We start from the raw sequence: 110,218 nt of genomic DNA, 5'->3' as shown, positions 1-110,218 counted from the left end.
GGCGGGCAAGGACGTCCCCACTCTCTGCGAGGGCGACACGCTCACCCCGAAGAACGCCTGCCGGGTCTGTGTCGTCGAGGTCGAGGGCGCGCGCACCCTCGTCCCGGCCTGCTCCCGCAAGGCCGAGCCCGGCATGGAGGTCAAAACCGACACGGAGCGCGCCCGGCACAGCCGCAAGATCGTCCTGGAGCTCCTCGCCTCCTCGGTGGACCTGTCGACGACCCCGCGGGTCGCCGAGTGGCTCAAGGAGTACGAGGCCAAGCCGGACCGCTTCGGCCCGGACGCGGCCCGGCTGAACGAGGAGCCGAGGGTCGACAACGATCTGTACGTGCGCGACTACGACAAGTGCATCCTCTGTTACAAGTGCGTGGACGCGTGCGGGGGCCAGTGGCAGAACAGCTTCGCGATCTCGGTCGCGGGGCGCGGGTTCGACGCGCGCATCGCCGTGGAGCACGACGCGCCGCTGACCGATTCGGCGTGCGTGTACTGCGGGAACTGCATCGAGGTGTGCCCGACGGGGGCGCTGTCCTTCAAGTCCGAGTTCGACATGCGGGCGGCGGGTACCTGGGACGAGTCCCAGCAGACCGAGACGACCACCGTGTGCGCGTACTGCGGTGTGGGCTGCAACCTCACCCTCCACGTGCAGGACAATGAGATCGTGAAGGTCACCTCGCCGCACGACAACCCGGTGACCCACGGCAACCTCTGCATCAAGGGCCGTTTCGGCTACCAGCACGTACAGAACCGGGACTGAGACACATATGGGACGAGTCACGGAACGACGCAAGGTCATCCGGATCCGGGACGGGGCGGTCTCCAGCCGCCCGGACACGCTCGTGGCCGAGGAACCGCTGGAGATCCGCCTCAACGGCAAATCGCTCGCGATCACCATGCGCACCCCCGGCGACGACTTCGCGCTCGCGGCCGGGTTCCTGGTGAGCGAAGGGGTGCTCGCCGAGGAGAGCGACCTGCAGAACATCGTGTACTGCGCGGGCGCCACGGCGGACGGGTCGAACACGTACAACGTGGTGGACGTGCGCACCGCCCCTGGGGTGACCCTCCCCGACTTCACCCTCGAACGGAACGTGTACACGACGTCGTCCTGCGGGCTGTGCGGCAAGGCGTCGCTGGACGCCGTCCGTACCACGGCCCGCTGGCCGATCGCCGACACTCCCCCGGTCCGGGTCGACCCCGAGCTGCTCGCCGGCTTCCCCGACCGGCTGCGCGAGTCCCAGCGGGTGTTCGACCGGACCGGGGGCCTGCACGCGGCGGCCCTGTTCTCCGAGGAGGGCGAGCTGCTGGACATACGGGAGGACGTGGGCCGGCACAACGCGGTCGACAAGCTGGTCGGACGTGCCCTGCAGAGCGGGGACCTGCCGCTGTCCCGGACGATCCTGCTGGTGTCGGGGCGGGCCAGCTTCGAGCTGGCGCAGAAGGCCGTGATGGCCGGGATCCCGGTGCTCGCGGCGGTCTCGGCGCCCTCGTCGCTCGCGGTGGACCTGGCGGCGGAGACGGGGCTGACACTGGTGGGCTTCCTGCGGGGCAGCTCCATGAACGTGTACGCGGGCGAACACCGGCTGGCCCTGCGGACCGCGGCCGCCCAGGCCTGACAGGCTCCCCGCGACACGGCGGCGGGGCCCCGATCGGCGGGGAGCGCCCCCTGCGCCGTGGTGGGCCCCGCTGTTTCCTCCGGATGGCTCAGCCGCCGGTGAGGTGCACCTGGTGCGCCTTCACCACCGTGCCCAGCCTCGGGAAGTCGAGCCGCACCGACGCGTCGTGTTCCGCCGCCGTGAACGCCGTCATCGCGTCCTCGACGAAGACCAGCTCGTAGCCGAGGTCGGCGGCGGCACGGGCGGTGGACTCCACGCCGAGGTTGGTGGCGATGCCGCCGAACACCAGGGTGGTGACGCCCCTTTCGCGGAGGCGGTCGTGCAGGCCCGTGTCCTGGAAGCCGCCGATGGTGCGCTTCACGATCTCGATGTCGCCGTCCCTCAGCAGGCCTTGCACGAGGCCGCTGCCGGGCGGCTGCTCGGCGACGCCGGGACGTTCGACGCGGACGACGGCGACGGTCGCGCCCGAGGAGCGGAAGGCCGTCGCCAACTCCTCGCAGGTGACGAGGACTTCGGTGCCCTTGCGGGGCTCGAGGGACAGGGCGACGATGCGATCCATCAGGTCGACCAGCACGAGGGCGGTGTGTGCGGACGGGAGCGCGAGAGGTGCGGTCATGACGGAACGTTATCCGCCATCAGCGCCGCGTACCGGGAATCCGGATCAACGGGTCCCCGCGCGGCGACACGCCGAAGCGTCCTCCCGTGTCGCTCACGGCCGGCGGGCGGCCCGTGGCGTACAGTTCCGACCGCACGACAATTCCGGCATACAACCTTCTTACGGACGCCAGTGCGCCGTCGCCCGATGGCGTGAGTTCGCACCGGAGGTGGCTGCCGAGGCGCACGCGACTGCCGTGTCGCGGGCCAACCGAGGGAAAGCGGTACTCCATCCGTGACGTGACACGTGCACGGTTCTTGTGATGTATGCGATAGCCCAACTAACGTCTGTGATGCGCACTTTGGACGTGGGATGTCCGAATGTTCAGATGCCTGGACGCATGACCAGACGATGAAGGGCGGGCCGCACCATGCCAGCAAGAGTTCGCGCACGACTCAGAGCTGCCCTCGTCGCGGCCGTCGCCACCTCGGCGACGGCCGCGACGTTAAGTCCCGCGGAGTCCCAACCGGCGAAGACCGTCCCGTCGTTCGAGCAGCAGGTGCTGTTCAAGGCCTCCCAGGACCCCGGGTACGCCTGCTTCCGCATCCCCGCGATCGTGAAGAGCAAGGACGGCACCCTGCTGGCGTTCGCCGAGGGGCGGGTGCTCAACTGCGGCGACGCCGCCGACATCGACATCGTGCTCAAGCGGTCGACCGACGGCGGGCGCACCTGGGGTCCGCTCCAGGTCGTCAACGAGGGCAACGGCGACACGCACGGGAACCCCGCTCCGATCGTGGACCGCGAGACCGGCCGCATCCTGCTGGCCGAGACGTACAACACGGGGCGTACGGACAGCGGCAGTTGCTCGGTCCCGTGCAACCGCACCCCCTATCTGCAGTACAGCGACGACGACGGGCGGACGTGGTCGAAGCCGCGCGATCTGAGCGACCGGATACTGCCGGCGAACTGGAACTCCTGGTACGCCACCGGCCCCGTGCACGGCATCCAGCTCACCAAGGGCAAGCACGCCGGGCGGCTGGTCTTCGGCGTCAACACCGAGACCTGGGACGGCAGTCGGGTCACCGCCAACCACGCGGCGCTCATCGTCAGCGACGACGGCGGCGACAACTGGAGGATCGGCGCCACCGACTCCTGGCCCATCTCCGCGACCGACGGCACCTTCCGGCAGAAGCCGTCCGAGGTGACCCTCACCGAGCGCGCCGACGGCAAGATCATCATCAGCGGCCGGGAGCAGGACGGGACCGACCTCGGGCACCGCAGCCAGACGTACAGCAGCGACGGCGGCGACAGCTTCACCGGGCCGTTCCACGACATGCCGGACCTCTACACGCCCCAAGTCCAGGGAGCCACACTGCGGTTGGGCAACCGCATACTGCTGTCGGCCCCGGGCGACCCGGACCGCCGCCGGACCATGATGATCCGCAGCTCCTACGACGGCGGCGACACCTGGGAGAGCGTGGACCGCGGCAAGGTCGTCACCACGGACTGGTCGGGCTACTCCGACATGGTGGACATCGACGCGTCCACGGTGGGCCTGATGTACGAGGGCGGCACCGTCGACGCGCGGGACGAGATCCGCTTCGCGCGGTTCAACGACGACTGGCTCGGGCCCCGGCGCGCCCCCGACCCGACCACCCCGGACCTCGCCATCGGGGCACCCCGTGCGACCGTCCTGGGCGGCCCCGAGACGACCGACGGAGTGCTGGGCAACGCCCTGGAGTTCGACGGCCGCGACGACGCCGTACGGCTGCCGTACCGGTCCCAGCTCCCGCTCGGATCCGGTGAGTTCACGGTGTCGCTGTTCTTCCGCTACTCCGCCACGACCGGCGAGCAGCCGTTCCTGTGGATGGGCGGGATCGGCAGCACCCAGCCCCAGGTCTGGCTGCGCGGCGAGCCCGCCAACGACCGGGTGCGCGCCCTGATCACCACGCGCGAGGGGTACGGGACCGTGCACACCTCGTCCGTGTGGGCGGGCGGCGCTTCCAACGACGGCGAGTGGCACCATCTCGCGCTGCGGCGCGGCGGCGGCCGGCTGACGCTGTTCCTCGACGGCAGGGCGATCAGCACCACGGACGTGCCCGGCTCGGTCAGCCGCAACTCGCCGTTCGGTGTGCACGTCGGCCAGCGCATGGACAGCCGGGCCTTCCTCACCGGCACGATCGACGACGTCCGGGTGTGGAACCGGGCGCTCGGCGAGGAGGAGCTGACCACCGCGGCGGCCCAGGCGGCCTCCCGCAAGAAGGTGAACACCCGCGACACCGTTCTGTGGCTGCCCATGGACCAAGTGGGCTGAGGCCACTAACGTCCCGGGCGTGCCCGACGACACACGAGCACGGCAGCGCACGGGAACCGGCCTCGGACTCCTGCTGGCCCTGGTTCTTGCGGCCGTGCTGCTCACCGCCCTCCCGGACGACGGCGAACGGGAGGGCGGTGGCGCGTGCGTGGCGCACTCGGTGGCGTCCTGGGCGCCCGAGAAGGACCTGAACGCCGAGTTCACCCGCTACGGCGACGACCCCTCCCGTACCGACGACTGGACCGGCGGCGACGGGACGCACTCGGTGCGGCTGCCGGACGGGCGGGTGCTGTGGCTGTTCTCGGACACCTATCTCGGGCAGGTGCACGCCCCGCCCAACCCCTTCGGGGAGTCCTCCACCTGGCGGGAACCGAGCGCCCCGCTGGTGCGCAACTCGGCGGTCGTCATGCGCGAGGGACGCCTGGAGCGCACGCTGCCCGCCCCGCTCTTCCCGGATCCCGCCCCGAACCAGTGGCGGTGGCCGGTCGCGGCCCGCGTCGAGCCCCGCTCCCCCGGCTCGTCGGAACAGGTGCTGCGGGTGCTGCTGTGGGTGCGCACCGCCGGGCAGGCCCCGTGGATCTACGGGGTGCCCACCGCCACCGAGGTGGCCACGCTCTCGCTGCCCGACCTGCGGGTGGAGTCGGTCACCGCGGTCCTCGACCAGCGACTGGTGCCGGACGCCTCGCGACGGGTCCTGTTCGGCACGACGCTCGTGGAGGAGGACGGCTGGACGTACGTCTTCGGCGGCGACGACGGTCAGGCCGCGTCCCGGCCGGTCTCGCACGCCTATGTCGCCCGCGTCCCGGAGGGCCGGCTCGCCGAGCCGGGGGCCTGGCGGTACTGGAACGGCTCCGCGTGGGGGAAGGCGGGAGCCCGGCCGCGCGCGGTGCTCGGGGACGGGCAGCGCGCGGGGGTGGGCAGCGCGTTCTCGGTGACGCGGGTGCGCGGGACGTACGTGCTGTTCACGATGGCCGCCGGCACGCGGGGGCTGACGACCGTGACGTCGTACTGGGCCTGCTCGCCGGCCGGGCCGTGGCACGGGCCGACGAGGCACTTCGCCCCCTCGCTGCCGCCGGGCGGCCAGGTCGCCGCCTACAACCCGCAGGTGCATCCCGAGCTGAGCGGCGAGGGGCGTCTGGTGCTGAGCTACGACGTCAACTGGCTGGACACCGGGGGCGCGGCGGCGCAGCTCAGCCGGAACGTGTCCCTGTACCGACCGCGGTTCGTGACGCTGCGGGCGGCGCCGACACGGTGATCGTCTCCTCGGCATCGCGCGAGCGCCGCTTGGCGATGACCGCGCAGACCATCAGCTGCATCTGGTGGAACAGCATCAGCGGGAGCACGGCGAGCGAGGCGTGCGCGCCGAACAGGACGCTCGCCATGGGCAGCCCGGAGGCGAGGGACTTCTTCGAGCCGGCGAACTGGATGGCGATGCGGTCCTCCCGGTTGAAGCGCAGCGCCTTGGCGCCGTACCAGGTCAGGGCGAGCATCACGGCGAGCAGGACGGCCTCCACGGCGAGCAGGCCGCCGAGCCGGACCGGGCTCACCTGATGCCAGATGCCCTGGACCATGCCCTCGCTGAACGCGGTGTAGACGACGAGCAGGATCGAGCCGCGGTCGACGAGCCCGAGGACCTTCTTGTGCCGGGCGACGAAGCTTCCGATCCAGCGGCGCAGCGCCTGCCCGGCGACGAACGGCACCAGCAGCTGCAGGACGATCTTCACCACCGAGTCGGCGGAGAAGCCGCCGGCGCTGCCGCCGAGCACGGCCGCCGCGAGCAGCGGGGTGAGGACGATGCCGACGAGCGAGGAGAAGGAGCCCGCGCAGATCGCGGCGGGCACGTTGCCGCGGGCCATCGAGGTGAAGGCGATCGACGACTGGATGGTCGACGGGACCAGGGTGAGGAACAGCAGGCCCTGGTAGAGGCGGTCGCTCAGGATCACCGGGACGAGGCCGCGGGCGGCCAGGCCGAGCAGCGGGAAGACGACGAAGGTGCAGGCGAGGACGGTGACGTGGAGCCGCCAGTGCTTCACGCCGTCCAGCGCCTCACGGGTGGACAGCCGGGCGCCGTAGAGGAAGAACAGGAAGGCGATGGCGGCCGTGGAGGCGCCGGAGGCGACATCGGAGGCCGTCCCGCGCGCCGGGAACAGGGCGGCCAGCCCCACGGTCCCGAGCAGCAGCAGGATGTAGGGGTCGATCGGCATCCAACGTGGCCATCGCAGGCGTTTCACTGTGCTCCACTACTTCGCTGTCGCTTCGCTGAACTTCCGGTTCCGGGCACGGACGTGCCCTCTCCATCGTCCTCCGGCCGTCAGCGATCGGGAATCCGGCATACCACTCTGACTGTCATCACGTTTCGCGATAGCGGCGGCTAGCCTTGGCGGTATGTACGACCCGTCCCATCTGCGCACGTTCCTCGCGGTGGCCCAGACGCTGAGCTTCACGCAGGCCGCCCGGCGGCTCGGCCTGCGCCAGTCGACCGTCAGCCAGCACGTACGGCGGCTGGAGGACGCCACCGGGCGGCCGCTGTTCACCCGGGACACGCACTCGGTGGAGCTGACCGAGGACGGCGAGGCGATGCTCGGCTTCGCCCGGCGGATCCTGGAGGTGCACGAACAGGCCACGTCGTTCTTCACCGGCACCCGGCTGCGCGGCCGGCTGCGCTTCGGCGCGTCGGAGGACTTCGTCCTGACCCGGCTGCCGGAGATCCTGGAGGGCTTCCGCTACGAGCACCCCGAGGTCGACCTGGAGCTGACGGTCGAGCTGTCGGGCACCCTGCACGAGCAGCTGGCCGCCGGGAAGCTCGACCTGGTGCTGGCCAAGCGGCGCCCCGAGGATCCGCGCGGTGAGCCGGTCTGGCACGACCGGCTGGTGTGGATCGGCGCGGAGCGGCTGCGCCTGGAGGCGGACCGGCCGGTGCCGTTGATCGTCTATCCGCCACCCGGGATCACGCGGACGCTCGCGCTGGAAGCACTGGAACGGCAGGGGCGCGACTGGCGGATCGTGTGCACGAGCGGCAGCCTCAACGGGCTGATCGCGGCGGCGCGCGCGGGCCTCGGGGTGATGGCGCACTCGCGAGGCCTGATCCCGCCCGGTCTGGTACGCGTCCCGGACCGGTTCGGACTGCCGGCGCTCGGCCGCGTCGACTTCGTGCTGGTGCACGGGCGGCGCCGTACGGCGGCCCAGGAGGCGGCGGACGCGCTGGCGGCGGCCATCCTGTCGGGGGGCCACCGGCTGCACCGGCGCTGAGCGCGCCCTTCGAGGCGGCGCACGTCGGGACGGCGGGCGCGGTGGTACGTGACCGGAGTGACAGGTTCGGGCCCTCGCACGCTGACAGAGGAGACGCCTGTGCAGCGGGGATGCCATGATCAACAGGGCCCGTACCCGGTAATCGGGTCGTACAGATTCGGTGGAGATTACGGGCCCGAAACTTACTCGACCGTCAGTTTTCTGTCCGACCCTTCCCCATGTGAGCGCATTTTCCGCCGCTGACCTGTGCATACCTGAGCACCAGTCGATTTTCGGCCCCCTCCCGTCCGAAAGGCGGGTGGGGTAGCTTTCACGGCGCTGTGCGGAGCGTCAGCCGAGGTATTCGGAGCGGGGAGCGGGTTTGCGCGAGTTCACCAATCCTCCGTTGGCGTTGGCACCGCCGGTGGGCGGCCTGGCCGACGTCGTCTTCCAGCATGCCCAGGAGGATCCGCTGTATGTCGTCCTGGGCCGCAAGGACGAGGACGACCAGTGGCGGGACGTCACCGCAGCCGAGTTCCGGGACGAGGTGCTGGCCCTCGCCAAGGGCCTGCTCGCCCGGGGGATCCGGTTCGGCGACCGGGTCGCGATCATGTCCCGCACACGCTACGAGTGGACGCTCTTCGACTTCGCCCTGTGGACGATCGGCGCGCAGGTCGTGCCGATCTACCCGACCTCCTCGGCCGAGCAGTGCTTCTGGATGCTGTACGACGCCGAGTGCTCGGCGGCGATCGTCGAGCACGAGGACCACGCGATGACCATCGCGACCGTCATCGACCGGCTGCCCCGCCTGCACCAGCTGTGGCAGCTGGACTCGGGCGCCGTGCAGGAGCTGTACGACGCCGGTGCGCACCTCGACGACGACGTCGTCCACCGCCACCGGCAGGCGGTCACGCCGGACTCGATCGCGACGATCATCTACACGTCGGGGACGACGGGCCGCCCCAAGGGCTGTGTCATCTCCCACGGCAACTTCATGTACGAGGCGGACACCGTCATCGAGCGCTGGGAGCCGGTGTTCCACTCCCGGAAGGGCGACGAGGCGGCGACCCTGCTGTTCCTGCCGCTCGCGCACGTCTTCGGACGGATGGTGCAGGTCGCCGCGATCCGCGGCCGGGTCCGCTTCGGCCACCAGCCGCAGATGAACGCCGCCGCCCTGCTGCCCGACCTCGCCGCGTTCAAGCCGACGTTCTTCCTCGCCGTGCCGTACATCTTCGAGAAGGTCTTCAACGCCGCCCGCCGCAAGGCCGAGAAGGAGGGCCGGTCGGGGCCGTTCGAGAAGGCCGTCGACGTCGCCGTGAAGTACGCGGACGCCATGGAGGCCAAGGCGTGGGGCATCGGGCCCGGCCCGTCGGCGGGGCTGCGCATGCAGCACCAGCTCTTCGACAAGCTCGTCTACTCCAAGATGCGGGCCGCGATGGGCGGCCGTATCCGGCACGCGATGTCGGGCGGTTCGGCGATGGACCGGCGGCTCGGGCTGTTCTTCGCGGGCGCCGGCGTGCACATCTACGAGGGCTACGGCCTCACCGAGTCGACGGCCGCCGCGACCGCGAACCCGCCCGAGCGCACCCGCTACGGCACCGTCGGCCAACCCATTCCCGGCATGACCGTGCACATCGCGGACGACGGCGAGATCTGGCTGCACGGCGACAACGTCTTCCAGGGCTACCTCAACAACCCGAAGGCCACCGACCAGTCCCTGCACGACGGCTGGCTGGCCACCGGTGACCTGGGCTCCCTCGACGAGGACGGCTATCTCACCATCACCGGCCGCAAGAAGGAGATCCTCGTCACCTCCGGCGGCAAGAGCGTCTCACCGGGTGTGCTGGAGGAGCGGGTCCGGGACCATCCGCTGGTCTCGCAGTGCATCGTCGTCGGCAACGACCGCCCCTACATCGCGGCCCTGGTCACCCTCGACCAGGAGGCCGTCGAGCACTGGCTGATGATGCGGGACAAGCCGCAGATGACCCCGGCCCAGCTGGTGCGCGACGCCGACCTGGAGACCGAGGTGCGGCGCGCGGTGGTCGCCGCCAACACCCTGGTCTCGCAGGCCGAGTCGATCCGCACGTTCCGCATCCTCGCCCAGCCGTTCACCGAGGAGCACGGGCTGCTCACGCCGTCGCTGAAGCTGAAGCGCAAGGCGATCGAGAACGCGTACGTGAACGAGGTCGAGGCGCTGTACCAGGCCTGAGCCCGGGCCGGGTCAGGTGATGCCGACGCGGAGGATCCTGTCCGCCCCGGCCGGCTCGCCGCCGTTCCTGTCGCAGTTGGTGGTCGTCAGCCACAGCTGGTCCGCGCCCGGCACCTTGGTGAGCGTGCGCAGCCTGCCGTAGGTGCCGACGTAGTACGCGGTCGCCGAACCGACGTTCTCGGTGTCGCCGTCGATGGGGATGCGCCACAGGCGTTCGCCGCGCAGGGCGGCCATGTAGATGACGTTGCGGACGATGGCGATGCCGCTCGGGGACGCCTGGGAGACGGGCCACGTCTTCTTCGGATCGGTCATGCCGGCGACCGAGCAGGTGCCCTCGCAGGTGGGCCAGCCGTAGTTGGCGCCGGGCTTGATCAGGTTGAGCTCGTCGTAGGCGCTGTTGCCGAACTCCGCCGCCCACAGCCGGCCGCTGCGGTCGAAGGCGAGGCCCTGCGGGTTGCGGTGGCCGAGGGAGTAGACGTGGGTGCCGAAGGGGTTGCCCGGGGCCGGCTTGCCGTCCGTCGTCAGACGCAGGATCTTGCCGTTCAGGGAGTTCCTGTCCTGGGCCAGTGAGGAGTTCTGGGCGTCGCCGGTGGAGGCGTACAGATAGCCGTCCGGGCCGAAGGCGAGCCGTCCGCCGTTGTGGTAGCGGTTCTTCTTGATGCCCTGGAGCAGGACCGTGTAGCCGCTCAGGGAGTTGCCGTCGTAGGTCATGCGCGCGATGCGGTTGCCCTCGGCGGCCGTGTGCATGAAGTACACGCGGTGGTTGGTGGCCCAGCCGGGGTCCGTGGCCACACCGAGCAGCCCGCCCTCGCCGTCCGTGGTGACCACGCCGGGGACGCTGCCCAGCTGCTTTCTGGTGCCGTCCTTGGCCTGCCTGAACACCTTGAAGCTGTCCCGTTCGGTGACCAGGGCGCTGGAGCCGTCCGGCATCCAGTCCGTGCCCCAGGGGATGGTCCAGCCGGACGACAGCGTGCCGATGGACGAAGGGACCCCGCCGTCCGCCCGGGCGGGGCGGGTCGGGGGCCGGGTGTCGGGCGCCGCGGCGGCCGCGCCGGGTGGGGAGGCGCTGAGGAGGGACAGCAGCAGGGCGCCGAGGGCGACGAGGCGGACGCCGGGGCGGGGCCGGTGTCCGGCGGCGATGTGGTGGTGCACGGGGCCACCTCCAGGTGGGGGGAAACGGGCCGGGGGTGCGTGATCAGACGAGTTGGTAGCCGCGGAGGCCGGTGAGCAGCAGGTGGCAGTCCTGGAGGGAGCCCGAGGTGTCGCCGAGGCTGCGGTAGATGCCCCACTTGGGGCGCACCCGGTCGGCCAGGAACGTGTCGACGCCGCTGCGTGACCTGTCGATCAGCGTGGTGCCGCCGCTCTTGAGGATCCAGCGCACCGAGCCGGACGAGCCGTCGCCGACCTTGATCTGGAAGTCGACGTCGGTCCACCGGTCGTGCAGCGGGTCGAGAGAGGTACGGCCGATGAGGGTGCCCGAGACGGGCAGTTGGAGCTCAATGGTCTGGGCCCCGTTCACCCGGCGCAGGGACTGCACCACGATCGGCGAGGAGCCGGCGCCAGGCTGCTTCATCTGCATGATGTGCGTGAAGGTGGTCGTGGCCTTCAGCGAGCTCGGGATGTACATCGAGTACGTCACCCGCCAGGTCTGGCCGGGCAGCCACTTCAGGTAGCCCGAGGAGGTACGCAGGCCGGTGACCTCGTGCCGCTGGCGGTCGGTGGAGGTGTCCCGGTCGGCCCTGTGCATGGTGAAGCGCCAGTTGTCGCCGTCCGGGCGGATGTGGGGAGCGCCCGCCGGGTGCGAGTCGGCGCGGTCGTCCTCGATGGTCTCGAAGGCCCGCAGCCCGTCGGAGCGCGCGGACGGGGACCACTTCAGCTGCCAGGAGGCGGCGCTCGCGGGCGCGGCGGACAGGCCGACGGCGACGCCCGCCGCGCCGCCCAGGGCCGCGCCCAGCAGGGTCCTTCGGCTGGTGTTCATGGCTGCTCCCTCGGGGTGGTGGGTGGGCGAGGCCGGGTGCGCAGCTGCTCGTTCATGATCAGCAAGGCGTCCAGGCCGTGCAGGTCGTTCGTGGCGCCCCGGGACGGGGCGCAGGGTGAACATGCTGGAGAACGTGCCCGCTGTGAGCAGCGTCTGCAGGCGACGTCTCATGGGGCTCCTTCGCGGTAGGCGGGGGCGAAGCCGGGCGTGCCGGGCAGGGGGCGGGGGGCGTCGACCAGGTCCCGGACCAGGGCGTGGTCGGGCGAGAGCCGGCAGGCGGGGTCCGTGCGGGTGGCGTCGCCGGTGAGCGCGTACGCCTGGCAGCGGCAGCCGCCGTGGTCGGTGGAGCGCAGGTCGCAGGTTCTGCACGGCTCCCGCATCCAGCTCTCGCCGCGGTAGGCGTTGAACGCCTTCGACTCGTGCCAGATCCAACTGAGCCGGCGGTCCTTGACGTTGGGCGGGTCGAGGCCGGGCAGGGCGCCCGCGGCGGGGCACGGCAGGACCGTTCCGTCCGGGGCGACGGTGAGCGAGATCGCGCCCCAGCCGCCCATGCAGGGTTTCGCGGTGCCGTCGACGTGGTCGGGGGCGACCCAGATCAACTCCGGTACGGCGTCCTGGTGTTGGCGCCAGTGGGCGAGCCTGGCGCGGGCCCGGTCCACCTGTGCGCGGGTGGGCAGCAGGGCGGCGCGGTGGCGCAGGGCCCAGCCGTGGAACTGGGTGTGGGCGAGCTCGATCCGGTCGGCGCCCCAGTCCGTGCCGAGGGCGATCAGGTCGTCCAGGGCGTCGATGTTGCCGCGGTGCAGAACGACGTTGAGACCGAACGGCAGCCCGGCGGCACGGATCAGCCGGGCCGCGCGTTCCTTGGCGGCGAACGAGCGGGCGCCCGCGATGCGTTCGGCGGCGGCCTGATCGGTGTGCTGCACGGACAGCTGGACGCTGTGCAGCCCGGCGGCGACGAGCCCGGTGAGCCGCCGCTCGTCCAGTCCGACACCGCTGGTGACCAGCTGGGTGTGCAGGCTCGCGGCCGCGGCGGCGGCGACGACCTCCGGCAGATCTCGCCTCAGCAGCGGTTCGCCGCCGGACAGATGGGTCTGTACGACGCCCAGGTCGGCGGCCTGCTGGAACACTCCGGCCCACTGTCCGGCCGTCAGTTCTACTGACCGACCGACCAGTTCGACGGGGTTGGAGCAGTACCCGCAGCGCAGCGGGCAGCGGTGGGTGAGTTCCGCGAGCAGGGCCCACGGGGGATCGGCGGTCACCGCAGCCAGCCCTCCTTTCGCAACGTGTCCAGGAATTGGGGCACTTCGTCGGCGACCGGGGCGCCGGGGAAGCGGGTGGCGAGCTCGGCGACGATGTCGGCCACCGGCCTGCTGCCGTCGCACAGCAGCAGGACGCGGCCCGCGTGCCCGTGCAGCACGACGACCCGCTCGGGCAGGAGCAGGAGGTCCTTGCCGCGCACCCGGTCGTGGCGCAGCAGCACGGCGCGGGCGAGGGCGGGGCGCCAGGTCATGGGCCGCCGCCGTCCACCGCGTCCAGCAGGGCCCACAGCACCTCGCACTTGAAGGCCAGCGCCGCCACCGCCCGCTCCTGCAGCTCTCGGGTGCGGGCCCGGTCCAGGACCAGGGCGAGGGCCTCCTCGCCGTCGCGGGCGCCCTGGTCGACCCGGGTGCGGAAATAGGCGAGGCCCTGCGGCTCGATCCACGGGTAGTGGCGTTCGAAGGCGTCGATGCGGGTGCGCATCAGGTCCGGTGCGGACAGTTCGGTCAGGGAGGCGGCCACGGCGTCCAGCGCGGGGCTCAGCCGGCAGAAGTTGACGTAGCCGTCGACCGCGAGGCGCACCCCGGGCAGCACCCGGGAGGCGTCCCACAGCTCGTCCCGGCCGAGGCCGGCCGCCTCGCCGAGCCGCAGCCAGCGCTCGATGCCGCCCTCCCCCTCGGCCGCGCCGTCGTGGTCGCGGATGCGGCGCAGCCAGGCCCGGCGCAGCGCGGGCCGCTCCAGCTTGGCGAGGATCAGGGCGTCCTTGACGGGGATGTGGCGCTGGTAGTGGAAGCGGTTGGCGATCCACCGGCGCAGCTCGCCGGGCGTCAACTCGCCCTTGTGCATACGGAGGTTGAAGGGGTGACGGTCGTGGTAGCGCGCCGCGGTGACGGCCCGCAGCCGCCCGGTGAACTCGGTGGTCCCCCAGGGGGCCGCGGTGCCGTCGGCGGGCCCGCGTGTCGCGGTCACGGTGCTCTCGCGGTGCGGCCGGCTAGCGGTCGGCGAGGGCGTAGGCGGTCACTTCGAGGGCGGTCTCCACGAGGGAGTAGCCGGGGCTTTGCCAGACCACCTCATCCGATGTTTCCTGAATGACCTGTTCCGTCTGTCGTGCCGGGTGGGTGTCGAGCAGCCTCTCGTCCATGTGCGCATACCTGCTTTCCTGAGGAAGTGGGGGGTCTCAGAGCCCAGACAGGCACTTGCTGTTCACATGCGTGCACCGAGTTCATCAACACGTTCGGTGGCGCGATACAGAGTCGCGGCATGACGGTCCACGGTCAATGGTCCGGACCGATAACGTCGGATGCGTTTCCGGCCAATCTGACTCCCCCAGCGCTGACCCATGACTGACCCGCCGGTCAGTTGCACGGGTTCCGCAACGGATTCCGCAGCGGATCGCGGCGGATTCGGCCGTCAGGAATGCACGGCACCCCGTGATCGTTGACGATATGAGTACCACCTGACGACAACCGTAAGGATCAAGAGCTCGTGAGCAGCAAGGTCCCCCCGATCATCCTCAACAACGGCGTGGAGATGCCCCAGCTGGGCTTCGGCGTCTGGCAGGTGCCGGACGACGAGGCGGAGAAGGCGGTCGGCACCGCGCTGGAGGCCGGGTACCGCAGCATCGACACAGCGGCGATCTACGGCAACGAAGAGGGCACCGGCAAGGCCATCGCCGCCTCCGGCGTCCCCCGCGAGGACATCTTCGTCACCACCAAGCTCTGGAACAGCGACCAGGGGTACGACTCCACGCTCCGCGCCTTCGACACCTCGCTGGCGAAGCTGGGCCTGGAGTACCTCGACCTGTACCTCATCCACTGGCCGCAGCCGGCCCGTGACAGCTACGTCGACACCTACAAGGCGTTCGAGAAGCTGCACGCCGACGGCCGGATCCGCGCGATCGGCGTCTCCAACTTCCTTCCGGAGCACCTCCGGCGGCTGATCGACGAGACGTCGGTGATCCCGGCGGTCAACCAGATCGAGCTGCACCCGCACCTTCAGCAGCACGCCTCCCGCGAGTTCCACGCCGAGCAGGGCATCGCCACCGAGGCCTGGTCGCCGCTCGGCCAGGGCAAGGGTCTGCTGGAGGTCCCGGCGATCGTCGCCATCGCGCAGAAGCACGGCCGCAGCCCGGCCCAGATCGTGCTGCGCTGGCACCTCCAGCTCGGCAACGTCGTGATCCCGAAGTCCGTGACGCCGTCGCGGATCAAGGAGAACATCGAGGTCTTCGACTTCAGTCTGGACGACGAGGACCTGGCCGCGATCAGCGCCCTGAACGAGGACCGGCGCATCGGCCCCGACCCGGCGGCCTTCGGCGGCTGACCCCCGCTCCCGCAGATCCGCCCGCCGCTCAGCGCAGACGAGCGGCGGGCGGACGCGTACGCGGGACCGGATGCGGCGGGCCGGCGCCCTCAGCGTCCGGCGCCCTCACCGTCCGGCGCCCTCACCGTCCGGGGCCCTCACCGTCCGGCTCCTCACCGTCCGGCTCCGTCACCGTCCCGCCGCGTCACCGTCCAGCGCCTTCAGCGTCCGGCTCACTCGCCCCGCACGTCCGTGAACACGACCTCGAACTCCTCCAGCCCGGTCACGGACACATGCGCCTTGGCGGCGCCCTCGTGCCGGGCACCCGCCTGGCCCGAGCGGGACGCGGCCAGGGAGGTCTGGTCGACGAAGATCACCCCGACCATCCCGCGGCCGCGCTCCCGGTCGACCAACAGGGACGCCCTGGCCAGCCCGGGAAGGGTTTCGAGCCTGGGGACCACCGTCGCCCGGAACGTGTCGGCGAGCAGGTCCGTGTCCATCGGGTCGAAGTCCAGCCGGCTGAGCCGCAGCCCGCCGCCCGCCTGCGGCGGCCGTACCTGGTGGAAGACCAGCGCCTCGTAGTTGTCGACCGCCAGCGTGCCGGCAAACGGCTCCAGCATCGCCGCCCGCCGCTCGCGCAGCACCTCGTCACTGTTGCGCCGGGCCTCTTCCGTCTCCCACCAGCTGGCCGCGAGGAGTTTCCCGAGCGTCCGGTCCACGAAGACGCTCGCTCCGCGGTACCCCGGGCGGTCCTCCAGGAGATCGCGCCCCTCGGTGTTCATGGCCCTGATGGCCGTGTCGATCTTCTTCGGATCGCCGGTCGTGTAGATGGCGCGTACGAACATGACACCTCCCGGAAAGCCGGGCACACCACCGAAATCTTCGGTATGTCCAGTGTAAGAAGATCCCTTTCAGTTGGGCTGTCCGAGCGGGCGCACGACGACGGTATTGACGTCCACGCCGTCGGGCTGCCGGATCGCCCACACCACCGAGTCGGCGATCTGGTCGGCGGTCAGCAGATGCCCCGGCGGCAGGCTGCCGTAGCTGTCCCAGAAGGGCGTCTCCACCCGGCCCGGCGCGATGTGGGTCACGCCGATGCCCCAGTCGGTCACCTGCCGCCGCGTGTTCTCGGCGAGCCCGGTCACGGCCCACTTGGTGGCCCCGTAGATGTTGCCCGGCCCCGGCACGAACCCGGCGACACTGCCGACCAGCACGATCCGGCCGCGGGTCTCCTTCAGGGCGTCGACGGAGGCGCGGATCAGCAGGGCGGGGCCGAGGACGTTGGTCAGCACCATCTCGGTCCAGCCGGCGGGGTCGCCCTCGGCGACGGTGTCGTGGGTGGCGAACCCGGCGTTGGCGACGACCGTGTCGAGCCGGCCGAACGTCTTGAGCGTCGCGTCGACCGCGGCCTGGACGTCGGCGTACTCGGCGGCGTTCCCGACCACCGTCAACAGGCCGTCGGGCTCCCCGAGTTCCTCGGCGAAACCGCGCAGCCGCGCCTCGCCGCGACCGGTGACGGTGACCCGGTGCCCGGCGTCCAGCAGTTGCCGCGCGACCGCGGCGCCGATGCCGCTGCCGCCGCCGGTGATGAGTGCGACCGGAGAGTCGGTCATGGTGTTCCCCCTGGGTCTCGGTTCGGACGACGAGGAGTCCATCACTTGGAGAGCTCTCGAAGTCAAGTCCCGCCGGCCGGCCGCGGGCCCGGAGTCACCTCGTGCGCACCGCCGTGTACACCGTCTGCGCCGCCAGCACGAACACGTCGGGGCGGTGGTGCACGCTCGCCCTGTCGTCCGGGTCGAGCAGCCGGTCTAGGGTCGCGCGGTCCTCGGCGTCGAGGTGCTCGCCGAAGCCCTCGCGGGAGCGGGTGAGGGAGGCGACGACGTAGGCGCGGGCGCGGTCCGTGGTCGGGGCGGGCAGGTCGAGGAGGAAGGTGCGGGTGCCGGTGGGCCTCAGGCCGGCCGCGGCCAGCAGCGCCGGCCAGTCCTCGGTCTCGTCGACGGAGCCGGGGAGATCCGCCCGCATCTGCGCGAACCACTCCGCCTCCAGCACGTCGAGCCGCGCCTGCAGCCCGGGTCGCCCGAAACCGAGGTCGCGCGGCAGGAACCGCGTGGGCAGGCCACCCTCCTGGAGGGCCAGGGTGCCGCCGGAGGCGAGCCGGCCGGCGAAGGCGGCGAGGGCGGCGCGCTGGTCGCCCAGGTGGTGCAGGCTGCGGCCGGCCCACAGGAGATCGACCGGGTAGTCCAACTCGTCGAGTACATCGGGGAGTTCACCGGTCAGGGTGCCGAAGCGGTCGGCGACGCCGAGCCGCTCCGACCGCGCCCGGGCCCGGTCGAGCAGCGGCCCGGCACTGTCGACGGCCACGATCCGGGCGCCGGGGAAGGTGTCGGCGAGCAGACAGGACAGGACTCCCGGACCGCTGCCCGCGTCCACGATCAGCCCTGGTTCGGTCTGCCGTTTGGCCAGCCAGGCCATGGCGTGTTCGTACAGGGGCGTGAACAGCTCCGCCTGCGCCTCGAGCATCGGAGCCATCTCGCTCCAGTCGATGTCGGTGTGGTCGTGGCGGCGGTGCGGCTGGTGCGAGTGATGCGCGTGGTCGGCGTGCGCCATGGTGGTCGGCCTCTCGTCCGGATGCCGCCAGGGTGCTCCGGAGCACCGCCCCCGGGCCACTGTCCTTGCCGTGGCGGCAAAAACGGGCAGGGAAAAATGAGGTGCGACGGTGGGCGGCGGTCGCTCAGGATGGCCCGATGGATGACGAGATGGTGGAGCGGTTCCTCGAGGACGGGTTCGTGAAGATCGAGGGCGCCTTTCCGCCACGCGTCGCCGAGCACTGCGCCCGGCTGCTGTGGCGGGAGACCGGGTGCGACCCGGAGGACCCGGGCACCTGGGAGAAGCCCGTGCACTGGGTGTACGACATGGCGCAGGGCCCCTTCGCGGCCGCCGTGAACACGCACGTCCTGCACGAGGCCTTCGACGTGCTGGTGGGCGAGGGCCGCTGGCTGTCCCGCTACTCGCTGGGCAGCTTCCCGTTGCGGTTCCCGCACGAGGAGGAGCCGGACGACGCGGGCTGGCACATCGAGGGAAGCTATGTACCCGAGGGTGCCGAGCACCCCCATACGAACGTGCACTCGAAGGACCGCTCGCTGCTCATGCTGTTCCTGTTCAGCGAGGTCACCGAGGACGACGCCCCGACCCGCATCCGGGTCGGCTCACATCTGGACGTCCCGCGCGTCCTGGCACCGTACGGCGAGGCCGGCGCCTCCTTCCTGGAGCTGGGCCCGAAGGTCGACGCGGCCTCCGCGCACCGCCCGCTCGCGCACGCCACCGGCGTCCCCGGCGACGTCTACCTCTGCCACCCCTTCCTGGTCCACGCCGCCCAGCCCCACCACGGCACCCGCCCCCGCTTCATGGCCCAGCCACCCCTGCACCCGGCGGAGCCGTACGACCTGGAGCGGCCCGACGGCAACTACTCGGCGGTGGAGTTCGCGATCCGCCGGGGCCTGGCCCAGGAGAGCTGACCAGCCCCCGGCGTCCTGCCGCGCTACTTCGCCGAAGTCACCGGATCACGACAGCGGCGGGTACGCGTTCCGCATCAACTGCTGGAACTGCGCCGAGAACCAGTGCCCCGACAGCGGAGCGCCCGGCAGCGCACCGGACATGTTGTTGCCGTTGCGCGGGTTGCCCGTGTACGTCGGGTCGCACATGCGGTCGAAGCCCTTGCCCTCGTCGTTCGGGATCGCGCTGCTGGAGCCGTCGGACTCACCCGGCGGCTTCATCCAGACGTACGCGTCGATCCCGGTCGCCGGGTTGGCCTGCGGGCGCTCGCCGAGGCCGGCGCCGGACTGGTTGCACCAGTTGCCGACGTGGATGCGGCGGTCGTAGCGGCCGCCGTTGACGTAGGTGTCGACGTCGGTCGTCGCACCCGGACCGGCAGGCCGTGCCGAGCCACCCCAGCCGTTCCGGGAGGTGTCGATCAGCATGCCGATGCCGGAGTTGAAGCCGGTCGTGACCAACTGGTCGCGGAAGCCCTGCGCGTAGGACAGCTCGTCGACGTAGCGGTTCCAGTCGACCCACTTCGACTCCCGGACGGACTTGCCGCCGACCGAGTCGTTGATGGTGAAGTTGTTCTCCTTCAGGGCGCTGTAGTTGGCCGTGTTGGCGATGAAGCCGTGCACGTCGTTGACGGTGGCGCCCTCGGAGGTGGCGGCCTCCTTCATCACGGCGGCGCTGGGGGCGAAGTTGTCGTCCCAGCCGATCCAGCCGTGGTGGCCGGCGTCGATGTAGTTGTAGACGTTGGGTGCGTCGCCGAGCTTGTTGAGGGCGTAGCCGACGCCCTTCTGGTAGTTGCCGTTGGCCTTCATCACGTCGCACTGCGGGGTGGCCGTCGGACGGCTGCCGGTGTTGGTGACCAGGTTCGGCAGCGAGTCGATCTCGATCGCGGTGACGATCCGCAGCGAGGCGTACTTCGGGTCGGCGAGGATCGCGGCGATCGGGTCGATGTACTCGGTCTTGTACCGGCCGAGCTCCGTCGGGCCGAGTTCGCCGTTGGAGGCGAGGGCGGAGCAGTCGCGGCCCGGCAGGTTGTAGATGACCAGCTGGACGACCAGCTCGCCGGAGCCCTTCTGGGTCAGGGCCTCGTCGAGGTGGTCGCGCAGGCCCATGCGGCCGTTCACACCGTTGATGGCGGCGATCCGGTCCAGCCACACCCCGGTCGGCTGGTTCGCGATCCGGCTGCCGCCCGGCTCGGCGGCGGCGTTCGCGGACCACTCCGGGTTCACGTACACCTTCGCGCCGGAGTACGGGTTGTCGGCCTTGGGACCGGTGGGGTCGGGATCCGTGGGGCCGCCACCGCCGTCGTCGACGTTGCAGGCCACGCCGTCGAGGGTGAAGGTGGCCGGGACGGCGTTCGTGCCGCTGTAGGAGCCCTGGAAGCCGAAGCTGACCGAACCTCCGGTCGTGAGCGTCCCGTTGTAGTTCTCGTTGGCTGCGGTGACATCGGCGCCGCTCTGGCTGATCCGCGCGTTCCAGCCGCTGGTGACCTTCTGGTTGCCGGCGTAGGACCACTTCACCGACCAGTTGGACTTTGCGGCCCCCTGGTTGGTGACGGTCACGGCCGCGGTGAAGCCGGTGTCCCACTGGTTCTGCACCTTGTAGTCGACGGTGCAGGGCACGGCGGCCGTGCCGACTGCGCCGGGGGCCGCGGCGAGCGCGGTCCCCGAGGCCCCGGCGACCAGTGCCAGGGCGGCGAGCATCGCTGTTCTGGTACGAGTCATGAGTGCGGGTTCCTTCTTGGTCGCGGGTGCTGACGGTCCGTCCGTGCAGAGCGCGCAAGAGACAAGGAGGAGGTGCCGACGACGGCTGAACGTACTGAACGCGGGGGGTGTCGCATGAGCGACTCCTCACAGCTCAGGCACGTCGTGACGGACGCGTCGAGTGATGGAATCGCTCCCACTGTGTCCACGAAGCTAGCGCCAAGTGCCGGTTAAGGACAGGGGAGTTGCTGACTTTTGCTCAACTGAGCGCGTCGAATCTTTTCGACTCTTCAAGCACCTTGACCCCTCGCACCCCCGTCTCCACTATGGGAGCGCTCCCACTGGTTCAGGCCTTGACTTCTCCGAGCCGCAAGGAGGAACCAGCACGTGCATCCCCCACGCAGACGCAGAGCCACAGGACGGTTGTGGACGACCGTCGTCGCGGCCCTGGCGCTTCCCCTGACGATGCTCAGCACCGGGTCGACTCCGGCCCGAGCGGCGGCAGTCCAGTGCGGTGTCGACTACCGGACCAATGACTGGGGCTCCGGCTTCACCGCGGAACTGACCCTCACCAACCGGGGCACGGACGTCATCGACGGCTGGACGCTGACGTACGCCTACGCGGGCAACCAGAAGCTCGGCAACGGCTGGAACGGCACCTGGTCCCAGTCCGGCCAGTCGGTCACCGTGAAGGACGCCGGCTACAACGGGCGCATCGCCGCCGGTGCCGCCGTCACGACCGGCGCGCAGTTCACGTACAGCGGCAGCAACGCGGCGCCCGCCGACTTCGCGATCAACGGCACGAGTTGCACCGGCGCCCACCAGCCCCCGATCACCGTGCTGACCAGCCCGGCCGCGGGTGCCGTCTACACGCAGGGCGACGCCGTCCCGCTCGCGGCCACGGCCGCCGCCGCGGACGGCGCGACCATCGGCAAGGTCGAGTTCTACGACGACACGACCCTGCTGGGCACGGACACGACGGCGCCGTACTCGCTCTCGGTCTCAAGCTTGACCGTGGGCAGTCATTCCCTGCTCGCCAAGGCGTACGACAGCCTGGGCGCGTCCGGGGAGTCCACGCCGGTCGGCATCACGGTCGCCTCCGGTCCCGCCGTGGTGGCCACACCGGCCCAACTTCCCGTCCAGCAGGGCAAGTCGGCGACGTACGACGTGAAGCTGTCGACCCGGCCGACGGCCACCGTCACCGTCACGACTGCCCGCACCAGCGGCAACTCGGGGCTGTCGGTGACCGGCGGGGCCTCGCTCACCTTCACGCCCTCGAACTGGAACACCGCGCAGAAGGTGACCATCGGCGCCGCCGCCTCCGGCACCGGTTCGGCGACCTTCGAGTCGACGGCCACCGGGCACGCCAAGGCGTCGGTGACGGCGACCCAGATCGCGGCGACGAAGGCGTACGACGCCCGCTTCCTGGAGCTCTACGGCAAGATCACCAACCCGGCCAACGGCTATTTCTCACCCGAGGGCATCCCCTACCACTCGGTCGAGACGCTGATCGTCGAGGCGCCGGACCACGGTCATGAGACCACGTCGGAGGCCTACAGCTACCTTCTCTGGCTGCAGGCGATGTACGGCAAGGTGACCGGCGACTGGTCCAAGTTCAACGGGGCCTGGGAGATCATGGAGAAGTACATGATCCCGACCCGCGCCGACCAGCCGACCAACTCCTTCTACAACGCCTCCAAGCCGGCGACGTACGCACCCGAGCTGGACACCCCGAACGAGTACCCGGCGAAGCTCGACGGGTCGGTCCCGGTCGGCTCGGACCCGATCGCGGGCGAGCTGAAGAGCGCGTACGGCACGGACGACATCTACGGCATGCACTGGCTGCAGGACGTCGACAACGTCTACGGATACGGCAACTCGCCGGGCAAGTGCGAGGCGGGGCCGGGCGACACCGGGCCGTCGTACATCAACACCTTCCAGCGCGGCGCGCAGGAGTCGGTGTGGGAGACGGTGCCGCAGCCGACCTGCGACCAGTTCAAGTACGGCGGCAGGAACGGGTACCTGGACCTGTTCACCGGTGACGCCTCCTATGCCAAGCAGTGGAAGTTCACCAACGCCCCGGACGCCGACGCGCGTGCGGTGCAGGCCGCGTACTGGGCCGACAAGTGGGCCGACGCGCAGGGCAAGGGCGGCGACGTCTCCGCGACCGTGGCGAAGGCCGCGAAGATGGGCGACTACCTGCGCTACGCGATGTACGACAAGTACTTCAAGAAGATCGGCAACTGTGTCGGGCCCTCGTCCTGCCCGGCGGGCACCGGCAAGGACGCCTCGTTCTACCTGCTGTCCTGGTACTACGCGTGGGGCGGTGCCACCGACACCTCCGCGGGCTGGTCCTGGCGCATCGGCTCCAGCCACGCGCACGGCGGCTACCAGAACCCGATGGCCGCGTATGCGCTCAGCGCGTATGCCGACCTCAAGCCCAAGTCGGCGACAGGGCAGGCGGACTGGGCCAAGTCCCTTGAGCGGCAGGTCGAGTTCTACCGCTGGCTGCAGTCCAGCGAGGGCGCGATCGCGGGCGGGGCGACGAACAGCTGGGCGGGCCGGTACGCGACGCCGCCCACCGGCAAGTCGACCTTCTACGGCATGTACTACGACCAGCAGCCCGTCTACCACGACCCGCCGTCCAACCAGTGGTTCGGCTTCCAGGCGTGGTCGATGGAGCGGGTCGCCGAGTACTACCAGCAGACGGGGAACGCGGCCGCGAAGGCCGTGCTCGACAAGTGGGTCGACTGGGCGCTGTCCGAGACGACCGTCAATCCGGACGGCACGTACCGGATCCCCTCGACGCTCCAGTGGTCGGGGCAGCCCGACACCTGGAACCCGTCAAGTCCGGGCGCGAACAACGGACTTCACGTCACCGTCGCCGACTACACCAACGACGTCGGGGTGGCGGCCGCGTACGCCAAGACCCTGACGTACTACGGCGACCGCTCCGGTGACACACAGGCGGCGACCACGGCCAAGGCGCTTCTCGACGGCATGTGGGACAACCACCAGGACGCCCTGGGCATCGCCGTCCCGGAGAGCCGGGCCGACTACAACCGCTTCGACGACGCGGTCCACGTACCGAGCGGCTGGACCGGCACCATGCCGAACGGCGACGCGATCAACGCGTCGTCGACCTTCGACTCGATCCGTTCGTTCTACGAGGACGACCCGGCCTGGTCGAAGATCGAGGCGTATCTCGCGGGCGGTGCGGTGCCGTCGTTCACGTATCACCGGTTCTGGGCCCAGGCGGACATCGCCCTGGCCATGGGTTCGTACGCGGAGCTTCTCGAATAGCCCCGCGCCCCTGACCGGGCGCCTCCGGGCACGGCGTTTCCACCCGCCGGGCGACCCCCTCCCGCACAGGGGGTCGCCCGGCAACTCTCGGACCACACAGAAAGCGCTTATCTCCCCCACCTCTCTGTGGCGGCCCGCGCGGTGCCGGAGCCGTTCAGGGCGGTGAGCGAGGCGGCCGTCAGGGCCGCCGTGACGAGGGCCGCGGAAAGGGCGGCCCGGTGTCCGCGGTGCTCGCGCGGGTGCCGCACGGGGCGTACCTCCTCGGGAGGGCGGACGGGTTCCGCTCCCTCAGTCGCCGCCGTCCGCGCCCGAGTTGCCGTATCTCCCGGCCAGTTCGGCCACGGTCCGGGCGATCTTCGCGCGCAGCTCCGGCGGCTCGAGGACCTCGACGCCGGTGCCCATGCGGAGGAACTCGGCGTGGGCGTGGTCGACGGACTCGATGGGGACGGTGACCCTGGTCCAGCCGTCCTGTTCCCCGCGGTGGCCGGTCCCGCGGTCGAGGGTCACTCCGGGAGCCAGCCGGACCACGGCCCGGCCGCTGCGCAGGCGGTCGCCGAAGTCGCTCTGGTACGCCGCCCAGTACGCGGCCAGGTCGAAGTCGTCGGGCCGGTCGAACTCCTCCTCGGTGGCGGCGAGTCGGAGGATCTGGTCGACCCGGTAGGTGCGGGGCCCCGGTCCGGCGACGACGTACCAGCGGCCCGCCTTGAGGACGAGTCCGTACGGCTCCAGGCGGCGCTCCACGTCGGTGGGCTCGCGCCAGCGGCGGTACAGGACGTGCAGGACACGGCAGTTCCAGACGGCGTCGGCCACCGCCGGGAGGTACGGCGTCTCGTCGGCGGCGGCGTACCAGCGGGGCGCGTCGAGATGGAAGCGGCCGCTGATCCGGTCGGCGTGGCCGCGCAGCTCCGCCGGCAGGGCGGCGCGGACCTTGAGCTGGGCGGCGGCCAGGACGGAGCCGAGGCCCAGCTGGGCGGCGGGGCCGGGGGCGCCGGCGAGGAAGAGGGCCTCGGCCTCGTCCGGGGTGAGGCCGGTGAGCCGGGTGCGGTAGCCGTCGAGCAGGCGGTAGCCGCCGGCGTGGCCCGCGTCGCCGTACACCGGGACGCCCGCCGCGCTCAGCGCCTCGATGTCCCGGTACACCGTGCGGACCGACACCTCCAGCTCCTCGGCGAGCTGGGCGGCCGTCATCCGGCCGCGGGTCTGCAGCAGCAGGAGGACGGAGACGAGACGGCTGGACTTCACTGACACAGGATGTCAGTGAAGCGGTCATAGCGTCGCGTCATGGCCCTCACGGAGAAACCGGCCTTCGCCGAGAAACTGCTGACCGTACCCCCGCCGATCGAGGTGGCAGGGCGGTGGATCAAGCGCTACCACGTCACGACCGACCCCGCGGGCATCGCCCCCGAGGTGGAAAAGGCGGCGTACGAGATCCTGCCGGAGCTGCTGCCGGAGCCGGACGGCACGCCCCCGGCCACGTTCGTCGTGCTGCACCGGGGCGGGGACGACGGCGCCTATCTGAACGCCTACAGCTGGGTGTGGGACAACGTCCTGCACTACAGGTTCGCGTCGGCGGGCCAGCCGGCGCTGGGCTGCCCGGACCGCGACCCCACGCACTTCATCACCCCCGACCTGCCGTGGATCGGCTGCGTCTGGGAACTCCCGCCGATCCTGCACGAACGGGACGCCTGGGTGCGGCACCTGCTCGCACCGGGCGTCCCGGACCTGTCGGCCTATTTGGCCGATTCCCTGCCCGAAGGAACCACCGGAGACCGCACATGAGCAGCGCGCACGACTTCGACTTCTTCCACGGCGAGTGGGACGTCCGCAACCGCCGTCGCACCGACGCCCTCGACCCCGACAGTGCCTGGGAGGAGTTCCCGGGGACCAGCCGCTGCCTGCCGCTGTTCGACGGGGCCGCGAACCTCGACGAGATCGACATGCCGCGGCTGTCGGCGAAGGGGGCGACGCTGCGGCTCTTCGACCGGGCGACCGAGCGGTGGTCGCTGTACTGGGCCTCCAGCGTCACCGGGACGCTGTTCCCGCCGGTCACCGGCCGGTTCGAGGGCGGACGCGGGGAGTTCCACGGCGACGACACCTACGACGGGAAGGACGTCCGGGTGCGGTTCGTGTGGTCGGGCGTCTCGCGGACGTCGGCCCGCTGGGAGCAGGCGTTCTCCGTCGACGACGGTGAGACCTGGCTGACCAACTGGACGATGGACTTCACTCGGCCTTCCGGAACGCACGGAGAGTGAACACCGGGTCGGCCCGGGGACGGTCCTGGTCCGGCAGCTGTGCGAGGCGGGCGGCGAATCCGTCGGCGAGCGCCCCGCCGGGCGGCAGGGTGACGAACCAGCCCCGGCGCAGGTCGGCGATCGTGCGGCGGGGGCTGCGGCCCTGGCCGTGCCCGGTGAAGCCGGCGCCGCCCGCGGGGAGCAGGCCGTGGTCGCGGGCGTAGGTCTCGACCACGGCCGCCGCGTCCCGGGCCGAGCGGCGTGGGCGGGAGGCCATCACGGCATCGATGTCACTGCCCACGTTGTGGGCGGCGGCCTTGTCGACCGTGGTGACGTAGACCCCGCCGGGCCGCAGCACCCGGGCGCACTCGCCGACGATGGTCCGCACGTCCTCGGCGGTCGGTGCGAGGTGCAGCAGCCACACGCTGGTGACGGCGTCGAACCGGCCGGCCCGGAACGGCAGCCGCCGGCAGTCGGCGAGCACGACGGTGCCGGGCATCCGGGCGGCGGCCTGGCGGGCCATCGCGGGCGCGAGATCGACGCCGGTCACGGACAGTCCCGGGCGGCCGGCGGCCAGGCGCCGTGTGACGATGCCGGTGCCGCAGGCGACGTCGAGCAGGCGCCGTGTCCCCTCGGGCAGGAGTCCCAGCACGGCCTGGGCCGCGGCCGCCGCCCGGGGTTCGCCGCCACGCGAGGCGTCGTATCGCTCGGCTTCCTTGTCGTAGTCCAGCACTCGCGTCACTGTGCCCCGTGGCCGGGGGCGAGGTCCTCGATCCGGCGGGCGAGGGCGAAGTCGCGTTTCGTCACGGCGCCCACGGTGTGCGTGTTCACGGTGAGTGACACCGTGTTGTAGCCCAGGGTGAGGTCGGAGTGGTGGTCGAGCTCCTCCTGGACCTGCGCGATGTGCACGACCATCGCCGTGGCCGCGAAGTGCGAGGGGAGCCGGTAGGAGCGGGCGATCCGGTCGCCGTCCAGCGACCAGCCGGGCAGCTCCGCGAGCCGGTCCTCGATCTCCTTCTGCGACAGCGGTTCGAGGGGCATGGCATCGCTCCTTCCTGAACGGTCGGGTTCGTCTTCAGCGTGCCACAGCCGGGGCAGGGCGGCCCTGGTCAGAAGGGTTCCCGGGGACCGGCGCCGGACACTTCAGGCTGCCGTACCGTCCACGAGCCGGCAGCCGGGCAGCGCTCCGCGGCGATGGGGGCCGTCGCTGACCACCCGCTCCCCGGCAACGGCGTCGTCGCTGACCACCCGCTCCCCGGCGACGATGTCGTCGCTGACCACCCGCCCCCCCGGCGACGATGTCGTCGCTGACCACCCGCCCCCCGGCGACGATGTCGTCGCTAACCACCCGCCCCCCCGGCGACGATGTCGTCGCTAACCACCCGCCCCCCGGCGACGATGTCGTCGCTAACCACCCGCCCCCCGGCGACGATGTCGTCGCTGACCACCCGCCCCCCGGCGACGATGTCGTCGCTAACCACCCGCCCCCCGGCGACGATGTCGTCGCTGACCACCCGCTCCTCGACTACGGTCGTACACATGAGCATCGTCCCGTCCGGCAGCGCCGCCACCGCCACCGCACCCTCCGGCCAGGGCGTCGGCCCGCTGCTGCGGGCCTGGCGGGAGCAACGGCGGGTCAGCCAGCTGGAGTTGGCGCTGCGGGCCGACTCCTCGGCGCGGCACATCAGCTTCATCGAGACGGGCCGCTCCCGGCCGAGCGAGGAGATGGTGCTGCGGCTGGCGGAGCACCTGGAGGTGCCGGTGCGCGAGCGCAACGCGCTGCTGCTGGCCGCCGGCTACGCCCCGCACTATCCGGAGACCCCGCTGGACGACCCGGCGCTGGACGCGCTGCGCGCCGGCATGGAGCAGCTGATCCAGGGCTACGAGCCGTACCCGGCGCTCGTGGTGGACGCCATGTACAACGTGCAGGCGGCCAACCGGGGCATCCTGATGATCCTCGACGGCGTCCCCGAGCACCTCCTCGAACCCCCGCTGAACGCGATGCGCCTGACCCTGCACCCGGAGGGCCTCGCGCCGCGCATCCGCAACCTGCGCGAGTGGCGCGGCCATCTCCTCGCGCAGATGCGGCGACAGATCGCCCTGCACCGCTCCGAGCCGCTGCGCGCACTGTACGAGGAGGTCGCCGCCTACCCGGTGCCGGAGGAGACGCCCGGCGCCGAACCGGCCGAGCCTGTCCCGTACTTCGCGCTGCCGATGCAGATCGAGTACGAGGGACGGGTGCTGTCCTTCATCTCCTCCATCTCCACCTTCAACACGCCCATGGACGTGACCGTCGCCGAGCTGGCCATCGAGACGCTGCTCCCGGCCGACCCGGCGACGGTCAAGTACCTTCAGTCGCTGCTGCCCTGACGGGCTTTCAGGGCAAGGTGCTGGAGGATCGCGAACCCCCCGACCACGAGCGCCTGCAGGACCGTCCACACGGCACCCGCGGCGGTCGGCGACAGCCACACCGCGAGGGCGAGAAGGCTCAGCGCGGCCCAGGCGAGGTTGGTCTCGATCACGGCACGCACCGGGAACCCGGCCGGGCGGGCGCGTGAGGCGAGCAGGCCGACGGCGGCGGCGTACGCCGTGAGGATCCCGCCGAGGGCGAGGAGCAGCGTGGAGTCGACGCCGAGGAGCCGCCCGAGCGGTCCGGACGCCACGAGATAGGCGAGCCCGTTCGCCCCGGTCACGACCGAGTCCAGGGCCAGGAAACGGCGCAGTACGGCCTGCGGGTCGGAGGTCCGGGCGAGCGCGGCGATCGAGGTGGCGGACATGGTGAATCACCCTCCGTCGGGGTCGGGTTGGCAGACGAGGAGACCCGGATTCCGGACCGGAGTGCGCCGCCCCGGAATCCGGTGACTCAAAGGTCTCGCGGAGCAGCGGACGGGTCGATTACCCGCGGGGTAATGACAACCCCTCGGGGGCGCGGGGAACCGCGCGACCGGCCCCACCGTGCCGCGGACCGCACACCGCCCCAGGCCCCATGGGAAACCGGAACATGGCACACCGCCCCAGGCCCCATGGGAAACCGGAACATGGCACACTGCACGACGTACTTTCGGCGCGTAGGGGAGGCGTGGCGTGAGTGAGCGGCGACCCGCCCCCACCGTCGGCCAGGTGGTGCTCGGCAAACGCTTGCAGGAGCTGCGGGAGAGGGCCGGCCTGAGCCGGGACGAGGCCGCGCGGGTGCTGCGCGTGGCCCCGGCGACGATACGCCGGATGGAGACGGCCGAGGTTGCGCTGAAGATCCCGTACGTGCAGGTGCTCCTGGAGACGTACGGCGTCCCGGAGGCGGAGGCGGCCGCGTTCGTCTCGCTGACCGAGGAGGCCAACCGGCCGGGCTGGTGGCAGCGGTTCCACGACGTGCTGCCGGAGTGGTTCAGCCTGTACGTGAGCCTGGAGGGCGCCGCCCGGATCGTCCGGTCCTACGAGCCGCACTTCGTGCCGGGCCTGCTGCAGACCGAGGAGTACGCCCGTGCCGTCATGCGGGCCGGGACGATCGGGCAGACCGGGCCGGAGACGATCGAGCGGCATGTGTCCCTGCGCATGGAGCGGCAGCGGCTGCTGGAGCGCCCGGATCCACCCCATCTGTGGGTGATCATGGACGAGACGGTGCTGCGGCGCCCGGTCGGCGGTGGCGGCGAGGTGATGCGCGACCAGGTGGACAAGCTGCTGGAACTCGCCGAGCGCGACCGTGTCACGCTCCAGATCGCGGAGTTCGCCACCGGCCCGCACCCGGGAACGTACGCGCCCTTCACCCTGTTCCGCTTCGCCGAGCAGGAGCTGCCCGACCTGGTCTACACCGAGTACCTCAGCGGCGCCCTGTATCTCGACTCCCGCAAGGAGGTCGCCGCACACCTGGAGGTCCTGGACCACATGTCGACGGCCGCCGCGTCGGCGGAGCGCACGAAGACGATCCTGCGGGAGTACCGCGAGACCTGTTGAGGCACCACCGGCAGAGCACCACGAAGGCGACCCAGCCCGCGAGGAGACGACACCCCATGACCGGATCCGAGTCCGTGCCCGCCCGCGTCGACACCAGCCGGCCGCATCCGGCCCGCGTCTACGACTGGTGGCTGGGCGGCAAGGACAACTACCCGGTGGACGAGGAACTGGCCCGCAGGATCCTCGCCGTGGACGGCACGGTGCTGCGCGGGGCGCGCGCCAACCGCCGGTTCATGCAGCGGGCCGTGCGCACGGTCGCCGAGGCCGGGATCCGCCAGTTCCTGGACATCGGCACGGGCATCCCCACCGAGCCCAATCTGCACCAGGTCGCGCAGGGGGTCGCCCCGGAGTCCCGGGTGGTGTACGCGGACAACGACCCGATCGTGCTGCGGCACGCGGAGGCGCTGCTGCAGGGTTCCGCCGCGGGCAGCACCGACTACGTGCACGCCGACGTCCGGGACGTCGAAGCGCTGCTGGGCCGGGCCGGCGAGTCCCTGGACTTCGCCGAGCCGGTCGCGCTGTCGCTGGTGGCACTGACCCACTACCTGGGTGACGACCCCGCCGGCGACGACGTGTACGGGCTGCTGAAGAGGTACGTCGACGCGCTCGCCCCGGGCAGTCACCTGATCCTGTCCCAGGTCACCCCGGACCTCAGCCCGGAGGCCGTCGAGAAGGCGGCGGACCACTTCCGGCGCAGCGGCACGCCCTTCCACCCCCGCTCGCTGGCCCGGTTCTCCCGCTTCTTCGACGGCCTGGAGCTGCTCGGCCCCGGCGTCATCCCGGTCTCCGGCTGGCGCCCGGATCCGCAGGACGTGGCGCTGCAGGCGGAGGGCATCGTGCCGGTGTACGCGGGGGTGGCCCGCAAGGTCTGACCCGTACGGGTGCCGGGGAGGCCCGGCCCGACCCGTACGGGTGCGGTGAACAGGTGCGCTCGCGGGCCCCGCCCTAGGTTCGTGGTCAGGGCAAGCAAGGGAGCGCCTGTGACCGACACCCGGATACCGCCCACCACGCCCGCCGAGCCGGGCGCGGCGCTGCTGCGGGCCGGCAGGTACTTCCGGCCCGGCACGCCCGCGTCCGATCTGCACAGCATCGCGCTGACCGGCGGGCGGGAGGCGGACGCCTTCTACCGGGACCGGTGGAGCCACGACAAGGTCGTGAACTCCCCCCACGGCGTGAACTGCACCGGCTCCTGCCGCTGGAAGGTGTACGTCAAGGACGGCATCATCACCTGGGAGACCCAGCAGACCGACTATCCGAGCGTCGGCCCCGACCGCCCCGAGTACGAGCCCCGCGGCTGTCCCCGGGGCGCCGCCTTCTCCTGGTACACCTACTCCCCCACCCGGGTGCGCTACCCGTACGTCAGGGGCGTCCTGCTGGAGATGTACCGGGAGGCGAAAGGGCGCCTGCGCGATCCGGTGCTGGCCTGGGCCGACGTCCAGAACGACCCCGGGCGCCGCCGCCGCTACCAGCGGGCGCGCGGCAAGGGCGGCCTGGTGCGGGCGAGTTGGGACGAGGCGATCGAGATCGTCGCCGCCGCCCACGTCCACACCATCAAGACCTACGGCCCCGACCGCATCGCCGGCTTCTCCCCCATCCCCGCGATGTCGATGGTGTCGCACGCGGCGGGCGCCCGCTTCCACTCCCTGATCGGCGCCCCGATGCTGTCGTTCTACGACTGGTACGCCGATCTGCCGGTCGCCTCCCCGCAGGTCTTCGGCGACCAGAGCGACGTACCGGAGTCGGGCGACTGGTGGGACGCCGCGTATCTGATCATGTGGGGCTCGAACGTGCCGGTGACCCGCACGCCGGACGCGCACTGGATGGCGGAGGCCCGCTACCGGGGCCAGAAGGTCGTGGTCGTCGCCCCCGACTACGCCGACAACGCCGACCACGCCAGGTTCGCCGACGAGTGGCTGCACCCGCACCCCGGTACGGACGGCGCGCTGGCCCTCGCGATGGGGCACGTCGTGCTCAAGGAGTTCTTCGTCGACCGCGAGACGCCGTTCTTCGCGGACTACGTACGGCAGTTCACCGACCTGCCCTTCCTGGTCACCCTTGAGGAGCGGGGCGGCAGCCACGTGCCCGGGAAGTTCCTGCGCGCCTCGGACCTCGGGCAGGAGGGCGAGGACGCCCGGTGGAAGACGGTCGTGCTGGACGACGTGTCCGGTCGCGCGGTCGCCCCGAACGGCTCGCTGGGCTTTCGCTGGACCGAGTCGGGCAAGGGGCGCTGGAACCTGGAACTGGACGGCATACGCCCGACGTTGAGCCTGTACGGCAGCAAGGTCGCCGCCGGCGTCGAGGTGCTCCTGCCCCGCTTCGACACCGAGGGCGGCGCGCACGGACAGGGGCGCGGGGACGTCGTACGGCGGGGTGTCCCGGCAACGCGGCTCGGCGGCGCGCACGGGCCGCTGGTGACGACGGTCTTCGACCTGCTGCTCGCGCAGTACGGGGTCGGGCGGCGCGGGCTGCCCGGCCGCTGGCCCGCGTCGTACGACGACGCCGACGCGCCCGGCACCCCGGCCTGGCAGGAGGCGCACACCTCCGTACCCGCGGCCAAGTGCGTACGGATCGCGCGGGAGTTCGCGCGGACCGCGGAGCGGTCGAAGGGCCGCTGCATGATCCTCATGGGCGCCGGCACCAACCACTGGTTCCACTCCGAGACGATCTACCGCTCCTTCCTCGCCCTGCTCCAGCTCACCGGCTGCCAGGGCCGCAACGGCGGCGGCTGGGCGCACTACGTTGGCCAGGAGAAATGCCGTCCGGTCACGGGCTGGGCGACGCTCGCGTCCGCGTCGGACTGGTCACGGCCGCCGCGCCAGATGATCGGCACGGCGTACTGGTTCCTGAACACCGACCAGTGGCGCTACGACCGGTTCACGGCCGACGTGCTCGCCTCGCCGCTGGGTACCGGGCGGTTCCGGGGGATGACGGGCGCGGACTGCCTGGCGCTGTCGGCGCGTGCGGGGTGGATGCCGTCATATCCCACCTTCGACCGCAATCCGCTGGACCTGGGCGACACGTTCGGCGATCCGGTCTCGCGGGTGGTGGCCGAACTGCGCGCGGGCACCCTCAAGTTCGCCTGCGAGGACCCGGACGCGCCGGAGAACTGGCCGCGGATCCTGACGCTGTGGCGGGCCAACCTGCTCGGCTCGTCGGCGAAGGGCGCCGAGTACTTCACCCGGCATTTGCTCGGCACGGACTCGTCTTTGCAGGCCGAGGAGGCCCCGGCGGACGCACGCCCGCGCGAGGTGACCTGGCGCGACGAGGCGCCCGAGGGCAAGCTCGACCTGCTGCTGTCGCTGGACTTCCGGCAGACGTCGTCCACGCTCCTCTCGGACGTCGTGCTGCCCGCCGCGACCTCGTACGAGAAGCACGACCTGTCCAGCACGGACATGCACCCCTTCGTGCACTCCCTCACCCCGGCCGTGGATCCGCCGTGGCAGGCGCGCACCGACTTCGACGCGTTCAAGGCGCTGGCCGAGCGGCTCAGCGAGCTCGCCGTGAACCATCTCGGCGTGCGCAAGGACCTGGTGGCCTCCCCGCTCCAGCACGACACCCCGGGCGAGATGGCCCAGCCGGGCGGCGTCGTCCTGGACTGGCGGCGCGGGGAGTGCGATCCCGTGCCCGGGAGGACCATGCCGAACCTGACCGTCGTGGAGCGGGACTACACGGCGATCGGCGCCAGGTTCGCCTCGCTCGGCCCGCTGGTGGAGCAACTCGGGCTGCCCGCCAAGGGCATCACGCTCCGGCCGGACGAGGAGGTCGAGGACCTGCGGCAGCTGAACGGCGTGACGCCCGACGGGCGCCCGTTGCTCGATACGGCCGTGAAGGCGGCGAACACCGTCCTCGCCCTGTCCGGCACGACCAACGGCCGTCTCGCCACCCAGGGCTTTCGCACCCTCGAGGCGCGGACCGGGCAGGAGATGGCGCACCTCGCGGCCGAGCACGAGGGCAGGCGGACCACGTACGCGGACACCCAGGCCGCGCCCGTGCCGGTGATCACCTCGCCGGAGTGGTCGGGCAGCGAGTCGGGCGGGCGCCGCTACACCGCCTTCACGCTCAACACCGAGCACCTCAAGCCCTGGCACACCCTCACCGGCCGCCAGCATTTCTTCCTCGACCACGACTGGATCCACGAACTCGGCGAGGCGCTCCCGGTGTACCGGCCGCCGCTGGACATGAACAAGCTGTTCGGCGAACCGCGGCTCGGCCCGGACGGGCAGCGGGAGGTGACGGTCCGTTACCTCACCCCGCACGACAAGTGGTCGATCCACTCCGAGTACCCGGACAACCTGTTCATGCTGGCCCTCTCCCGGGGCGGGCAGAACATCTGGATGTCCCCGCAGGACGCGGACGCCATCGGCGTCGTCGACAACGACTGGATCGAGGCGGCCAACCGCAACGGCGTGGTCGTCGCGCGGGCCGTGGTCTCGCACCGAATACCGCACGGCACGGTCTACATGCACCACGCGCAGGAGCGCACGGTCGCCGTCCCGAAGACGCAGGCCACCGGCAGGCGCGGTGGCATCCACAACTCGCTGACCCGGCTGCTCCTCAAACCGTCCCATCTCGTCGGCGGCTACGCCCAGCTCTCCTGGGCGTTCAACTACCTGGGCCCGACGGGCAACCAGCGTGACGAGGTGACGGTGATCCGCCGCCGCAGCCAGGAGGTCGAGTACTGATGCGTCCGATGGCCCAGATCGCCATGGTGATGAACCTCGACAAGTGCATCGGCTGTCACACCTGCTCGGTCACCTGCAAGCAGGCGTGGACCAACCGCCGCGGCATGGAGTACGTCTGGTTCAACAACGTCGAGACCCGCCCCGGCCAGGGCTATCCGCGCCGCTACGAGGACCAGGAGCGCTGGCGCGGCGGCTGGGAGCTGAACCGGCGCGGCGCGCTGAAGCTGAAGGCGGGCGGCCGTTTCCGCAAGCTCGCCGGGATCTTCTCCAACCCCGAACTCCCGGAGCTCAAGGACTACTACGAGCCCTGGACGTACGACTACAAGAACCTCACCGACGCCCCGCTGGGCGACGACTACCCGGTGGCCCGGCCGATCTCCCAGCTCGACGGCAAGCCGATGAAGATCGAGTGGTCGGCGAACTGGGACGACAGCCTCGCGGGCGCCCCCGCTTACGGCGACTTCGACCCGATGGTCGAGCAGGCGCGCACGCAGGCCTCGGACAAGGTGCGGTTCGAGTTCGAGCAGAGCTTCATGTTCTATCTGCCGCGGATCTGCGAGCACTGCCTGAATCCGTCCTGCGTGGCGTCGTGCCCGTCGGGGGCGATGTACAAGCGGGCGGAGGACGGCATCGTCCTCGTCGACCAGGACCGGTGCCGGGGCTGGCGGATGTGCGTGACGGGATGCCCGTACAAGAAGGTGTACTTCAACCACGCCACCGGCAAGGCCGAGAAGTGCACGATGTGCTATCCGCGCGTGGAAGTCGGTCTGCCGACGGTCTGCTCGGAGACCTGTGTGGGCCGGCTGCGCTACCTCGGGGTGGTGCTGTACGACGCCGACCGGGTGACGGCCGCGGCTTCCGTACCGCGCGAACGGGACCTGTACGAGGCCCAGTTGGGCATCTTCCTCGATCCCGAGGACCGCGCGGTGCGGCAGGCCTGCGAGCGGGCGGGGATCCCGTACGACTGGCTGGAGGCGGCCCGGCGTTCCCCCGTGCACGCGCTGATCAGCAAGTACCGCGTCGCCCTGCCGCTGCATCCGGAGTACCGGACGATGCCCATGGTCTGGTACATCCCGCCGCTCTCCCCTGTGGTGGACGTGCTCGCGGAGACCGGGCACGACGGCGAGGACGCGGGGAACCTGTTCGGCGCGATCGACAGCCTGCGCATCCCGCTGGAGTACCTGGCGCAGATGTTCACCGCCGGGGCGATCGGTCCGGTACGCGCCTCGCTGGAGAAGCTCGCCGCGATGCGCTCCCACATGCGGGCGATCAACCTCGGCGACGAGCCGGACCCCTCGGTGCCGGCCGCGGTGGGCATGGCGGCCGGGGAGATCGAGGAGATGTACCGGCTGCTGGCGATCGCCAAGTACGAGGACCGGTACGTCATTCCGACGGCGGCCGTCGCCGACGCCCGCCGCCTGGAGGAGTCGGCGCTCCCGCAGGGGTGCAGCCTGGACTACGAGGGCGGGCCCGGGATGGGCGGGGACGGGCCCGTCGGCCAGGACTCCGGCCGCAAGCTGCTGCCGCTGGTGACGGTGGAGAACTTCCATGCCCTGCGCCGGCGGCAGACTTCCGACAACACCGCCGAGGAGACCTGATGCCGTCCTTCGAGGTGCTCTACCAGGCGGCCGCGCTCTGCCTGACCTACCCCGACGACGACTTCCGCGCCCGGCTCCCGCTGCTGCGCGAAGCCGCCCCGCAGCTGCGGGAGTTCACCGACCACGCGGCGGTGACACCGGCGGAGGAACTGGCCGCGCACTACGTCGAGGTCTTCGACTTCAAGAACCGCCACAGCCTGTATCTGACCTGGTGGCTCGACGGGGACACCCGGCGGCGCGGGATGTCGCTGGTCCGCCTCAAGGAGCTCTACCGCTCCCACGGGCTGGAGTTCACCGGCGAGGAGCTGCCCGACTTCCTGCCCGCGGTCCTGGAGTTCGCGGCCCGCACCGGCGACACCGAGCTCCTGCTGGAACACCGGGACTGCCTGGAGCAGCTCCGCGCCCGCCTCACCGACTACGGCACACCGTACGCGTCCGTCCTGGACGCCGTGTGCGCCACCTTGCCGACCGAACAACCGGGGGTGCGCTCATGACCACACTGCTGTGGGGTGTCCTGCCCTACGTCACCTTCGCCCTGCTCGTCGCGGGCCTGGTCTGGCGCCAACGCTACGACCGCTTCGGCTGGACCACCCGCTCCTCCCAGGTCTACGAGTCGAGGCTGCTGAACATCGCCTCGCCCGCGTTCCACTACGGCATCCTGTTCGTGCTGGCCGGCCATCTGGTGGGGCTGTTCGTCCCCGAGTCGTGGACGAGGTCGCTCGGCGTCAGCGAGCACACGTACCACCTGTTCTCCCTCTACGGCGGTACGGCGGCCGGAGTGGTGACGGTCGCCGGGATCGTGCTGCTGCTGTACCGCCGGCGCACCGACGCACCGGTGTTCCGGGCGACCACGGCCAACGACAAGGTCATGTACGTCGTGCTGCTCGGAGCGATCGTGCTGGGTGTGGCCGCCAAGCTCACGCACGCCTCCGGTGACGGCTACGACTACCGCCGGTCGATCGCCTCTTGGGCCCGCAGCCTGTTCACCCTGGAGCCGGACGTCGACCGGATGGCCGGTGTGCCGGTGCTGTACGAGATCCACATGGTGATCGGCATGGCGCTGATCGCGCTGGTGCCGTACTCCCGGCTGGTGCACATGTTCAGCGCGCCGGTGCAGTACCTGTTCCGGCCGTACCTGGTGTACCGCAGCCGCGACCCCGAACAGCCGGGGCCGCGGCCGGAGCGGCGGGGCTGGGAGAAGACCGGGTCCTAGAGGACGGCCGTCACGCGGCCCCGCCCTTCTGGTCCCTCTCGTCGTCGACGATCTCCGCGTCCACCACGCCGTCGTCGTCCTGCGGTGAGCTCTGCTCGGCGCCCGTCCCGGCGGAGCCGTCCGACGGTGCCTGCTGGGACTGGGCGTACATGGCCTGGCCCATCTGCTGGCTGACGGTGGCGAGTTTCTCGATGCCGCCGCGCAGGACGTTCGTCTCGGCGTTCTGCTCCAGCTGCTGCTTCAGCTCGGTGATCGCCGACTCGACCTCCGATTTGGTGTCCGCCGGGACCCTGTCCTCGTTGTCGCGGATGAACTTCTCCGTCTGGTAGACGAGCTGCTCGGCCTGGTTGCGCGCCTCCGCGGCCTCGCGGCGCTTGTGGTCCTCCTCGGCGTACTGCTCGGCCTCGCGCATCATGCGGTCGATGTCGTCCTTCGGCAGGGCCGAGCCACCGGTCACGGTCATCTTCTGCTCGCGGCCCGTCGCCAGGTCCTTCGCGGAGACGTGCATGATCCCGTTGGCGTCGATGTCGAAGGCGACCTCGATCTGCGGGACACCGCGCGGGGCCGGCGGCAGACCGGTCAGGTCGAAGACGCCGAGCTTCTTGTTGTACGCCGCGATCTCGCGTTCGCCCTGGTAGACCTGGATGCCGACCGAGGGCTGGTTGTCGGCGGCGGTGGTGAAGATCTCGGAACGCCGGGTCGGGATCGTCGTGTTGCGTTCGATGAGCTTCGTCATGATGCCGCCCTTGGTCTCGATGCCGAGGGACAGCGGGGTGACGTCGAGCAGGAGGACGTCCTTGACGTCGCCGCGGATGACACCGGCCTGCAGGGCCGCGCCGACGGCCACGACCTCGTCGGGGTTGACGCCCTTGTGCGGGTCCTTGCCGGTGAGTTCCTTGACCAGGTCGGTGACGGCGGGCATCCGGGTGGAGCCGCCGACGAGGATGACGTGGTCGACCGCGGAGAGCTTGACGCCGGCGTCCTTGACGGCCTGGTGGAAGGGGGTCTTGCAGCGGTCGAGGAGGTCGGCGGTGAGCTCCTGGAACTGGGCGCGGGTCATCTTCTCGTCGAGGTGCAGGGGGCCCTCGGCGGACGCGGTGATGTAGGGCAGGTTGATCGTCGTCTCGGAGGAGCTGGACAGCTCGATCTTGGCCTTCTCGGCGCCCTCGCGCAGCCGCTGGAGCGCCATCTTGTCGGTGCCGAGGTCGATGCCGTACTGCCCCTTGAACTTCTTCACGAGGTACTCGACGATCCGCTGGTCCCAGTCGTCGCCGCCCAGGTGTGTGTCGCCGTTGGTGGCCTTGACCTCGATGACGCCGTCGCCGATCTCCAGCAGCGAGACGTCGAAGGTGCCGCCGCCGAGGTCGAAGACCAGCACGGTCTGCTCCTCGCCGCGGTCGAGGCCGTAGGCGAGGGCGGCGGCCGTGGGCTCGTTGATGATCCTGAGCACCTTCAGGCCGGCGATCTCGCCGGCCTCCTTGGTGGCCTGCCGCTGGGTGTCGTCGAAGTAGGCGGGGACGGTGATCACCGCGTCGGTGACGTCCTCGCCGAGATAGGACTCGGCGTCCCGCTTCAGCTTCTGCAGCACCCTGGCGGACAGCTCCTGCGCCCGGTAGCGGGTGCCGTCGATGTCGCCCTGGTCGGGGAAGCGCCAGCTCGCGTCGCCCATGTGACGCTTCACGGAGCGGGCGGTGCGGTCGACGTTCGTCACCGCCTGGCGTTTGGCCACCTCCCCCACGAGTACCTCGCCGTTCTTGGCGAAGGCCACGACCGAGGGTGTGGTCCGGGCCCCCTCCGCGTTGGCGACGACCGTGGGTTCGCCGCCCTCCAGAACGGCGACCACCGAGTTCGTGGTTCCGAGATCGATCCCGACCGCGCGTGCCATCGTTGTCCCCTTCCGCCAGGGCACCCCTTGAACTCCAGCACAAAACTTGAGCGGGTTCTTGTCAATGGGGCGAGTGACCCGGGGCGGGCGTACCAAACGGCAGCTGAGCGTCCGCTCAGGGATCGAGGGGGCCGGCCCGAAGGGCCGCCCCCTCGAGGGGCGCGGGGAACTGCGCGACCAGCCACGACGGCGCAGCGGACGCAGAACGACCGACCGCGGCTCCCCGTTGGCGCTACGCCAACTTCGCGGACAGCGTGATCGTCGTCCCCGTCAGCGCCTGGCTGACCGGGCAGTTCTTCTTGGCGTCCTCCGCCGCGGCGACGAACGCGTCGTCGTCGATGCCCGGCACGGTCCCCTCGACGGTGAGGTGGATGCCGGTGATGCCCTCACCCGGCTGGAAGTTCACGTCGGCCGAGGTGACGAGCTTGGTGGGCGGGGTGCCTGCGCCGTTCAGCGCGTGCGACAGCGCCATGGAGAAGCAGCTGGAGTGCGCGGCGGCGATCAGCTCCTCCGGGCTGGTCTTGCCGTTCGCGTCCTGCGAGCGCGAGGCCCAGGTGACCGGCTGCGCCGCGATGGCACCGGAAGAGTCGAAGTTGACGACTCCGTTGCCCTCGAGCAGGTTGCCTTCCCAGACGGTGTGTGCGGAGCGCGTGGTTGCCACGATTCTTCCTTTCGCGTGGGGGCCCGGTTCCCGGGGTCCGTGCCCCCATCCGATCACACTCGCGCTCAGCTCACCCGGAAGACCGGCCCACGCGGGGTGAACGGCAGTCGACGGCCCGGGGGAATCAGGTACGCGTGCTCGCGCCGCACCCGCAGCACATCGCACCAGCCGTCGGTGATGACGAGGACGGGCGCGCCCGGCGGGAAGTCGTCCGCGCGCTGCAGCAGGTCGATCCCGGGCTGCAGGACCGTGCCGCCGCGCCCGCGCACCCGCACCCGGCCCGCGATCTCCGTCACCGGCAGATAACCGGCGTCGTAGGGTCCCGCGTCGCAGAACACGACCCGGGCGGCCGGTACGTCCCGGGCCTCGGCGTACGAGGCGATCGCGCCGAGCGCCTTGCCGAGCAGGCCGGCGCTCATGGAGCCGGAGGTGTCCAGGACCACGCCGAACGTGCAGCGGGCGATCTCCTCGGGCGGGAAGTAGCGCCCGGCGCGCGGGATGTCGGGCGTCGACGCCTGACGGCGCGCGGGCCGGGAGTACGTCCGCACCGGCTCCGGACGCGGCACGAACTCGTCGAACCAGCGGGCCAGTCGGGCGTCCCACGGCAGCGGCGGATGGCTGAGCGCTCGGATCTCCTGGACCAGGTCCCCGGGCAGGAAGCCGCGCTCCTGCTGCTGGTGCAGGTCGAGGCCCTGGCCAAGGCCCCGCCGGTAGAACTCGTCGAGGTCGACATAGTCACCGGGCGGGCCGAGGGGGGCACCCAGGACGTCACCGACGCCCTTGCCGCGCAGGGTGGCCAGCCGGCGCATCCGGCGCAGGTCGCCGGCGATCCGGTCGTACACCTCCTCGGCGGACAGGCCGGTGAACCGCGCGTCGTACAGCAGGCCTTGGGGCATCTCCCCGACCTGCATCTCGCGCAGCCAGCCGTTGATGACGTAGTCGCAGGCCACGTTGAACAGGTAGGGGTCGCGGGAGCCGCAGCGGTCGCCGTGCCGCAGGGCGGCGTGCAGCATCTCGTGGCCGAGGATGAACCGCCACTCCTCGTCCTCGAACTGGCGCAGCGGGTTGATGTAGATCTCGCCGGCCTCGGCGTTGACGGCGGCGACGGCGATGCCGTGCGCACGGGCGAGTTCGGCGTCGGCGACCAGCTTGATGCCGGCCGCGATGCCGCCGAGCAGCGGGTAGGAGGTGATGAACCACTCCAGCGCCCACTGCCAGGGCCGCTTCTTGACGGGTTCGCCGAGCATGGAGTCGCGGCGGCCGCCGGCCATGTCCATCGCGGTGGACACGGTCCGGGTCAGCGCGGTCGCGAAGGCCAGCTGGTGGTCCGGGGGCGAGCCGAACCAGCCCATCCACTCCACGAGGAGCTGGTCGGGCTCCGGGCCCGCGGTGCCGCAGCGCTCGTAGGCGGCCGGGACGCCGTCGCGCCGCCAGGGCGCGGCGAGCTGCTCCTCGTCACCGTCCGGGTAGGCCGGCGGCAGGTGGTCCGGGGCCTTGCCGACCGGGAAGGTGAGCAGGAAGCGGTTGACGGCGACACAGCGTGCGGCGAGATCGGCCCGGTCGGGCTGCACGGCCGTCCCCTTCTTGGACGGGACGTGGCCGAAGCCGAGGTGCAGGACGGCGTGCGCGATCGCCCAGGCCCAGGTGGCGGGCTCGGCGAGCCGGGCGGGGTGGACGTGCAGCACGCCGTCGGAGTCGACGCGGACGAGGCCGTCGCGCGGCGCCTGCTCGCACTTCTCGTGCCGGCAGACGGTGAACTCGACGGCGGCGAGGGCCGGGTTGGCGCGTACCAGCCGCAGCCCCTCGGCGAAGGCCTCCGCCGCGAGGTCCCGCTTCTTCTGCCCCTTGCCGCCCTTGTGGTCGGCGCCGCGGCTCATCGCCGCGCCTCCACCAGCCGGGGCATGTCACGCGCGGCCTCCACCAGGAACCAGGACGGCAGTACGGGATTGCCGTCGGCGTCGGAGGCGATGACACTCTGCGCGACCTCGACGGAGATCTCCGCGAGCTGCACCAGCAGCGACTTGGCGCGGTACGCGGTCTGCCGGCCGGTCGCCGACATGTGGTCCTTGCCGGCGGGCAGTTCCTTGATCAGCCGGCCGCGGAACGACTCGGCGAGGTAGTACAGCAGGTCGCGGTCCTGCATCCGCGACGGCCAGCCGGCGTCGCCCTTGATGATGGCCTCGATGCCGTACTGGCTGCGCACGATCTTGACGTAGCCGCAGAACGCGGTGGCGTGCGTGGGCGTCAGCGTGCCGTGCGCCACCACCTTCAGCGTCTCCTCGTCGAGGCCCTGACCGAACGAGTGCAGCGCGTCGGAGAGCATGTGCCAGGAGCGGAGGGTGGAGAACGGCTCCTCGGTCTTCGGCGGCTTGGACCACAGGTGGTCGGGGCGGTCGGTGAGGTGGTCCAGGATCCACGGGTGGATGCCGTTGTTCGCGGCCCAGGTCAGCCAGTCCTTGGCGGAGGCCTCCAGGTGGACGTGGGTGAGGCGGTTGACCAGGGCGGAGGCGATGGGCCGGGCGAGGGCGTTGTCGGTGGCGCGGTTTCCGGCGCCGATGACGATGGAGCCCTTCGGCAGCTCGTAGTTGCCGATGCGGCGGTCCAGGATCAGCGAGTAGAACGCCTTCTGCACATCCGGCGTCGCCGCGTTCAGCTCGTCCAGGAACAGGCAGTACGGCTCGTCGCGGGCGATGGCCTCCGGCGGGCAGAACACCGAGCGCCCGTCGCGGATCTGCGGGACGCCGATCAGGTCCTCCGGCGCGAGCTGCGTGCCGAGCAGACTCACGCACTCCAGTCCCAGCGACGCGGCGAAGTCCCGGACGAGGGAGGACTTTCCGATGCCGGGGGCGCCCCAGATGAAGACCGGCCGCACGGTGGCGAGACCGAGCAGCAGTTCGGGGATACGGGTGGGCGTGACGGTGACGGCTGCCTGCAAGGCAGAAACTCCTCGGGGGGGTGTGCGACTGGTTCGCGACTCCCGAACAGTGTGTGCCCGCGGGCCCCCGGGCGCAGCCGATTTTCAGGCGGCCCGCTCGCGCGGCTCCGTCCGCACGGGCACCTGGGGACCGTCCGTCTCCAGCAGCCACCGGCGCAGCACGTGGTGCACCTGCTCGGCGCCCACGAGGTCCTCCCCGTCGCCGACCGGCGTGGAGAAGGCGACCGGCGACAGCAGGAACGGTCTGCCCTGGGCGCCCCCGAGCCCGCCGTGCGAGCCGATCTGCTCCTCGAAGGCGAGGACCTCGCCGTCCGCCGGGTCGTAGGCGGAGTTGACCATGATGTCGGCGGTGTTCGGGAAGGAGTGCGTCCGGCGCACGGCGTCGGCGGCGCCCGGCCCGAAGGCCTCCAACGGCCCCGGCTCGTCGTCCAGTCGGTCCAGCGGGATCTCCGCGCCGTACGCGCCGAGCACGAGTCCGCCGTGCTCCTCGCTGCGCACGAGCAGGAAGCCGACGCCCGGGTGGTTGGCGAGGGTGGTGAGCAGCGCCGGGTGGCGGGCGTCGATCTCCTCCTTCGTCATCCGGTGCGGCACGTCCGGGAAGGAGACGAGGCCGAGGTTGCCGGAGGCCAGCACGATCGGTTCGGAGCGGCGTGCGGGGCGGTGCTGCTCGGCGCCCTCCTCGACGGGCCGGCGCAGCGCCGCGCGCACGGCCGCGCGGGCCTCGGCGCCGCTGTGCGTGCGCCGCGCCCGGCGTGGCACGGGCAGCCCGCAGCCGGCCCGCACCAGGTCGCCGAGGCCCAGGCCGTAGCGGGACCGGAAGGTCTCGCCGGGGCTCTGCCCGTGGTCCGAGAGCACGATGATCCGGTACGGCCGCGGCGCGTGCTCGGCGACGTTCTCGATCAACGCCAGTGCCCGGTCGAGGCGTTCGAGGACCTTCTCGGCGTCCCGGCCGCACGGCCCGGAGTGGTGCGCGACCTCGTCGTAGGCCACGAGGTCGGCGTAGACGGCGGTGCGGCCGGCGAGCATGTCGCCCATCACCGCGGCGACCACGACGTCCCGTTCGACGACGGTCGCGAAGGCGCGGATCAGCGGGTAGAGGCCGCCGCGGGAGACCCTCGGCCGGACCTTGCGGGCGCGGGCCCGGGTGGACTGGCCGATCTCGCGGCCGACCTCGGCGACGAAGGACAGGGCGGTGCGCACGGCGTTGGCCGGGTCGGAGAAGTAGGCGAAGTAGCCCGCGCGGGAGCGGTTGCGGCGTCCTCGGCGTCTGGTCGCGATGGACAGCACCAGGGCCTGCTCGGCGGCGCCGCCGCTGAAGAGGTTGCCGCGGCTGGCGCCGTCGGCGGTGAGCAGTCCGCCGTCGCCGGTGCGGTCGACGGCTCGGCGCTCGAGCTCGGCGGCGCTGGTGGGGCGGTTGCAGACCATGACCTCCTGGCCGGCCTTCTCGTACCAGCGGAAGGCGGGGACGTCGTGGTTGCTGCCGTGCAGGATGCCGAGCTGGCTGGCTCCGGTCTGGCTGGACCAGTCGGTGCGCCAGGCGGTGAGCCGGTGGGTGGGGCGCGCACCGGCTCCGGTGCCCTCTCCCAGCCAGCGGGCGACGGTGGGCATCAGGCCCTTGCAGACAGCCGCGCGCAGGACGTCGTGGCCGACGCCGTCGAGCTGCATGAAGACGGTGCCCGGACTGGACGGGCCCGGAGGCAGGGCTCGGCGGCGGCGGTCGGCGAGGCGGTACAGCCGGCGCCGGTAGGCGTCGTCGTCCCGTACGGCGAGTGCGCCGCCGGTGGCGGAGGCGACGGCGGACATCACGGCGGCGACGATGACGGCGGTCTCGGGGGCGGCCTCGCTGTCGCCGGAGGGGACCAGGCGCAGGGCGACGATGAGCAGCGAGCCATTCAGGAAGAAGACAAGCAGGCCGAGCACCAGGGCGGGGACGAGCAGCAGCAGCCGGACGAGGAGCGGCCAGACGAGCGCGGAGAGCAGACCGAAGGCGCCGGCGCCGAGCGCCGCGGTCATGGCGAGCCGGGTGGCGCTGTCGTCGTCGGCCGACTGCAGCTGGAAGTCCGGCAGGATCCCGGCGAGCACGAGCATGGTGACGGTACAGACGGCCCACACGGCAATGCTCCGCCCGACCTGACTCGCAACCCGCCGCCAACGCCCACGCACGCCCAGCCCACCTCACGTCCCGAAACGGGCCTTTACGCCCCAGCCTTGCACAACGTGCGGGCGCGGCCCGCAGTGGTCAGCGTCCGTCGTACCCAGCCGTGGGCATCGACAGCCGCCGGTGCACCCGCGCCTTCATCTGCGCGTCGTACAACGGCTCCGCCCGCCCCACCGTCTCCACCCGCACCCCGCGCCGGGCGCACTCCGCCGTGAACTCCTCCACCGACGACAGCGCGCTCTCCAGCACCCTGCGGCTGGGCGCCACGAACAGGTCGAGGCCGGGGCGTACGCCCTCCCAGAGCACGGCGTGGTCGGTACGCAACCGGCGTACGAGAAGTTCGCGGGCGACGACGTACCCGTGCTCGGCGGCCCAGCGCGCGCACATCGCGTGCTGGCTGCGGGAGTCCACCAGGAAGGGGTCGGCGTCCAGCTCTTCGAGCGGCGTCAGACTGGCGATCGCCGTGACGCGCACAATGGATGACCCCATGGCGTCCCCCTCACCTCCGGGTTTCGCCGCCGACCCTACTCCAGCCCGTACGCTTCGGGGAGTCGCACGAAGGAGGCAAAGAGGTGCCGGTGGAGATCACCTGGTGGGGTCACGCCACCTGCACGGTCGAGGATTCGAACGTGCGCGTTCTCACCGACCCTCTGTTCGCACGCCGGCTCGCGCATCTGCGGCGCCGCCGGGGCGCGCTCCCCGCGGCCGACGCCCGCCGGGCCGACATCGCCGCGGTCTCCCACCTCCACGCCGACCACCTGCACGTTCCCTCCCTGGCGACGCTGCCGGACGGCACGCACCTGCTCGTGCCCCGGGGCGCGCCGCGGGCTGTGCCCGGTCTGCGCCGGCTCACGCGGCTGCGGGTCACGGAGATGGGACCGGGGGACGTGACGGAGGTGGGCGCGGTGACCGTACGTGCCGTGCCGGCGCGGCACGACGGACGGCGGCTGCCCGTCGGCCGGCACCGCTCCCCCGCCCTCGGCTATGTCATCGAGGGGGAGGCGCGCACGTACTTCGCCGGGGACACCGGCCTGTTCGACGCCATGGCGAAGGAGGTCGGCCCGGTGGACGTGGCGCTGCTGCCCGTGGGCGGCTGGGGGCCGTATCTCGGGGAGGGCCACCTCGACGCGGGGCGGGCCGCCGAGGCGCTGGCCCGGCTCGCGCCGCACAACGCCGTACCGGTGCACTACGGCACGTACTGGCCGATCGGCATGGACGCCGTGCGCCCCCACGAATTCCACGCGCCCGGCGAGGAGTTCGCGCGCCTCGCGGCACAGCGCGCACCCGGCGTATCGGTGCACCGGCTCGCGCACGGGGAGCGTGTGCGGCTGGCGGTGGGCCGGTGACGATGCTGGCCGCCGTGACGACGGTGGTGCCGACGGAGTCGACGCAGCAGGCGATCGGCTATCCGACGCTGTTCCTGCTGGTGCTGACGGGCGCGCTGGTGCCGATCGTGCCGACGGGGGCGCTGGTGAGTTCGGCCGCGGTGGTGGCGTTCCACCAGACGGCGCCGTTCTCGCTGGCACTGGTGTTCGTGACGGCGTCCACGGCCGCGTTCCTGGGTGACGCGACGCTGTACTGGCTGGGGCGGCGCGGCATGGGCTCGAAGAACGGCTCGCGCTGGCTGGAGGCGATCCGCTCGCGCGCGCCCGAGGAGAGGCTCACGCAGGCGCAGGAGAAGCTCGCGGAGCACGGGGTGGCGGTGCTGGTGCTGTCGCGGCTGGTGCCGGCGGGGCGGCTGCCGGTGATGCTGGCGTGCCTGCTGGCGAAGTGGCCGATGCGGCGGTTCGCGCGGGGGAACCTGCCGGCCTGCCTGGCCTGGGCCGTCACCTATCAGCTGATCGGGATTCTGGGCGGGACGCTGTTCGCCGAACCCTGGGAGGGGATCGTCGCGGCGATCGCGCTGACCGTGCTGATCAGCGCGGCGCCGAGTGTCTGGAAGCGGATTCGGCCGGCCAAGTGAGGCCTCGTCGCGCGCTGCGTCCCTGGGCCGTCCCTCCGGCCGCCCGCTAGTTCAGTACCCGCGATCCTCCCACCGGCAGGTCCCACAGGTCCTCCCGGTCCAGTCCCGCCTTCTCCCAGGCCGCCCGCACGCGGGTGAGGGGCTCCAGGACCGGCTCCGCCGACAGCACGAACGTCGCCCAGTGCATCGGGGCCATCCGGCGGGCGCCGAGGTCCTGGGCGGCGCGGACGGCCTCCTCCGGGTCGCAGTGGACGTCGCTGAGCCACCAGCGGGGGTCGTAGGCGCCGATGGGGAGCAGGGCTAGGTCGATGCCGGGGTAGCGCTCGCCGATGCGGGAGAACCAGTGGCCGTAGCCGGTGTCGCCCGCGAAGTACACGCGCTGTCCGTCGGCGGCCGTGAGCACCCAGCCGCCCCACAGGCTGCGGCAGGTGTCGGTGAGGGTGCGCTTGGACCAGTGGTGGGCGGGGACGAAGTCGAAGCGGACACCGGACAGTTCAGCCCCCTCCCACCAGTCCAGCTCGGTGACCTGGGTGAACCTGCGGCGGCGGAACCAGGGGGCGAGGCCGGCCGGCACGAACACCGGGGTGTCGCGCGGGAGTCGGCGCAGGGTGGGGGCGTCCAGGTGGTCGTAGTGGTTGTGGCTGATGACGACCGCGTCGACGCGCGGCAGGGCGCTCCAGGCGACACCGACGGGGGTGATGCGGGCCGGGGTGCCGAGGATGCGGCGCGACCAGACCGGGTCGGTGAGCACGGTCAGGCCGCCGATCCGGACCACCCAACTGGCGTGCCCCGCCCAGGAGACGGCGGTCGTGCGGGCGTCCACGGCGGGCAGCGGGCCCGGCTCGAACGGCAGCCGCGCGATGTCGGCGAGGCCGTCGCGGCCGGGGCGTACGGCGCCCTCGCGGGCGAAGCGGGCGAGGGCCTTGATGCCGGGCAGCGGGGCGGTGAGACGGTCCTGGAAGCTGCGCGGCCACACCCGGCGTTCGCCCAGCGGGCGGGGTGCGGCGAGGGGCGGCAACGGGGACGCGAGAGGGGATGGGCCCGGCGGGGCGTCGGCTTCCTGGGCGGGTGTACGCGGAGTTGTCGACGTGGATGACTCGGACTGCTGCGTCATCGAGGAGACTCCCATCGCTGAGCTTCGTCACGGAGATCGTCGAATACCGACTTCAAGTGGATCAACGCGCGTTGCACATGTGGCAGTTCCAACGGCGTGGGTGAACCGATGCATTCCGCGCGCTCCTCGTCGGTGCCCGCGAGCAGGGGCCCGGTGGACAGGCGCACGCGCAACGCCTGGAGGTCGTCGCCGAACCGGTGTCCGCCCGGCGCGGGCATGCCGAGCCGGGCGGCGAGGAAGTCCTCCAGGTCCTGTGCGTCTCCCACGCCGTGCGCGGACAGCCCGGGGCGCAGCGGGCCGAGGTCGACGTAGAGGTGCCGCCCGGCCCGCGGGGGCCGTGCGAGGGCGCCCGCTCCGACGGCGGCGGCGTGCGCGGCGGCGGCCACGCGCGCGTGCAGCCGTACGGCGGCGGCGACCCGCGTGGTGACCGGCTCGGGCTCCGCGAGGGCGTATCCGGCCGCGAGGGCGACCGGCCCGGCGACGCGGGCGCCGAGCGCGGTCAGCACGTCGAGCACGCGCGCGTGCAGGCCGTTGCCGGCGTCGTGGGCGGGGAACCGGGCGACGGCGGCCGGCCATCCCGGCGGGAGGTGGGCGCCGGCCAGGTCGGTGACCACGGTGACCCGCTCGGGGAGCATCTCGGCGGGACTGACCAGCACGGTGTCGTGCGGGGCGTGCACGGTGTCGCGCCAGGTCTCGTCGCTGACCAGGTGCAGCCCTTCGCCGGCGGCGGCCTCCACGGTCTCGTGCAGCACCTCGGGCGGGGCCACCGTGGCGGTGGGGTCGTCGGCGACGGACAGCACGAGCAGCCGCGGGTCACCGCCCTCGGCACGGACCCGGCGGACGGTCTCCAGAAGGGCGTACGGATCCGGGACACCGCCGCACTCGGCCGGGGTCGCCACATGGAAGACGGGCCGGCCCAGCAGGCGTGCGTACGGCGCCCACCAGGCCGCGCAGGGCCGCGGTACCAGGACGTCGCCGCCGAGCGCGAAGGTCAGCGCGAGCAGCAGGGCGGGCGCGCCCGGTCCGGCCACCGCATGCCCGGGGTCGGTGTGCAGTCCGCGCCGGCCCCAGTAGCCGCACGCCGCCTCCAGCAGGGCGGTGCCGCCGCCGACCGGCTCGCTCTCGGCGCGCCCCGCGGCCGCCGCGAGCACGGCGGCCAGCTCGGGCAGCACGGGCAGTCCGTCCTCCGGCACGGGCGGCCCGAAACGCACCGGGCCGTGGCCTTCGCCGGCGCCGTGGCCTTCGGGGTCCGTCCCGCGCATCCGTGCCTCCGCTGTGCCTGGTGCCGTGCCGGTTCGTCACGGTGTGTCGCGTGCCTCCGCGCTCTGCGTACCCATCGTGGCGCACCTCCATGGGCGACCACCGGGGTTACGCCCGTCACAGCGGCGGCCGTACGGCTCAGTCGTCCGCGCCGGGTGCCCTGCGACGCAGCCGGTATGCCGCGCCCCCGAACGCGCCCGCGATCAGCAGGCCGCCGGCGACCAGTGCGGGGACGGAGTCGGTGAAGACACCGCCCGTGCCGGCCTGGACGCCGTGCTGGTCCACGTCACCGCCGCAGTCCTCCCACTGGGATCCGCCCTGCCCCGACGCCTGCCCGCCGGCGTCCCAGTAGGGACCGGTGGGCTCGGTGGGCTCGGTGGCGTCCGCGGGGGGTTCGGCCTGCTCGGTGCCGGTGGTGTCCGCGTAGGGGTCGGCCTGGTCGGATCCGGTGCCGGTCTTGCGGTCCGACTCCTCCTTGCCGCCTTCCGACCTGCCCGCGTGAGGCTCCGGGCAGGTGCGGCCGCCGCCCTCGGCGGTCCAGCCCGCGGCGCCCCCGTCGCCGCTCTCGCCGCCCGCCTCGCCGTCCTTGCCGCTCTCGGTGCCGCCGCCACCGCCGCTTCCCGCGCCGCCGCTCTCGTGGGCCACCGTGAACTTCGCGCTCCACTCCTTGCCCTCCCCTTCGCCGGCCGCCGGGCAGGTGCCGTCGACCGTCCACGCGGACTCGGGGCCGGCCGCGTCCGGGGCGCCCTCGGAGTTCTCGGCCGGGGGCACCCGGGTGGTGCCGTGGTAGGCGGGTCCGGCGGCCTTCTCGTCGTTGCCGGAGACCCGCTTCAGCTCGACGGTGCCGTCCTCGAAGGCCTGTGAGACGGCGTCGATGGTGGCGGGCGCGGATCCGTCGAGGGGGTCGCAGGAGACCGAGACGGTGACACTGCCGCCCGGGGCGACGGTGCCGGGGCTGACCTCCGCGGCCGGGTCCGCCGAGGCGGCCGAGGCCGCGGTGCCCAGGGCGGCACCGGCCAGAGCGGCGAGGGACAGGGCGCGGACGGTGCGGCGCATGGGGTGAGCTCCTTCGGCCGACGGCTGCGGGGGAACGGCGGTCGTGCCCCCGCAGCCATGACAGCCCGCCCGCCGCCCGGGCGCGCGCGGCCGGGCCCCATTCGCGCGACGGGTGACCGCCGAGTGGGTGACATCGCGGCGGTCGGCAGGGCTTGTCCGACGCGGCGCGGCCGGCCGGCCCCCGGTCAGTTCATCAGCGCCGCCAGATCGCCCTCCAGCCCCCGCCCCCGCCTCCTGACGACGCCGGCGGCGACGTCCGCCAGCTTGCGGTTCGTGCCCTGCGAGATACGGCGCAGTACGGCGAAGGCGGCGTCGGCGTCGCAGCCGAGGACGTGCATGACGATGCCGCACGCCTGGTCGACGACGGGCCGGGAGCGCAGGGCGGTGCCGAGGTGGTCCAGCTCGGTGAGCGCGGCGCGGTAGGAGCGGTCGCGGACGAGGCAGCTCGCGGCGAATTCGCCGAGGGCGTGCACGGGCCCGTGCCGGGCGTCCTCCAAGGCGCCGGGCCGGAAGCTGTAGAGACTGAGCGTCACCGTCAGGCCGGACCGGCGGAAGGGGAACGTGACGCTGGACCGCACGCCCGAGTCGAGCGCCATGGCGCGGTACTCGGGCCAGCGCTCGTCGTGCAGCAGGTCGGCGGAGTCGACGGGCTCACCGCGTTCCAGGGCGGCCGGGATCGGCCCGTCCCCGGAGCGCAGTTGTACGGCGACGAGGGAGGCGAGGTCGGGATGGGTGACGGCGGCGGGCCGCTCGGCACCCGGCCCCGCGACCATGCTGCTCGCTCCACAGCAGTCGGTGGTGCAGCGCACGGCCTGCTCGGCCAGCACGGACAGTCTGCGCCCCGGCAGGGCCGCCTCCGCGGACTCGTCTCCCCAGTGACCCACACGGTCGTCAGCGGGCATCCTCAACTCCTCCCTCCTTCCTGCGCGTTCCCGGTCCTGTGCGGGGAAAACAGCTGGAGAACAAGGGGAACCGGTTGGACCCCGGCGCCCCGCAACCCCTCGCGGCCAGCTAGGTTCATCACCATGGAGAAGACGGACGGGTTTGGTGAAGAGCTCGCGGATTTCGTGCGCCGCGTCGCGGAACTCAAGGCGGCGCGGTCCGTGTCCGAGGGGGACCTTCCGACGGTCCTGGACGCGGCGATCTTCGAACTCGACCATGTCGCGGGCCAGTTGTGGCCATGGTTCGAGCGGCTGTCCTCCAGCGGACTGCCGCGTTCGGCGTCCGCCGACCGTCAGGAACAGCATCTGCTGCGGGCGGTGTTCCAGCACTTCCCGCTGCCAGTGGCCCTGGTGGACCGTGAGGCGGTGGTGCGCCGGCTGAACTTCGCGGCGACGTCCTTCACCGGCGTCCGGGCCGGCTATGCGACGGGCCGCCCGCTGACGGGTCTCCTCGCGCACGCCGACCGGGCGGCGTTCCGTTCGCAGGCCGCAGCGGTGGCCCGCGGCGAGGGCGACCGCAGCCTCACCGTGCGTCTCCAGCAGCACCCGTCGGCCCCGGTCCGCGCGACCCTGACCGCCGTACGCCCGAGCGGCGAGCCGCACCCCACGGTGCTGGTGGTGATGGTCCCCGGGGACCTGCGCGGGTCCGGTGTCATGGAGCCCGGGGAGAGCCCGGTGGTCCAGCTGCCCGACCTCACGGAGGCCACCCGGCACGCGGCCCTGATGGACCTGCTGGACGAGATGACCACGACCCTGCTGACCGCACCGCGCGGCGACCGCGAGACGGTCCTCCGCGCGGCCGCCCGGGTCCTCCACGACCGCTTCGCCGACTGGGTGATCGTCGACACGGTCGCCGACGGGATGTCCCGTACGGCGGTGCTGTCCCCCTCGGACCGGGAGACGGCCGCGCTCGCGGCACAGGACCCGGCCGCCTGCCCCCTGGTCGCGGAGACGGCACGCACCGGATCGCCGTCGCTCCAGGTGCGCCCCGAGAACCCGGACGCCTTCGGCCGGGACACTCAGGGCGCCCCCGTCCTCGTACAGGCCAACGTCACGTCACTGCTGTGCGTGCCCCTGTCGGCCGAGGGGGCGGTGCTGGGCGTGCTGAGCCTCTTCAGGTGCGGGCCCCGCCCGCCGTTCTCCATGGCGGAGGCGAAGGCCCTGGACACGATGTCCCGCCACCTGACGACGGCGATCACCGCGACCCCCTGAGGGGCGGCCCGCGCCTCAGGCCACGTCGCTCAGCACTTGCTCGCGCACCCGGTCACAGCACCGGCTGATGAGCCGCGACACGTGCATCTGCGAGATGCCCAGCTGCTCCGCGATCCGGCTCTGCGTCATGTCGCCGAAGAACCGCATGTACAGAATCGCCCGCTCCCGCTCGGGGAGGGCGGCGAGCTGGGGCGCGACGGCCTCACGGTCGACGACCGTGTCCAGCGCGGGGTCGGCGGAGCCGAGCGCGTCGCTCAGCGAGTACCCGTCGTCGCTGCCGGGCAGCTCCGCGTCGAGGGACAGGGCGGTGAAACTCTCCAGCGCCTCCAGGCCGACCCGGACGTCGGTCTCGCTCATGTCCGCGTGCGCGGCGAGTTCGGCGACGGTCGGCCGGCGGCCCGAGACGGTCTGGAGGTCGTGGACGGCGAACCGTACGCGGTTGCGCAGGTCCTGGACCCGGCGGGGCACGTGCAGCGTCCACATGTGGTCGCGGAAGTGCCGCTTGATCTCGCCGGTGATGGTGGGCACGGCGTAGCTCTCGAAGGCGTTGCCGCGCTCGGGGTCGTATCGGTCGACGGCCTTGACCAGCCCGAGGGCGGCGACCTGCCGCAGGTCCTCGAAGCTCTCGCCGCGGCTGCGGAAACGTCCGGCCAGCCGGTCGGCCATGGGCAGCCAGGCCTCGATGATCCGCTCGCGGACGCTGTCGCGCTGCTGCCCCTCGGGCAGCGTGGCGAGCCTGCGGAAGTCCGCGGCGGTGTCGGGGGCGTCGTCGTGCGGGTGGTGCTTCGCGCTCACTGGAGTGGGCATGTTGCGTCGCAACTCCCTTGGTCGTGCTCTGGGTTGGTAGGTCACCGTGGGAGTGCGGGCGAGCGCCGGAACCGGACACACCCGTGGTGGGACGTCGCCACTCACACGGACGTGCCTCCTGTCCGAAGCACTGCTGGACCGCCTGCCCCCACTTCCGCGCCTCAAACCAGGTCGCAGGTTTTCCACCCCGGCGCGGGGTCACTCGGAGCGGTGCCGCGCAATCCCCTCGGATCCAGGAGGTCCCGCATGAGCACCAAGGTCGCCGACCACGTCCTGCAGCGCCTGCGCGAGTGGGGCGTGGAGCATGTGTTCGGCTATCCGGGTGACGGCATCAACGGCCTCCTGGCCGCCTGGGGCCGGGCCGAGAACGAGCCGCGTTTCATCCAGTCCCGGCACGAGGAGATGTCCGCGTTCCAGGCGGTCGGCTACGCCAAGTTCAGCGGCCGCCTCGGAGTGTGCGCGGCGACCTCGGGACCCGGCGCGATCCACCTGCTCAACGGCCTGTACGACGCCAAGCTCGACCACGTCCCGGTCCTCGCGATCGTCGGCCAGACGCACCGCACCGCGATGGGCGGTTCGTACCAGCAGGAGGTCGACCTGCACACCCTCTTCAAGGACGTCGCCTCGGACTTCGTGGAGACGGTGACGGTCCCCGAGCAGCTGCCGAACGTCCTGGACCGCGCCATCCGCACCGCGTACGCCCGCCGCGCCCCGACGGCGATCATCATCCCCGGCGATGTGCAGGAGCTCGACTACTCGCCGCCCACGCACGAGTTCAAGATGGTGCCGTCCAGCCTGGACCGCAGTTCCTGGACGGCCGTCCCCTCCGACGACTCGGTCAACCGGGCCGCGGAGATCCTCAACACCGGTGACAAGGTGGCGATCCTGGTGGGCCAGGGCGCGTCCGGGGCGCGCGCCGAGGTGGAGCGGATCGCGGAACTGCTGGGCGCGGGCGTGGCCAAGGCGCTGCTCGGCAAGGACGTCCTGAGCGACGAACTGCCCTACGTCACCGGCTCGATCGGCCTGCTGGGCACGCGCCCGTCGTACGAACTCATGCGGGACTGCGACACGTTGCTGACCATTGGCTCCTCCTTCCCCTACACCCAGTTCCTGCCGGACTTCGGCAAGGCGCGGGGGGTGCAGATCGACATCGATCCGCACATGGTCGGGATGCGGTACCCGTACGAGGTGAATCTCGTCGGCGACGCGAAGGCGACGCTGGAGCGGCTGATCCCGCTGATCAGGTCCGAGGAGCGGGGCCGTGAGTGGTTCGAGACGGTGTGCGACAACGTGACGCACTGGCACGAGGTGATGGAGCGCCGCGCCGGGCTGTCCGCCGACCCGATCAACCCGGAGTACGTCACCCGCGCCCTGGACCCGCTGCTCCCGGCCGACGCGATCATCTCCTCCGACTCGGGCTCGGCGGCGAACTGGTACGCCCGCCACCTGACGATGCGCCCCGGCATGCGCGCCTCGCTGTCCGGGACGCTGGCGACGATGGGCTGCGGGGTGCCGTACGCCATCGGCGCCAAGTTCGCCCACCCGAACCGTCCGGCGATCGCGCTGGTCGGGGACGGGGCGATGCAGATGAACGGCCTGGCGGAGCTGATCACGGCCGCGAAGTACAAGGACCTGTGGGAGGACCCCCGCCTGGTCGTGGCCGTGTTCAACAATCACGACCTCAACCAGGTGACCTGGGAGATGCGTGCCATGGAGGGCGCCCCCTCCTTCCTGCCCTCCCAGGAACTCCCCGACGTCCAGTACGCCGCCTTCGCCCGCTCCCTCGGCCTGACCGGCATCCGCGTGGAGAAGCCCGAGGACGTCGAGGCGGGCTGGCGCGCGGGCCTGGAGGCGGACGGCCCCGCGGTGATCGAGTTCGTCACGGACCCGGCCGTACCCCCGATCCCCCCGCACGCCACCTGGGACCAGATGGAGGCGACGGCCGCGTCGATCCTGAAGGGGGACGCGGACCGGGGGTCGATGGTCAGGCAGGGGTTCAAGGCGAAGATGCAGGAGTTCTTGCCGGGGCGGGAGAAGAAGCGGGGCTGAGTGGACCAGGGGCGGGGCACCGTGCGGTGCCCCGCCCCCGGGATGGCGGGCTGTTGGGTCAGGCGGTCGCGGGCAGCGGTGCGGCGGCGGGTGGTGCTGCCAGGCGGCCGGTGCGGTGCAGGCCGTGCAGGGCGGCCGCGCACGCCAGACCGAGCGCGGCGAGCGTGAGCCATGGCAGCGCGGGCATACCGGCCGCGCGGGCCGCGTCGAGTGCGGCGCCGGTACCGAGGTTTCCGACGGTGATGCCGATGCCGCAGATCGTGTTGTAGAGCCCGTAGTGCGTGGCGACGAGTCGGTCTCCGGAGAGGCGGACGATGGTGTCCATCTCGAACGGGTAGGCGATCATCGTGCCCAAGGCGAGCAGCAGCGCGGCGAGCGTCGGCGGCACCGCCGCGAGCAGCCACAGCCCGATCCGGGAGTCCGGTACGGGAACCAATGTCGCCAGCAGCAGGGGAACGAAGGCCGTGCCCATGGCCAGCAGCCCGCGCACGAGCGCCTGCCCGGGCTCATAGCGTGCCTTGCACCAGGCCGTCACCCGTGTCTGACCGAGGATGGTGCTGAGCCCGGAGACGGCGAACAGCACCGCCACGGCCGCCGTGCCGAACTCCCCGTCTCCGCCGAGCCGGCGTACCTCCAGTGGCAGGGCCAGGTAGACCTGGAAGGTCAGGACGTACGACCCGATCATGGCGACGGAGAAGAGGAGGAACGGCCGGTTGGCGAGGATGCCGCGCCACTGGGCGAGCACGCCGGTGCCTTCGCCGCTCTCGCGCTGGGCGTCCTCGGCCCGGCGGGCGGGCAGCGCGCGGATCTGTACGGCGCTCAGCAGCGCGAAGATCCCGGCCGCCACCAGGCAGGTGACGCGGAAGTCCACCCCGGTCAGCACCATGCCCACCAGCGGTCCCAGCAGGATGCCGGCCTGGTAGAAGACGTTGAACAGGGCGAACGCCTCGACCCTGCGTTCCCCGGCGTCGGCCGCGAGGTACGCCCGCACGGCGGGGTTGAACAGCGCTCCGGCCAGCCCGGTGGCGGCCGAGGCGGCCAGCAGTGCGGGCAGCGAGTTCACCAGCCCGAGCGTCGCGAAGCCGAGGGTCCGCAGCACGCACCCGGCGACGATCATCGGCTTGTAGCCGAGCCGGTCGGCCAGTGTCCCGCCGACGAGGAACATGCCCTGCTGGCTGAAGTTCCGTACGCCGAGCACGAGTCCGACGATCCAGCCCGCCAGGCCGAGTGTGCCGGAGAGGTGCGCGGCCAGGTAGGGCATCAGCATGTAGAAGCCGAGGTTGATGGTGAACTGGTTCACCATCAGCAGCTGGACACTGCGTTCGTACGACCGAACTTGGGTGAGCAGCCCCTTCACCGGTCCTCCTCCGCGGAGTCGGGCCCGGCGCTCGGGACGGACCGGGCGACGTCCTCTCCCGTCCCTCGCAGGGTGAGGGGATCGACCACGGTGGTGCACCGGGTCCAGCGGGTGACCTCCTTCTCGTCCAGGCGGCCGACCAGGTCGGGCTCGGGCGCCGGTGGCCCGTCCAGCAGGCCGTGGGCGGCGCAGTAGTCGTCGTCGTAGACCGTCCCCAGGTAGCGCTGCGGGCCGTCGGGGAAGACGGCGACGACGCGTGCGTCCGCCGGCATCGTCCGGGCCAGCCAGCCGGCCACGAGCGCGACCGCGCCCACGCTCCATCCCCCGGTGGCGTAGTGGGAGGCGGCCAGTTGCCGGCACGTCCACACCGCCTCGTGCGGGGCGACCCAGTGCACCTCCGAGAAGTTGTCGTAGGCGACGTTGCGGGGGTGGATGCTGGAGCCGAGTCCCCGCATCAGGCGGGGCCGGGCGGGCTGGCCGAAGATCGTGGAGCCGGTGGTGTCCACGCCGACGACCGTCAACTCGGGGTAGAGCTGGCGCAGGACCCGGGAGACACCGGCCGAGTGGCCTCCGGTGCCGACGCTGCACACCAGTACGTCGATGTGGCCCATCTCGGAGGCGAGTTCAAGGGCCAGCGGCGTGTAGGCGGCGACGTTGTCCGGGTTGCCGTACTGGTCCGGGCACCAGGAGTCGGGGTGCTGCTCCAGCAGTCGCTGTACGCGCTCGCGGCGCGCTTGCTGCCAGCCGCCCGTGGGGTGCGGCTCGGAGACGACGTTGACCTGGGCGCCGTACGCGGTCAGCAGGCGGGTCATGGACAGCTCGAGCCCCGGGTCGGTCACCAGGGTGACGGGGTGGCCGTACACCATTCCGGCCAGGGCCAGCCCCAGGCCCAGGGTGCCGCTGGTGGACTCGATGATCCGTCCGCCGGGCCGCAGGTCGCCGCGGGCGCGGGCCCGCTCCACCATGTGCAGCCCCGGGCGGTCCTTGATGCCGCCGGGGTTGAACCCCTCGAGCTTCGCCCAGAAGCCGCGCCCGGCCGGGGCCAGCGGCTCCGACACCCGCAGCAGGGGGGTGTTGCCCACCAGCCCGGTCAGGGCCGCCTGCCCGCGGGCAGCCGCGGTCTTGCTCAATGACTGCATGTCTGTGTGTTCACTCTCGCTCGATGAATACGACGGGTGCGGGTTCATCTCGCGCCCCACGGCGGCACGGCGGATCACCGATCCGCGTTCGGGCCGTGGGGACGCGGCAGCCGACGAAGCCGGCCGGCTGCGAGGGAGTGGTCTAGATCCGCCACCGAGACGTACGCACGAGCGCCGCGCGGCCGGTGCGCGCGCCGCGACGTCTGCGGACTTCCTGCCCTACGACAGGTCTGAGCGCCGCCACGGACAGGGCGGCGAGGACGACGAGGGCCGTCGCCGCGAGGGGAAGCTCCTCGAGCGACTGGCCCGCCGGACGGAGGATCACGTCCGCCACGCAGTCCTCGACACCGTGGGGAACGTCGGGGCCGTGAGGATCGCCGCCCACCGCGGCGACGGCCGACGAGGCGGCGGGAGGCGTCACCGACGCATGTGCCTCGTCGAGCACACCGTGCATGACGGCGCACAACACGAGTGTCATCACGACCGTGCCGCGAAGCGCCACGACGAGCCGGCGCCACGGAGGCGGGCCGCATGGCGTCCGTGGAGCGCGAGCGGGCGTACGGGAAAGGGTCGGCACAGGTCCTCCGCGCTGCCACCGCTCTCCGACAACGACGGAGGAGAGGCGTGCAGGCATGGGTGGGGTCAGGACGGCATCGACGAACGTGAGCGGCCCATCATGGGCACGGAATCCGGAGTTCGTCGCGCATGATCAGCCGAACCGGTGAAGACCGGCAGGCCGGTTGGAGGACTCTGTGCTTCTAGACCTGCCGCACGACGGAGGCCGCTCTCAGTGCTGCGGGTGACGCCCCGTCAACTGGCTCGCCGGCCGCCGGTATGCGTACGGCGAAGACGTCCCCGGCGCGGCCTGATTCGCGAACCGATGCCGCAAAGCAAGGCGTTGGCGAGGCAGAACTCTGCTGAGGCTGTCCGGATGCGCACTGCTCGCCAGGATGCGACGGTTCGGAACCGCCGTGGCGCTCGCCCGCTGCCGCGGTGAACTGCGGCACGGAGTGGACGGCTGCCTGGCGCGTGTGCTCGACGGGCGTTGCCGCAGCAGCCGTTGCGCTGGTGGAGAGGTGCCCTTTGACGCTCTCCACGTCCGCGCCGTGCGTCACCAGGACACCGAACAGGAGCACGGCCAGGGCCACCAGGCGCACCAACGGACCCGCACCGGGGCGGGATCCATCTGTGCGCGGGGGCGACCAGGCCGTAACCATGCCGTGATCCTAGCGGCCTGTCGGTGGAGATCGACCACCAGTTCTGGAACATCGGGTTAACTCGCCAGGGGTATGGCTGGTTTGCTGCGGCGAGTGTGCTGATACCCGCGTTTCCGGGCCCGTTGCGTGTTCCGCGGTCACCGGTTCGGCGGAGCGTCGAAGTGGGCCGTGGCCAGGACGGAGCCGTCCGCGTCCAGGAGCCGGGCACCTGACACCGTGTCCGGGTCGACTCGCGTGGGGGCGCCCCAGTAGCCGCGGCCGGCGTCGTCCAGGACGAACTCCCCGATGTGGACCGCCGTGCCGTCCGTACGCTCCAGCTGGCAGCTGACCGTTCCGGTCTCCGGGTACCCCTCGTGCGAGCCCGCGGCCTCGGACTCCTCTCCGGCCCGGGAGTCGGAGCCGGACCAGTGGCCGCCGAGGTGGACCGACATGTAGACCCAGCCCGGAGATCCGGTGTAGGCGAAGATCCGGCCTGCGGTGCGGTGGTCGGGTGTCAGCAGAGACGCTGCGAGAAGGCCGCGCTCCGCCGAGCCGAGGGGCTGCGAGCCGGGGGGCTCCGAACTCCGCGACGAGGGAGCCGACGCACCCTGGATGGCCGTACCGACGGCCCAGCCACCGAAGCCGAACCCGAGGGCGATCGCGGCTGCGGCTGCGATCGCCACACCGGCACGTCGTCGCCGCCGTCGTGCCGGTGGGTTCAGGCGCAGCGCGTCCGTCACCCGTGTCTCGAAGCCGACGGGTGGCTCGCTGCCCGGCAGGAGGGAGAGCAGTCCGTCTCCTACGCGCGTCAGCTGCTCGACGTGCTCCCGGCACGTGCGGCAGCGGTCCAGGTGGGCGATGGCCTCGGCTCGCTCCTGACCGGGGAGGACACCCAGTGCCAGTTCGTCGGCGACGGCCTTCAGCCGCTCGCAGTCCCTGTCAGTCATGATCGGCTCGCTCGGGTCCCAGAGCGGTCCGCAGTTTCCCCATCGCCGCCCTGATCCGTGTCTTGGCCGTGCCGAGGGGGATCCCCTCCACCTCGGAGATCTGCCGTGCGGTCATCCCGTAGATCCCGGCCATGACCACGGCACGCGCCTGCTGGGGCGGGAGGCCGGCCACCGCGGCCCGTATCCGGGACGCCGTCTCGTCGGCGAGCGCCCACTGTTCGGGCGTCCGGGTCACGATGCCGAGCAGAGCGTCGAGGTCCGCCGGGGAGACCGGGGTCGCGTTGCGGGCGCGGACGGCGTCGATCGCCAGGTTGTGCGTGATCGTCGCCAGCCAGGTCTTCACCGATCCACGCCGGGAGTCGTAGACCTGCGCGTGACGCCAAGCCCTTTCGAAGGTCTGCTGGGCGATGTCCTCCGCGAGCTGGGGGTCGTCGACGACGGCGACGGCGATGCCGAAGACCATGCGCTGGAACCGGCGCACGAACGCGAGGGTGACCTCCGGGGCGCCGGTCGCCATTCCCGCCAGCAGCGCCTCGTCCGAGAGCCGCCCGAGGGGAAGGCCCGATCGCCGCATACCAGTGGATACGGCGGACCTCGTCGAACGGATTCCCCCCGCTCCACGCGGGATCACGGCCCCATTCTCCCGCTTGGCCCCGCTCGCCGGAAATCCCCTGGCGCGGTCCCTCCGTACCTCTGGTCAGGAACGAATTCTCACGGTCAGAAACGACCTTCTCATGGTCATGAACGATTTCTCATGGTCAGGAAAGATTTCTCACGGAGGGCCGAGACATGACGACGACGCTCATGACGTTCATACGCAGGAACGCCGTCCCCGGACTGGCCGCCGGAGCAGTGGCGGGCATCCTCGTGGCCTGCGGCGGCGGAAACGACGACGGTGCCGGCTCGACACCGTCGGCCCCGGAAAAGAGCGGCGAGCCGGGGACCAGCCAGGTGGACGTCAAGATGACCGACTTCAAGATGCAGCTGTCCCGCACCACGCTCCAGGCGGGTGACTACACCTTCGTCGCCACGAACGACGGAGACCACGACCATGCCCTGGAGATCGAGGGCTCCGGAACGGAGGAGAAGACCCGCACGCTGGAACCCGGGGAATCGGCGAAGCTCACCATCACGCTGAAGGACGGAACCTATGAGGTCTACTGCCCCGTGGACGATCACAAGGGCATGGGCATGAAGACCGAACTCACCGTCGGCGGCACCGCCTCACCGGACGGCGGCACCGACACGAACGACGGTGGTGGCTACTGACCCCGAAACGGCTTCCGGGGGCTCAGCCGGTCCTGACAGGGGTCAGGGCGAATCCGCTGTTGGGCTTGCCCGCGAGGAGGTCGGCCAGACCGCCGCTGAGCGCGTAGCGACCGAGTATGGTCCGGCCCTGTTTCCCTGGCCTGCTACGGGGACTTGCAGGAACGGCCGGCAACGGCCAGGGCTCCGGCGCCCACCGAGATTCCGGCGAGCACGAGGAAGAGTGCCGGGTATCCCCCGAGCACACCTGCGATGGCGGCCCCGGCGAAGGGTGCGAGCGCGCCGGCGACGGTGACGGGGGCGGCGAGGAGGCCGGAGAGGCGGCCGTAGTGGGTGGTGCCCCAGCGGTCGGTGACGGCGGTGGCCTGCAGGAGGGTCAGGTTGCCGCGAACCGTGCCCGCCGTGATGGCCAGCAGGAGAAGCAAGGGATAGGGGCCCGGGACGACGGCGAGGGCCAACGTCGTGGCGCCGCCCGCGGTGATCAGCGCGACCGTGCGGGTGGTGACGCCGGTGTGGCGGGCCAGGCAGGCGTAGAGGGTGCGGCCGAGGGTCTGGCCCGCCCCGCCGAGGCCGAGTGCCCACGCCGCCGCGGTGGTGCTCGCGCCGCGCTCGGTCAGCAGCGGAACCAGGGCGATGACGACGGCGTACATGGCGAAGCCGTTGAGGGTGAGTGCGGAGGCCAGCACGAGGAAGGGGCGGCTGCGGGCTACCGACCCGCTGTCGTCGGGCTGTTGGGCTGACCGGAGAGGTACCGCGGGCCACGGGGCGCGTAGGGCGAGGGCATGAGCGGGAACGGTGACGGCCCCGAGGACCGCCGCGAGGACCGTGTACGTGGCGCGCCAGCTCAAGTGCTCGGCGAGGGTGGCCGTCAGGGGCGCGAAAACGGTGGAAGCCAGGCCGCCGGCGAGTGTGACGATCGTGAGGGCGCGGATACGGTCCTCTCCCCACCAGCGCGTCACGGCGGCGAACGCGGGGTGGTAGAAGGTGGCGGCCATGGCCACGCCGGCCAGCAGCCAAGCGGCCGTGAACGCGGAGAGGCTGGGCGCCCACGCCATGCCCAGTACGGCGCCGGTGCCGAGGAGTGATCCGGTGGTCATGACCGCACGGGGCCCGCGGCGGTCGAGGAGGCGGCCGACGGGTATGCCGGCGAGCGCGGAGACGACAAGGGCGGCGGAGAAGGCGCCGGTGGTGGCGGTGGTGGACCAGCCGGTGTCGGCGGTGATGCGGGGGTTGAGAACGGGGAAGGCGTAGTAGACGATTCCCCAGCTCGTGATCTGCGTCAGACAGAGGGCGAGCAGCGCGGCGCGGGGCCGCGACCGGTCCCCGGTTCCGGTCGCGGCCCCGCGCGCGTCGACGTCGGTCACGACGGTCAGCAGCCCCCGGACGAGGTCGGGGCGCCCACGCCGATCCGGAGGGTGGCCGGGGCCGCGCAGCACCCACCGCCCTCGCCGCTCCGCGCGGTGTCGGGCTCGTCGAACAGGCCGGCACCGCCGCAGACTCCGGTCTCCGGGAGCGTGAGTTCGACGCGTTCCGCCGCCTCGCGGTCTCCGGCGAGTGCCGCGGCGATGGAGCGGACCTGCTCGTAGCCGGTCATCGCGAGGAACGTCGGCGCGCGGCCGTAGCTCTTCATGCCGACCAGGTAGATGCCCTGCTCGGGGTGGGAGAGCTCGTTCACGCCGTGCGGGTAGACGGTGCCGCAGGAGTGCACGTTCGGGTCGATCAGCGGAGCGAGCGCGGTCGGCGCCTGGAGGCGGTCGTCGAGCCCGAGCCGCACTTCGGAGAGGAAGGACAGGTCCGGCCGGAAACCGGTCAGGACGATGACCTCGTCCACGGCGTCCAGGCGCCGTCCGTCCTCGGCGACGAGGATCAGGCGGTCGCCGTCCCGTTCGACGGCCCCGGTGCGGAAGCCGGTCACCGCGGACGCGTGACCGGCATCCACCGCCGCCTTCGCCCGCAGGCCGAGCGCGCCGCGCGCCGGCAGCTGGTCGGCCTCGCCGCCGCCGTAGGTGTTGGCACCGATTGCGCGGCGCAGGATCCACACCGCGTGCGTCCCGTGCTCTTCCTTCGCGAGGTCCGCGAGGTAGGCGAGGGCGGTGAACGCGGAGGCGCCCGAACCGACGACGGCGGTCCGCCTGCCCGCGTAACGGGCGCGTACTGACGGGTCCCTGAGGTCGGGGACGCGGTGGGAGATGCGGTCGGCGGCCGCCCGCTCACCCAGGGCCGGCATGCCGTCGGCGCCCATAGGACTCGCAGTGGACCAGGTGCCGGAGGCGTCGACGACCGCGCGGGCGCTGATCCGTTCCTCGGTCCCGTCCGCGCTGCGGAGATGCAGGGTGAAGGGCTGCTCCTCGCGCCCGGCGTCGACGACACGGTCCCGGCCGGCGCGGGCGACGCCGGTCACCGTGATGCCGTACCGAACCCTGTCACCGAGGACGTCCGCGAGCGGCTGGAGGTACTGCTCGGCCCAGTCACCGCCCGTCGGATACGCGGCACCGTCCGGGCGTACCCAGCCGGTCGGGGCCAGCAGCTTCTCGGCGGCCGGGTCGGTGAGCTCCGCCCACGGGGAGAAGAGCCGCACATGCGACCAGTCCCGGACAGCGGTGCCGGCGGTCGGTCCGGCCTCCAGGACCAGCGGTTCGATGCCGCGGTCGACGAGGTGGGCGGCGGCGGCCAGGCCGATCGGGCCGGCTCCGATGACCGCGACGGGCAGCCGGTCGGTGGTGGACGCGCTGTTCATGGGTACAGCCACGGGAATTCCCCTTTACTTCGACACCCGTCGATCTCTTGCACTGCAAGCCTCCCACTTGATTCGACAAGCGTCAACATAGACATTTATCGAAACAGCCGGGGCCTGGACTGGTTCGACATATGTCAACATAGATGCATGTCGAATACGACGACGGCGCCGCCCACCTCGCTGGAGCCCGAGGCCCCCGACGCCGTGGAGCCGTGCTGCCCACCGTTCACCGAACGAGCACTGACCGCCGAAGAGGCCCGGACGACGGCACGCATGTTCAAGGCGCTCGGCGACCCGGTGCGCCTGCGGCTCTTCTCGGCGGTCGCCTCGCACCCGGGCGGCGAGGCGTGCGTGTGCGACATCTCCGACGTCGGCGTCTCCCAGCCGACGGTTTCCCACCACCTGAAGAAGCTCAAGGAAGCGGGACTGCTCACCTCCGAGCGACGCGGCACCTGGGTGTACTACCGCGTCGAGCCGTCCGTGGTCGCCGCCATGGGACGGATGCTGGGCACTTTCGGCTGACATGGCCGATACGGCAGGGGTCCGGCTGCCCCTGCTCATGAACATCTCGTTGCAGGCCACCCTCATCCGCCTCCGAGGTGCCGATACTGACCGGACGATCGGCAAGCGGGGGCGAGGGTGGACTGGACACTGGCGGGAGGGCTGGCCGCCGCCCTCCTGATCGCGGCCGTGACCGCCCCGGTCGGCGTGTCCGGCGCGGTGTTCCTCCTCCCGGTCCAGTTGAGCGTCTTCGGCGTGCCCAACCCGGCGGTCACCCCGACCAACCTGCTGTTCAACGTCGTCGCCGGACCCGGCGCCCTGTGGCGTTACCGCCATGACGGCGCCCTGCGCGGCGACCTCGCCCGTCGCCTGGTACTGGGCACGCTGCCCGGCGTCGTCCTCGGCGCCGCCATCCGGGTCTTCGCGCTCCCCGGACCGGACGTCTTCCGCATCCTGATCGCCGCCCTGCTGCTGCCGCTCGGCCTGTGGCTGTGCCTGCGCGCCCTCTCCCCGGCCCACCACCGACCGCCGCCGGCAGGCGAGTTGGCCCCGCGGACGCTCACCGGTCTCGCCCTGGCGGTCGGCGTGGTCGGCGGCATCTACGGCATCGGCGGCGGCTCCCTGCTCGGGCCGGTCCTCGTGGGGCGCGGCCTGCCCGTCGCACGCGTCGCACCGGCGGCACTGGCCGCCACGTTCGCCACCTCGTTGGTCGGCGCCGCCGCCTACGCGTTGCTGTCGCTCGTGACCTCCGGAGACATCGCCCCCGACTGGTGGCTCGGGCTCGCCTGCGGCACCGGCGGGCTGATCGGCGGATACCTCGGCGCTCGCCTCCAGCCCCGCCTGCCCGAACGAGTGCTACGGCTGCTGCTCGGCGGCCTCGCCGCGGCCCTCGGCGCGCTGTACGCGGCCCAGACCCTGGACTGAGCCCAGCCCCGGTCGCCGTACCGCCCGCGATGTCCCCGAGACATCCATGTCATCCATGTCATCCGCGGCATCCGTGTCACCCGTGTCACCCGGCGGAGCGCTCGGAGCGGGAACGGGCGGGCATGAAGATCAGCGCGACGAGCGCCAGGCCCACCACCGCGCCGACGATCTGCATGACGACGAACCCGGCGACCGAGCCGGGCGCGATGCCCGCGAAGGTGTCGGTGAACGCGCGGCCGATGGTCACCGCCGGGTTGGCGAAGGAGGTCGACGAGGTGAACCAGTAGGCGGCGCCGATGTAGGAGGCGACGGCCACCGGCGCGAAGCGCAGATTGTCCGCGCGGGCCAGGCCGAAGATCAGCAGGATCAGGCCCGCCGTGGCCACCACCTCGCCCAGCAGCAGGTGCCCGGCGGAGCGGTCATGGGTGGACCATTCGACCAGCGGCTCGCCGAACATCGCGTCCGCCAGGACGGCACCGGCGATCGCCCCGACGACCTGCGCGGGGACGTAGACGGCCACCTCGCGCGGTGTGACTCCGGGCCCGCCGCGGCGGGCCGTCCACCACTCGGCCAGCGTGACGACCGGGTTGAAGTGCGCGCCGGAGACCGGGCCGAGCAGCAGGATCAGGATGCCGAGGCCGAAGACGGTGGCCGTGGAGTTGGCCAGCAGCTGGACGCCGAGGTCCTTGGTCAGTTGCGTGGCCTGGATACCGGAGCCGACCACGACCGCCACCAGCAGCGCCGTGCCTATGAGTTCGGCGGAAGCCCGCGCGACCAGGGGCGCGCGCGGCGGGGTGGCCCCCGGCGCGGGCGCGGTGGGCTCAGGCACGGGCGCGGTGGACTCGGGCACAGGCGTGGCTGGCGCGGACTCCGCGGTCGGTGCGGCTTCGGCGGCGGTCATGGGCAGGCCCTCTTGTTCCCGGCGGCGGTCCGAGCGGACTCGGCCAGGTCGGCGAACTGGCCGGCGAGCGAGGCGATGACATCGGGCTTCAGCCGGTAGTAGGTGAACCGGCCGCACGGCTCCGTCTCGACGACCCCGGCCTCGCGCAGCACTCTCAGATGGTTGGAGAGGTTGGTCTGCCGGGCACCGGTCTCCTCCACGAGGTGGGTGGTGCACAGCGTCTCTTTGGCGAGCAGGGTCACGATCCGGAGCCTGAGCGGGTCGGCCAGCACCCGGATCAGATCAGTGTCGACTGACGTCATCATGGGCTGATACTGTCACATCAGTGGTGACTGACACCACCGAGTGATGATGTCATTCGCGCCTGATGCCGTCGTGAGACAAGAGAGAGCCTCGATGTCCGACAAGCCCTCCGTGCTGTTCGTCTGCGTCCACAACGCCGGCCGTTCCCAGATGGCCGCGGCGTGGCTGACCCATCTGGCCGGGGACCGCGTCGAGGTCCGCTCCGCCGGCTCCAACCCGGGCGCGGGGGTCAACCCGGCCGCCGTCGAGGCCATGGCCGAGGTCGGCATCGACATCTCCGCCGAGGTCCCGAAGATGCTCACCGTGGACGCGGTGAAGGAGTCGGACGTCTGCATCACGATGGGCTGCGGCGACACCTGCCCGGTCTTCCCCGGCAAGCGGTACCTGGACTGGCAGTTGGAGGACCCGGCCGGTCAGGGCGTGGAGGCCGTTCGTCCGATCCGGGACGAGATCAAGGTGCTGGTCGAGGGCCTGATCGAGGAGATCGCGCCGACGCCCCGGGCGTAGGCCTTGAAGCTGCCTCCTAGATGAGGTCGACCAATAGGGGGCATGCCGCATGCTCCGCCCTGCGGCTGGCCCCACCCGCGAATCGGCGGTCAGCCCGAGTGACCTCGGCGGGGCGCCTGCCTAGCGTTGTGGCGTATGTCCACCCCCTTCATCACCTCCACGCTGGGCAGACGCGCAGGCGTGGCGGCCCTGTTGGCGGCCCTCGTCGTGCCCGTCGCTCCGGCTGCCGCACAGTCGCCCGCTGCCCGGCAGCACTCCGTCTGCCAACCGCACGGCGATCTGCGTCAGGCGCTGCGCACGCTCACCGATCGTGACGGGATCACCGGTGCCGCGGTCCTGGTCACCGACGCCAACGCGGGCGGATCCTGCGGGAGTTGGACCGAGACCGCCGGGACGGCCGACCTGAGCACGGGCCGCCCCATGAACGCGACCGACCGGTTGCGCGCGGGCAGCGTCACGAAGACGTTCACCGCGGCCGTAGTGCTCCAACTCGCCGCCGAGCACCGGATCGAGCTCGACGCTCCCGTCGACCGCTACCTGCCCGGTCTGATCCGGCGCAACGGCTACGACGGCCGCCGTATCACCGTACGGCAACTGTTGCGGCACACCAGCGGGTTGCCCGACTACCTCGACGCCCCCGAGTGGCAGCGCCCCGAGCGCGTCCGGTACCGCCACTTCGAGCCGCGCGCACTCGTCGCCCGCGCCCTCGACCTGCCGCGCCCGAGCGGTGCCTGGCACTACGCCACCACCAACTACCTCCTCGCGGGCCTGATCATCCGCGAGGTCACCGGCCACTCCCCGGAGGCGGAGATCACCCGCCGCGTGATCCGGCCCCTCGGGCTGCGCGACACGTACTGGCCCGGGGACGACGTCCGCATCCGCGGACCGCACTCGCGCAGTTACTTCACCGCGGAGGACGGCCGCCTCGCCGACGGCACCGCCTGGAACACGACCTTCGGCGGGGTCGGCGGCGCGCTGGTCTCCACGCCCGCCGACCTGACCCGGTTCATCACCGCACTGCTCGGCGGCCGGCTGCTGGTGCCCGCGGAGCAACTGGCCGACATGCGGCGGACGGTGGCCGCCGACCCCGACCGACTCTGGCCCGGCGCCCGCTACGGGCTCGGCCTGATCGCCTCCCCGCTGCGCTGCGGCGGCCGGTGGTGGGGTCATGCGGGGACCGTGCCGGGAGGACACCGGGCGCTGACCGCCGTGGGCCCGGGCGGGCGGAGCGTCGCCGTCGCGCTCAACGAGGTACCGGCCACGTCGCAGGCCGAGGAGGACTTCCTCGACGTGGTCCAGACCGCCCTCTGCGAAGACCCACCTCCAGGAAGTAAAGCGACAAACCGACAGAAGGGAAACAATCAGTGATCCGCTTAGCCCGCTCGTGGCAGGACGCTTCGGGAAGGGCGAGAAAGGCCGCCCTCTCCCTGGTCGCCACTGCTCTCGCCCTCACGGCGCTGCCCGCCACGGCCCTCCCGGCCCAGGCGGTATCCGACCCCCTCGCCCGCTACCACCACCAGCGCCTCGACTGGAAGAGCTGCGTGCTCGGCCCGAACGACGCGACCGGGAAAGAGCTTGAGCAGGCGGGCGCCCAATGCGCCGACGTGACCGTGCCGTTGGACTACAGCGCCCCCGACGGACGTACGATCACCGTCGCGATCTCCCGGATCCGCGCCACCGACACCGCCCACCGCGTCGGCCCGCTCCTGCTCAACGGCGGTGGCCCCGGCGGGCAGACGCTCGGTGACCCGCCATGGGTCCACAAGGCGATGAAGGACGTCGCCGCACGCTACGACGTGGTGGGCGTGGATCCCCGCTTCGTCGGCCGAAGCACCCCGCTGGACTGCCACTGGCCGACCGGTTCCGCGATCCGGAGCGCGGGCGCGGACCGCGCCGGGTTCGACCGCATCGCGGCCTTCTCCCAGGACCTCGCCCAGCGCTGCCGGCGACACGCCGGTGACGTGCTGCCGTACGTCACCACCCGGAACACCGCGCGCGACCTGGACGTCATCCGCGCCGCGCTCGGTGAGCGGCGGATCTCCTACCTGGGGTACTCGTACGGCAGTTACCTGGGCGAGGTGTACGCCACGATGTTCCCCGGCCGCACCGACCGGGTCGTCCTGGACGGTGTCATCGACCCGGACCGGTACAACCCCCGGCTGCTGCGGGGCAGCGAGAAGGCCAACCGCCACGCACTGGAGGGCTGGGCCTCCTGGGCCGCCGCCCGTGACGCGACCTACGGCCTGGGGCGCACCCGTGGGGCGGTGCTGGCGACCGTGGACCGCGTCCAGGCCGCCGCCGCCCGCACACCACTGCGGCTCGGCGACCACCGGGTGGACGAGCACGTCGTGCCCCTCACCGTGTTCAGCGGCCTCTCCCAGCACAACGACGCCGCATACGGGGACTTCGCGCAGGGGGTCCAGGACCTGCTGCGCGCGGCGGACGGGCAGCACGTCACCCCCTCCCCCTGGCTCGCCGAGTTCCTCGAGTTCGAGCTGACCGGTACCGACTCCCACTACGGCAGCGTCCAGACCGCGATCCTGTGCGGCGACGTCGCCGCCCCGAGAGATCCTGAGGTCTACTGGCGCGATGTCCAACGGGCACGGGCGCGGGACGCGTTGTTCGGCCCCGTCACGAACAATCTGGGTCCCTGCGCCTTCTGGGACTCGCCTCGCGAGCGCCCGACCGCCATCAGGGACGATCACCCGGCCCTGCTCGTCAACGCCACCGGAGACCCGCGCACCACCTACGAGGGAGCGACGGCGGCCCGCCGGATGTGGCCCTCCTCCCGCCTGGTCACCCTGCGCGGAGCCGATCAGCACGCCGTGTACGGCGTCTACGGTTCCCCGTGCGCCGACGCCGCGGTCAACAAGTACCTCGCCACCGGCCGCCTCCCGGCCAGGGACATCACCTGCGAGGCGCCCCCGGCGAACGCCCGTCCGCACGTGCGCTGACCGACGACCGACGCCACGACCGATCCGCTGCACCACCACCTTGGCCTGCGCGGCATCGCCGCGCAGGCCGCGAGTGGTGTCGCCACATCGCGGCCGCCTGGCCGGAACCCACCCCCCATTCAGGCACCGAACAGGCGCGCGCCGGTCAGTAAACGGGCATCGGTCTCCCGCGTCACCGCTCCCCTCACCACGTCACCAGGCGCCTGCGCACGGCGGCAAACGGGCACATTCGGTCATGAACTGCTCGGCGACGAACCTGGTCACCCCCGGCGATCCCCTTGTAGAAATTTGGCCACCGAAGCCGAATGGGACGGGCTCCGGGAAACAGCCGGCGCGGAAACAGCGCGTCCGGCGTGAAACGGAGGTGTCGCCGTGGACGCCGAGGAACGAAGACGCGGGATCCTCGAAAGGGCACGCTCTTCCGGCTCCGTGGACGTCGGAACGCTGGCCGCCGACCTCGGGGTCTCCAAGGAGACCGTGAGGCGGGACCTGAATCTGCTGGAGGGGCACGGGCTGGTCCGGCGTACCCATGGCGGTGCCCACCCCGTGGAGAGCCGGAGTTTCGAGACCACGCTCGCCTTCCGCACCACCATGCAGGTCCCCGAGAAGTCCCGGATCGCGGTCGCCGCGGCCGACCTGCTCGGGGACGCGGAGTCCGTCTTCATCGACGAGGGCTACACCCCTCAGCTCATCGCCGCCGCACTCCCCCGTGACCGCCGACTGACCGTGGTCACCTCCTCGTTGGCCACCGCGAGTGCCCTGGCGTCCGCCCAGAACTTCACCGTCCTGCTGCTCGGCGGCCGGGTGCGCGGTGGGACGCTGGCCACGGTCGACCACTGGGCTACGCGGATGCTGTCCGGCCTCGTCATCGACCTGGCGTACGTCGGCGCGAACGGCATCTCCCGCGAGTTCGGACTCACCACCCCCGATCCCGCGGTCAGCGAGGTCAAGTCCCAGGTCCTGAAGACCGCCAGGCGCCGGGTCTTCTCCGGCGTCCACACGAAGTTCGGCGCCGTGAGCTTCTGCCGCTTCGCGGACGTCACGCAGTTCGAGGCGATCGTCACCGACGCCGGGCTGCCCGCCTCCGAGGCACACCGCTACTCACTGCTGGGGCCCGAGGTCATCCGGGTCTGAGCCGCGGTTCCTCCTCGCACCCCATCGCCGCCCCCGCACATCCGGGGGCCTGGTTCCGCACACCCGCGAGACATCCCCCTCGAATCACATCCCCCTTGAATCACATCCCCCTCGAAACACACATCCCTGGAGTCAGTCATGCGTACACGAAGAATGATCCGTGCCGGCGCCGTGGCGGCGGCCGCGGGCTCGTTGCTGGTCGCGTGCAGCGGGGCGGGCGGCGCGTCCGGCTCCGACGGCGGCGGCAAGAGCATCAACGTGCTGATGGTCGGCAATCCGCAGATGGAGGACATCGCGAAGCTGACGAAGGACACCTTCACCAAGGACACCGGCATCAAGGTGAACTTCACGGTCCTCCCCGAGAACGAGCTGCGCGACAAGGTCACCCAGGACGTCGCCACCCAGGCCGGCCAGTACGACGTCGCCACGATCGGCGCCTACGAGGTCCCCATCTGGGAGAAGAACGGCTGGCTGCACGAACTCAGCTCCTACGCCGAGAAGGACGCGAGCTTCGACACCGGTGACCTGCTCAAGCCGATGGTCACGTCCCTTTCGGGCTCCGACGGCAAGCTCTACGCCCTGCCGTTCTACGGCGAGTCCTCGTTCCTCATGTACAACAAGGACGTCATGAAGGCGAAGGGCATCACGGTGCCCGAGCGCCCGACCTGGCAGCAGATAGCCGACATCGCGGCCAAGGTCGACGGCGCGGAGCCGGGCATGCGGGGCATCTGTCTGCGCGGCCTGGCCGGCTGGGGCGAACTCGGCGCGTCGCTGACGACCGTGGTCAACACCTTCGGCGGCACCTGGTTCACCAAGGACTGGAAGGCGCAGGTCAACACCCCGGAGTTCAAGAAGGCGACCAACTTCTACGTCGACCTGGTCCGCAAGCACGGCGAGGCGGGAGCGGCGCAGGCCGGGTTCACCGAGTGCCTGAACGCCATGAGCCAGAAGAAGGTCGCGATGTGGTACGACGCGACCAGCGCGGCCGGATCGCTGGAGGACCCGAACTCCAGCAAGATCGCCGGACATGTCGGCTACGCCTACGCGCCGACCGCCGAGACCAAGAGCAGTGGCTGGCTGTGGAGTTGGGCGTGGGCCATGCCCAAGACCACGAAGAACGCCGACGCCGCCTCGAAGTTCATGCTGTGGGCCTCCGGCAAGGACTACGAGAAGCTCGTCGGCGAGAAGCTCGGCTGGTCGCGTGTTCCGGCCGGCAAGCGGGCCAGCACCTACGAGCTCCCGGAGTACCGCAAGGCCGCTGCGTCCTTCGGTGACATCACCCTGAAGTCCATCGAGCAGGCCGACCCGGCCAACCCCGGTGTCCAGCCCAGGCCGACCGTGGGCGTCCAGTACGTGGCCATCCCCGAGTTCCAGGACCTGGGGACCAAGGTCACCCAGGAGATCTCCGCCGCGATCGCCGGCAAGACCAGCGTGGACAAGGCACTGAACGACGGCCAGAAGCTCGCCGAGGACGTCGCGAAGAACTACCAGTGACCCGCAGGAACCGCCCGGCCGGCCCTCCCCCCGGCCGGGCACCCTCCCCACCCCCGCCCTCACCGGCAGAGGAACCCGCCATGACCACGCTCACCGCTCCGCCCAGGACGGCGCCCCCGCCGAGCCGCCCGCGCACCTCCACAGCCGCCGGCAGGTGGAAGCGCCGTATCCCGCTGCTGCCGGCGCTCGTCTTCACCGTCGTCGTCACTCAACTGCCCTTCGTGGCCACGCTCGTCATCTCCACGCTTCAGTGGAACGTCCTCAAACCGGGCGAGCGGCACTTCGTCGGCTTGTCCAACTTCGAGTTCGTCTTCACCGACGAGCGGCTGCGCACGGCGGTGCTCAACACCGTCGTACTCACCGCCTCGGTGGTCCTCATCAGCGTGGTCCTGGGCCTCGGCCTGGCGATGCTGCTGGACCGCCGGTTCATCGGCCGCGGTCTGGCCCGGACGATGCTCATCGCACCGTTCCTGGTCATGCCGGTCGCCGCGGCGCTGCTGTGGAAGCACGCCGTCTACAACCCCGACTACGGTCTGCTGAACGGCACCGTCAACGCCGTGTACCGCTTCTTCGGCGCGGACAACGGCCCCACGGTCGACTGGGTGTCCTCCTACCCCATGCCCGCCGTGGTGGTCTCGCTGGTGTGGCAGTGGACGCCGTTCATGATGCTCATCCTGCTGGCCGGTCTCCAGGCACAGCCCGGTGACGTCCTGGAGGCGGCCCGCGTCGACGGGGCGTCGGCCATGGCGACCTTCCGCTTCATCACCCTGCCGCACCTGCGCCAGTACATCGAGCTGGGCGTCCTGCTCGGCACGATCTACGTCGTGCAGACCTTCGACGCGGTCTACACCATCACGCAGGGCGGCCCCGGCTCCCGGACCACCAACCTGCCCTACGAGATCTACCTGACCATGTTCCGCAAGTACGAGTACGGCCAGGCGGCCGCCGCCGGCGTGGTCGTCGTACTCGGCTCGATCGTGATCGCGACCTTCGCGCTGCGCACCATCGCGTCGCTGTTCCGCGAGGAGGTTTCCCGATGACCACGCACGCGGCGGTCTCCGCGCCCGGCGCGCGACTGAAGAAGGCCCTTCGTCGACGCGAGGACCACGGCGGTACGCCCCGGCTGTCCCCGCTGTGGACGTTCGTCGCCTGGCTCGCCACCCTCGCGTTCTTCGCACCGGTGGCGTGGATGGTGCTCACCTCCTTCCATCAGGAGGCGGACGCGGCGACCAACCCGCCCAGCCCGCTGGCGCCGGTCACCCTCGACCAGTACAAGCTGCTGTTCAGCCGGGACATCACCCCGTTCCTCCTCAACTCGGCGATGGCCGGCGTCATTTCGACGCTGCTCGTGCTCGCCCTGGCGGTGCCGACGGCCTACGCGCTGTCCATCAAGCCGGTCGAGAAGTGGACCGACGTGATGTTCTTCTTCCTGTCCACCAAGTTCCTGCCGGCCATCGCGGCCCTGCTGCCGGTGTACCTGATCGTCAAGGACGCCGGGATGCTGGACAACGTGTGGACGCTGATCGTCCTCTACACCGCCATGAACCTGCCGATCGCGGTGTGGATGATGCGCTCGTTCCTCGCCGAGGTGCCCAGGGAGATCCTGGAGGCCGCCGAGGTCGACGGCGCCGGCCTGCCCACCGTGCTGCTGCGGATCGTCGCGCCGGTCGCCATGCCGGGGCTCGCCGCCACCTCGCTGATCTGCTTCATCTTCAGCTGGAACGAGTTCATGTTCGCCGTCAACCTCACCGCGACGAACGCCTCGACCGCCCCGGTCTTCCTCGTCGGCTTCATCACCAGCGAGGGCCTCTTCCTCGCCCGGCTCTGCGCCGCCGCCACCTTGGTCTCCCTGCCGGTGCTCATCGCCGGTTTCGCCGCCCAGGACAAACTGGTCCGGGGCCTGTCCCTTGGAGCAGTCAAGTGAGAGCCGCCGTCATAGAGGCCCCCGGCCGGGTCACCGTCACCACGGTGCCCGACCCCATCCCCGGGCCGCGCGAGGTCGTGGTCGACGTGGCGGCCTGCGGGCTGTGCGGGACCGATCTGCACATCCTCCAGGGCGAGTTCGCGCCCACCCTGCCGGTCGTGCCGGGCCACGAGTTCGCCGGCGAGGTCGTCGGCCTCGGCGGCGAGGTCACCGAACTCGCCCTCGGCGACCGGGTCGCCGTGGACCCCTCGCTGTACTGCAACGAGTGCCGCTACTGCCGGGCCGGCCGCAACAACCTGTGCGACCGGTGGCGGGCGATCGGCGTGACCGTGGCCGGTGGCGCCGCCGAGTACGCGGTGGCGCCCGTCGCCAACTGCGTCCGGCTGCCCGACCACGTGGACGTCCAGGACGCGGCCCTGATCGAACCGCTGTCCTGTGCCGTGCGCGGCTACGACGTGCTGAACGGCCGGATCGGCTCCCATGTGCTGATCTACGGCAGCGGGACGATGGGCCTGATGATGCTGGAGCTGGCCAAGCGCACCGGCGCCGCCTCCGTGGACGTCGTCGACATCAACGCGGAGCGCCTGGCGACGGCCGAGAAGCTGGGCTGCACCCAGGTGGCGCTCTCCGCGGAAGAGTTGGGGCGCCCCGGCGGCTGGGACGTGGTCGTCGACGCGACCGGGAACGCCGCCGCCATCCAGGACGGCCTGGAGCGGGTCGCCAAGGCCGGCACGTTCCTGCAGTTCGGGGTCTCCGACTACGCGACCACGGCCACCATCTCGCCGTACCGCGTCTACAACCAGGAGATCACGATCACCGGCTCCATGGCGGTGCTGCACAGCTATGAACGGGCGGCGGAACTGTTCGCCACCGGGGTGCTCGATCCGCGGGTGTTCATCAGCCATCGGCTGCCCCTGACGGAGTACCCGCGGGCACTGGAACAGTTCGCGGCCGGTCAGGGACGCAAGATCGTCGTACTGCCCTGACCTAGGCCCTGTCGTTTGGATCATCCCGGCGTCGCGGGGTCTGGCCGCACGGACGGGGACCCGGCCTCAGTGCCCCAGCGCCGCCTTTTCCGGCCGGTCCTCGTCCGGCTGCACCGGCGGCAGCAGGAAATCCTCGTACCGCCCGAGCGCCAGCACCACGCCGAGCATCACGAGCGGAAGAAGCACAGCGAACAGTGCCATGGGCCTGGTCCTTCCCCAGAACTTTCGCGGGGGGTATGCCTTCGAGTGACCCCGCTTCCGGAGTGCAAACCCTGTGTCGGCCCCTTCTCATCGGGTACGCGGTGCGCAGTCCCGAAGATCTGGAGGGAGTCATGCAGCGAGGCAGTGACCGGCTGAGCGTTCACCGCGACGACGAGATGAAGCACGAGCTCCAGGGCCTGCTGCGGTCCGGGCATCCGACCCGGACCGAGGAGTGGCACGACCCGGAGCCGTCCGCTGACGACGATCCGCAGGTCGCGGGCGGTCCGGTGGCACCGGGCTCCACGGCGTCCCTGGCGACGGTCCGGCTGGAACTGGCGCGGATCCTGGGCCGTAGTTCCTTCCCGGCCCGCCCCCGGGAGCTGATCGGTGAGCTGCGCCGCGGGTACGCGCCCGACGCCCTGGTGGACTCGTTGGAGCGGCTGCCGCGCTCGGCGCGCTACGCCAACGTGCAGGAGCTGGCCGAGGCCCTCACCGGCGGCGGACGGCAGGCCCGGCGCGGAAACGCCTAGCGGCCGGTGTCCGCACCGGCCGGGTCCACACGGGAAGGGTCCCCGATGGCTGAATTCGTGAGAGACGTCATGACCCCGGGGGTGGTCGCCGTACGCCCCGACGCCTCGCTCGTCGAGGCGGCGCGGCTGATGCGCAGACAGGACATCGGCGATGTCGTGGTGGCCGACGGGCAGGACGTCGTGGGCGTGCTCACCGACCGTGACATCACGGTACGGGCGGTCGCGGACGGCGCCGATCCGCTGGCGGTGAGCGCCGGCGCGGTGTGCAGCCGCAACCCTGTGGTGATCGGTCCGGGTGAGCGGGTGGCGGCCGCGGTGGCGCTGATGCGCGAGCACGCCGTACGGCGGCTGCCGGTCATCGAGGACGGCCTGCCGGTCGGCGTCGTCAGCCTCGGGGACCTGGCCGAGAACCAGGACCCCGGCTCGGCGCTGGCCGAGATCAGCCGTGCCGCCCCGGGCGACTGAGCCGCGCGGCCGCCAGGACGTTTCAGGGCCAGAGTAGGACGTGGACACATCAGTGGAGACATCATGCGTATCGCATTTCTGACCGCCCCCGAGGGAGTCGAGCAGATCGAGCTCACCGATCCCTGGCAGGCGGCGGTGGACGCCGGGCACGAGCCGGTGCTCGTGTCGACGAAGCCGGGCACGATCCAGGCGTTCCACCATCTGGACAAGGCCGAGAAGTTCCCCGTGCAGGAGGTCGTGGGCGAGACCTCGGCCGACTCGTTCGGCGGGCTGGTCCTGCCCGGCGGGGTCGCCAACCCGGACTATCTGCGCACGAACCGCAAGGCCGTGGCCTTCGTGCGGGACTTCTTCGACCAGGGCCGGCCCGTCGCGGCGATCTGCCATGCCGCGTGGACGCTGGTGGAGGCCGACGTCGTACGCGACCGGGTGCTGACCTCCTGGCCGAGCCTGCGGACCGACATCCGCAACGCCGGCGGCACCTGGGTCGACGAGCAGGTGCGGATCTGCGACCACGGCCCCAACCAGCTGGTCACCAGCCGTAAGCCGGACGACCTGAAGGCGTTCTGCGAGACGTTCCTAGAGGTGTTCGCCCGGGAGTCGAAGCAGGCGGCCTGAGCTGAGAGGCAAGGGGCCTGAGCTGAGAAGCAAGCGGCCTGAGCTCAGGGGAGAGCGCCACCGAGGAGGCCGGGCCGCGTGCCCGGCCTCCGGCCGTTGTCCTGGGCTCGTGCCGCCCGGGTCACCCCGGCGGAGCCGCCGGCGCCGGGCCGCTCCCCGTGCGGTCGCGGGCGCCGTCGCGGGTCCGGCCCGCGGCGACGGTGCGGCGCGGGTTGCGGCGCAGGTACTCGCCCTCCAGTTGCGCCATGCGTTCGTTGTGGGCCCGCAGCGCGTCGTTGGAGGCGTACAGCAGCGTGTCGTGGCGCGTCCGGTGGATGGTCTCCAGCTCCTTCATGAGCTGCTGGTCGTCCAGCCGGCTGGGGTCGACTCCGGTCATGGTGGTGCCCCGCTCGTCGTGTTCAACCATGCGGTCCGGGTACCCGCCCGGGAGCACATCGCCCCCGAACGGTGTACGGGAGACAGCCATGGATCTCGCCTTTCTGCATCCACTGTACGAACACCTCGGGCCCTGGGCCTCCGTGTACGTCGACACCTCTCGGCACACGGAGGACACCCCGCACGAGCGGCACCTGACGGCACAGGCGCTGTCCCGGGAGCTGTCCGGGCAGGGCTGCGACGACGCCACGTGCGATGCCGTGCGGAACGCGCTGGAGGAACTGGAGCACTCGTCCGAACCGCACGGCCGCGCGATCTTCGCCCGTGCGGGTGAGGTGGTCCTCGATCCGCCGCTGACCCGGGCCCCGCTGCGCGACAGCGCCCACTGGGCGCCGCTGCCGCACACGACGCCGCTGCTGGAGCTGGCCGGCGAGGACCCGGTCTGCGTGGTGGCCTACGTCGATCGCAAGGGCGCGGCGTTCGAGCTGCGCACCGCGCTGGGCCGGCAGGACGCCGGGTCGGTCACCGGCCGGCAGCATCCGGTGCACCGTACGAGCACGGCCGACTGGTCCGAGCGGCACTTCCAGCTGAAGGTGGAGAACACGTGGGAGCACAACGCCGCCGAGATCGCCGACGCGCTCACCGTCTGCCAGGAGGAGACCCGTGCCGACCTGCTGATCCTCGTCGGTGACGACCGGGAGCGGCGCAGCGTGCACGACCGGCTGCCGCGGCGGCTGCGCGATCTGGCGGTCGAGGCCCCGCACGGCACCGGCAGCAGGCTGCTCGACGAGGACGTCGAGCAGGCCCGCCAGGATCATGTGCGGCAGCGGGCGGCGCGGGAGCTGGAACGGTTCCAGGCGGCCCGCGAGCCGGACGGCGAGGGCCGCGCCGGGGCGGTCGAGGGCGTGCCCGCGCTGATCGAGGCCGCCCGTGAGCACCGCATCGACGAACTGCTGATCCACCCGGACGGGCCGGACGGCCACCGCGAGGTGTGGATCGGCGAGGATCCGGACCAGCTGGCGGTGCGCCGCACGGACCTGAAGATCCTCGGCGAACAGCACTCCTGGTCGGCGCGTGCCGACGACGCGCTGATGCGGTGCGTGGTGGCCACGGGGGCGGAGGCCCTCTCGGTGACGCCGACCGCCCAGGACACGGACCCGGTGGGCGGGCTGGGAGCTCTGCTGCGCTGGAGCTGACCCGGCGCCGGTGCGCTGACCGACGTCCGCGTCAGCGCACCCGCTCCACCCTCCGCTCGTCCCACACCGGCTCCGCCGTCTCCCGCACGCGGCCGTCGCTGCCGAAGACCAGGTAGCGGTCGAAGGAGCGGGCGAACCAGCGGTCGTGGGTGACGGCCAGGACCGTGCCCTCGAAGGCCTCCAGGCCTTCCTGGAGGGCCTCGGCGGACTCCAGGTCGAGGTTGTCGGTGGGCTCGTCGAGGAGGAGGGCCGTGACGCCCGCCAGCTCCAGCAGGAGGATCTGGAAGCGGGCCTGCTGGCCGCCGGAGAGCCGGTCGAAGGTCTGCTCCGCCTGGTTGGTCAGCTCGTAGCGGCGCAGGCGCGACATCGCGGCGCCCCGGTCCTGGGCGTGCCCCTTCCACAGGATGTCGAGGAGGGTGCGGCCCATCAGCTCGGGATGCGCGTGGGTCTGGGCGAAGTGACCGGGCAGGACCCGCGCGCCCAGCTTCCACTCCCCCGTGTGCGCCACGTCCTCGCCGGCCAGCAGCCGCAGGAAGTGCGACTTGCCGGAGCCGTTGGAGCCGAGGACGGCGACACGTTCGCCGTAGAAGACCTCCAGGGAGAACGGCTTCATCAGGCCGGTGAGCTCAAGCGCCTCGCAGGTGACGGCCCGCACCCCGGTACGCCCGCCCTTCAGCCGCATCCTGATGTCCTGCTCGCGCGGCGGCTCCGGCGGCGGCCCCGCCTCCTCGAACTTGCGCAGCCGGGTCTGGGCGGCGCGGTAGCGGGAGGCCATGTCGGGGCTGTTCTCGGCGGCTTGACGCAGCGTCAGCACCAGCTTCTTCAGCTGAGCGTGCTTCTCGTCCCAGCGTTTGCGCAGCTCCTCGAAGCGGGCGAAGCGGGCGCGCCGGGCCTCGTGATAGGTGGCGAAGCCGCCACCGTGCACCCAGGCGTCCGCGCCGGCCGGTGAGGGTTCGACGGAGACGATCTTCTCGGCGGCGCGGGCGAGGAGTTCGCGGTCGTGGGAGACGAAGAGGACCGTCTTGCGGGTCTCCTTCAGCCGCTCCTCGAGCCACCGCTTGCCCGGCACGTCGAGGTAGTTGTCGGGCTCGTCGAGCAGCAGCACCTCGTCGGTGCCCCGCAGCAGCGCCTCCAGCACGAGCCGCTTCTGCTCACCGCCGGACAGCGTGCGCACCTGCCGCCACTGCGCCTTCTCGTACGGCACGCCGAGCGCGGCAGTGGTGCACATGTCCCACAGCGTCTCGGCCTCGTAGCCGCGCACCTCCGCCCAGTCGGAGAGCGCCTGCGCGTACTTCAGCTGGGCGGCCTCGTCGTCGACGGTCATGATCGCGTGCTCGGCGGCGTCGACGGCCTTCGCGGCCTCGCGGATCCGGGGCGGCGCGACCGACACGAGCAGGTCGCGTACGGTCGTCTCGTCCCGTACGGACCCCACGAACTGCCGCATCACACCGAGCCCGCCGCCGACGGTGACGGTGCCGCCGTGCGGCTTCAGCTCTCCGGAGATCAGCCGCAGCAGGGTCGTCTTGCCGGCACCGTTGGGCCCGACCAGCGCCACGACGGCGCCTTCCCCCACCCGGAAGGACACGTCGCCGAGGAGCGCCCTCCCGTCGGGGAGGTAGTACTCGAGGTGCGCGGCTTCCAGATGTCCCATGGTGTGGCATTCTGCGGGCTGCCGCCGAGCCCGGGCAAACTGTTAATCCGGGGGCTGGGCGGGCCTTCCTACGGCGCGTCCCCGCGCACCACCTGGCCGGCCGGTCCGCTCTCCCCCGCCGGGGTCACGACCGCGCCGGCCCACGTCAGCGCCTTCCAGCCGTCCGCGGGCGAACCCTCGAGGATCACCACACCGGTGTTCGCCAGCGGGTGCGCCGCCGCGAAGGGCACGTCCACGTTCACCGCCCGCGCCGCCGTCCACATCCGGATCGCGGCGCCATGGCTGACCAGGGCGACCGTCCGGGCCCCGCTCCCCGCGGCCTCGGCCACCACGGCGTCGTAGCGCCCCAGCGCCTCCGCCCCGCTCTCGCCGCCCGGCATGCGCAGCTCCAGGTCGCCGGCCGCCCAGGCGAACACCGTCTTCATGTACAGCTGACCCTGCTCGGTGTCGCCGGGCAGCATCTCGAGGTCGCCCGCGGTCAGCTCGCGGATGCCGTCCCGGACGATCGGCTCCAGGCCGCGGGCCTTCGCCAGCGGGGCCGCGGTGAGCTGGGTGCGGGTCAGGGTGGAGACGTAGATCGCCTCGATGTCCTCGTCGGCCAGTGCCGCGGGCAGCGCGGCGGCCTGCTCCTCGCCGAGCGCGGTCAGGCCGGGGCCGGGTACGGCCGTGTCCAGCAGCTGGTCCACGTTCGAGGGCGTCTGGCCGTGGCGTATGAGGAGCAGGCGCATGTGCTGGGGGTTCCTCCGTGTGTCGCTCACCGCCTGCCGGACAGCAATCGGCGACTTCAGGGTACCCAGCCCTGTATGAGCCCAGACGTCGACCTCACGGTCCTCAAGCCTGGCCGGCACGCCCTGCGTGACCGGTTCCTCTCCCTCGACTCCCGGCTGTTCGAGTTCGCCGCCGAGCAGCACTGGCCGTATGCCGAGCGGGTCCTGCCGCGGCTGAGCCGGAGCGCGAACCACGGGGTGCTGTGGTTCGTGGCGGGCGCCGCCATCGCCGCGAGCCGGACGCCCCGGGCCCGCCGGGCGGCGGTCCGGGGCCTGGCCTCGCTCAGCCTCGCGTCGCTGACCATCAACACCCTCGGCAAGCGGTCGGTGCGCCGCCCGCGCCCGGTGCTGGACCCCGTACCGCTGGTACGGCAGCTGAAGCGGCAGCCGATCACGACCTCCTTCCCGTCCGGGCACGCGGCGTCGGCGGCGGCGTTCGCGACCGGCGTCGCCCTGGAGTCCCCCGGCTGGGGTGTGGTGGTCGCCCCGATCGCCTGGTCGGTGGCGCTGTCGCGGGTGTACACCGGCGTCCACTTCCCGAGCGACGTGCTGGCGGGCGCGGCGCTGGGCGCGGGTGCCGCGTTCGCCGTACGGGGGATGGTGCCGACGCGTGACCGGGTGGTCCCGCCGGCCCGGCCGCGCACGGACGTTCCGGCGCTGACGGAGGGGGACGGCCTGATCGTGGTGGCCAACAGGGGGTCGGGCACCGCCGAGCGGGTGCACGCGCTGCTGGACCTGCTGCCGCGCGCCGAGCTCGTGGAGTGCGAACCGGACGATGTGCGCACCGAGTTGCACAAGGCGGCGGCCCGCGCCCGGGTGCTCGGGGTCTGCGGCGGCGACGGCACGGTGAACGCGGCCGCCGAGATCGCGCTGCTGCACGACCTGCCGCTGGCGGTGCTGCCCGGCGGGACGCTGAACCACTTCGCCTACGACCTGGGCGTGGAGAACGAGCGCGATCTGAGCCGGGCCATCCAGCGCGGCGAGGCCGTGCGGGTGGACGTGGGCCGGTTCACCTGCGGCGAGCAGCAGGGCCTGTTCCTCAACACCTGCAGTCTGGGCGTGTATCCGGAGCTCGTGCGCGAGCGCGACCGCTTCTCGTCCCGGGTCGGCGCCTGGCCCGCCGGGGTCCTCGCGGCGCTGCGCGTCCTGCGCCGCGAGCACCACCCGCTGCACGCCGAGGTCGCGGGCCGCGCGCACCCGTTGTGGCTGCTGTTCGCCGGGAACGGCACCTATCACCGGCTGGGCCTCGCCCCCGCCCGCCGGCTGAACCTCGCGGACGGGGTGCTGGACGTACGGGTCGTGCACGGCGGGCGACGGCCGGCGCTGCGCCTGCTCGCCGCGGCCGTGGCGGGCCCGCTGACCCGCTCCCCGGCGCACGCGGCGGTCCAGGTCGGCCGGCTGCGGCTGTCCGGCGTCACGCGGGGCGCGCTGCTCGCCTACGACGGTGAGGTCACGGAGGTGGGGGGCGACGTGACGCTGGAGAAGCTGCCGGAGGCGCTGACCGTCTACCGTCCGCTGCCCGGCTCCTGATCAACCGTCAGTCCGGATACTGAAACGCCAGTCTCAACATTCGACATGCGGGCGTACGGTGGCGAGTATCGACGAGCCGAGGGGAACAGCCATGTCGAAGGCACAGGAGACCGCCGTCTACACGCACGGGCACCACGAGTCGGTGCTGCGCTCGCACACCTGGCGCACCGCCGCCAACTCGGCGGCCCATCTGCTCGGTTCGCTGAAGCCGCACATGCGGATCCTGGACGTGGGCTGCGGCCCGGGCACGATCACCGCGGACCTGGCGGCCCTGGTCCCCGACGGGCACGTGACCGGCGTGGACCGGGCGCCCGCGATCCTGGAGCAGGCCCGCGCCACGGCCGCCGAACGCGGTCTGCCGAACGTCGACTTCGCGGTGGCGGACGTGCACGCCCTGGACTTCCCGGACGACACCTTCTGTGTGGTCCACGCCCACCAGGTGCTCCAGCACGTCGGCGACCCGGTGGCCGCGCTGCGCGAGATGGCGCGGGTCACCAGGCCCGGCGGCCTGGTCGCGGTCCGTGACGCGGACTACGCGGCCATGACCTGGTATCCGGCGTCCCCGGGGCTGGACGACTGGCTGGACCTGTACCGCCGGGTCGCCCGCGCCAACGGCGGCGAGCCGGACGCCGGGCGGCGGCTGAGGTCCTGGGCGCTGCGCGCCGGGCTCAGGGACGTCACGGCGACCTCAAGCACCTGGACCTTCTCGACTCCGGACGAGCGGGCCTGGTGGAGCGGGCTGTGGGCGGACCGCACGCTGGCCTCGGCGTACGCCGGGCGGGCCACGGGGGGCGGGCATGCGACACCGGAGCAGCTGCGGGCCGTCTCGGCGGCCTGGCGGGAGTGGGGGCGGCGGGACGACGGCTGGTTCAGTGTGCTGCACGGAGAGATTCTGTGCCGAAAGGAAGCCTGAATCGGGATTTCCTGGAAACACGATGACCAGGAGGTCGAATTATGGTTCCCATTCTGCTCGTGCTACTACTGGCTCTGATTCTCTTTGGCGCCGGATTCGCGCTGAAGGCCCTTTGGTGGATCGCGATCGCGGTCCTCGTCGTATGGCTCCTGGGTTTCGTGATGCGTGGCACGACCACCGCAGGCGGCCGGGGCCGTTGGTATCGATGGTGAGTTGATTCCACCCCGCGAGTCGATGTCACTCGGTCCGAGTTCGCTCGGGCCGAGTGACATCGCTCTCCGGCGAGTGACATCACTCCCTGGGGAGCAGCGGCCCCAGCGGCCCGAGGTCCAGATTCAGGTCCTCGGGCCGCAGTCCGTAGCGCTCGCGCAGTTCGGTCATGCGGTCGTCGAGCAGCATCAGCGTCAGGCCGATCCGCTCCTCCTGCTCCTCGCTCAGGTCGCCCTCGTCGAAGCGGCGCAGGGCCTGGCGCTCCATGAGCTGGCGGAGCAACTCCACGACCGTCAGGACGAGTTTGACGAGGTCGCGCTCCACCGTGTCGGGATCGAGGTCCAGCCGGTTGCCGCGGCGCGATGTCCGGTCGCCCGCCGGCTCTTCGTGTGACGTCACGTCAACTCACCCCAGGGGGACGGGACCTGCTCGTTGACGGAGCTGATCAGCGCGTTCAGGTCGATACGGACGAGGTCGACGTCGGCGATGCGCAGGGTGATGTCCCCCGTGACCACGACGCCGCCGGCGAGCAGCCGGTCGAGCAGGTCCACGAGGGCTATCTCACGACGTTCGACCACGGTCACTGCTCCACCTCCGAATCCTGCCCGAACTCCCCCGTGAAGGAATACGCCGCCCAGGGGCCGGTGAGTTCCACTCGGATTCCGGGCACGTCGTCCTTTTCCCGGTCCACCAGTTCCACGAATTCCTCGGAATCCGCGCGCGGCACCAGATAGGCGGCATTGAGCACGTTCTGTCCGGACGCGGCGGAGAGCGCGGCGCTCTGCGGGGCGTGCAGTCGGGAATCCTCGGCGAACGCGGAAAGCGTCTCGTGCAGTCGGCCGGAGAATTCCGTGGCCCGCTGCCACACGTCCTCGTGGGCGCGGGTCTGCATCCGGCGCCGGCGCAGATAGTCACGGCCCGACCCCGCCCTGTACTCGGGCGGGCCGGGCTCGGCGGGCGGCTCGGCTTCGGCTTCCGTGGGCGCTCTCTCGACGTACACCTTGACGCCCCACTCCACCCGGCCCTCCAGCCGGTCGAGGACCCGGCGGAAGTCCTCCTCGCGGGCCTCCATCATGCTCCGCACACCGCTGTCGTCCCGGAAGACGGTGGCGAGCCGCAGCGGCAGCGGGGTGGTGACGACGGTGAGCGCGTCGATGACCTGCTGGTGGGCACGGGCGGTCACGGTGAGCCAGTCCAGGTCCTCCAGATGGGCCCGCAGCGGTGCCTCGGCGAAGTCCGCCTCGGGCACCGAACTGACGACGGCGATCAGGCCGTGGTGCGTCAGCTGTTTCGGCGGCGCGCCGGCGACCCCCGACAGCTGGGCCTGGAGGGCGGAGCGAAAGGGGCGGCACACGGCGTACACATAGCGCAGTGCGGTCACTGGGCCTCCTCCTGCTGCTGTTCCCTGGTGGGCTCCAGCTCCTCCAGCCGGGCCAGGCGCTCACGCAACTCGGCGTTCTCCCGGGCGAGTTCGTTGCGGCGGGCACCGGAGGACAACGCGGGGTCGTCCTCCCACCAGTCGATGCCCATCTCCTTCGCCTTGTCGACGGAGGCGACGATGAGGCGGAGCTTGATGGTCAGAAGCTCGATGTCGAGCAGGTTGATCCGGATGTCGCCCGCGATGACGATGCCCTTGTCGAGCACCCGCTCCAGGATGTCCGCGAGATTGGCGCTGCTGCCCTGGCTGTAGGGCTCGGGCAGCCTGCTGGACATCGTCATCGTCGGCTCCCACCGCCCGCGTACTCGGCTTCGTCCTCGTACTCGGGCTCTTCCTCGTAGGCGTCCTCGGGCTCCTCCTCGCCGGCCTCTTCCTCCTCACCTTCCTCGTCCTCGTACTCGTCCTCCGGCTCCTCGCCCTCGGGCTCCTCGTCCTCGGCGTACTCGGCGCTCTCGCCGTTGTCGTCGCCCTCGCCGGTGGCCTCGCCCTCTTCCTCCTCGTTCTCTTCGTACTCCTCCTCGTCCTCCTCCGCGACCGCGTCCTCGTGGCTGCGGACGACCTCGCCGTCGCGGATCTCGCCGCGCCAGCCGTCCTCGGCCTCTCCCTTGAAGGTGATGAAGCGGACGTAGTTCTTGAGGTCGAGCCGGGCGCGGCGGCCCTGGGCGCGCCAGATGTTGCCGGTCTTCTCGAACAGGCCCGCGGGGTAGTACTCGATCACCAGCAGGACGCGCGTGAGGTTCTCGGCGAGCCGGTGGAAGGAGACGACACCCTTCGTGGTGCCCTTGGCACCCTCCGAAGTCCAGGAGATCCGTTCGTCGGGGACCTGCTCCGTGGTTTTCGCCTTCCAGCTGCGGTTGGACCAGAAGACCTTCAGCTGCCAGTCGGAGGTCGTGTCGTCGGCGCGGCTCGCGCTCTTCACGCCCTTCGCGAAGGTGCTGAAGTCCTGGTACTGGGTCCACTGGTCGTACGCGGTACGCAGCGGTACGCCGACGTCGACGTACTCCATGATGACGGTGGGCTTGTTGCCCGCCTTGCCCTTTTTCTTACCCTTGCCTCCCCCACCCAGGTTCTTGAAAGCGTTCACGACGTTGTCCTTCGCGCGGGTGGCGCCGAGTTCCAGTGCGCTGCGCAGCGGCCCCTTGCCCTCGGCGAGCTTGCGGCCGCCGTCGAGGGCGAGCTGGGCGAAGCCGGGGCTGCGGCCCTCGGCGATGTCGTTCAGCTTGACCGTGGTCTCGCCGAGCTTGCGGCCGGCGCCGGTGAGCAGCCGGGTGGCCTGTGCCGCGAGGTACTCCTGCAGTTCGGCCTTGAACCGGTCGGCCGCCTCGCTGCCCGCCAGACCGGACAGGGGCTGCTTGGCCGTGTCGCGGGCCGCGGAGCCCGCGGATCCGACTGTGTCGGTCATGACTCGTCACCGCCCTTCGAACGGCGTGCCGCGGCCGTCTTGCGTGCCGCCGACCTGGGGGCGCCGGTCCGCTTGGCCGCCGCCTTCTTGGGTGCCGTCTTCTTCGCTGCGGGGGCCTTCTTGGCCGCCTTCTTCGCCGTCTTCTTGGCCGCGGTCTTCTTCGCCGTGGCCTTCCTGGCCGGCTCCTCGCGGCGGTCGTCCTCGGACTCCTCCTGCTCCGGCTCCCGCTCGGCGCGCTCGTCGTCCGCCGCGTCCTCCGCTTCGTCGTCCGAGCCGAGGTCCGGCGTCGGCACCGCGCCCGAGAGCTGCTCGCGCACCTCGGCGGTACGCCCGTGCAGCCGGTCGGAGAACGCGTCGAGCTGGCGCTCGACCATCGCGCCCGAGGCCGCCTTGCCCACCCCGCGCAGGTCCTCGCGCAGTTGGTCCCCGATCTCCTTGAACTGCGGGTTGTTCTGCAGTTGCTGGGACACCAGGTCCGCGACGGCCCGCGGGCTCAGATTCAGCCGCTTACCGGCCGCCAGCGTGCCGAGGGCGAACGCCAGTTTCGCCTTTTTCGTACGTCCGAGGACGTATCCGGCCCCTACGGCGAGGCCCAGTCCCACTCGGTTCATCATGCCGTCCCGTCACTGTTCCCGAACCCTGCGCGCTGGCCCGTCTCCAACCGGTCGAGGAGTTCGTCCTCCCTGCGGTCGAACTCCTCATCGTCGATCTCGCCCGCTTCCAACTGCTCTTCGAGCCGCGCCAGTTCGGCGCGCACGGCGTTCGGGTCGTAGTAGATCCGTTCCGCCTCCGCCAGTACCTGTCTGATCACCCACCCGCTGCCGCGCACAGGGGCGAACGGCAGCAGCAGTACCTCTCCGATCAGTCCCACGGAAACTCACTCCTCCGCCATCTCCGCACCGCTCGTGGTGCCGGCGGGCTCGGCCGGGCCGGGCTCGACGAAGCTGTACGGCGGCAGCGGGCCGTTGACCCGCAGTTCGAGGTGCGGATGCCCTTGGCGGAGCTGTTCCACAGCGGTGAGGAACGTCTCGGCCCGGTCGCGCTCCACCAGGAAGGACACATTGGCGAGCCAGCCGCTGGACTCGGGGCCGACACTGACCGCGTCCGCGGCCGGCTCCAGGGTGTGCTGTACGTCGGTCGCGTCCTCGGCCTCCTGGGCCTTGACGGCGGCGGCGACCATCTCGCCGAGTTGGAGCCGCTGCTCGTAGGTACCGCCGCCGGCCTGCCGGTTGGCCTCCGTCATGGCCCGCAGCTCAGGGTTGCTCGCCAGCACGCGGTGCAGGACGGCCTCCTCGGCGTGGGAGGCCTTGATGTTGTACTCGACCCTGCCGTCCAGGGCGGCCAGCCGCTCCTTGTAGTGCTCGGCGCGCTCGGCGAGGACGGAGGTGACCGTGTCGTCGTCGGGGGCGACGCTGCCGAACCGCATGGGCAGCACGCAGCCGGCCGCGCCGGCCTCGGCGAGCACGCTCGAGTGGGCGAGCAGTTCCCTGCGCTTGGGGCGCAGGTCTTCGGGCGCGTCACTGACGAGAGCGGCCAGTTCGCCCTGCTCGAGCACGCGCACCGGGCGGGCCGGGTCACCGACGCCGCCCATCTCCTTGGGAAGCGCGGGGTGCGAGCTCGCTGTGATGCCGTACACGTACGTGCTCACTCCTGCTCCTCCTTCCTGCGCGTGGTGGTGGACTTGCGGGTGCGCTGCCTGGGCCGCTCCTCGCCCTCCTCGCGCGCCTGCTTGAAGGCGTCGGAGATGGTCTCGGCGGCGCCGGACAGGGCGCCCTTGGACTTGCCGCGCGCACCGGACTCGGTGATCTCCCCGACCAGGTCGGGCAGGCCCGGGTCCTTGCGCGGCCCGGCCTCCAGGTCGAGCCGGTTGCAGGCCTCGGCGAAGCGGAGATAGGTGTCGACGCTCGCTACGACGACACGGACATCGATCTTGAGGATCTCGATGCCGACCAGGGAGACCCGAACGAATGCATCGATGACGAGTCCCCTGTCGAGAACGAGCTCGAGCACGTCGTAGAGGCCGCTGCTGCCGCCTCCGCCGCCGCTCTGCTGTGCCGGGACAACGGTCATACCGGCCGTTCCTCCTTGTCTCGGGACGGTGGACTGGGCATGGGCGGGCGGCCTAGCGACCGCCCTGCCTGTGTGCGTCGGAACGCCCACGCTCGTAGCGGCGCACGCGCCGGTATCCGGTGAGCTGTCCATCCGGGTCGAGATCGACCTGGTAGCTCGCCATCAGGCTCATCGTGTCGGGGACGCGGGTCAGTTCCAGGACCTCGATCTCGAGGCTCCAGCCGTCCTCCGTCTGTTCGAAGGACGTCACCTTCTCCGCGTCCGCGCCGGTGAGTTCGGCGAGCTGGCTTCGTGCCTGACGCAGGACTTCCATGGGGGCCGGCTTTCCGTCCGCCCCGCCTGTCTGCCGTCTGGATGACTTGGGTGTGTTCTGTGAATCATTCATGGGCGCCTCCTACGCCGAGTGGCCTGGAAGACGCCGATCAAACCCGCGGCCCGATTTCTTCGGCCGCGGGTGTGCCGGTTCCTCAGCCGCGCAGGGCGTCGAGCCGACGCCGGGCCGGGCCGAGCGCGCGGCCGCGCCGCATGACGCCGGCCCACGGGTCGGTGCGCGCCTGTTCCACGGCGTCGGCGATGGTCCAGCGGCGCGCGTCGAGCTCCGGGTCGTTCAGGTCGTCCCAGGTCAGGGGCGTGGCCACGGGGGCGCCGGGGCGGGCGCGCACGGTGTAGGGGACCACCGCGGTCTGCGCGTAGGCGTTGCGCTGCACGTCGAGGTAGAGCCGGTCGCCGCGGTCCTTCTTGCGGGCGGCGGTGGTGAGCCGGTCCGGGTGGGCTTCGGCGAGCGCCTCGGCGACGTCCCGTGCGAAGGCGCGCACGTGGTCGAAGTCCTCCTGCCCCTTCAGCGGCACGACGACGTGCAGGCCCCGCGAACCGGTGGTCATCAGCGCCGACGGCAGCTCCAGGGTGTCGAGCAGTTCGCCCAGCAGCCCCGCCGCCTCCCGGACCTGCTCGAAGTCGTCGTCTGCCGGGTCGAGGTCGAAGACCAGCCGGTCGGGGTGGTCGGGGCTGTTGGTGCGGGAGAGCCAGCGGTGCAGGGTGAGACTGGCCTGGTCGGTGAGGTAGACGAGGGTCGCGGTGTCCTCGCAGACCGTGTGACAGACGGTGCCGTCCTCCTTGGGCAGCTCGACGCGGGTGATCCAGTCCGGGTAGTGCTCCGGGGTGTTCTTCTGCATGAACCGGGGACCGTCGAGCCCGTCGGGATGCCGCTCCAGCATCAGCGGGCGGCCCCGCAGATGCGGGAGCATGAACGGGGCGACGGACCGGTAGTAGTCGACGAGGTCGCCCTTGGTGTACTCCTTGGCGCCCCCGCCGCCGGGAAAGAGCACCTTGTCGACCCGCTTGACCTCGACGGTACGGCGACCTGCGCGCACCTTCGTCGAGCCGCCGCCCTCGGTCACCGTACGACCGCCTCCTCCACCAGCAGCTTCCCGGCGGCGGCGATGGCCATGGCGTCGATGCCCGCGGCGTGCAGCTGCTCGTCCGGGGACGCCGAGCCCGGCATCATGCGCACCGCGAGCCGCACGAGTCGCGGCACCGGGCGGCCGTCGGTGAACGCGTCGAGCACGGCGTCGCCGATGCCACCCTCCTCGTGGTGGTCCTCCACGGTGAGCAGGCAGCCGGTGTCCTCGGCGGCCCGGCGCAGGGTTTCCCGGTCGACGGGCTTGACGGAGTACAGGTCGACGACCCTGATGCGGATGCCCTCCCGCTGCAGGACGTCGGCGGCGGCGAGCGCCTCGTGCACGGTGACACCGGCCGCCACGACGGTCAGCCGGTCGCGGTCACTGGAGCGCAGTACCTTGCTGCCGCCGACCGGGAACCGCTCGTCGGGTCCGTAGATCACCGGGGCGGCGCCGCGCGAGGTGCGCAGATAGCGGATGCCCTCCAGGCCGGCCATGGCCGCGACGAGCTTGGCCGTCTGGTTGGCGTCGCACGGGTACAGCACCGTCGAGCCGTGCACGGCCCGCATCATCGCCAGGTCCTCCAGGCCCATCTGACTCGGCCCGTCCTGTCCGATGGCGACGCCGGCGTGCGAGCCGACGAGGTTGACGCCGACGCCGCTGACCGACGCCATGCGCACGAAGTCGTGGGCGCGGGTCAGGAAGGCGGCGAAGGTGGAGGCGTACGGCACCCAGCCGCGCGTGGCGAGGCCCACGGCGGCGGCGACCATCTGCTGTTCGGCGATGTAGCACTCGAAGAACCGGTCGGGGTGTTCCTTGGCGAAGAACTCCGCGCGCGTGGAGTCGCTGACCTCGCCGTCGAGGGCGACGACGTCGGAGCGCGCGGAGCCGAGGGCGGCGAGCGCCTCGCCGTAGGCGTTACGGGTGGCGACCTCCTCCCCCTTCTCCCAGCGGGGCAGTTCGAGGTGTCCGCCGGGCACCGCGTGCAGCATGCGGGTCGCGGGCGGCTCGTGGACGTGGATGCGCAGCTCGCGCGGCCCGCCCAGTTCGGCGACGGCCTCGTCGGCGTCCGGCAGCGGCTTGCCGTGCAGTCCCTCGCGGTCCTGGACGCTCTCGACACCCTTGCCCTTGAGGGTGCGGGCGAGGATCACGGTGGGCTGCCCGGTGGTGGACCGGGCCTCCCCGTACGCGCGGTCGACGGCGTCGACGTCGTGCCCGTCGACCTCGACGGTGTGCCAGCCGAACGCCTGGAAGCGGCGGGCGTAGGCGTCGAGGTCGTGACCGTGCCGGGTCGGGCCGCGCTGGCCGAGCCGGTTCACGTCGACGACGGCGGTGAGATTGTCGAGGTGCTCGTACGCCGCGTGCTCGGCGGCCTCCCACACGGAACCCTCGGCGAGCTCGCTGTCCCCGCACAGCACCCAGACCCGGTACCCGGCCCGGTCCAGCCGCTTGCCCGCCAGCGCGATCCCGACCCCGATGGGCAGTCCCTGCCCGAGCGAGCCGGACGCGGTCTCCACCCACGGCACCCGGCGCGGGGTGGGGTGCCCTTCGAGCCGGCTGCCGAGCTTGCGGAAGGTGAGCAGCTCGCCGTCCTCGATGGCACCGGCGGCCTTGTAGGCGGAGTACAGCAGCGGCGTGGCGTGCCCCTTGGACAGCACGAACCGGTCGTTGCCCGGGTGGGCGGGCCGCTCGAAGTCGTAGCGCAGGTGGTTGGCGAGGAGTACGGCCATCAGATCGGCGGCGGACATCGACGACGTCGGATGCCCCGACCCCGCGGCGGCGGAGGACCGCACGCTGTCGACCCGCAACTGCTGGGCGAGCTCGGTGAGTTCGGCGGTGTTCATGAGTCTCCTTCCGGGAGGTCGCGGGAGTCGGGTCCACGGCCCGCGGGGATGTCGGGACGCGGCTTGTGCACCGCCGGGGCGTCGGGTGGCGGCCCGGCGGCCGCCGGGGCGTCGGCGTCGGACTCGTGTCCCGCTCGCAGCGCGGGGCGGGTGACGGGGCCGGGGGGTTCGTGGTGTTTGGCGGCGTCGGGGTCCCGGACGGGGTCGGAGGGCTCGGCGCCCTCGCTCTTGGCGGGCTCGCCGCCGGGCTGGTTCTTGGCCGGCTGGTTCTTGGCCGGTTCTCCGCCGGGCTGGTTCTTGGCCGGCTGGTTCTTGGCCGGTTCCCCGCCGGGCTGGTTCTTGGCGGGCTCGGCCGCCCCCGTGCCCGCCGCGGCCGTGTCCTTCACCCCCGGCGTCGCTTCCTTCTTCCCGGTGCCCTGCGACTTCTCCATCTCCGCCCCGCCCGGCACCCGCGCCAGCTCCGGCGACGCCGTGTCCAGCGGTACCGACCACGACCGCACGAGGCCCAACTGGACGGCCTGGCGCGGCAGTACGGCGTCCAGGAGCCAGTCGGCGGCGACGCGGACGCGGTTTCCGGGCATCGCGGCGAGGTGGTAGCCGCGGGTGACGGCGCCCGCCGCGACGCCGGGCAGATTGACGCCGAGCGGGTTGGCGGCCGCCTTGACGCCGCCCAGGTCCACGACGAAGCCCATGTCACGGTGGCGGTAGACCCGCCGCTCCCCCAGGCCGAGGGACGCCGCCACGTTGTGCGCCACCGCCTTGCCCTGCCGCCAGGCGTGCTGGGCGGTCATCGGCGTGTACTCGCCGGGCTTCTCCAGGTCGGGCACGGCGGCCGCGTCCCCGGCGGCGAACAGCTCCGGCCGGCCCGGCACCTGGAGGTAGGGGTCGACGAGCAGACGGCCCCGCTCCAGGGGCAGTTCCAGGGACGCGGCGAGCGGATCGGGCCGTACGCCGACGCACCACACGAGCGTGCGGGTGTCGACGAACTCGCCGTCGGTCAGCAGCACCCCCCGGTGCGTGGCCTCCTTCACGGAGGTGCCCATCCGCACCTCGACGCCCCGCTGCCGCAGCACCTGGTCGGCCGTGCGCGACAGCCGTTCGTCCAGTTCGGGCAGCACGCGCTCGGCGATGTCGAGCAGCAGCCAGCGGGGCCGCAGACCTGCCCGCATGGGGTGCTTGCGCACCTGGGCGTCGGTGAAGAGCTTGCCCTGCGCGGCGACCTCGGTCCCGGTGTAGCCGGCGCCGACCACGACGAAGGTGCAGCGCGCCGAGCAGTTCTCGGGGTCGTCGGTCGCGGCGGCCAGCTCCATCTGCCGGGTCACGTGGTCCCGCAGATACAGCGCCTCCGGCAGGCTGCGGAAGCCGTGGGCGTGCTCGGCGACGCCGGGGATGGGCAGCAGTTTGTTGACGCTGCCCGCGGCGAGGATCAGCCGGTCGTAGGACAGGGTGCCGGCGTCGCCCTCGGGGCCGGTGTAGTGCACGGTGTGCCCGTCCAGGTCGATACCGTCGGCCTCGCCCAGCACGAGCCGTGCGTGCGGCAGGGTGCCGGAGAGCGAGACGGTGACCCGGCGCGGTTCCAGGATGCCGGCGGCGACCTGGGGCAGCAGGGGCAGATACAGGAAGTAGTCGGTCGGGTTCAGCAGGGTGATGTCGGCCTTGTGCCGGGTGAGCCGGGCCAGGGTGCGAGCGGCCCTGAATCCGGCGAATCCGGCGCCGACGATCACGATGCGGGGTCGACTCACGGTGGGCCTCCGACGCTGTCGCGTACCTCGGGAGCCTTCCGCGTCCCCCTGGTCAGGGCGCCCAAACGTCGCCCCCGTCCCGCGCCGGCCCCCGGCGCGCCCACCCGGCCGGCCCTGGTTTCCGCCCGGACCTCCGGGTACCCGGTACGCCGACCCGCCACCACCGCCGAGGCGGCAGTCCCGGAGGTTTCCCCCATGCCCCACTACGGGCCGACGTCATGAAGCTCCATCTCCCGGTCGTCTCCGTCTACACGGTGCCCACCGACGCCCCCGAGGCGGACGGCACCCTGAGCTGGAACTCCACGACCGTGGTGATCGCCGAGGTGACGGCGGGCGAGGCGACCGGCACCGGCTGGACGTACGGCCCGGCGGCGGTCGGCGACTTCCTGCGCGACCATCTCGCCCCGCTGGTCGAGGGCCGTGACGCCAGGGACATCCCGGCGGCGCACGACGCGATGTGCCGCGCGGTCCGCAACGCCGGCCGGCCGGGTGTCGCCGCGTGCGCGATCTCGGCGCTGGACATCGCCCTGTGGGACCTCAAGGCCCGCCTGCTGGAGCTGCCGCTGGCCCGGCTGCTGGGCGCCTGCCGCGCACACGTTCCCGTCTACGGCAGCGGCGGCTTCACGACGTACCACGACAAGCATCTGGCGGCGCAGTTGAACGGCTGGGTGCACGGTCAGCACATCCCGCGCGTGAAGATCAAGATCGGCCAGGACGGGGGCGGCGCTGCGCTGCGCGATGTGGCGCGGGTGCGCACCGCACGCGAAGTGATCGGCACGGAGGCCGAGTTGTACGTGGACGCCAACGGCGCCTACAGCCGCAAGCAGGCGATCCGCGTCGGCCACGCCCTGGCCGGGCACGGCGTCGGCTGGTTCGAGGAGCCGGTGTCCTCGGACGACCTGGCGGGCCTGCGCCTGATCCGCGACACCCTGCCGTGCGACGTCACGGCCGGTGAGTACGGCTACGACCTCCCGTACTTCGCCCGCATGATCACCGCGGGCGCCGTCGACTGCCTGCAGATCGACGCGACCCGCTGCGGCGGCCTCACGGAGTTCCTCCGCGCCGCCGCCCTCGCCCAGGCGCACGGCCTGGAGGTCTCGGCCCACTGCGCCCCGCACGCCCACGCCGCCGTGGCCGCCGCGCTTCCCAACCTGCGCCACATCGAGTGGTTCCACGACCACGTCCGTATCGAGGACATGTTCTTCGACGGCGCCCTGGACCCCACCGGAGGCACGGTCACCCCGACGCAGGGCCTGGGGCACGGGCTGACCTTGCGGGCGGAGGAGGTCCAGGAGTTCCGGGTCGCGTAGCCGACGAGTCACCCCCGCCGCAGTGGGCCCGAGCGGGCCCCGTCACCTCCGCCGCAACGGCGACCAGCCCCGGCGTCGCAGATCGGCGGTCACCGCGGCGCCGAGCCCCACGGCCAGGCCGGCCGCCGCCACCCGCCCCCGGTTGCGCGAGGCCCACTCCTGCGGGCCGCCGTCCACGGCCTCGTCGTCGAAGCGCCCGTGCGCCCCGAAGTCCCGCCCGTGCGGCCCGTCCGCCGGCGTCCACAGGTTGCCCGGTCCCGCGGGGCCGTCCGCCGGCTCGCCCGCGGTCTCGTCCCGCTGCGCCTCGAAGCCGGTCCGCCCCAGATACCGGTCCAGCAGCCCGGGAGCGACCGCGTTGGCGAGCAGCGTCGCCACCGTCGAACCGCCGACCCAGTACTCCCGCCGCCGGCCGTGCCCGGCCGCGTGCACGATCGCCCGCGCGGCCACCTCCGGCTGGTACACCGGGGCCACCGGCCGGGCGCGTCCCGGCATCCGGTTCACCACCCAGTCGAACTGCGGGGTGTTGACGGCCGGCAGCTGCACCATCGTCGTACGCACCCGGCTCCGCTCGTGGAGCAGCTCGCACCGCAGCGACTCGTTGAACCCCTGAATGGCGTGCTTCGCCCCGCAGTACGCCGACTGCAGGGGGATCCCCCGGTAGGCGAGCGCCGAGCCGACCTGCACGATCGTGCCCCGGTCGCGCGGCAGCATGTGCCGCAGGGCGGCCCGGGTGCCGAACACATAGCCCAGGTACGTCACTTCGGTCACCCGGCGGAACTCGTCCGGGGTGATCTCGGTGAACGGGGCGAAGACCCCGGCGAAGGCGTTGTTGACCCAGACGTCGATGTGCCCGAACGCGTCGACGACCCGCTGGGCGGCGTCCTCGACGGCCTTGGCGTCGGCCATGTCGACGGTGACGGCCAGCGCCTCGCCGCCGGCCCGCTGTACGTCGTCCGCCGCCGCGGCGAGGCCTTCACGCCCGCGGGCGAGCAGGGCGACCCGGTCGCCCCGGGCCGCGAAGGCGAGGGCCGTCGCCCGACCCACGCCCCCACTGGCGCCGGTCACGACGACGGCCCTGCCATGCCCCGGCAGCGCGCGTTCCCACGGCCCGCGCACGCCGCCTCACGCCCGGTGGTGCGGCAGCTCGGGGTCGATGTCGTCCGGCGGCGGCTGGGTCCCGGCGGTGCCCGGCGTCTCCGCGGCCGGCGGTCCGGCCGGCATCGGCGGATACGGCATGCCGAGCCCACCGGGCGGGGCGGCGGGGGCGGTGCCGCCGATGGTGCGGCCGTGCGCGGCCTCGGTGTGCCGGCCCAGGTGGCGGGACGCCGACGGGCGGGCGGCGCCGCGCAGCACGTAGGCCAGCACGCCCAGGATCACCGCGGTGATCAGAGCGGCGGCCCAGTCCGGCAGGCCGGTGGCGAGGCCGAGTCCCAGCGCGAGCGCGAGGGCCGCGCCCGCGTACAGGGCGAGGGCACCGGAAGCGGCGTAGAGCGTGGCGCGGCGTCGCTGCCTGCGCGTCTGCTCGCGCAGCTCGTCGCGGATGGTCTCCCTCGCGACCTGCGCCAGTTCGTCGACCAGGTGCTTGTCCAGATGCTCAAGATGATCCAAGCGGTCCATGGTCGCCGGGTACCCGTACGGGCGTACGCGTAACGGGGAGTGAGGGGATCGCGTGAAACGATCTCCCCGTCCGGCCGCCCCCAACTACGCTCGGGGCATGGAGATTCTGGGAGCCACGCTGCGCGTGTGCGTCGACGACCTGGAGGCCGCGGTCCCCTTCTACGAACGCCTCGCGGGCGGCAGAGCGCTTCGCTTCGAACGCGGTGGTGTGCAGGTGGCCGCCATCGGCTGCTTCCTGTTGATGAGCGGCCCGGAGGCCGAGCTGGAGGTCCTGCGCAAGGTCGCGGCGACGATCGCCGTCAAGGACGTCGAGGAGACGGGCCAGGTGCTCGGCGAGCTGGGCGCGCGGATCATCGCGGGCCCGGTGCCGACACCGGTGGGCCGCAACCTGATCGCGATGCACCCCGACGGGTCGATCTACGAGTACGCGGACCGTCAGGCCTGATCGGAGACCGAAGCAGCGCACGTCCTCGTCCCGAAGGCAGGGCTTCAGCCCCTCCAGGGGGTGATGGAGCAGTCACCGCCGAGGACGAGGGGGAAGTCCCCGGCGCGTACCTGGCCCTCGATGCGGTCGACGGTCACGGACCTCGACACGATGAAGATCAACTTCAAGCCCGCATCTCGGCGGTGATCGCCCACCGTTCGTGATCGCGCCAGGCCCCGTCGATGAAGAGCATGCCCGGCGAGAAGCCTTCCAGGCGGAAGCCGCAGGCGCGGGCGAGCGCGATGGAGGCGCTGTTGGCGGGCTGGACGTTGATCTCCAGCCGGTGCAGCCGCATCGGACCGAAGGCGTGGCCGACCACCAGGTCGAGGCCTTCCCGCATCAGCCCGCGCCCGGCCGCGTGGGCGAAGGCGCCGTAGCCGAGGGCGCCGCTGCGGAAGGCGCCCTGGACGATGTTGTTGATGTTGATGAACCCGGCGATCCCCCCGCCGTCGTCCTTCGCGCAGACCAGGAAGCCCGCCTTGGCCGGGTCCTCGATCAGCCGCCCGGCATAGGCGCCGTAGGCGGCCTCGCTGTCCGGCGGGAAGAGCCAGGGGTGGTGCAGTTCCTTGCTCTCCCGGGCGCGCGCGGCGAACTCGGCGCCGTCCTCGTAGCTGAAGTGACGTATGCCCACGCGGGGGCCTTCGGCGAGATAGCGGGACGCGGGATGCGGCATTGCGCCAGCGTACGACTCGCTAACGGCGCCGTCGCATGAAGTACGCCCCGAACAGGGCGCCGATGACGGCCGTGCCGAGCAGCGCAAGCCACAGCGGCATCGTCACCAGGGGGATCAGCAGCCTGATCTCGGTCTTGCCGGTGTTCTCGAAGATGAAGATCAGGGCGAGAACGGCGAGCACCAGCACGGCGATCCTGGCAGGCGTCATCGCCCCGGCCAGGCCGCCCCGCTTCCCGTCGGCCCTGGTGCCGCTCTCCGACGTCTTCGCGGTCATACCCCCAGGATGCTCCCGAAGTCGCGATCACGCACGGTGAGCGGCTCGGGCGCGCTCAGCCGAGCACCGGAAGCTGGATCACCCCCGTGTCCTGGGGCGTGCTGACCACCGTCACCGGCTTGATCCCCCGGTTCCCGAAGTACGCGTCGTCACTCGCCGCGATCACGAAGCGCAGCCGGTGCCCCTTCTCGTACCGGTGCACGATCCCCGGCAGGGTCACGGTGAAGCTCCTGGTGACGTCCGGCACACGCACCGGCGCGACCAGCCGGTGCACCAGCGTCCGCGTGCCGTCCGGGGCGACGTCGTACAGCTTGGCGAACAGCACCAGCTTGTCCGCGGCGTCACCGGAGTGCTGGGTCCGCTCGGCCTTCGGGGAGACGACCTTCAGCGTGGCGCGGGGCGCCCCGACGACGTCGGTGGTGCGGGCGAGCGGTTCGCTGGTCCAGCCGAGGTAGGTGCCCCTGGTGTCGTAGGGCGCCGGATCCGGCAGGCCGATGAGTCCGGCGAGCGAGCTCTCCGAGTGGCTGGTGGGGACGAGCCAGTTGGTGTACGTACGGCTGCCGCGGGTCACCTTGCGGCGGTTGTCGACGAGCTTGCCGTCGCCGGAGAGGTACAGCGTGCGGTTGAGCGCGGGCAGCCGGTCGGCGGTGGCGTAGGTGTGGTCCGGGTCGGTGATCCAGTCGCGGTAGTAGGCGAAGGCCGGTCCGGTGTCGACGTGGTTGCGGTGCAGATAGCGGTCGAACCAGGTGAGGATGCGCCGGCCGACGTAGCTGGTCTCCAGGTTGCCCTGGCCGAGGTTGAGTTCGCCGGAGGCGGGGTCGGTGAGGCCGCCGCTGTGCCCCCAGGACTGCCAGATCATCTTGGTCGGGGTCCCCTGGGCCTTGAGCGTCTTGTACGTCGCCGTCGCCTCGTTGAGATTGAACAGGCTGTCGGCCTGGCCCTGGACGAGGAGGGTGGGTGCCTTGACGCGGTGCAGGTAGGACACCGGTGAGACGCTGCGGGCGTAGGCGAGCAGCTCGGCGGTCTCTTTCGCCGGGTAGCGGCCGGAGTTGAGGGTGCGGACGGTGTCGCAGGCCTTGGTGACGAAGTGCAGGCAGGCCATGGAGTTGATGCGGGAGGGGTCGAGGTTCGGCTCCAGCAGGGGCTGGCCCTCGCCGATGAGGTAGAAGCCGTTGGCCCACTGCCATTTGAAGGCACCGGGGACGGCGGGGCTGCCGGCGGCGTTGTTCGGGTCGAGGGAGTACGCCAGGTCGTTCCAGGTGATCAGCGGCACCAGCGCGTCCAGGCGCCGGTCGACGGCGGCCGTGGCCAGCTGGACGGCCCCGCCGTAGGAGCCGCCCACCATGCCGACGCGCGGGTCGCCGGGGGCGTCGAGGGTGACGAAGTCGGCCCTGGTGCCGTCGTCGGCGGCGCGCTTGCCGCCCAGGAAGTCGATCAGCCGGGAGGCGGCGGCGCCGTCGATGGTGGGGTCGTCGAGCGAGATCAGACAGCCGGAGCGACCGAAGCCGAGCCCGGAGTAGACGAGGGAGACGTAGCCGCGCTGCGCGAAGGCCTCGCCGACGACGTTCGTCGAGCCGTCGGACTTGCTGCCGCCGAAGCCGTTGGTGGCGAGGACGGCGGGCGCGGGGTGGGCGCGGTCCACGCCGGCGGGCCGGTACAGATCGGCGTCCACGGTGCAGGTGCGGTCGCCCGCCCGGACGGTGAACTTCACGGCGGTGACGGTGTACTGGCCGGTCGCGGCGGCGGCCGGTGCGGTGAGGGCGAGGGGTGCGGTGAGGGTGGCGCCGAGGACGAGAGCGAGCGGGGCTCGATAGCTGGGCACACGACGGGACACGGAGACCTCCACACTGAGGCACGCTGGGAAATGCCCTGCTTACCGACCAGTAAGTACTGGCCGGTTGTCATGGTGTGACACGTGTCAGGCGAGGTCAATCGCGGTGACGGAGGTTTCTTGACGGAGATTCAGTGAAGGGCGCTCAGCGCAGCGCGGGCTCGTCGAGGGTCAACGTCCCCGCTTCGGCGTCGAGTTCGGCGCCCAGTCCGAACGGGATCGTCAGCGCACCCTCACCGTGCCCGAACCCGAACTCCTCCACAACTGGCACACGGAGGCCACCCAGCCGGTCCCGCAGCAGCGCGCGCACCCGCTCGTACGGCTCGCACTCCTGCCACGAGCCGAGCAGCACGCCGCGCACACCGTCGAACAGGCCGGCGCGCAGGAGTTGGGTCAGGTAGCGGTCGAGCCGGTACGGCTCCTCGCCCACGTCCTCCAGGCACAGCAGGCCGCCGCGCGCGGAGGTCCGGGCGTGCGGGGTGCCCGCCTCGGCGGCGAGCAGGCACAGGCAGCCGCCGAGCGTGACGCCCCGCGCCCGGCCCGGGACCAGTGCGGAGCCGGTGGAGGTGATCGTGCGCACGGACTCCGGATCGAACAGCGTGGCCCGCAGATGGTCCTGCGCCCGCGCGCTCTTGATGAAGTCGACGCCGGCCGCCATCGGCCCGTACAGCGTGGCCAGACCCAGCCGGGTGGCGAAGGCCTCGTGCAGCACGGTGATGTCGCTGAAGCCGACGAACACCTTCGGCCCGGCCGCCCGCATCGCGTCCCAGTCGAGCAGGTCGATCATCCGCTGCACGCCGTAGCCGCCCCGGGCGCACAGCACGGCGTCGACGGAGGGGTCGCACCAGGCCCGCTGGAGGTCGGCCGCGCGGTCGACGTCCGTGCCCGCGAGGTAGTCGAACTCGCCGTGCCGGTCCAGCACATGGGGCGCCGCCACCGGGTCGAGGTCCCAGCCGCGCAGCACGTCGAGCCCGGCCTGCAACCGCTCCTCGGGCACCGGTCCGCTGGGGGCGACGACGGCGACGCGGGCGCCGGGGGCGAGTCGGAACGGGCGGGTCAACGGACGTACGGGACCGGTCACTTGGCGAGCTCCAGCTTGGGGATTCCGGGCGGCGTCAGCCCGAAGACCTGGGCATACAGGGAGAGTTCGGACTCCAGGACGCGCACCATCGTCTCCGCGCGCCGGAACCCGTGCCCCTCCCCCTCGAAGGCGATGTAGGCGTGCGGGATCCGGCGCCCCTCCAGCCGGGCCAGGAACCGCTCGCACTGCGCGGGCGGGCAGATCACGTCCTCCAGGCCCTGCAGCAGCAGGAACGGCACGGTGAGACGGTCGGCGTGCGCCGCGGGCGAGCGCTCGGCGTAGCGCGCCGGCACCTCGGCGAACGGGCCGACGAGCGACTCCAGGTACTGCGACTCGAAGTCATGGGTCTCGCCCGAGGCCCAGCCGGCCAGGTCGAGGATCGGGTAGAGGATCGTGCCGCAGGCGAAGACGTCGGTCGTGGTGAGCGCCGCGGCGCTGGTCCAGCCGCCCGCGCTGCCGCCCCGGACGGCGAGCCGGTCGCGGTCGGCGGTGCCCTCGTCGGCGAGGGCGAGCGCGACGGCCGCACAGTCCTCGACGTCGACCACGCCCCACTGCTCGCGCAGCCGCTCGCGGTACTCCCGCCCGTACCCGCTGGAGCCGCCGTAGTTGACCTCGGCGACCCCGATGCCGCGCGAGGTGAAGTAGGCGATGGTGAGGTCCAGCACGAGGGGCGCCCGGTCGGTGGGGCCGCCGTGGGCCCAGACGACGTAGGGCGGCGGTGTGTCGGCGGGGGCGACGCAGCCGGGGTTGTGGGGCGGGTAGATGTGCGCGTGGATGTCGTCGCCGGCGGGGCCGGTGAAGGTACGGATCTGCGGCTCGGGGTAGTAGGCGGGATCCACGGCGTCGTCGTGCGGGGCGCCGATCACCCGGGAGTGGCCGGTGCGGGTGTCGAGTTCGACCACCTCGTAGGCGCTGCGCGGGCTGGCGCCGACGGCGATCACCCGCTCGCCGTGCACCGCGAGGGTGGGTGCGAACTCGGTCCAGGGGCCCGCCGAGTCGACGATCTCGCCGGTCTCGGGGTCGAGAACCCCGAGGGCGGTGGAGCCGCGGCCGTGGACGACCGCGACGAGCCCGCTCGCCAGCGGCGCGAACCAGCTCAGCCCGAGCTTCCACAGCGGGCCGCCGAACTCCTCCTCGCGCGGGCACACGGGTTCGCCGTCCCGGTAGAGGTTCCACCAGCCGCTGCGGTCGCTGGCGTACAGCAGCCGCCCGTCGGCCGACCAGTCGACCTGGGCGATCGATTCCCGCGGTCCCCCGGCGACACCGCGCGGACGGCCGAACGTGCCGTCGTCGCCGACGTCGGCGACCAGCAGTTCCGTGCCGTCCCAGGGCATCCGCGGATGGTCCCAGGCCAGCCACGCCGCGCGCCGCCCGTCGGGCGAGAGCCGCGGGCCGGTGACGAACCGGTGCCGCTCACCGGTGAGTTCCCGCACGGCGGCCCGGTCCCCGGCGGCCGAGCCGTCCAGCGGTACGGCGGCCAGGACGCGCCGCACGTCCGTCGGCTCCTGGCCCGTGAACTCCTCCAGCACGCACCACACTTCACCGCGTTCCAGCCGCAACTGCGGCTCCACCCAGCGCAGTCCACCGCCCACCCCGGACACGGGAGTGAGCGGACGAGGCTCCTCACCCTCCTCGTACCGGTACAGCCGCTGATCGGCGAAGTCGACGAAGACGACGAGCGGCCGGCCGTCGACCACGGCGCCCGCCCACGGCTGACCCCCGTACTCGACGACCCGGCTGCGCACGTTCCAGGGAGCGGGCAGCACGGACGTCTCCTCCCCGTCGGCGCGCCGCCGCACCAGCGTGCGCCGCCCGCCCTCGGTGGGGCGTGGTTCGGTCCACCACGCCTCGTCACCGACGAAACCCACGTACTCGGGCCGCCCCTCGTGCGTCGCGGCGACGGCCGCGTCGATGGGCGAGGGCCAGGAACCGTACGCCAGCGTCCGCACTGTCTCCCCTACCTCGTCTAGGCCGTGCGCAGAAAGCGGTCGAGTACCCGCACACCGAAGTGCAGTGCCTCGACCGGCACCCGTTCGTCGACGCCGTGGAACATGGCCCCGTAGTCGTAGCCCTCCGGCAGCCGCAGCGGCGAGAAGCCGTAGCCGGTGATGCCGAGCCGCGAGAACTGCTTGGCGTCGGTGCCGCCGGGCATGCAGTACGGCACCGTGTGCCCCTCGGGCGCGAACTCCTCGACGGCGGCGCGCATCCTCGCGTACGTCGGCGAGTCGAGGGGCGACTGGAGGGCGACCTCGCGATGGTGGAACTCCCAGTCGACGTCCGGTCCGGTCAGCTCGTCGATGGTCGCGCCGAACTCGTCCTCGAAGCCCGGGAGATACCGTCCGTCGACGTACGCGACGGCCTCGCCCGGGATGACGTTGACCTTGTAACCCGCCTCCAGCATGCTCGGGTTGGCGCTGTTGCGGACGGTCGCCTCGACGAGCTTGGCCGCCGGGCCGAGCTTGTGCATCAGGCCGTCCACGTCGTCCAGGTCGGCGTCGAGGCCGTACAACGCCGCGAGTTCGGTGAGGGCGGCGCGGACCGTCGGGGTCAGGCGGACCGGCCACTCGTGGGCGCCGATCCGGGTGACGGCGGCGGCGAGGCGGGTGACCGCGTTCTCCCGGTTGGGGCGGGAGCCGTGCGCGGCCCTGCCGCGCGCCGTGAGCTTCAGCCAGCCGGTGCCGCGCTCCCCGGCCGCCAGCGGGTAGATCTGCCGTCCGCTGCCGTCGTGGACGGTGAACGCCCCGGACTCGCCGATGCCCTCGGTACAGCCCTCGAACAGTGCGGCGTGCCGGTCCGCGAGGAAGCCGGAGCCGTCCGCCGCGCTCGCCTCCTCGTCCGCGGTGAACGCGATCACGACGTCCCGGCGGGGGCGCACGCCGGCGCGGGCCCAGGCGCGGACGACGGCGAGGATCATCGCGTCCATGTTCTTCATGTCGACCGCGCCCCGGCCCCAGACGACCCCGTCGCGGACCTCACCGGAGAAGGGGTGCACGGTCCACTCGCCGGCCTGCGCGGGTACCACGTCCAGGTGACCGTGGACGAGCAGCGCGTCCGCCGAGGGGTCGCTGCCCTCGAAGCGGGCGACTACGTTCGTGCGGCCCTTCGTGCGCTCCAGGAGGGTGGGCTCCAGGCCCGCCTCCGTCAGCCGCGCGGCGGCGTACTCGGCGGCGGGTCGCTCCTGGCAGTCGCCGCCCCCGCGATTGGTCGTGTCGATGCGAATGAGGTCGGACGTGAACGTCACGACCTCCTCCAGCGCCTGCCCGTCAGCCATACTGCTCCTCCACCGCGGCCGAGACGATCGTGGTGACCGCCTTGAAGGTACGGATTCCCTCGTACATGCGCTCGCTGGTGTACGCCACCTTTCGCTCGCCGATACGTTCGACGCCCGGGACGACGGTCGCGGCCATGGCGAGATGCTCGGCGTCGAACTCGACGGCGACGGTGAACGGACCGCCGTTCACCGGCTGCTGACGGACCGCCAGCGCGGCCGCCTCCTTGGCCGCCGCGCGGATGTCGGCGGCGGTCCTGGCCGGTGTACGGCACACGGCGGCGTACCGCGAGACGTGGTCCTTGACGGCGACCTTCAGCGCCCCGGGCGCGTAGCCGAGCGCGTCCTCGCAGGCCACGTCGTCGCCGGTGACGAGCACGACGGGCACGCCGTACTCGGCGACGACATGGGCGTTCAGCAGGCCCTCGCTGGCGCGTACGTCGTTCAGCCACACCCCTGTGACGGAGTTCGCGAGGTAGGTGTGGGCGAGGACACCTTCCATGCCGGCGCCCGCGTGGTAACCGACGAAGGCGATGCCGTCCACGTCACCGTGCTGCACGCCCTCGACCATGGACAGCGACTTGTGCCGGCCGGTGAGCATCTCGGCCCGCTCGTCGAGCCGTTCGAGCAGCAGATTGCGCATGGACCAGTGCGCCTCATTGATGACGACGTCGTCGGCGCCGCCGTCGAAGAACCCCAGCACCGCGGCATTGACGTCCGAGGTGAACATCCCCCGGCACCGCTCCCACTGCGGTGTCCCGGGCAGCACGTCGCCCGGCCAGGTCACCCCGGTGGCGCCCTCCATGTCAGCACTGATGAGGATCTTCATGCTCCGTCACGTTACGCGCCCGCGCGCGAACCCGCCACGAAGCGGACGAACGCCGCTTTCACGCCCCCGAGGCGTGCTTGTCAGCCACCGTGTCCGGGCACTACTGTCACCACGCCTTGGTGAACGGGAAATCCGGTGTGATGCCGGTGCGGCCCTCGCCACTGTGAATCGGGAAGTCCGGCTCCGGCCCTCACGGGCAGCCACTGGGTTCTTCGGGACCCGGGAAGGCGGAGCACGGGCGGTGTCACCCGTCAGCCAGGAGACCGGCCAAGGCGCGTCAACCATCCACGAGGTGCTGGAGAGGGTCTGCTGAGCCATGCACATAGCCGAGGGTTTCCTGCCTCCGGCGCACGCGGTCGCCTGGGGCGTCGCGTCCGCGCCGTTCGTCGTACACGGAGTCCGATCACTCACCCGTGAGGTCAGGGAGCACCCCGAGAGCACACTGCTCCTCGGCGCCTCCGGAGCCTTCACGTTCGTCCTGTCCGCGCTGAAGCTGCCCTCGGTGACCGGCAGCTGCTCGCATCCCACCGGCACCGGCCTGGGCGCCATCCTCTTCCGGCCGCCGATCATGGCGGTCCTCGGCACCATCACCCTGCTCTTCCAGGCGCTGCTGCTCGCCCACGGCGGCCTGACCACGCTCGGCGCCAACGTCTTCTCGATGGCGATCGTCGGGCCCTGGGCCGGGTACGCCATCTACAAACTGCTGCGGCGCTACGACGTGCCGCTGATGGTGGCCGTCTTCTTCGGCGCGTTCCTCGCCGACCTGTCCACCTACTGCGTGACCAGCGTCCAGCTGGCCCTCGCCTTCCCCGACCCGAGCAGCGGATTCCTGGGCGCGCTCGGCAAGTTCGGCTCCATCTTCGCCGTCACCCAGATCCCGCTCGCGGTGAGCGAGGGCCTACTCACGGTGCTCGTGATGCGGCTGCTGGTGCAGTCGAGCAAGGGCGAACTGACCCGGCTGGGCGTGCTCCTGACGAAGAAGCGGACCGGGAGCGAGACCGAGGCGGTGGCCCGATGAGCAGGAACACGAAGATCAACGTCCTGTTGCTGCTCGTGGTGGCCGCACTGGCCGTGCTGCCGCTCGCGCTCGGGCTCGGCGACCACAAGGAGGAGCCGTTCACCGGTTCCGACGGTGAGGCGGAGACGGCCATCACCGAGATCGAACCGGACTACAAGCCTTGGTTCTCACCGCTGTACGAGCCGCCGTCCGGTGAGATCGAGTCGGCGCTGTTCTCCCTCCAGGCCGCCCTCGGCGCCGGTGTTCTCGCCTACTACTTCGGCCTGCACCGGGGCCGGCGGCAGGGCGAGCAGCGCGCGCTGGAGCGCGCGAGGGCCGGCGAGGAACCCAAGGCCGACAAGGTCTGACGGATGCTGCCGATCGACGCGGCGGCGCACAGCAGTCGCTGGCGCCGTCGTCATCCCGTGGACAAGGCCGTGCTCGGGCTCGGCCTCACCGTGCTCGCGATCTCGCTGCCGCCCTGGCCGGGCGCCGCGCTGGTCCTGGTCACCGCGCTCGCCGTGCTGCTGGGTCCGGCGGGCGTGCCCGCGCGACGGCTGTGGCGCGCCTATCGTGTGCCGCTCGGCTTCTGTGTGACCGGCGCGGCCACCCTGCTGGTCCAGGTGGGCGGCCCGGAGGGCTTCGTGTCCCTCGCCGACGACGGCGGGTCGCGCGCCGGGGAGCTGCTGCTGCGCACCTCGGCCGCCTCGCTCGGCGTGCTGCTGTTCGCGTTCACCACCCCGATGTCCGATCTGCTGCCCCGGCTGGTGCGGGCGGGGGTGCCCGCACCCGTGGTCGACGTCGCCCTCGTGACGTACCGCATGAGCTTCCTGCTGCTGGACTCGGTGCGGCGCATCCGGGACGCCCAGGCCGCGCGGCTCGGGCACACCAGCAGGGCCGCGGAGTGGCGTTCGCTCGCCGGGCTCGGCGCCACCGCGTTCGTACGGGCCTTCGACCGGGCGACCCGGCTCCAGGCCGGGCTGGCCGGGCGCGGCTACGACGGCACCCTGCGCGTCCTGGTGCCCGAGGCGAAGGTCTCCGTCCGCTTCACGGCCGCCAGTTGCGCACTGCTCGCGACGCTGGCCGCCCTCACCCTCGTACTGAAAGGGGCCCTGTCATGAGCGAGCCCGCCGCCCTGGTCGCCCTGCGGGGCGCGTCGTACGCCTACGAGGACGGCCCCGTCGTGCTCAGCGGCCTCGACTTCGACGTGCGCGAGGGCCGCGCCCTGGCGCTGCTGGGCCGCAACGGCAGCGGCAAGACCACGCTGATGCGGCTGCTCAGCGGCGGACTCAGGCCGCGCGAGGGCCGGTTGACGGTGGCGGGGGCGCCGGTCACCTACGACCGCAAGGGGCTGACCCGGCTGCGGACCACCGTGCAGCTGGTGGTGCAGGACCCCGACGACCAGCTCTTCGCCGCGTCCGTCGCCCAGGACGTCTCCTTCGGCCCGCTGAACCTCGGCCTGCCCGACCCCGAGGTGCGCGCGCGGGTCGACGAGGCGCTCGCCGCCCTCGACATCACCGCGCTGGCCGACCGGCCCACGCACCTGCTGTCGTACGGTCAGCGCAAGCGCACCGCCATCGCCGGGGCGGTCGCCATGCGGCCGCGCGTGCTGATCCTCGACGAGCCGACCGCCGGGCTCGACCCCGACGGCCAGGAGCGGCTGCTCGTCACGCTCGACGGGCTGCGCGCGAGCGGCACCACGGTGGTGATGGCCACGCACGACGTCGACCTCGCGCTGCGCTGGGCCGACGACGCGGCACTGCTCACGCCGGACGGTGCCCGCACCGGCCCGGCGCCCGAGATGCTGGCCCGCACCGACCTCCTCCAGCAGGCCGGTCTGCGGCTGCCCTGGGGCGTCGCGGCGACCCGGCTGCTGCGGGCACAGGGGCTGCTGGACGACGCGGCGGCCGGTCCCCGCGACGCGGAGGAGCTGGCGGCCCTCACGGCGGCGCACACCGCACCCGACGCGGGCCGTGACTGGGCACACGGGTGATCCCCACCGCCACCAGTCGGCAAAGGAGAGGCGGCCACCACGCCTGCCTGTTTCATGAGGTCACGTACGACCGAAGTGAGGCAGCATGGCCGACGGCACCCTGGACACCCGCCCGCCCGAAGGGCTGAAGGCCAACGCGATCGGGTTTCTCGACGCGCTCGTCATCGGCCTCAACGCCACCTCGCCCGCGTACTCCCTGGCCGCGGCCATCGGGCCGGTCGTCGCTCTGGTGGGTGTCTACGCCCCGGGCGTCATGCTCGCCTCCTTCGTCCCGATGCTGCTGATCGCCTCGGCGTTCTACTACCTCAACAAGGTCGACCAGGACTGCGGGACGACCTTCTCGTGGGTCACCCGGGCGATGGGCCCGTGGGCCGGCTGGCTCGGCGGCTGGGCCATCACGATGACCGGCGTCCTGGTGGTCGGGTCGCTGGCGGACGTGGCAGTGACGTTCGCGCTGCTCGCCTTCGGTCTCGACAGCTGGGTCGACAACGAGTTCGTCCGCCAGACGCTCACGGTGCTGCTCATCATCGTGATGACGGCCGTGTGCGTCATCGGCACGGAGGTCTCGGCCCGGGTGCAGAACGTCCTGATCCTCGCGCAGGTCGCCTGCCTGCTCGCGTTCGCCGTGGTGGCGCTCTACCGGGTCTACGCCGACACCGGCACGCTCGACTCCGTGGATCCGGCGTTCGGCTGGCTCAACCCCTTCGGTGCGGGAGGCGCCGATCTGACGGCGGGTCTGCTGCTGGGCGTGTTCATCTACTGGGGCTGGGAGTCCGCGGTCAACCTCACCGAGGAGGTCGAGAACTCCGCCACCGCTCCCGGCGAGGCGGCCGTGTGGTCGACGGTCATCCTGCTGGTGACCTATGTGTCGGTCGCCTACGCGGTGGTGGCCTACGCGGGGCCGGCGTTCCTGTCCGAGAACGCCGCGGAGGAGGAGTTCATCTTCGCCCTGCTCGCCGACGAGGCGATGGGCGGCTGGGACTGGGTCGTACTGCTGGCGGTGTCGACCTCGGGCCTCGCGTCGACACAGACGACGATCATCCCCGCCTCGCGCACGGCGCTGTCCATGGCCCGTCGGCACGCGCTGCCGAACCACTTCGGGCACATCCACCCGCGGTTCCGCACACCCGACGTGAGCACGTGGTGGGTCGCGGGCATCGCCATCGCCTGGTATCTCGTCGTCCGCCAGATCAGCGAGAACGCCCTGTTCGACTCGCTGACCGCGCTGTCCCTGCTGATCGCGTTCTACTACGCGCTCACGGGCATCGCCTGCGCGGTCTACTACCGGCGCCATCTCACCGAGAGCCCGCACAACTTCCTGCTCATCGGCCTCGGCCCGCTTCTCGGCGCCGGGCTGCTGGTCTGGCTGCTGGTCGAGTCGGTCGGAGACATGGCCGATCCGGACAACTCCTACAGCGGCGTCTCGTGGTTCGGGGTCGGTCCGCCGCTGGTCATCGGCATCGGCATCACCCTCGCCGGTGTCCTCCTGATGCT

The 110,218-nt window shown here is 71.8% G+C and carries 113 protein-coding genes and 1 riboswitch (2 of these 114 running past the window's edge); of the genes, 47 read left to right on the top strand and 66 right to left on the bottom strand.

The window, feature by feature from the left end; all coding sequences use genetic code 11:
- Together ACIRD7_RS03705 and fdhD are read left to right on the top strand one after the other, a co-directional pair.
- On the top strand, positions 1-754 hold the 3' portion of the coding sequence (locus ACIRD7_RS03705) for a 2Fe-2S iron-sulfur cluster-binding protein (protein WP_403449241.1). Its footprint begins 107 nt before the window's first position; only the last 754 of its 861 coding nucleotides appear in the window; its start codon lies beyond the left edge, outside the window; it ends in the stop codon at positions 752-754.
- Between the two features lie 7 nt (positions 755-761).
- Positions 762-1,610 carry a formate dehydrogenase accessory sulfurtransferase FdhD gene (gene fdhD / locus ACIRD7_RS03700; protein WP_403449238.1) on the top strand — a complete coding sequence of 283 codons (849 nt, stop codon included), beginning with the start codon at positions 762-764 and terminating at the stop codon, positions 1,608-1,610.
- 88 nt (positions 1,611-1,698) lie between these two features.
- Here fdhD and ACIRD7_RS03695 read toward each other — a convergent pair whose 3' ends face one another.
- Entirely contained in the window at positions 1,699-2,226 is a 528-nt protein-coding gene (locus ACIRD7_RS03695; protein WP_403449237.1) for an isochorismatase family protein, read from the bottom strand.
- A 409-nt stretch (positions 2,227-2,635) separates the two neighbouring features.
- On the opposite strand from ACIRD7_RS03695, the gene ACIRD7_RS03690 reads away from it, so the two are divergent.
- Both ACIRD7_RS03690 and ACIRD7_RS03685 read left to right on the top strand, forming a co-directional pair.
- Positions 2,636-4,519 carry an exo-alpha-sialidase gene (locus ACIRD7_RS03690; RefSeq protein WP_403449234.1) on the top strand — a complete coding sequence of 628 codons (1,884 nt, stop codon included), beginning with the start codon at positions 2,636-2,638 and terminating at the stop codon, positions 4,517-4,519.
- A 19-nt stretch (positions 4,520-4,538) separates the two neighbouring features.
- Positions 4,539-5,774: a DUF4185 domain-containing protein gene (locus ACIRD7_RS03685; protein ID WP_403449232.1), complete on the top strand. Its 1,236-nt coding sequence runs from the start codon at positions 4,539-4,541 to the stop codon at positions 5,772-5,774.
- On the opposite strand, the gene ACIRD7_RS03680 is transcribed toward ACIRD7_RS03685, so the two are convergent.
- Positions 5,710-6,723: a bile acid:sodium symporter family protein gene (locus tag ACIRD7_RS03680; RefSeq protein ID WP_403449229.1), complete on the bottom strand. Its 1,014-nt coding sequence runs from the start codon at positions 6,721-6,723 to the stop codon at positions 5,710-5,712. The two genes, ACIRD7_RS03685 and ACIRD7_RS03680, sit on opposite strands and share 65 nt — an antisense overlap.
- Before the next feature lie 181 nt (positions 6,724-6,904).
- On the opposite strand from ACIRD7_RS03680, the gene ACIRD7_RS03675 reads away from it, so the two are divergent.
- Positions 6,905-7,768, top strand: a complete 864-nt coding sequence (locus ACIRD7_RS03675) for a LysR substrate-binding domain-containing protein (protein WP_403449226.1) — start codon at positions 6,905-6,907, stop codon at positions 7,766-7,768.
- A 361-nt stretch (positions 7,769-8,129) separates the two neighbouring features.
- Positions 8,130-9,956 (top strand): AMP-dependent synthetase/ligase, encoded by a 1,827-nt coding sequence (locus ACIRD7_RS03670; protein ID WP_403449223.1) that lies wholly within the window; start codon positions 8,130-8,132, stop codon positions 9,954-9,956.
- A 12-nt stretch (positions 9,957-9,968) separates the two neighbouring features.
- Here the strand turns inward: ACIRD7_RS03670 and ACIRD7_RS03665 are convergent, their stop codons facing one another.
- The 6 genes from ACIRD7_RS03665 to pqqA all read right to left on the bottom strand — a co-directional run bounded on the left by ACIRD7_RS03665 (position 9,969) and on the right by pqqA (position 14,332).
- Entirely contained in the window at positions 9,969-11,108 is a 1,140-nt protein-coding gene (locus tag ACIRD7_RS03665; RefSeq protein ID WP_403449222.1) for a PQQ-dependent sugar dehydrogenase, read from the bottom strand.
- Between the two features lie 43 nt (positions 11,109-11,151).
- Positions 11,152-11,934, bottom strand: a complete 783-nt coding sequence (locus tag ACIRD7_RS03660; protein ID WP_403449219.1) for a Tat pathway signal sequence domain protein — start codon at positions 11,932-11,934, stop codon at positions 11,152-11,154.
- 167 nt (positions 11,935-12,101) lie between these two features.
- Positions 12,102-13,193, bottom strand: a complete 1,092-nt coding sequence (gene pqqE, locus ACIRD7_RS03655; RefSeq protein ID WP_403449218.1) for a pyrroloquinoline quinone biosynthesis protein PqqE — start codon at positions 13,191-13,193, stop codon at positions 12,102-12,104.
- Positions 13,190-13,444, bottom strand: coding sequence for a pyrroloquinoline quinone biosynthesis peptide chaperone PqqD (pqqD, locus tag ACIRD7_RS03650; RefSeq protein WP_403449216.1), 255 nt, complete (start codon positions 13,442-13,444; stop codon positions 13,190-13,192). Before pqqD ends, pqqE begins: the two co-directional genes overlap by 4 nt.
- Positions 13,441-14,160 carry a pyrroloquinoline-quinone synthase PqqC gene (gene pqqC / locus ACIRD7_RS03645; protein ID WP_403449213.1) on the bottom strand — a complete coding sequence of 240 codons (720 nt, stop codon included), beginning with the start codon at positions 14,158-14,160 and terminating at the stop codon, positions 13,441-13,443. Before pqqC ends, pqqD begins: the two co-directional genes overlap by 4 nt.
- Positions 14,161-14,182: 22 nt before the next feature.
- Positions 14,183-14,332 (bottom strand): pyrroloquinoline quinone precursor peptide PqqA, encoded by a 150-nt coding sequence (pqqA, locus tag ACIRD7_RS03640; RefSeq protein ID WP_403449212.1) that lies wholly within the window; start codon positions 14,330-14,332, stop codon positions 14,183-14,185.
- A gap of 344 nt (positions 14,333-14,676) precedes the next feature.
- Between pqqA and ACIRD7_RS03635 the strand changes: the two genes are divergently transcribed.
- Positions 14,677-15,510, top strand: coding sequence for an aldo/keto reductase (locus ACIRD7_RS03635; RefSeq protein WP_403449210.1), 834 nt, complete (start codon positions 14,677-14,679; stop codon positions 15,508-15,510).
- 212 nt (positions 15,511-15,722) lie between these two features.
- On the opposite strand, the gene ACIRD7_RS03630 is transcribed toward ACIRD7_RS03635, so the two are convergent.
- The 3 genes from ACIRD7_RS03630 to ACIRD7_RS03620 form a co-directional block, all read right to left on the bottom strand.
- Positions 15,723-16,334 (bottom strand): hypothetical protein, encoded by a 612-nt coding sequence (locus ACIRD7_RS03630; protein WP_403449208.1) that lies wholly within the window; start codon positions 16,332-16,334, stop codon positions 15,723-15,725.
- Positions 16,335-16,400: 66 nt separating this feature from the next.
- Entirely contained in the window at positions 16,401-17,102 is a 702-nt protein-coding gene (locus ACIRD7_RS03625; protein WP_403449206.1) for an SDR family oxidoreductase, read from the bottom strand.
- Positions 17,103-17,196: 94 nt separating this feature from the next.
- Complete coding sequence (locus ACIRD7_RS03620) at positions 17,197-18,096, bottom strand: class I SAM-dependent methyltransferase (protein WP_403449204.1); 900 nt, start codon at positions 18,094-18,096, stop codon at positions 17,197-17,199.
- A gap of 137 nt (positions 18,097-18,233) precedes the next feature.
- Between ACIRD7_RS03620 and ACIRD7_RS03615 the strand changes: the two genes are divergently transcribed.
- Complete coding sequence (locus ACIRD7_RS03615; protein WP_403449201.1) at positions 18,234-19,004, top strand: phytanoyl-CoA dioxygenase family protein; 771 nt, start codon at positions 18,234-18,236, stop codon at positions 19,002-19,004.
- Between the two features lie 45 nt (positions 19,005-19,049).
- On the opposite strand, the gene ACIRD7_RS03610 is transcribed toward ACIRD7_RS03615, so the two are convergent.
- Positions 19,050-20,759, bottom strand: a complete 1,710-nt coding sequence (locus ACIRD7_RS03610; RefSeq protein ID WP_403449199.1) for a glycoside hydrolase family 6 protein — start codon at positions 20,757-20,759, stop codon at positions 19,050-19,052.
- Positions 20,760-21,125: 366 nt separating this feature from the next.
- Between ACIRD7_RS03610 and ACIRD7_RS03605 the strand changes: the two genes are divergently transcribed.
- Positions 21,126-24,041 (top strand): glycoside hydrolase family 48 protein, encoded by a 2,916-nt coding sequence (locus ACIRD7_RS03605; RefSeq protein ID WP_403449196.1) that lies wholly within the window; start codon positions 21,126-21,128, stop codon positions 24,039-24,041.
- Between the two features lie 107 nt (positions 24,042-24,148).
- On the opposite strand, the gene ACIRD7_RS03600 is transcribed toward ACIRD7_RS03605, so the two are convergent.
- Both ACIRD7_RS03600 and ACIRD7_RS03595 read right to left on the bottom strand, forming a co-directional pair.
- On the bottom strand, positions 24,149-24,289 hold the full coding sequence (locus ACIRD7_RS03600) for a hypothetical protein (RefSeq protein WP_403449193.1): 141 nt from the start codon (positions 24,287-24,289) through the stop codon (positions 24,149-24,151).
- Positions 24,290-24,329: 40 nt separating this feature from the next.
- Positions 24,330-25,280 (bottom strand): helix-turn-helix transcriptional regulator, encoded by a 951-nt coding sequence (locus tag ACIRD7_RS03595; RefSeq protein WP_403449190.1) that lies wholly within the window; start codon positions 25,278-25,280, stop codon positions 24,330-24,332.
- Positions 25,281-25,319: 39 nt separating this feature from the next.
- Between ACIRD7_RS03595 and ACIRD7_RS03590 the strand changes: the two genes are divergently transcribed.
- Complete coding sequence (locus ACIRD7_RS03590) at positions 25,320-25,817, top strand: hypothetical protein (RefSeq protein WP_403449188.1); 498 nt, start codon at positions 25,320-25,322, stop codon at positions 25,815-25,817.
- Entirely contained in the window at positions 25,814-26,290 is a 477-nt protein-coding gene (locus ACIRD7_RS03585) for a hypothetical protein (protein ID WP_403449185.1), read from the top strand. The genes ACIRD7_RS03590 and ACIRD7_RS03585 overlap by 4 nt, the downstream gene beginning before the upstream one ends.
- On the opposite strand, the gene ACIRD7_RS03580 is transcribed toward ACIRD7_RS03585, so the two are convergent.
- The 4 genes from ACIRD7_RS03580 to ACIRD7_RS03565 form a co-directional block, all read right to left on the bottom strand.
- Entirely contained in the window at positions 26,259-27,002 is a 744-nt protein-coding gene (locus tag ACIRD7_RS03580) for a class I SAM-dependent methyltransferase (RefSeq protein WP_403449182.1), read from the bottom strand. The genes ACIRD7_RS03585 and ACIRD7_RS03580 overlap by 32 nt on opposite strands.
- Before the next feature lie 5 nt (positions 27,003-27,007).
- Positions 27,008-27,310 (bottom strand): 4a-hydroxytetrahydrobiopterin dehydratase, encoded by a 303-nt coding sequence (locus tag ACIRD7_RS03575; RefSeq protein WP_380846795.1) that lies wholly within the window; start codon positions 27,308-27,310, stop codon positions 27,008-27,010.
- A 102-nt stretch (positions 27,311-27,412) separates the two neighbouring features.
- Positions 27,413-27,550 carry a hypothetical protein gene (locus tag ACIRD7_RS03570; protein WP_403449179.1) on the bottom strand — a complete coding sequence of 46 codons (138 nt, stop codon included), beginning with the start codon at positions 27,548-27,550 and terminating at the stop codon, positions 27,413-27,415.
- Between the two features lie 59 nt (positions 27,551-27,609).
- Positions 27,610-27,810 (bottom strand): hypothetical protein, encoded by a 201-nt coding sequence (locus ACIRD7_RS03565; RefSeq protein WP_403449176.1) that lies wholly within the window; start codon positions 27,808-27,810, stop codon positions 27,610-27,612.
- On the opposite strand from ACIRD7_RS03565, the gene ACIRD7_RS03560 reads away from it, so the two are divergent.
- On the top strand, positions 27,809-28,639 hold the full coding sequence (locus ACIRD7_RS03560) for a helix-turn-helix domain-containing protein (protein ID WP_403449173.1): 831 nt from the start codon (positions 27,809-27,811) through the stop codon (positions 28,637-28,639). The two genes, ACIRD7_RS03565 and ACIRD7_RS03560, sit on opposite strands and share 2 nt — an antisense overlap.
- On the opposite strand, the gene ACIRD7_RS03555 is transcribed toward ACIRD7_RS03560, so the two are convergent.
- Positions 28,621-29,046: a hypothetical protein gene (locus tag ACIRD7_RS03555; RefSeq protein WP_403449170.1), complete on the bottom strand. Its 426-nt coding sequence runs from the start codon at positions 29,044-29,046 to the stop codon at positions 28,621-28,623. The genes ACIRD7_RS03560 and ACIRD7_RS03555 overlap by 19 nt on opposite strands.
- A gap of 307 nt (positions 29,047-29,353) precedes the next feature.
- Between ACIRD7_RS03555 and ACIRD7_RS03550 the strand changes: the two genes are divergently transcribed.
- The 6 genes from ACIRD7_RS03550 (at position 29,354) to narI (ending at position 37,710) form a co-directional block, all read left to right on the top strand.
- The gene (locus ACIRD7_RS03550; protein ID WP_403449167.1) at positions 29,354-30,217 is read left to right on the top strand and encodes a helix-turn-helix domain-containing protein; all 864 of its coding nucleotides are present in this window, start codon (positions 29,354-29,356) and stop codon (positions 30,215-30,217) included.
- A 56-nt stretch (positions 30,218-30,273) separates the two neighbouring features.
- A complete protein-coding gene (locus tag ACIRD7_RS03545; RefSeq protein ID WP_403449166.1) occupies positions 30,274-31,089 on the top strand; it encodes an SAM-dependent methyltransferase in 816 nt (271 codons plus the stop codon).
- 108 nt (positions 31,090-31,197) lie between these two features.
- Positions 31,198-34,899 (top strand): nitrate reductase subunit alpha, encoded by a 3,702-nt coding sequence (locus ACIRD7_RS03540; protein WP_403449163.1) that lies wholly within the window; start codon positions 31,198-31,200, stop codon positions 34,897-34,899.
- On the top strand, positions 34,899-36,497 hold the full coding sequence (narH, locus tag ACIRD7_RS03535) for a nitrate reductase subunit beta (RefSeq protein ID WP_403449160.1): 1,599 nt from the start codon (positions 34,899-34,901) through the stop codon (positions 36,495-36,497). Before ACIRD7_RS03540 ends, narH begins: the two co-directional genes overlap by 1 nt.
- Positions 36,497-36,991 carry a nitrate reductase molybdenum cofactor assembly chaperone gene (gene narJ, locus ACIRD7_RS03530; RefSeq protein ID WP_403449157.1) on the top strand — a complete coding sequence of 165 codons (495 nt, stop codon included), beginning with the start codon at positions 36,497-36,499 and terminating at the stop codon, positions 36,989-36,991. Before narH ends, narJ begins: the two co-directional genes overlap by 1 nt.
- Positions 36,988-37,710 (top strand): respiratory nitrate reductase subunit gamma, encoded by a 723-nt coding sequence (gene narI, locus ACIRD7_RS03525; protein ID WP_403449154.1) that lies wholly within the window; start codon positions 36,988-36,990, stop codon positions 37,708-37,710. The genes narJ and narI overlap by 4 nt, the downstream gene beginning before the upstream one ends.
- Before the next feature lie 10 nt (positions 37,711-37,720).
- On the opposite strand, the gene dnaK is transcribed toward narI, so the two are convergent.
- The 6 genes from dnaK to ACIRD7_RS03495 all read right to left on the bottom strand — a co-directional run bounded on the left by dnaK (position 37,721) and on the right by ACIRD7_RS03495 (position 45,838).
- Positions 37,721-39,595 (bottom strand): molecular chaperone DnaK, encoded by a 1,875-nt coding sequence (gene dnaK, locus ACIRD7_RS03520; RefSeq protein WP_403449152.1) that lies wholly within the window; start codon positions 39,593-39,595, stop codon positions 37,721-37,723.
- Between the two features lie 232 nt (positions 39,596-39,827).
- Positions 39,828-40,256, bottom strand: a complete 429-nt coding sequence (locus ACIRD7_RS03515) for an OsmC family protein (RefSeq protein ID WP_403449150.1) — start codon at positions 40,254-40,256, stop codon at positions 39,828-39,830.
- Positions 40,257-40,321: 65 nt separating this feature from the next.
- Positions 40,322-42,133, bottom strand: a complete 1,812-nt coding sequence (locus tag ACIRD7_RS03510; protein ID WP_403449149.1) for a hypothetical protein — start codon at positions 42,131-42,133, stop codon at positions 40,322-40,324.
- Complete coding sequence (locus ACIRD7_RS03505; protein WP_403449148.1) at positions 42,130-43,191, bottom strand: ATP-binding protein; 1,062 nt, start codon at positions 43,189-43,191, stop codon at positions 42,130-42,132. Before ACIRD7_RS03505 ends, ACIRD7_RS03510 begins: the two co-directional genes overlap by 4 nt.
- Positions 43,192-43,275: 84 nt before the next feature.
- Entirely contained in the window at positions 43,276-45,303 is a 2,028-nt protein-coding gene (locus tag ACIRD7_RS03500) for a phage holin family protein (RefSeq protein WP_403449146.1), read from the bottom strand.
- Positions 45,304-45,430: 127 nt separating this feature from the next.
- A complete protein-coding gene (locus ACIRD7_RS03495; RefSeq protein ID WP_403449145.1) occupies positions 45,431-45,838 on the bottom strand; it encodes a hypothetical protein in 408 nt (135 codons plus the stop codon).
- 83 nt (positions 45,839-45,921) lie between these two features.
- On the opposite strand from ACIRD7_RS03495, the gene ACIRD7_RS03490 reads away from it, so the two are divergent.
- Both ACIRD7_RS03490 and ACIRD7_RS03485 read left to right on the top strand, forming a co-directional pair.
- Entirely contained in the window at positions 45,922-46,695 is a 774-nt protein-coding gene (locus ACIRD7_RS03490; protein WP_403449143.1) for an MBL fold metallo-hydrolase, read from the top strand.
- A gap of 2 nt (positions 46,696-46,697) precedes the next feature.
- On the top strand, positions 46,698-47,312 hold the full coding sequence (locus tag ACIRD7_RS03485; RefSeq protein ID WP_403451636.1) for a DedA family protein: 615 nt from the start codon (positions 46,698-46,700) through the stop codon (positions 47,310-47,312).
- Between the two features lie 46 nt (positions 47,313-47,358).
- Here ACIRD7_RS03485 and ACIRD7_RS03480 read toward each other — a convergent pair whose 3' ends face one another.
- The 4 genes from ACIRD7_RS03480 to ACIRD7_RS03465 form a co-directional block, all read right to left on the bottom strand.
- Positions 47,359-48,426, bottom strand: a complete 1,068-nt coding sequence (locus ACIRD7_RS03480; RefSeq protein ID WP_403449142.1) for an MBL fold metallo-hydrolase — start codon at positions 48,424-48,426, stop codon at positions 47,359-47,361.
- Complete coding sequence (locus tag ACIRD7_RS03475; protein WP_403449141.1) at positions 48,423-49,688, bottom strand: aminotransferase class I/II-fold pyridoxal phosphate-dependent enzyme; 1,266 nt, start codon at positions 49,686-49,688, stop codon at positions 48,423-48,425. Before ACIRD7_RS03475 ends, ACIRD7_RS03480 begins: the two co-directional genes overlap by 4 nt.
- Before the next feature lie 136 nt (positions 49,689-49,824).
- A complete protein-coding gene (locus tag ACIRD7_RS03470) occupies positions 49,825-50,742 on the bottom strand; it encodes a hypothetical protein (protein ID WP_403449139.1) in 918 nt (305 codons plus the stop codon).
- A 185-nt stretch (positions 50,743-50,927) separates the two neighbouring features.
- A complete protein-coding gene (locus tag ACIRD7_RS03465; RefSeq protein ID WP_403449136.1) occupies positions 50,928-51,644 on the bottom strand; it encodes an ANTAR domain-containing response regulator in 717 nt (238 codons plus the stop codon).
- Positions 51,645-51,767: 123 nt separating this feature from the next.
- On the opposite strand from ACIRD7_RS03465, the gene ACIRD7_RS03460 reads away from it, so the two are divergent.
- On the top strand, positions 51,768-52,895 hold the full coding sequence (locus ACIRD7_RS03460) for a GAF domain-containing protein (RefSeq protein WP_403449133.1): 1,128 nt from the start codon (positions 51,768-51,770) through the stop codon (positions 52,893-52,895).
- Positions 52,896-52,910: 15 nt separating this feature from the next.
- On the opposite strand, the gene ACIRD7_RS03455 is transcribed toward ACIRD7_RS03460, so the two are convergent.
- Positions 52,911-53,702 carry an RNA polymerase sigma factor SigF gene (locus ACIRD7_RS03455; RefSeq protein ID WP_403449130.1) on the bottom strand — a complete coding sequence of 264 codons (792 nt, stop codon included), beginning with the start codon at positions 53,700-53,702 and terminating at the stop codon, positions 52,911-52,913.
- 246 nt (positions 53,703-53,948) lie between these two features.
- On the opposite strand from ACIRD7_RS03455, the gene ACIRD7_RS03450 reads away from it, so the two are divergent.
- Positions 53,949-55,751 carry a thiamine pyrophosphate-requiring protein gene (locus ACIRD7_RS03450; protein WP_403449129.1) on the top strand — a complete coding sequence of 601 codons (1,803 nt, stop codon included), beginning with the start codon at positions 53,949-53,951 and terminating at the stop codon, positions 55,749-55,751.
- A 58-nt stretch (positions 55,752-55,809) separates the two neighbouring features.
- On the opposite strand, the gene ACIRD7_RS03445 is transcribed toward ACIRD7_RS03450, so the two are convergent.
- From ACIRD7_RS03445 to ACIRD7_RS03425, 5 genes are all read right to left on the bottom strand, one after another.
- The gene (locus ACIRD7_RS03445; protein WP_403449127.1) at positions 55,810-57,108 is read right to left on the bottom strand and encodes an MFS transporter; all 1,299 of its coding nucleotides are present in this window, start codon (positions 57,106-57,108) and stop codon (positions 55,810-55,812) included.
- Complete coding sequence (locus tag ACIRD7_RS03440) at positions 57,105-58,247, bottom strand: PLP-dependent cysteine synthase family protein (RefSeq protein ID WP_403449124.1); 1,143 nt, start codon at positions 58,245-58,247, stop codon at positions 57,105-57,107. Before ACIRD7_RS03440 ends, ACIRD7_RS03445 begins: the two co-directional genes overlap by 4 nt.
- Before the next feature lie 142 nt (positions 58,248-58,389).
- Positions 58,390-58,725 carry a hypothetical protein gene (locus ACIRD7_RS03435; RefSeq protein ID WP_403449122.1) on the bottom strand — a complete coding sequence of 112 codons (336 nt, stop codon included), beginning with the start codon at positions 58,723-58,725 and terminating at the stop codon, positions 58,390-58,392.
- Between the two features lie 876 nt (positions 58,726-59,601).
- Positions 59,602-60,390, bottom strand: a complete 789-nt coding sequence (locus tag ACIRD7_RS03430) for a hypothetical protein (RefSeq protein WP_403449120.1) — start codon at positions 60,388-60,390, stop codon at positions 59,602-59,604.
- Positions 60,383-60,964 carry an RNA polymerase sigma factor gene (locus ACIRD7_RS03425; protein ID WP_403449117.1) on the bottom strand — a complete coding sequence of 194 codons (582 nt, stop codon included), beginning with the start codon at positions 60,962-60,964 and terminating at the stop codon, positions 60,383-60,385. The genes ACIRD7_RS03430 and ACIRD7_RS03425 overlap by 8 nt, the downstream gene beginning before the upstream one ends.
- Positions 60,965-61,179: 215 nt before the next feature.
- Here ACIRD7_RS03425 and ACIRD7_RS03420 point away from each other — a divergent pair, with 215 nt between their 5' ends.
- A complete protein-coding gene (locus ACIRD7_RS03420; protein ID WP_403449115.1) occupies positions 61,180-61,659 on the top strand; it encodes a cupredoxin domain-containing protein in 480 nt (159 codons plus the stop codon).
- A 143-nt stretch (positions 61,660-61,802) separates the two neighbouring features.
- Here the strand turns inward: ACIRD7_RS03420 and ACIRD7_RS03415 are convergent, their stop codons facing one another.
- Together ACIRD7_RS03415 and ACIRD7_RS03410 are read right to left on the bottom strand one after the other, a co-directional pair.
- Complete coding sequence (locus tag ACIRD7_RS03415; RefSeq protein WP_403449112.1) at positions 61,803-63,020, bottom strand: MFS transporter; 1,218 nt, start codon at positions 63,018-63,020, stop codon at positions 61,803-61,805.
- Positions 63,021-63,025: 5 nt separating this feature from the next.
- A complete protein-coding gene (locus tag ACIRD7_RS03410) occupies positions 63,026-64,393 on the bottom strand; it encodes an NAD(P)-binding domain-containing protein (RefSeq protein WP_403451634.1) in 1,368 nt (455 codons plus the stop codon).
- 147 nt (positions 64,394-64,540) lie between these two features.
- Here ACIRD7_RS03410 and ACIRD7_RS03405 point away from each other — a divergent pair, with 147 nt between their 5' ends.
- Together ACIRD7_RS03405 and ACIRD7_RS03400 are read left to right on the top strand one after the other, a co-directional pair.
- Positions 64,541-64,915 (top strand): ArsR/SmtB family transcription factor, encoded by a 375-nt coding sequence (locus ACIRD7_RS03405; RefSeq protein ID WP_403449109.1) that lies wholly within the window; start codon positions 64,541-64,543, stop codon positions 64,913-64,915.
- Positions 64,916-65,032: 117 nt separating this feature from the next.
- Positions 65,033-65,818, top strand: coding sequence for a sulfite exporter TauE/SafE family protein (locus tag ACIRD7_RS03400; protein ID WP_403449106.1), 786 nt, complete (start codon positions 65,033-65,035; stop codon positions 65,816-65,818).
- Between the two features lie 85 nt (positions 65,819-65,903).
- Here the strand turns inward: ACIRD7_RS03400 and ACIRD7_RS03395 are convergent, their stop codons facing one another.
- Together ACIRD7_RS03395 and ACIRD7_RS03390 are read right to left on the bottom strand one after the other, a co-directional pair.
- On the bottom strand, positions 65,904-66,719 hold the full coding sequence (locus ACIRD7_RS03395) for an aquaporin (RefSeq protein ID WP_403449104.1): 816 nt from the start codon (positions 66,717-66,719) through the stop codon (positions 65,904-65,906).
- Positions 66,716-67,024, bottom strand: coding sequence for an ArsR/SmtB family transcription factor (locus ACIRD7_RS03390; protein WP_403449102.1), 309 nt, complete (start codon positions 67,022-67,024; stop codon positions 66,716-66,718). The genes ACIRD7_RS03395 and ACIRD7_RS03390 overlap by 4 nt, the downstream gene beginning before the upstream one ends.
- Positions 67,025-67,115: 91 nt before the next feature.
- On the opposite strand from ACIRD7_RS03390, the gene ACIRD7_RS03385 reads away from it, so the two are divergent.
- The 8 genes from ACIRD7_RS03385 (at position 67,116) to ACIRD7_RS03350 (ending at position 76,021) form a co-directional block, all read left to right on the top strand.
- Positions 67,116-67,529 carry an arsenate reductase ArsC gene (locus ACIRD7_RS03385; protein ID WP_403449099.1) on the top strand — a complete coding sequence of 138 codons (414 nt, stop codon included), beginning with the start codon at positions 67,116-67,118 and terminating at the stop codon, positions 67,527-67,529.
- Positions 67,530-67,664: 135 nt separating this feature from the next.
- On the top strand, positions 67,665-68,897 hold the full coding sequence (locus ACIRD7_RS03380) for a serine hydrolase domain-containing protein (RefSeq protein WP_403449096.1): 1,233 nt from the start codon (positions 67,665-67,667) through the stop codon (positions 68,895-68,897).
- On the top strand, positions 68,894-70,483 hold the full coding sequence (locus tag ACIRD7_RS03375) for an alpha/beta hydrolase (protein ID WP_403449093.1): 1,590 nt from the start codon (positions 68,894-68,896) through the stop codon (positions 70,481-70,483). The genes ACIRD7_RS03380 and ACIRD7_RS03375 overlap by 4 nt, the downstream gene beginning before the upstream one ends.
- A 372-nt stretch (positions 70,484-70,855) precedes the next feature.
- A complete protein-coding gene (locus ACIRD7_RS03370; protein ID WP_403449090.1) occupies positions 70,856-71,617 on the top strand; it encodes a DeoR/GlpR family DNA-binding transcription regulator in 762 nt (253 codons plus the stop codon).
- Between the two features lie 138 nt (positions 71,618-71,755).
- Positions 71,756-73,111: an ABC transporter substrate-binding protein gene (locus ACIRD7_RS03365; RefSeq protein ID WP_403449087.1), complete on the top strand. Its 1,356-nt coding sequence runs from the start codon at positions 71,756-71,758 to the stop codon at positions 73,109-73,111.
- 80 nt (positions 73,112-73,191) lie between these two features.
- Positions 73,192-74,151, top strand: coding sequence for a carbohydrate ABC transporter permease (locus ACIRD7_RS03360; RefSeq protein ID WP_403449085.1), 960 nt, complete (start codon positions 73,192-73,194; stop codon positions 74,149-74,151).
- Positions 74,148-75,035, top strand: coding sequence for a carbohydrate ABC transporter permease (locus ACIRD7_RS03355; protein ID WP_403449082.1), 888 nt, complete (start codon positions 74,148-74,150; stop codon positions 75,033-75,035). Before ACIRD7_RS03360 ends, ACIRD7_RS03355 begins: the two co-directional genes overlap by 4 nt.
- The gene (locus ACIRD7_RS03350) at positions 75,032-76,021 is read left to right on the top strand and encodes a zinc-dependent alcohol dehydrogenase family protein (RefSeq protein WP_403449078.1); all 990 of its coding nucleotides are present in this window, start codon (positions 75,032-75,034) and stop codon (positions 76,019-76,021) included. Before ACIRD7_RS03355 ends, ACIRD7_RS03350 begins: the two co-directional genes overlap by 4 nt.
- 66 nt (positions 76,022-76,087) lie before the next feature.
- On the opposite strand, the gene ACIRD7_RS03345 is transcribed toward ACIRD7_RS03350, so the two are convergent.
- Positions 76,088-76,222: a hypothetical protein gene (locus ACIRD7_RS03345; protein WP_403449075.1), complete on the bottom strand. Its 135-nt coding sequence runs from the start codon at positions 76,220-76,222 to the stop codon at positions 76,088-76,090.
- A gap of 131 nt (positions 76,223-76,353) precedes the next feature.
- Here ACIRD7_RS03345 and ACIRD7_RS03340 point away from each other — a divergent pair, with 131 nt between their 5' ends.
- From ACIRD7_RS03340 to ACIRD7_RS03330, 3 genes are all read left to right on the top strand, one after another.
- Positions 76,354-76,752, top strand: coding sequence for a DUF2795 domain-containing protein (locus ACIRD7_RS03340; RefSeq protein WP_403449072.1), 399 nt, complete (start codon positions 76,354-76,356; stop codon positions 76,750-76,752).
- A gap of 45 nt (positions 76,753-76,797) precedes the next feature.
- Positions 76,798-77,217 (top strand): CBS domain-containing protein, encoded by a 420-nt coding sequence (locus ACIRD7_RS03335; RefSeq protein ID WP_403449070.1) that lies wholly within the window; start codon positions 76,798-76,800, stop codon positions 77,215-77,217.
- Between the two features lie 63 nt (positions 77,218-77,280).
- The gene (locus ACIRD7_RS03330) at positions 77,281-77,832 is read left to right on the top strand and encodes a type 1 glutamine amidotransferase domain-containing protein (protein ID WP_403449067.1); all 552 of its coding nucleotides are present in this window, start codon (positions 77,281-77,283) and stop codon (positions 77,830-77,832) included.
- A 121-nt stretch (positions 77,833-77,953) separates the two neighbouring features.
- Here the strand turns inward: ACIRD7_RS03330 and ACIRD7_RS03325 are convergent, their stop codons facing one another.
- Positions 77,954-78,238: a DUF6158 family protein gene (locus tag ACIRD7_RS03325; RefSeq protein WP_403449064.1), complete on the bottom strand. Its 285-nt coding sequence runs from the start codon at positions 78,236-78,238 to the stop codon at positions 77,954-77,956.
- 58 nt (positions 78,239-78,296) lie between these two features.
- On the opposite strand from ACIRD7_RS03325, the gene ACIRD7_RS03320 reads away from it, so the two are divergent.
- Positions 78,297-79,403, top strand: coding sequence for a Vms1/Ankzf1 family peptidyl-tRNA hydrolase (locus tag ACIRD7_RS03320; protein ID WP_403449061.1), 1,107 nt, complete (start codon positions 78,297-78,299; stop codon positions 79,401-79,403).
- A 31-nt stretch (positions 79,404-79,434) separates the two neighbouring features.
- On the opposite strand, the gene ACIRD7_RS03315 is transcribed toward ACIRD7_RS03320, so the two are convergent.
- Together ACIRD7_RS03315 and ACIRD7_RS03310 are read right to left on the bottom strand one after the other, a co-directional pair.
- Positions 79,435-81,054: an ATP-binding cassette domain-containing protein gene (locus tag ACIRD7_RS03315; protein ID WP_403449060.1), complete on the bottom strand. Its 1,620-nt coding sequence runs from the start codon at positions 81,052-81,054 to the stop codon at positions 79,435-79,437.
- Positions 81,055-81,122: 68 nt separating this feature from the next.
- Positions 81,123-81,782: a histidine phosphatase family protein gene (locus ACIRD7_RS03310; protein ID WP_403449057.1), complete on the bottom strand. Its 660-nt coding sequence runs from the start codon at positions 81,780-81,782 to the stop codon at positions 81,123-81,125.
- 75 nt (positions 81,783-81,857) lie between these two features.
- On the opposite strand from ACIRD7_RS03310, the gene ACIRD7_RS03305 reads away from it, so the two are divergent.
- From ACIRD7_RS03305 to ACIRD7_RS03295, 3 genes are all read left to right on the top strand, one after another.
- Positions 81,858-83,351: a bifunctional phosphatase PAP2/diacylglycerol kinase family protein gene (locus tag ACIRD7_RS03305; protein WP_403449055.1), complete on the top strand. Its 1,494-nt coding sequence runs from the start codon at positions 81,858-81,860 to the stop codon at positions 83,349-83,351.
- Positions 83,352-83,442: 91 nt separating this feature from the next.
- A complete protein-coding gene (locus tag ACIRD7_RS03300) occupies positions 83,443-84,264 on the top strand; it encodes a class I SAM-dependent methyltransferase (protein ID WP_403449052.1) in 822 nt (273 codons plus the stop codon).
- Between the two features lie 41 nt (positions 84,265-84,305).
- Positions 84,306-84,476, top strand: a complete 171-nt coding sequence (locus tag ACIRD7_RS03295; RefSeq protein ID WP_062702272.1) for a hypothetical protein — start codon at positions 84,306-84,308, stop codon at positions 84,474-84,476.
- A gap of 79 nt (positions 84,477-84,555) precedes the next feature.
- Here ACIRD7_RS03295 and ACIRD7_RS03290 read toward each other — a convergent pair whose 3' ends face one another.
- From ACIRD7_RS03290 to ACIRD7_RS03230, 13 genes are all read right to left on the bottom strand, one after another.
- Entirely contained in the window at positions 84,556-84,873 is a 318-nt protein-coding gene (locus ACIRD7_RS03290; RefSeq protein ID WP_403449050.1) for a gas vesicle protein K, read from the bottom strand.
- Positions 84,870-85,058, bottom strand: coding sequence for a gas vesicle protein (locus ACIRD7_RS03285; RefSeq protein WP_031475810.1), 189 nt, complete (start codon positions 85,056-85,058; stop codon positions 84,870-84,872). Before ACIRD7_RS03285 ends, ACIRD7_RS03290 begins: the two co-directional genes overlap by 4 nt.
- The gene (locus ACIRD7_RS03280; protein ID WP_403449047.1) at positions 85,055-85,855 is read right to left on the bottom strand and encodes a GvpL/GvpF family gas vesicle protein; all 801 of its coding nucleotides are present in this window, start codon (positions 85,853-85,855) and stop codon (positions 85,055-85,057) included. Before ACIRD7_RS03280 ends, ACIRD7_RS03285 begins: the two co-directional genes overlap by 4 nt.
- A complete protein-coding gene (locus tag ACIRD7_RS03275) occupies positions 85,852-86,193 on the bottom strand; it encodes a gas vesicle protein (protein ID WP_403449044.1) in 342 nt (113 codons plus the stop codon). The genes ACIRD7_RS03280 and ACIRD7_RS03275 overlap by 4 nt, the downstream gene beginning before the upstream one ends.
- Positions 86,190-87,314 carry an SRPBCC family protein gene (locus ACIRD7_RS03270; protein WP_403449041.1) on the bottom strand — a complete coding sequence of 375 codons (1,125 nt, stop codon included), beginning with the start codon at positions 87,312-87,314 and terminating at the stop codon, positions 86,190-86,192. Before ACIRD7_RS03270 ends, ACIRD7_RS03275 begins: the two co-directional genes overlap by 4 nt.
- Positions 87,311-87,925 carry a DNA primase gene (locus ACIRD7_RS03265; protein ID WP_403451633.1) on the bottom strand — a complete coding sequence of 205 codons (615 nt, stop codon included), beginning with the start codon at positions 87,923-87,925 and terminating at the stop codon, positions 87,311-87,313. Before ACIRD7_RS03265 ends, ACIRD7_RS03270 begins: the two co-directional genes overlap by 4 nt.
- Positions 87,925-88,185 (bottom strand): gas vesicle protein GvpG, encoded by a 261-nt coding sequence (locus ACIRD7_RS03260; RefSeq protein WP_403449039.1) that lies wholly within the window; start codon positions 88,183-88,185, stop codon positions 87,925-87,927. Before ACIRD7_RS03260 ends, ACIRD7_RS03265 begins: the two co-directional genes overlap by 1 nt.
- A 6-nt stretch (positions 88,186-88,191) precedes the next feature.
- On the bottom strand, positions 88,192-88,962 hold the full coding sequence (locus ACIRD7_RS03255) for a GvpL/GvpF family gas vesicle protein (RefSeq protein ID WP_403449036.1): 771 nt from the start codon (positions 88,960-88,962) through the stop codon (positions 88,192-88,194).
- On the bottom strand, positions 88,959-89,384 hold the full coding sequence (locus ACIRD7_RS03250; protein WP_403449033.1) for a gas vesicle structural protein GvpA: 426 nt from the start codon (positions 89,382-89,384) through the stop codon (positions 88,959-88,961). The genes ACIRD7_RS03255 and ACIRD7_RS03250 overlap by 4 nt, the downstream gene beginning before the upstream one ends.
- 52 nt (positions 89,385-89,436) lie before the next feature.
- Positions 89,437-89,769, bottom strand: coding sequence for a gas vesicle protein (locus tag ACIRD7_RS03245; RefSeq protein ID WP_403449030.1), 333 nt, complete (start codon positions 89,767-89,769; stop codon positions 89,437-89,439).
- An 82-nt stretch (positions 89,770-89,851) separates the two neighbouring features.
- Positions 89,852-90,781, bottom strand: coding sequence for a non-homologous end-joining DNA ligase (gene ligD / locus ACIRD7_RS03240; RefSeq protein ID WP_403449027.1), 930 nt, complete (start codon positions 90,779-90,781; stop codon positions 89,852-89,854).
- On the bottom strand, positions 90,778-92,625 hold the full coding sequence (locus ACIRD7_RS03235) for a transketolase (RefSeq protein ID WP_403449024.1): 1,848 nt from the start codon (positions 92,623-92,625) through the stop codon (positions 90,778-90,780). Before ACIRD7_RS03235 ends, ligD begins: the two co-directional genes overlap by 4 nt.
- Positions 92,622-94,367 (bottom strand): FAD-dependent oxidoreductase, encoded by a 1,746-nt coding sequence (locus tag ACIRD7_RS03230; RefSeq protein ID WP_403449021.1) that lies wholly within the window; start codon positions 94,365-94,367, stop codon positions 92,622-92,624. Before ACIRD7_RS03230 ends, ACIRD7_RS03235 begins: the two co-directional genes overlap by 4 nt.
- A gap of 218 nt (positions 94,368-94,585) precedes the next feature.
- Between ACIRD7_RS03230 and ACIRD7_RS03225 the strand changes: the two genes are divergently transcribed.
- Positions 94,586-95,677, top strand: coding sequence for an enolase C-terminal domain-like protein (locus tag ACIRD7_RS03225; RefSeq protein ID WP_403449018.1), 1,092 nt, complete (start codon positions 94,586-94,588; stop codon positions 95,675-95,677).
- A gap of 42 nt (positions 95,678-95,719) precedes the next feature.
- Here the strand turns inward: ACIRD7_RS03225 and ACIRD7_RS03220 are convergent, their stop codons facing one another.
- Both ACIRD7_RS03220 and ACIRD7_RS03215 read right to left on the bottom strand, forming a co-directional pair.
- Positions 95,720-96,793, bottom strand: a complete 1,074-nt coding sequence (locus ACIRD7_RS03220; protein WP_403449016.1) for an SDR family oxidoreductase — start codon at positions 96,791-96,793, stop codon at positions 95,720-95,722.
- 6 nt (positions 96,794-96,799) lie between these two features.
- Positions 96,800-97,294, bottom strand: coding sequence for a phage holin family protein (locus ACIRD7_RS03215; protein WP_403449013.1), 495 nt, complete (start codon positions 97,292-97,294; stop codon positions 96,800-96,802).
- Between the two features lie 97 nt (positions 97,295-97,391).
- Between ACIRD7_RS03215 and ACIRD7_RS03210 the strand changes: the two genes are divergently transcribed.
- A complete protein-coding gene (locus ACIRD7_RS03210; RefSeq protein WP_403449011.1) occupies positions 97,392-97,739 on the top strand; it encodes a VOC family protein in 348 nt (115 codons plus the stop codon).
- Between the two features lie 44 nt (positions 97,740-97,783).
- Here ACIRD7_RS03210 and ACIRD7_RS03205 read toward each other — a convergent pair whose 3' ends face one another.
- The 8 genes from ACIRD7_RS03205 to ACIRD7_RS03170 form a co-directional block, all read right to left on the bottom strand.
- Positions 97,784-97,906 (bottom strand): hypothetical protein, encoded by a 123-nt coding sequence (locus ACIRD7_RS03205; RefSeq protein ID WP_403449009.1) that lies wholly within the window; start codon positions 97,904-97,906, stop codon positions 97,784-97,786.
- Positions 97,903-98,451 carry a GNAT family N-acetyltransferase gene (locus ACIRD7_RS03200; protein WP_403449007.1) on the bottom strand — a complete coding sequence of 183 codons (549 nt, stop codon included), beginning with the start codon at positions 98,449-98,451 and terminating at the stop codon, positions 97,903-97,905. Before ACIRD7_RS03200 ends, ACIRD7_RS03205 begins: the two co-directional genes overlap by 4 nt.
- Positions 98,452-98,470: 19 nt before the next feature.
- Positions 98,471-98,725 (bottom strand): DUF1049 domain-containing protein, encoded by a 255-nt coding sequence (locus ACIRD7_RS03195; protein WP_403449005.1) that lies wholly within the window; start codon positions 98,723-98,725, stop codon positions 98,471-98,473.
- Between the two features lie 55 nt (positions 98,726-98,780).
- A complete protein-coding gene (locus ACIRD7_RS03190) occupies positions 98,781-100,559 on the bottom strand; it encodes a CocE/NonD family hydrolase (protein ID WP_403449003.1) in 1,779 nt (592 codons plus the stop codon).
- A gap of 142 nt (positions 100,560-100,701) precedes the next feature.
- Entirely contained in the window at positions 100,702-101,637 is a 936-nt protein-coding gene (locus tag ACIRD7_RS03185; protein WP_403449001.1) for an LD-carboxypeptidase, read from the bottom strand.
- Entirely contained in the window at positions 101,634-103,586 is a 1,953-nt protein-coding gene (locus ACIRD7_RS03180; RefSeq protein WP_403448998.1) for a prolyl oligopeptidase family serine peptidase, read from the bottom strand. Before ACIRD7_RS03180 ends, ACIRD7_RS03185 begins: the two co-directional genes overlap by 4 nt.
- A gap of 17 nt (positions 103,587-103,603) precedes the next feature.
- On the bottom strand, positions 103,604-104,908 hold the full coding sequence (locus tag ACIRD7_RS03175) for a M20/M25/M40 family metallo-hydrolase (RefSeq protein ID WP_403448995.1): 1,305 nt from the start codon (positions 104,906-104,908) through the stop codon (positions 103,604-103,606).
- A complete protein-coding gene (locus tag ACIRD7_RS03170; RefSeq protein WP_403448992.1) occupies positions 104,901-105,734 on the bottom strand; it encodes a M55 family metallopeptidase in 834 nt (277 codons plus the stop codon). Before ACIRD7_RS03170 ends, ACIRD7_RS03175 begins: the two co-directional genes overlap by 8 nt.
- A gap of 100 nt (positions 105,735-105,834) precedes the next feature.
- Positions 105,835-106,021, top strand: a riboswitch (cobalamin riboswitch).
- 29 nt (positions 106,022-106,050) lie between these two features.
- Between ACIRD7_RS03170 and ACIRD7_RS03165 the strand changes: the two genes are divergently transcribed.
- From ACIRD7_RS03165 to ACIRD7_RS03145, 5 genes are all read left to right on the top strand, one after another.
- Positions 106,051-106,752, top strand: a complete 702-nt coding sequence (locus tag ACIRD7_RS03165) for an energy-coupling factor ABC transporter permease (protein ID WP_403448989.1) — start codon at positions 106,051-106,053, stop codon at positions 106,750-106,752.
- The gene (locus ACIRD7_RS03160) at positions 106,749-107,099 is read left to right on the top strand and encodes an energy-coupling factor ABC transporter substrate-binding protein (protein ID WP_403448986.1); all 351 of its coding nucleotides are present in this window, start codon (positions 106,749-106,751) and stop codon (positions 107,097-107,099) included. Before ACIRD7_RS03165 ends, ACIRD7_RS03160 begins: the two co-directional genes overlap by 4 nt.
- Before the next feature lie 3 nt (positions 107,100-107,102).
- Positions 107,103-107,852, top strand: coding sequence for a cobalt ECF transporter T component CbiQ (gene cbiQ, locus ACIRD7_RS03155; RefSeq protein WP_403448984.1), 750 nt, complete (start codon positions 107,103-107,105; stop codon positions 107,850-107,852).
- Entirely contained in the window at positions 107,849-108,724 is an 876-nt protein-coding gene (locus ACIRD7_RS03150) for an energy-coupling factor ABC transporter ATP-binding protein (RefSeq protein ID WP_403448981.1), read from the top strand. The genes cbiQ and ACIRD7_RS03150 overlap by 4 nt, the downstream gene beginning before the upstream one ends.
- A gap of 85 nt (positions 108,725-108,809) precedes the next feature.
- Positions 108,810-110,218, top strand: partial view of an APC family permease gene (locus ACIRD7_RS03145; RefSeq protein WP_403448978.1) — the 5' portion only. Its footprint extends 88 nt past the window's final position; the window shows 1,409 of its 1,497 coding nt (coding positions 1-1,409); its start codon is at positions 108,810-108,812; its stop codon lies beyond the right edge, outside the window.

The organism is Streptomyces sp. NPDC093568 (assembly GCF_044764945.1).
GTDB lineage: Bacteria > Actinomycetota > Actinomycetes > Streptomycetales > Streptomycetaceae > Streptomyces.
The sequence above is the reverse complement of the archived record's forward strand: the minus strand, read 5'-3'. Positions and strand labels throughout refer to the sequence as shown.

Bases quoted from the DNA above. Each gene is read 5' to 3' on its own strand.
- fdhD (WP_403449238.1), top strand. From the start codon at position 762: ATGGGACGAGTCACGGAACGACGCAAGGTCATCCGGATCCGGGACGGG.
- ACIRD7_RS03695 (WP_403449237.1), bottom strand. From the start codon at position 2,226: ATGACCGCACCTCTCGCGCTCCCGTCCGCACACACCGCCCTCGTGCTG.
- ACIRD7_RS03690 (WP_403449234.1), top strand. From the start codon at position 2,636: ATGCCAGCAAGAGTTCGCGCACGACTCAGAGCTGCCCTCGTCGCGGCC.
- ACIRD7_RS03680 (WP_403449229.1), bottom strand. From the start codon at position 6,723: ATGCCGATCGACCCCTACATCCTGCTGCTGCTCGGGACCGTGGGGCTG.
- ACIRD7_RS03675 (WP_403449226.1), top strand. From the start codon at position 6,905: ATGTACGACCCGTCCCATCTGCGCACGTTCCTCGCGGTGGCCCAGACG.
- ACIRD7_RS03660 (WP_403449219.1), bottom strand. From the start codon at position 11,934: ATGAACACCAGCCGAAGGACCCTGCTGGGCGCGGCCCTGGGCGGCGCG.
- pqqD (WP_403449216.1), bottom strand. From the start codon at position 13,444: ATGACCTGGCGCCCCGCCCTCGCCCGCGCCGTGCTGCTGCGCCACGAC.
- pqqA (WP_403449212.1), bottom strand. From the start codon at position 14,332: ATGGACGAGAGGCTGCTCGACACCCACCCGGCACGACAGACGGAACAG.
- ACIRD7_RS03630 (WP_403449208.1), bottom strand. From the start codon at position 16,334: ATGTTCGTACGCGCCATCTACACGACCGGCGATCCGAAGAAGATCGAC.
- ACIRD7_RS03625 (WP_403449206.1), bottom strand. From the start codon at position 17,102: ATGACCGACTCTCCGGTCGCACTCATCACCGGCGGCGGCAGCGGCATC.
- ACIRD7_RS03620 (WP_403449204.1), bottom strand. From the start codon at position 18,096: ATGGCGCACGCCGACCACGCGCATCACTCGCACCAGCCGCACCGCCGC.
- ACIRD7_RS03615 (WP_403449201.1), top strand. From the start codon at position 18,234: ATGGATGACGAGATGGTGGAGCGGTTCCTCGAGGACGGGTTCGTGAAG.
- ACIRD7_RS03610 (WP_403449199.1), bottom strand. From the start codon at position 20,759: ATGACTCGTACCAGAACAGCGATGCTCGCCGCCCTGGCACTGGTCGCC.
- ACIRD7_RS03590 (WP_403449188.1), top strand. From the start codon at position 25,320: ATGGCCCTCACGGAGAAACCGGCCTTCGCCGAGAAACTGCTGACCGTA.
- ACIRD7_RS03585 (WP_403449185.1), top strand. From the start codon at position 25,814: ATGAGCAGCGCGCACGACTTCGACTTCTTCCACGGCGAGTGGGACGTC.
- ACIRD7_RS03575 (WP_380846795.1), bottom strand. From the start codon at position 27,310: ATGCCCCTCGAACCGCTGTCGCAGAAGGAGATCGAGGACCGGCTCGCG.
- ACIRD7_RS03560 (WP_403449173.1), top strand. From the start codon at position 27,809: ATGAGCATCGTCCCGTCCGGCAGCGCCGCCACCGCCACCGCACCCTCC.
- ACIRD7_RS03565 (WP_403449176.1), bottom strand. From the start codon at position 27,810: ATGTGTACGACCGTAGTCGAGGAGCGGGTGGTCAGCGACGACATCGTC.
- ACIRD7_RS03555 (WP_403449170.1), bottom strand. From the start codon at position 29,046: ATGTCCGCCACCTCGATCGCCGCGCTCGCCCGGACCTCCGACCCGCAG.
- ACIRD7_RS03545 (WP_403449166.1), top strand. From the start codon at position 30,274: ATGACCGGATCCGAGTCCGTGCCCGCCCGCGTCGACACCAGCCGGCCG.
- narH (WP_403449160.1), top strand. From the start codon at position 34,899: ATGCGTCCGATGGCCCAGATCGCCATGGTGATGAACCTCGACAAGTGC.
- narJ (WP_403449157.1), top strand. From the start codon at position 36,497: ATGCCGTCCTTCGAGGTGCTCTACCAGGCGGCCGCGCTCTGCCTGACC.
- narI (WP_403449154.1), top strand. From the start codon at position 36,988: ATGACCACACTGCTGTGGGGTGTCCTGCCCTACGTCACCTTCGCCCTG.
- dnaK (WP_403449152.1), bottom strand. From the start codon at position 39,595: ATGGCACGCGCGGTCGGGATCGATCTCGGAACCACGAACTCGGTGGTC.
- ACIRD7_RS03510 (WP_403449149.1), bottom strand. From the start codon at position 42,133: ATGAGCCGCGGCGCCGACCACAAGGGCGGCAAGGGGCAGAAGAAGCGG.
- ACIRD7_RS03495 (WP_403449145.1), bottom strand. From the start codon at position 45,838: ATGGGGTCATCCATTGTGCGCGTCACGGCGATCGCCAGTCTGACGCCG.
- ACIRD7_RS03485 (WP_403451636.1), top strand. From the start codon at position 46,698: ATGCTGGCCGCCGTGACGACGGTGGTGCCGACGGAGTCGACGCAGCAG.
- ACIRD7_RS03480 (WP_403449142.1), bottom strand. From the start codon at position 48,426: ATGACGCAGCAGTCCGAGTCATCCACGTCGACAACTCCGCGTACACCC.
- ACIRD7_RS03475 (WP_403449141.1), bottom strand. From the start codon at position 49,688: ATGCGCGGGACGGACCCCGAAGGCCACGGCGCCGGCGAAGGCCACGGC.
- ACIRD7_RS03470 (WP_403449139.1), bottom strand. From the start codon at position 50,742: ATGCGCCGCACCGTCCGCGCCCTGTCCCTCGCCGCTCTGGCCGGTGCC.
- ACIRD7_RS03465 (WP_403449136.1), bottom strand. From the start codon at position 51,644: ATGCCCGCTGACGACCGTGTGGGTCACTGGGGAGACGAGTCCGCGGAG.
- ACIRD7_RS03460 (WP_403449133.1), top strand. From the start codon at position 51,768: ATGGAGAAGACGGACGGGTTTGGTGAAGAGCTCGCGGATTTCGTGCGC.
- ACIRD7_RS03455 (WP_403449130.1), bottom strand. From the start codon at position 53,702: ATGCCCACTCCAGTGAGCGCGAAGCACCACCCGCACGACGACGCCCCC.
- ACIRD7_RS03450 (WP_403449129.1), top strand. From the start codon at position 53,949: ATGAGCACCAAGGTCGCCGACCACGTCCTGCAGCGCCTGCGCGAGTGG.
- ACIRD7_RS03440 (WP_403449124.1), bottom strand. From the start codon at position 58,247: ATGCAGTCATTGAGCAAGACCGCGGCTGCCCGCGGGCAGGCGGCCCTG.
- ACIRD7_RS03435 (WP_403449122.1), bottom strand. From the start codon at position 58,725: ATGACACTCGTGTTGTGCGCCGTCATGCACGGTGTGCTCGACGAGGCA.
- ACIRD7_RS03430 (WP_403449120.1), bottom strand. From the start codon at position 60,390: ATGACTGACAGGGACTGCGAGCGGCTGAAGGCCGTCGCCGACGAACTG.
- ACIRD7_RS03425 (WP_403449117.1), bottom strand. From the start codon at position 60,964: ATGCGGCGATCGGGCCTTCCCCTCGGGCGGCTCTCGGACGAGGCGCTG.
- ACIRD7_RS03420 (WP_403449115.1), top strand. From the start codon at position 61,180: ATGACGACGACGCTCATGACGTTCATACGCAGGAACGCCGTCCCCGGA.
- ACIRD7_RS03410 (WP_403451634.1), bottom strand. From the start codon at position 64,393: ATGAACAGCGCGTCCACCACCGACCGGCTGCCCGTCGCGGTCATCGGA.
- ACIRD7_RS03405 (WP_403449109.1), top strand. From the start codon at position 64,541: ATGTCGAATACGACGACGGCGCCGCCCACCTCGCTGGAGCCCGAGGCC.
- ACIRD7_RS03395 (WP_403449104.1), bottom strand. From the start codon at position 66,719: ATGACCGCCGCCGAAGCCGCACCGACCGCGGAGTCCGCGCCAGCCACG.
- ACIRD7_RS03390 (WP_403449102.1), bottom strand. From the start codon at position 67,024: ATGATGACGTCAGTCGACACTGATCTGATCCGGGTGCTGGCCGACCCG.
- ACIRD7_RS03385 (WP_403449099.1), top strand. From the start codon at position 67,116: ATGTCCGACAAGCCCTCCGTGCTGTTCGTCTGCGTCCACAACGCCGGC.
- ACIRD7_RS03380 (WP_403449096.1), top strand. From the start codon at position 67,665: ATGTCCACCCCCTTCATCACCTCCACGCTGGGCAGACGCGCAGGCGTG.
- ACIRD7_RS03365 (WP_403449087.1), top strand. From the start codon at position 71,756: ATGCGTACACGAAGAATGATCCGTGCCGGCGCCGTGGCGGCGGCCGCG.
- ACIRD7_RS03360 (WP_403449085.1), top strand. From the start codon at position 73,192: ATGACCACGCTCACCGCTCCGCCCAGGACGGCGCCCCCGCCGAGCCGC.
- ACIRD7_RS03355 (WP_403449082.1), top strand. From the start codon at position 74,148: ATGACCACGCACGCGGCGGTCTCCGCGCCCGGCGCGCGACTGAAGAAG.
- ACIRD7_RS03345 (WP_403449075.1), bottom strand. From the start codon at position 76,222: ATGGCACTGTTCGCTGTGCTTCTTCCGCTCGTGATGCTCGGCGTGGTG.
- ACIRD7_RS03340 (WP_403449072.1), top strand. From the start codon at position 76,354: ATGCAGCGAGGCAGTGACCGGCTGAGCGTTCACCGCGACGACGAGATG.
- ACIRD7_RS03335 (WP_403449070.1), top strand. From the start codon at position 76,798: ATGGCTGAATTCGTGAGAGACGTCATGACCCCGGGGGTGGTCGCCGTA.
- ACIRD7_RS03330 (WP_403449067.1), top strand. From the start codon at position 77,281: ATGCGTATCGCATTTCTGACCGCCCCCGAGGGAGTCGAGCAGATCGAG.
- ACIRD7_RS03325 (WP_403449064.1), bottom strand. From the start codon at position 78,238: ATGGTTGAACACGACGAGCGGGGCACCACCATGACCGGAGTCGACCCC.
- ACIRD7_RS03320 (WP_403449061.1), top strand. From the start codon at position 78,297: ATGGATCTCGCCTTTCTGCATCCACTGTACGAACACCTCGGGCCCTGG.
- ACIRD7_RS03315 (WP_403449060.1), bottom strand. From the start codon at position 81,054: ATGGGACATCTGGAAGCCGCGCACCTCGAGTACTACCTCCCCGACGGG.
- ACIRD7_RS03310 (WP_403449057.1), bottom strand. From the start codon at position 81,782: ATGCGCCTGCTCCTCATACGCCACGGCCAGACGCCCTCGAACGTGGAC.
- ACIRD7_RS03305 (WP_403449055.1), top strand. From the start codon at position 81,858: ATGAGCCCAGACGTCGACCTCACGGTCCTCAAGCCTGGCCGGCACGCC.
- ACIRD7_RS03300 (WP_403449052.1), top strand. From the start codon at position 83,443: ATGTCGAAGGCACAGGAGACCGCCGTCTACACGCACGGGCACCACGAG.
- ACIRD7_RS03295 (WP_062702272.1), top strand. From the start codon at position 84,306: ATGGTTCCCATTCTGCTCGTGCTACTACTGGCTCTGATTCTCTTTGGC.
- ACIRD7_RS03275 (WP_403449044.1), bottom strand. From the start codon at position 86,193: ATGACGATGTCCAGCAGGCTGCCCGAGCCCTACAGCCAGGGCAGCAGC.
- ACIRD7_RS03270 (WP_403449041.1), bottom strand. From the start codon at position 87,314: ATGACCGACACAGTCGGATCCGCGGGCTCCGCGGCCCGCGACACGGCC.
- ACIRD7_RS03265 (WP_403451633.1), bottom strand. From the start codon at position 87,925: ATGAACCGAGTGGGACTGGGCCTCGCCGTAGGGGCCGGATACGTCCTC.
- ACIRD7_RS03250 (WP_403449033.1), bottom strand. From the start codon at position 89,384: ATGACCGTTGTCCCGGCACAGCAGAGCGGCGGCGGAGGCGGCAGCAGC.
- ACIRD7_RS03245 (WP_403449030.1), bottom strand. From the start codon at position 89,769: ATGAATGATTCACAGAACACACCCAAGTCATCCAGACGGCAGACAGGC.
- ACIRD7_RS03235 (WP_403449024.1), bottom strand. From the start codon at position 92,625: ATGAACACCGCCGAACTCACCGAGCTCGCCCAGCAGTTGCGGGTCGAC.
- ACIRD7_RS03225 (WP_403449018.1), top strand. From the start codon at position 94,586: ATGAAGCTCCATCTCCCGGTCGTCTCCGTCTACACGGTGCCCACCGAC.
- ACIRD7_RS03215 (WP_403449013.1), bottom strand. From the start codon at position 97,294: ATGGACCGCTTGGATCATCTTGAGCATCTGGACAAGCACCTGGTCGAC.
- ACIRD7_RS03210 (WP_403449011.1), top strand. From the start codon at position 97,392: ATGGAGATTCTGGGAGCCACGCTGCGCGTGTGCGTCGACGACCTGGAG.
- ACIRD7_RS03200 (WP_403449007.1), bottom strand. From the start codon at position 98,451: ATGCCGCATCCCGCGTCCCGCTATCTCGCCGAAGGCCCCCGCGTGGGC.
- ACIRD7_RS03195 (WP_403449005.1), bottom strand. From the start codon at position 98,725: ATGACCGCGAAGACGTCGGAGAGCGGCACCAGGGCCGACGGGAAGCGG.
- ACIRD7_RS03175 (WP_403448995.1), bottom strand. From the start codon at position 104,908: ATGGCTGACGGGCAGGCGCTGGAGGAGGTCGTGACGTTCACGTCCGAC.
- ACIRD7_RS03170 (WP_403448992.1), bottom strand. From the start codon at position 105,734: ATGAAGATCCTCATCAGTGCTGACATGGAGGGCGCCACCGGGGTGACC.
- ACIRD7_RS03165 (WP_403448989.1), top strand. From the start codon at position 106,051: ATGCACATAGCCGAGGGTTTCCTGCCTCCGGCGCACGCGGTCGCCTGG.
- ACIRD7_RS03160 (WP_403448986.1), top strand. From the start codon at position 106,749: ATGAGCAGGAACACGAAGATCAACGTCCTGTTGCTGCTCGTGGTGGCC.
- cbiQ (WP_403448984.1), top strand. From the start codon at position 107,103: ATGCTGCCGATCGACGCGGCGGCGCACAGCAGTCGCTGGCGCCGTCGT.
- ACIRD7_RS03150 (WP_403448981.1), top strand. From the start codon at position 107,849: ATGAGCGAGCCCGCCGCCCTGGTCGCCCTGCGGGGCGCGTCGTACGCC.